This is a genomic window from Mesorhizobium sp. WSM4310, from assembly GCF_007003935.1.
In the GTDB taxonomy this organism is placed as follows: domain Bacteria; phylum Pseudomonadota; class Alphaproteobacteria; order Rhizobiales; family Rhizobiaceae; genus Mesorhizobium.
The window spans coordinates 1-112,648 of the sequence record NZ_VFTA01000018.1; the positions used below are offsets into that span (position 1 = coordinate 1).

110 protein-coding genes, 1 tRNA gene and 2 pseudogenes (1 of these 113 cut by a window edge) are annotated in these 112,648 nt (G+C 63.2%); 54 read left to right on the plus strand and 59 right to left on the minus strand.

Going from position 1 to position 112,648, the window contains the following annotated elements; genetic code table 11:
* Window positions 1–202: 202 nt before the first annotated feature.
* Window positions 203–631, minus strand: coding sequence for an Lrp/AsnC family transcriptional regulator (locus FJV80_RS19420; RefSeq protein ID WP_142877160.1), 429 nt, complete (start codon window positions 629–631; stop codon window positions 203–205).
* Window positions 632–758: 127 nt separating this feature from the next.
* On the opposite strand from FJV80_RS19420, the gene FJV80_RS19425 reads away from it, so the two are divergent.
* Window positions 759–1,862: a saccharopine dehydrogenase family protein gene (locus FJV80_RS19425; protein ID WP_142877161.1), complete on the plus strand. Its 1,104-nt coding sequence runs from the start codon at window positions 759–761 to the stop codon at window positions 1,860–1,862.
* A gap of 255 nt (window positions 1,863–2,117) precedes the next feature.
* Here FJV80_RS19425 and lpdA read toward each other — a convergent pair whose 3' ends face one another.
* The 7 genes from lpdA to FJV80_RS19465 all read right to left on the minus strand — a co-directional run bounded on the left by lpdA (window position 2,118) and on the right by FJV80_RS19465 (window position 10,663).
* Window positions 2,118–3,512: a dihydrolipoyl dehydrogenase gene (gene lpdA, locus FJV80_RS19435; protein WP_142877162.1), complete on the minus strand. Its 1,395-nt coding sequence runs from the start codon at window positions 3,510–3,512 to the stop codon at window positions 2,118–2,120.
* Between the two features lie 89 nt (window positions 3,513–3,601).
* Complete coding sequence (locus tag FJV80_RS19440; protein WP_142877163.1) at window positions 3,602–4,933, minus strand: dihydrolipoamide acetyltransferase family protein; 1,332 nt, start codon at window positions 4,931–4,933, stop codon at window positions 3,602–3,604.
* A 1-nt stretch (window position 4,934) separates the two neighbouring features.
* Entirely contained in the window at window positions 4,935–5,948 is a 1,014-nt protein-coding gene (locus FJV80_RS19445; protein WP_095775591.1) for an alpha-ketoacid dehydrogenase subunit beta, read from the minus strand.
* A gap of 3 nt (window positions 5,949–5,951) precedes the next feature.
* Window positions 5,952–7,184 carry a 3-methyl-2-oxobutanoate dehydrogenase (2-methylpropanoyl-transferring) subunit alpha gene (locus FJV80_RS19450; protein WP_142877164.1) on the minus strand — a complete coding sequence of 411 codons (1,233 nt, stop codon included), beginning with the start codon at window positions 7,182–7,184 and terminating at the stop codon, window positions 5,952–5,954.
* Between the two features lie 449 nt (window positions 7,185–7,633).
* Window positions 7,634–8,284, minus strand: a complete 651-nt coding sequence (locus tag FJV80_RS19455; protein ID WP_142877165.1) for a dihydrofolate reductase family protein — start codon at window positions 8,282–8,284, stop codon at window positions 7,634–7,636.
* Window positions 8,285–8,401: 117 nt separating this feature from the next.
* Window positions 8,402–9,244 carry a protein-L-isoaspartate O-methyltransferase gene (locus FJV80_RS19460; protein WP_185975231.1) on the minus strand — a complete coding sequence of 281 codons (843 nt, stop codon included), beginning with the start codon at window positions 9,242–9,244 and terminating at the stop codon, window positions 8,402–8,404.
* Window positions 9,245–9,298: 54 nt separating this feature from the next.
* Entirely contained in the window at window positions 9,299–10,663 is a 1,365-nt protein-coding gene (locus FJV80_RS19465; protein WP_142877167.1) for an Nramp family divalent metal transporter, read from the minus strand.
* A 231-nt stretch (window positions 10,664–10,894) separates the two neighbouring features.
* Here FJV80_RS19465 and mntR point away from each other — a divergent pair, with 231 nt between their 5' ends.
* Both mntR and FJV80_RS19475 read left to right on the plus strand, forming a co-directional pair.
* Entirely contained in the window at window positions 10,895–11,347 is a 453-nt protein-coding gene (gene mntR / locus FJV80_RS19470; RefSeq protein WP_095773632.1) for a manganese-binding transcriptional regulator MntR, read from the plus strand.
* 91 nt (window positions 11,348–11,438) lie between these two features.
* Window positions 11,439–11,627 (plus strand): hypothetical protein, encoded by a 189-nt coding sequence (locus FJV80_RS19475; protein WP_142877168.1) that lies wholly within the window; start codon window positions 11,439–11,441, stop codon window positions 11,625–11,627.
* Between the two features lie 126 nt (window positions 11,628–11,753).
* Here the strand turns inward: FJV80_RS19475 and FJV80_RS19480 are convergent, their stop codons facing one another.
* Complete coding sequence (locus tag FJV80_RS19480) at window positions 11,754–13,751, minus strand: hypothetical protein (RefSeq protein WP_246688999.1); 1,998 nt, start codon at window positions 13,749–13,751, stop codon at window positions 11,754–11,756.
* 263 nt (window positions 13,752–14,014) lie between these two features.
* Between FJV80_RS19480 and FJV80_RS19485 the strand changes: the two genes are divergently transcribed.
* Window positions 14,015–14,938, plus strand: coding sequence for a neutral zinc metallopeptidase (locus tag FJV80_RS19485; RefSeq protein WP_095792865.1), 924 nt, complete (start codon window positions 14,015–14,017; stop codon window positions 14,936–14,938).
* 219 nt (window positions 14,939–15,157) lie between these two features.
* Window positions 15,158–16,423, plus strand: coding sequence for a TCR/Tet family MFS transporter (locus FJV80_RS19490; RefSeq protein WP_142877169.1), 1,266 nt, complete (start codon window positions 15,158–15,160; stop codon window positions 16,421–16,423).
* A 70-nt stretch (window positions 16,424–16,493) separates the two neighbouring features.
* On the opposite strand, the gene carA is transcribed toward FJV80_RS19490, so the two are convergent.
* Window positions 16,494–17,711: a glutamine-hydrolyzing carbamoyl-phosphate synthase small subunit gene (carA, locus tag FJV80_RS19495; protein ID WP_095789213.1), complete on the minus strand. Its 1,218-nt coding sequence runs from the start codon at window positions 17,709–17,711 to the stop codon at window positions 16,494–16,496.
* A 273-nt stretch (window positions 17,712–17,984) separates the two neighbouring features.
* On the opposite strand from carA, the gene FJV80_RS19500 reads away from it, so the two are divergent.
* Window positions 17,985–18,437, plus strand: a complete 453-nt coding sequence (locus tag FJV80_RS19500; RefSeq protein ID WP_179295995.1) for a GatB/YqeY domain-containing protein — start codon at window positions 17,985–17,987, stop codon at window positions 18,435–18,437.
* 35 nt (window positions 18,438–18,472) lie between these two features.
* Here FJV80_RS19500 and FJV80_RS19505 read toward each other — a convergent pair whose 3' ends face one another.
* Window positions 18,473–19,399, minus strand: a complete 927-nt coding sequence (locus tag FJV80_RS19505; RefSeq protein ID WP_142877170.1) for a LysR family transcriptional regulator — start codon at window positions 19,397–19,399, stop codon at window positions 18,473–18,475.
* Between the two features lie 101 nt (window positions 19,400–19,500).
* Between FJV80_RS19505 and FJV80_RS19510 the strand changes: the two genes are divergently transcribed.
* Entirely contained in the window at window positions 19,501–20,292 is a 792-nt protein-coding gene (locus FJV80_RS19510) for an alpha/beta fold hydrolase (RefSeq protein ID WP_142877171.1), read from the plus strand.
* 39 nt (window positions 20,293–20,331) lie between these two features.
* Here the strand turns inward: FJV80_RS19510 and FJV80_RS19515 are convergent, their stop codons facing one another.
* The gene (locus FJV80_RS19515; protein WP_142877172.1) at window positions 20,332–21,330 is read right to left on the minus strand and encodes a hypothetical protein; all 999 of its coding nucleotides are present in this window, start codon (window positions 21,328–21,330) and stop codon (window positions 20,332–20,334) included.
* Between the two features lie 377 nt (window positions 21,331–21,707).
* On the opposite strand from FJV80_RS19515, the gene FJV80_RS19520 reads away from it, so the two are divergent.
* Window positions 21,708–22,418 (plus strand): DNA helicase, encoded by a 711-nt coding sequence (locus tag FJV80_RS19520; protein WP_095792870.1) that lies wholly within the window; start codon window positions 21,708–21,710, stop codon window positions 22,416–22,418.
* A gap of 46 nt (window positions 22,419–22,464) precedes the next feature.
* A complete protein-coding gene (locus tag FJV80_RS19525) occupies window positions 22,465–23,022 on the plus strand; it encodes a GNAT family N-acetyltransferase (RefSeq protein WP_142877173.1) in 558 nt (185 codons plus the stop codon).
* 108 nt (window positions 23,023–23,130) lie between these two features.
* Here the strand turns inward: FJV80_RS19525 and FJV80_RS19530 are convergent, their stop codons facing one another.
* The 5 genes and pseudogenes from FJV80_RS19530 to FJV80_RS19550 form a co-directional block, all read right to left on the minus strand.
* Window positions 23,131–24,162: a P1 family peptidase gene (locus FJV80_RS19530; protein WP_142877174.1), complete on the minus strand. Its 1,032-nt coding sequence runs from the start codon at window positions 24,160–24,162 to the stop codon at window positions 23,131–23,133.
* A gap of 66 nt (window positions 24,163–24,228) precedes the next feature.
* Window positions 24,229–24,324 (minus strand): annotated as a pseudogene (locus tag FJV80_RS35140) (MerR family transcriptional regulator); the annotation flags it as partial.
* Window positions 24,325–24,333: 9 nt separating this feature from the next.
* On the minus strand, window positions 24,334–25,518 hold the full coding sequence (locus FJV80_RS19540; RefSeq protein WP_142877175.1) for an MFS transporter: 1,185 nt from the start codon (window positions 25,516–25,518) through the stop codon (window positions 24,334–24,336).
* A 148-nt stretch (window positions 25,519–25,666) separates the two neighbouring features.
* A complete protein-coding gene (locus FJV80_RS19545) occupies window positions 25,667–25,876 on the minus strand; it encodes a DUF2061 domain-containing protein (protein ID WP_095773643.1) in 210 nt (69 codons plus the stop codon).
* A gap of 131 nt (window positions 25,877–26,007) precedes the next feature.
* Complete coding sequence (locus FJV80_RS19550; RefSeq protein ID WP_095773644.1) at window positions 26,008–27,672, minus strand: Na/Pi cotransporter family protein; 1,665 nt, start codon at window positions 27,670–27,672, stop codon at window positions 26,008–26,010.
* Window positions 27,673–28,057: 385 nt separating this feature from the next.
* Between FJV80_RS19550 and FJV80_RS19555 the strand changes: the two genes are divergently transcribed.
* From FJV80_RS19555 to FJV80_RS19600, 9 genes are all read left to right on the plus strand, one after another.
* Window positions 28,058–28,426, plus strand: a complete 369-nt coding sequence (locus FJV80_RS19555; RefSeq protein WP_095792873.1) for an RcnB family protein — start codon at window positions 28,058–28,060, stop codon at window positions 28,424–28,426.
* A gap of 140 nt (window positions 28,427–28,566) precedes the next feature.
* Window positions 28,567–30,501, plus strand: a complete 1,935-nt coding sequence (gene dnaG / locus FJV80_RS19560; protein ID WP_095789148.1) for a DNA primase — start codon at window positions 28,567–28,569, stop codon at window positions 30,499–30,501.
* 366 nt (window positions 30,502–30,867) lie between these two features.
* Window positions 30,868–32,892, plus strand: coding sequence for an RNA polymerase sigma factor RpoD (rpoD, locus tag FJV80_RS19565; protein WP_095773647.1), 2,025 nt, complete (start codon window positions 30,868–30,870; stop codon window positions 32,890–32,892).
* A 183-nt stretch (window positions 32,893–33,075) separates the two neighbouring features.
* Window positions 33,076–33,369: a GYD domain-containing protein gene (locus FJV80_RS19570; protein ID WP_027047268.1), complete on the plus strand. Its 294-nt coding sequence runs from the start codon at window positions 33,076–33,078 to the stop codon at window positions 33,367–33,369.
* Window positions 33,370–33,579: 210 nt separating this feature from the next.
* A complete protein-coding gene (locus tag FJV80_RS19575; protein ID WP_095789214.1) occupies window positions 33,580–34,638 on the plus strand; it encodes a DMT family transporter in 1,059 nt (352 codons plus the stop codon).
* A gap of 13 nt (window positions 34,639–34,651) precedes the next feature.
* The gene (locus FJV80_RS19580) at window positions 34,652–35,044 is read left to right on the plus strand and encodes a DCC1-like thiol-disulfide oxidoreductase family protein (RefSeq protein WP_142877176.1); all 393 of its coding nucleotides are present in this window, start codon (window positions 34,652–34,654) and stop codon (window positions 35,042–35,044) included.
* A gap of 154 nt (window positions 35,045–35,198) precedes the next feature.
* Window positions 35,199–35,879, plus strand: coding sequence for a PadR family transcriptional regulator (locus FJV80_RS19585; RefSeq protein ID WP_142877177.1), 681 nt, complete (start codon window positions 35,199–35,201; stop codon window positions 35,877–35,879).
* A gap of 282 nt (window positions 35,880–36,161) precedes the next feature.
* Window positions 36,162–36,803, plus strand: a complete 642-nt coding sequence (locus tag FJV80_RS19595; protein WP_142877179.1) for a TetR/AcrR family transcriptional regulator — start codon at window positions 36,162–36,164, stop codon at window positions 36,801–36,803.
* Between the two features lie 245 nt (window positions 36,804–37,048).
* A complete protein-coding gene (locus tag FJV80_RS19600; protein ID WP_142877180.1) occupies window positions 37,049–37,825 on the plus strand; it encodes a TylF/MycF/NovP-related O-methyltransferase in 777 nt (258 codons plus the stop codon).
* 85 nt (window positions 37,826–37,910) lie between these two features.
* Here the strand turns inward: FJV80_RS19600 and FJV80_RS19605 are convergent, their stop codons facing one another.
* Window positions 37,911–38,699 carry a CmcI family methyltransferase gene (locus tag FJV80_RS19605; protein ID WP_246689000.1) on the minus strand — a complete coding sequence of 263 codons (789 nt, stop codon included), beginning with the start codon at window positions 38,697–38,699 and terminating at the stop codon, window positions 37,911–37,913.
* 246 nt (window positions 38,700–38,945) lie between these two features.
* Here FJV80_RS19605 and FJV80_RS19610 point away from each other — a divergent pair, with 246 nt between their 5' ends.
* Both FJV80_RS19610 and FJV80_RS19615 read left to right on the plus strand, forming a co-directional pair.
* Entirely contained in the window at window positions 38,946–39,239 is a 294-nt protein-coding gene (locus FJV80_RS19610; protein WP_095773652.1) for an HlyU family transcriptional regulator, read from the plus strand.
* Window positions 39,240–39,368: 129 nt separating this feature from the next.
* The gene (locus tag FJV80_RS19615; RefSeq protein ID WP_142877181.1) at window positions 39,369–41,807 is read left to right on the plus strand and encodes an FAD-dependent oxidoreductase; all 2,439 of its coding nucleotides are present in this window, start codon (window positions 39,369–39,371) and stop codon (window positions 41,805–41,807) included.
* A gap of 93 nt (window positions 41,808–41,900) precedes the next feature.
* On the opposite strand, the gene FJV80_RS19620 is transcribed toward FJV80_RS19615, so the two are convergent.
* A complete protein-coding gene (locus FJV80_RS19620; RefSeq protein WP_142877182.1) occupies window positions 41,901–42,791 on the minus strand; it encodes a LysR family transcriptional regulator in 891 nt (296 codons plus the stop codon).
* Window positions 42,792–42,894: 103 nt separating this feature from the next.
* Here FJV80_RS19620 and FJV80_RS19625 point away from each other — a divergent pair, with 103 nt between their 5' ends.
* The gene (locus tag FJV80_RS19625) at window positions 42,895–43,782 is read left to right on the plus strand and encodes an NmrA/HSCARG family protein (protein ID WP_142877183.1); all 888 of its coding nucleotides are present in this window, start codon (window positions 42,895–42,897) and stop codon (window positions 43,780–43,782) included.
* A 93-nt stretch (window positions 43,783–43,875) separates the two neighbouring features.
* Here FJV80_RS19625 and FJV80_RS19630 read toward each other — a convergent pair whose 3' ends face one another.
* The 6 genes from FJV80_RS19630 to FJV80_RS19655 all read right to left on the minus strand — a co-directional run bounded on the left by FJV80_RS19630 (window position 43,876) and on the right by FJV80_RS19655 (window position 49,251).
* A complete protein-coding gene (locus FJV80_RS19630) occupies window positions 43,876–44,106 on the minus strand; it encodes a hypothetical protein (RefSeq protein ID WP_095773656.1) in 231 nt (76 codons plus the stop codon).
* Window positions 44,107–44,218: 112 nt separating this feature from the next.
* Entirely contained in the window at window positions 44,219–45,013 is a 795-nt protein-coding gene (locus FJV80_RS19635; protein WP_095773657.1) for an ATP-binding cassette domain-containing protein, read from the minus strand.
* Complete coding sequence (locus tag FJV80_RS19640; RefSeq protein ID WP_095773658.1) at window positions 45,013–46,110, minus strand: ABC transporter permease; 1,098 nt, start codon at window positions 46,108–46,110, stop codon at window positions 45,013–45,015. The genes FJV80_RS19635 and FJV80_RS19640 overlap by 1 nt, the downstream gene beginning before the upstream one ends.
* Before the next feature lie 55 nt (window positions 46,111–46,165).
* Window positions 46,166–47,122 carry a sugar ABC transporter substrate-binding protein gene (locus FJV80_RS19645; protein ID WP_095773659.1) on the minus strand — a complete coding sequence of 319 codons (957 nt, stop codon included), beginning with the start codon at window positions 47,120–47,122 and terminating at the stop codon, window positions 46,166–46,168.
* Between the two features lie 114 nt (window positions 47,123–47,236).
* Window positions 47,237–48,136, minus strand: coding sequence for a myo-inosose-2 dehydratase (gene iolE, locus FJV80_RS19650; protein WP_095773660.1), 900 nt, complete (start codon window positions 48,134–48,136; stop codon window positions 47,237–47,239).
* On the minus strand, window positions 48,133–49,251 hold the full coding sequence (locus FJV80_RS19655; RefSeq protein WP_095792880.1) for a Gfo/Idh/MocA family oxidoreductase: 1,119 nt from the start codon (window positions 49,249–49,251) through the stop codon (window positions 48,133–48,135). The genes iolE and FJV80_RS19655 overlap by 4 nt, the downstream gene beginning before the upstream one ends.
* Before the next feature lie 97 nt (window positions 49,252–49,348).
* Between FJV80_RS19655 and FJV80_RS19660 the strand changes: the two genes are divergently transcribed.
* The gene (locus FJV80_RS19660) at window positions 49,349–50,818 is read left to right on the plus strand and encodes a PLP-dependent aminotransferase family protein (RefSeq protein WP_142877184.1); all 1,470 of its coding nucleotides are present in this window, start codon (window positions 49,349–49,351) and stop codon (window positions 50,816–50,818) included.
* 254 nt (window positions 50,819–51,072) lie between these two features.
* Here FJV80_RS19660 and FJV80_RS19665 read toward each other — a convergent pair whose 3' ends face one another.
* Window positions 51,073–52,275, minus strand: a complete 1,203-nt coding sequence (locus tag FJV80_RS19665) for an MFS transporter (protein WP_095789156.1) — start codon at window positions 52,273–52,275, stop codon at window positions 51,073–51,075.
* 144 nt (window positions 52,276–52,419) lie between these two features.
* Window positions 52,420–52,878: an Lrp/AsnC family transcriptional regulator gene (locus FJV80_RS19670; protein WP_095773733.1), complete on the minus strand. Its 459-nt coding sequence runs from the start codon at window positions 52,876–52,878 to the stop codon at window positions 52,420–52,422.
* Between the two features lie 171 nt (window positions 52,879–53,049).
* Between FJV80_RS19670 and FJV80_RS19675 the strand changes: the two genes are divergently transcribed.
* On the plus strand, window positions 53,050–53,784 hold the full coding sequence (locus tag FJV80_RS19675; RefSeq protein WP_095789157.1) for an AzlC family ABC transporter permease: 735 nt from the start codon (window positions 53,050–53,052) through the stop codon (window positions 53,782–53,784).
* On the plus strand, window positions 53,781–54,080 hold the full coding sequence (locus tag FJV80_RS19680) for an AzlD family protein (protein WP_142877185.1): 300 nt from the start codon (window positions 53,781–53,783) through the stop codon (window positions 54,078–54,080). Before FJV80_RS19675 ends, FJV80_RS19680 begins: the two co-directional genes overlap by 4 nt.
* Before the next feature lie 55 nt (window positions 54,081–54,135).
* On the opposite strand, the gene FJV80_RS19685 is transcribed toward FJV80_RS19680, so the two are convergent.
* Window positions 54,136–54,768 (minus strand): FMN-dependent NADH-azoreductase, encoded by a 633-nt coding sequence (locus FJV80_RS19685; protein WP_142877186.1) that lies wholly within the window; start codon window positions 54,766–54,768, stop codon window positions 54,136–54,138.
* Window positions 54,769–54,875: 107 nt separating this feature from the next.
* Between FJV80_RS19685 and FJV80_RS19690 the strand changes: the two genes are divergently transcribed.
* Window positions 54,876–55,835: a LysR family transcriptional regulator gene (locus FJV80_RS19690; protein WP_142877187.1), complete on the plus strand. Its 960-nt coding sequence runs from the start codon at window positions 54,876–54,878 to the stop codon at window positions 55,833–55,835.
* Here FJV80_RS19690 and FJV80_RS19695 read toward each other — a convergent pair.
* The gene (locus tag FJV80_RS19695) at window positions 55,765–56,394 is read right to left on the minus strand and encodes a TetR/AcrR family transcriptional regulator (protein ID WP_095773668.1); all 630 of its coding nucleotides are present in this window, start codon (window positions 56,392–56,394) and stop codon (window positions 55,765–55,767) included. The two genes, FJV80_RS19690 and FJV80_RS19695, sit on opposite strands and share 71 nt — an antisense overlap.
* Before the next feature lie 66 nt (window positions 56,395–56,460).
* Between FJV80_RS19695 and FJV80_RS19700 the strand changes: the two genes are divergently transcribed.
* Both FJV80_RS19700 and FJV80_RS19705 read left to right on the plus strand, forming a co-directional pair.
* Complete coding sequence (locus FJV80_RS19700) at window positions 56,461–56,886, plus strand: VOC family protein (RefSeq protein WP_142877188.1); 426 nt, start codon at window positions 56,461–56,463, stop codon at window positions 56,884–56,886.
* A 181-nt stretch (window positions 56,887–57,067) separates the two neighbouring features.
* A complete protein-coding gene (locus FJV80_RS19705) occupies window positions 57,068–60,142 on the plus strand; it encodes a P-loop NTPase fold protein (RefSeq protein WP_142877189.1) in 3,075 nt (1,024 codons plus the stop codon).
* 6 nt (window positions 60,143–60,148) lie between these two features.
* On the opposite strand, the gene FJV80_RS19710 is transcribed toward FJV80_RS19705, so the two are convergent.
* Complete coding sequence (locus FJV80_RS19710) at window positions 60,149–61,099, minus strand: trypsin-like peptidase domain-containing protein (RefSeq protein ID WP_095792889.1); 951 nt, start codon at window positions 61,097–61,099, stop codon at window positions 60,149–60,151.
* A gap of 168 nt (window positions 61,100–61,267) precedes the next feature.
* On the opposite strand from FJV80_RS19710, the gene FJV80_RS19715 reads away from it, so the two are divergent.
* Together FJV80_RS19715 and FJV80_RS19720 are read left to right on the plus strand one after the other, a co-directional pair.
* The gene (locus tag FJV80_RS19715; protein ID WP_095792890.1) at window positions 61,268–62,140 is read left to right on the plus strand and encodes a S1C family serine protease; all 873 of its coding nucleotides are present in this window, start codon (window positions 61,268–61,270) and stop codon (window positions 62,138–62,140) included.
* Between the two features lie 8 nt (window positions 62,141–62,148).
* Window positions 62,149–62,784 carry a helix-turn-helix transcriptional regulator gene (locus FJV80_RS19720; protein WP_142877190.1) on the plus strand — a complete coding sequence of 212 codons (636 nt, stop codon included), beginning with the start codon at window positions 62,149–62,151 and terminating at the stop codon, window positions 62,782–62,784.
* A 7-nt stretch (window positions 62,785–62,791) separates the two neighbouring features.
* Here FJV80_RS19720 and FJV80_RS19725 read toward each other — a convergent pair whose 3' ends face one another.
* Both FJV80_RS19725 and FJV80_RS19730 read right to left on the minus strand, forming a co-directional pair.
* Window positions 62,792–63,181, minus strand: coding sequence for a type II toxin-antitoxin system VapC family toxin (locus FJV80_RS19725; RefSeq protein ID WP_095792892.1), 390 nt, complete (start codon window positions 63,179–63,181; stop codon window positions 62,792–62,794).
* Complete coding sequence (locus FJV80_RS19730) at window positions 63,178–63,444, minus strand: type II toxin-antitoxin system VapB family antitoxin (protein ID WP_142877191.1); 267 nt, start codon at window positions 63,442–63,444, stop codon at window positions 63,178–63,180. Before FJV80_RS19730 ends, FJV80_RS19725 begins: the two co-directional genes overlap by 4 nt.
* 177 nt (window positions 63,445–63,621) lie before the next feature.
* Here FJV80_RS19730 and FJV80_RS19735 point away from each other — a divergent pair, with 177 nt between their 5' ends.
* A complete protein-coding gene (locus FJV80_RS19735) occupies window positions 63,622–64,488 on the plus strand; it encodes an NAD(P)-dependent oxidoreductase (protein ID WP_142877192.1) in 867 nt (288 codons plus the stop codon).
* Window positions 64,489–64,751: 263 nt separating this feature from the next.
* On the opposite strand, the gene FJV80_RS35625 is transcribed toward FJV80_RS19735, so the two are convergent.
* Window positions 64,752–64,886 carry a hypothetical protein gene (locus FJV80_RS35625; protein ID WP_281408756.1) on the minus strand — a complete coding sequence of 45 codons (135 nt, stop codon included), beginning with the start codon at window positions 64,884–64,886 and terminating at the stop codon, window positions 64,752–64,754.
* A gap of 249 nt (window positions 64,887–65,135) precedes the next feature.
* Complete coding sequence (locus tag FJV80_RS19740; protein WP_142877193.1) at window positions 65,136–67,478, minus strand: OmpA family protein; 2,343 nt, start codon at window positions 67,476–67,478, stop codon at window positions 65,136–65,138.
* Between the two features lie 198 nt (window positions 67,479–67,676).
* On the opposite strand from FJV80_RS19740, the gene FJV80_RS19745 reads away from it, so the two are divergent.
* Together FJV80_RS19745 and FJV80_RS19750 are read left to right on the plus strand one after the other, a co-directional pair.
* Window positions 67,677–68,123: a YcgN family cysteine cluster protein gene (locus tag FJV80_RS19745; RefSeq protein WP_142877194.1), complete on the plus strand. Its 447-nt coding sequence runs from the start codon at window positions 67,677–67,679 to the stop codon at window positions 68,121–68,123.
* A 205-nt stretch (window positions 68,124–68,328) separates the two neighbouring features.
* Window positions 68,329–68,715 (plus strand): hypothetical protein, encoded by a 387-nt coding sequence (locus tag FJV80_RS19750; protein ID WP_095789166.1) that lies wholly within the window; start codon window positions 68,329–68,331, stop codon window positions 68,713–68,715.
* Between the two features lie 270 nt (window positions 68,716–68,985).
* Here the strand turns inward: FJV80_RS19750 and FJV80_RS19755 are convergent, their stop codons facing one another.
* Window positions 68,986–69,696 carry an SIMPL domain-containing protein gene (locus tag FJV80_RS19755; protein WP_142877195.1) on the minus strand — a complete coding sequence of 237 codons (711 nt, stop codon included), beginning with the start codon at window positions 69,694–69,696 and terminating at the stop codon, window positions 68,986–68,988.
* 134 nt (window positions 69,697–69,830) lie between these two features.
* On the opposite strand from FJV80_RS19755, the gene FJV80_RS19760 reads away from it, so the two are divergent.
* Window positions 69,831–69,906 (plus strand) — tRNA-Ile (locus FJV80_RS19760).
* Between the two features lie 253 nt (window positions 69,907–70,159).
* On the opposite strand, the gene FJV80_RS19765 is transcribed toward FJV80_RS19760, so the two are convergent.
* The 3 genes from FJV80_RS19765 to FJV80_RS19775 form a co-directional block, all read right to left on the minus strand.
* Complete coding sequence (locus tag FJV80_RS19765) at window positions 70,160–70,630, minus strand: hypothetical protein (protein ID WP_142877196.1); 471 nt, start codon at window positions 70,628–70,630, stop codon at window positions 70,160–70,162.
* Between the two features lie 146 nt (window positions 70,631–70,776).
* A complete protein-coding gene (locus tag FJV80_RS19770; protein ID WP_142877197.1) occupies window positions 70,777–71,184 on the minus strand; it encodes an ROK family protein in 408 nt (135 codons plus the stop codon).
* A gap of 436 nt (window positions 71,185–71,620) precedes the next feature.
* On the minus strand, window positions 71,621–72,088 hold the full coding sequence (locus FJV80_RS19775) for a substrate-binding domain-containing protein (protein WP_348643980.1): 468 nt from the start codon (window positions 72,086–72,088) through the stop codon (window positions 71,621–71,623).
* Window positions 72,089–72,211: 123 nt separating this feature from the next.
* Between FJV80_RS19775 and FJV80_RS35145 the strand changes: the two are divergent.
* A pseudogene (locus FJV80_RS35145) lies at window positions 72,212–72,493 on the plus strand (SDR family NAD(P)-dependent oxidoreductase); the annotation flags it as partial.
* A gap of 98 nt (window positions 72,494–72,591) precedes the next feature.
* On the opposite strand, the gene FJV80_RS19780 reads toward FJV80_RS35145, so the two are convergent.
* The 5 genes from FJV80_RS19780 to FJV80_RS19800 are packed head-to-tail and all read right to left on the minus strand — an operon-like array spanning window position 72,592 to window position 77,090.
* Complete coding sequence (locus FJV80_RS19780; RefSeq protein ID WP_142877198.1) at window positions 72,592–73,617, minus strand: leucyl aminopeptidase; 1,026 nt, start codon at window positions 73,615–73,617, stop codon at window positions 72,592–72,594.
* A gap of 50 nt (window positions 73,618–73,667) precedes the next feature.
* Complete coding sequence (locus FJV80_RS19785; protein WP_142877199.1) at window positions 73,668–74,357, minus strand: N-carbamoylsarcosine amidohydrolase; 690 nt, start codon at window positions 74,355–74,357, stop codon at window positions 73,668–73,670.
* Between the two features lie 11 nt (window positions 74,358–74,368).
* The gene (locus tag FJV80_RS19790) at window positions 74,369–75,124 is read right to left on the minus strand and encodes an Asp/Glu racemase (protein WP_095775918.1); all 756 of its coding nucleotides are present in this window, start codon (window positions 75,122–75,124) and stop codon (window positions 74,369–74,371) included.
* Window positions 75,121–75,945, minus strand: a complete 825-nt coding sequence (locus tag FJV80_RS19795; RefSeq protein ID WP_142877200.1) for an alpha/beta hydrolase — start codon at window positions 75,943–75,945, stop codon at window positions 75,121–75,123. The genes FJV80_RS19790 and FJV80_RS19795 overlap by 4 nt, the downstream gene beginning before the upstream one ends.
* Window positions 75,945–77,090, minus strand: coding sequence for an FAD-dependent monooxygenase (locus FJV80_RS19800; protein WP_142877201.1), 1,146 nt, complete (start codon window positions 77,088–77,090; stop codon window positions 75,945–75,947). Before FJV80_RS19800 ends, FJV80_RS19795 begins: the two co-directional genes overlap by 1 nt.
* Before the next feature lie 390 nt (window positions 77,091–77,480).
* Between FJV80_RS19800 and FJV80_RS19805 the strand changes: the two genes are divergently transcribed.
* Genes FJV80_RS19805 through FJV80_RS19815 form a run of 3 tightly spaced genes read left to right on the plus strand, consistent with a single transcriptional unit; the run spans window position 77,481 to window position 82,064 of the window.
* Window positions 77,481–77,960, plus strand: a complete 480-nt coding sequence (locus FJV80_RS19805) for a MarR family winged helix-turn-helix transcriptional regulator (protein ID WP_095792937.1) — start codon at window positions 77,481–77,483, stop codon at window positions 77,958–77,960.
* 37 nt (window positions 77,961–77,997) lie between these two features.
* On the plus strand, window positions 77,998–78,501 hold the full coding sequence (locus FJV80_RS19810; protein ID WP_142877202.1) for a (2Fe-2S)-binding protein: 504 nt from the start codon (window positions 77,998–78,000) through the stop codon (window positions 78,499–78,501).
* Window positions 78,498–82,064 carry a molybdopterin cofactor-binding domain-containing protein gene (locus tag FJV80_RS19815; RefSeq protein WP_142877203.1) on the plus strand — a complete coding sequence of 1,189 codons (3,567 nt, stop codon included), beginning with the start codon at window positions 78,498–78,500 and terminating at the stop codon, window positions 82,062–82,064. Before FJV80_RS19810 ends, FJV80_RS19815 begins: the two co-directional genes overlap by 4 nt.
* Window positions 82,065–82,079: 15 nt before the next feature.
* Here FJV80_RS19815 and FJV80_RS19820 read toward each other — a convergent pair whose 3' ends face one another.
* Window positions 82,080–82,346: a hypothetical protein gene (locus tag FJV80_RS19820; RefSeq protein WP_142877204.1), complete on the minus strand. Its 267-nt coding sequence runs from the start codon at window positions 82,344–82,346 to the stop codon at window positions 82,080–82,082.
* Between the two features lie 572 nt (window positions 82,347–82,918).
* Window positions 82,919–83,611: an alpha/beta hydrolase gene (locus FJV80_RS19825; RefSeq protein ID WP_095775912.1), complete on the minus strand. Its 693-nt coding sequence runs from the start codon at window positions 83,609–83,611 to the stop codon at window positions 82,919–82,921.
* A 102-nt stretch (window positions 83,612–83,713) separates the two neighbouring features.
* On the opposite strand from FJV80_RS19825, the gene FJV80_RS19830 reads away from it, so the two are divergent.
* The gene (locus FJV80_RS19830; protein WP_142877205.1) at window positions 83,714–84,637 is read left to right on the plus strand and encodes a LysR family transcriptional regulator; all 924 of its coding nucleotides are present in this window, start codon (window positions 83,714–83,716) and stop codon (window positions 84,635–84,637) included.
* A gap of 477 nt (window positions 84,638–85,114) precedes the next feature.
* On the opposite strand, the gene FJV80_RS19835 is transcribed toward FJV80_RS19830, so the two are convergent.
* Window positions 85,115–85,393 (minus strand): hypothetical protein, encoded by a 279-nt coding sequence (locus FJV80_RS19835; protein ID WP_142877206.1) that lies wholly within the window; start codon window positions 85,391–85,393, stop codon window positions 85,115–85,117.
* 155 nt (window positions 85,394–85,548) lie between these two features.
* On the opposite strand from FJV80_RS19835, the gene FJV80_RS35630 reads away from it, so the two are divergent.
* From FJV80_RS35630 to FJV80_RS19880, 10 genes are all read left to right on the plus strand, one after another.
* Window positions 85,549–85,683, plus strand: coding sequence for a hypothetical protein (locus FJV80_RS35630; RefSeq protein ID WP_280951258.1), 135 nt, complete (start codon window positions 85,549–85,551; stop codon window positions 85,681–85,683).
* A 50-nt stretch (window positions 85,684–85,733) separates the two neighbouring features.
* Window positions 85,734–86,255: a hypothetical protein gene (locus FJV80_RS19840; protein WP_246689001.1), complete on the plus strand. Its 522-nt coding sequence runs from the start codon at window positions 85,734–85,736 to the stop codon at window positions 86,253–86,255.
* Between the two features lie 87 nt (window positions 86,256–86,342).
* Window positions 86,343–86,645 carry a YdhR family protein gene (locus FJV80_RS19845; RefSeq protein ID WP_095775909.1) on the plus strand — a complete coding sequence of 101 codons (303 nt, stop codon included), beginning with the start codon at window positions 86,343–86,345 and terminating at the stop codon, window positions 86,643–86,645.
* Window positions 86,646–87,289: 644 nt separating this feature from the next.
* Window positions 87,290–88,423: a transporter substrate-binding domain-containing protein gene (locus FJV80_RS19850; protein WP_142877208.1), complete on the plus strand. Its 1,134-nt coding sequence runs from the start codon at window positions 87,290–87,292 to the stop codon at window positions 88,421–88,423.
* Window positions 88,423–89,067 (plus strand): ANTAR domain-containing protein, encoded by a 645-nt coding sequence (locus tag FJV80_RS19855; RefSeq protein WP_095792942.1) that lies wholly within the window; start codon window positions 88,423–88,425, stop codon window positions 89,065–89,067. Before FJV80_RS19850 ends, FJV80_RS19855 begins: the two co-directional genes overlap by 1 nt.
* A 248-nt stretch (window positions 89,068–89,315) precedes the next feature.
* Window positions 89,316–90,161, plus strand: a complete 846-nt coding sequence (locus FJV80_RS19860; RefSeq protein WP_142877209.1) for a nitrilase family protein — start codon at window positions 89,316–89,318, stop codon at window positions 90,159–90,161.
* Between the two features lie 53 nt (window positions 90,162–90,214).
* Entirely contained in the window at window positions 90,215–91,366 is a 1,152-nt protein-coding gene (locus FJV80_RS19865) for a substrate-binding protein (RefSeq protein WP_142877210.1), read from the plus strand.
* A gap of 64 nt (window positions 91,367–91,430) precedes the next feature.
* Window positions 91,431–92,264, plus strand: a complete 834-nt coding sequence (locus FJV80_RS19870) for a branched-chain amino acid ABC transporter permease (protein ID WP_142877211.1) — start codon at window positions 91,431–91,433, stop codon at window positions 92,262–92,264.
* Window positions 92,251–94,029 (plus strand): ATP-binding cassette domain-containing protein, encoded by a 1,779-nt coding sequence (locus FJV80_RS19875; RefSeq protein ID WP_142877212.1) that lies wholly within the window; start codon window positions 92,251–92,253, stop codon window positions 94,027–94,029. The genes FJV80_RS19870 and FJV80_RS19875 overlap by 14 nt, the downstream gene beginning before the upstream one ends.
* Window positions 94,022–94,750 (plus strand): ABC transporter ATP-binding protein, encoded by a 729-nt coding sequence (locus tag FJV80_RS19880; protein ID WP_095792947.1) that lies wholly within the window; start codon window positions 94,022–94,024, stop codon window positions 94,748–94,750. The genes FJV80_RS19875 and FJV80_RS19880 overlap by 8 nt, the downstream gene beginning before the upstream one ends.
* Before the next feature lie 364 nt (window positions 94,751–95,114).
* On the opposite strand, the gene FJV80_RS19885 is transcribed toward FJV80_RS19880, so the two are convergent.
* The 13 genes from FJV80_RS19885 to FJV80_RS19945 form a co-directional block, all read right to left on the minus strand.
* Window positions 95,115–96,026, minus strand: coding sequence for an ABC transporter permease (locus FJV80_RS19885; RefSeq protein ID WP_095792995.1), 912 nt, complete (start codon window positions 96,024–96,026; stop codon window positions 95,115–95,117).
* Window positions 96,023–97,123 carry an ABC transporter permease gene (locus FJV80_RS19890; RefSeq protein WP_095775903.1) on the minus strand — a complete coding sequence of 367 codons (1,101 nt, stop codon included), beginning with the start codon at window positions 97,121–97,123 and terminating at the stop codon, window positions 96,023–96,025. The genes FJV80_RS19885 and FJV80_RS19890 overlap by 4 nt, the downstream gene beginning before the upstream one ends.
* Complete coding sequence (locus FJV80_RS19895; protein ID WP_095775902.1) at window positions 97,120–98,643, minus strand: ABC transporter ATP-binding protein; 1,524 nt, start codon at window positions 98,641–98,643, stop codon at window positions 97,120–97,122. Before FJV80_RS19895 ends, FJV80_RS19890 begins: the two co-directional genes overlap by 4 nt.
* Before the next feature lie 4 nt (window positions 98,644–98,647).
* Window positions 98,648–99,745 (minus strand): BMP family ABC transporter substrate-binding protein, encoded by a 1,098-nt coding sequence (locus FJV80_RS19900; RefSeq protein WP_179296006.1) that lies wholly within the window; start codon window positions 99,743–99,745, stop codon window positions 98,648–98,650.
* A gap of 27 nt (window positions 99,746–99,772) precedes the next feature.
* Window positions 99,773–101,152 carry an amidohydrolase gene (locus FJV80_RS19905; RefSeq protein WP_095775900.1) on the minus strand — a complete coding sequence of 460 codons (1,380 nt, stop codon included), beginning with the start codon at window positions 101,150–101,152 and terminating at the stop codon, window positions 99,773–99,775.
* Between the two features lies 1 nt (window position 101,153).
* Complete coding sequence (locus tag FJV80_RS19910) at window positions 101,154–101,813, minus strand: glutathione S-transferase family protein (protein ID WP_095775899.1); 660 nt, start codon at window positions 101,811–101,813, stop codon at window positions 101,154–101,156.
* Window positions 101,810–102,655 carry an aromatic ring-hydroxylating dioxygenase subunit alpha gene (locus FJV80_RS19915; RefSeq protein WP_095775927.1) on the minus strand — a complete coding sequence of 282 codons (846 nt, stop codon included), beginning with the start codon at window positions 102,653–102,655 and terminating at the stop codon, window positions 101,810–101,812. Before FJV80_RS19915 ends, FJV80_RS19910 begins: the two co-directional genes overlap by 4 nt.
* The gene (locus FJV80_RS19920) at window positions 102,655–103,305 is read right to left on the minus strand and encodes a Rieske (2Fe-2S) protein (RefSeq protein WP_095775898.1); all 651 of its coding nucleotides are present in this window, start codon (window positions 103,303–103,305) and stop codon (window positions 102,655–102,657) included. The genes FJV80_RS19915 and FJV80_RS19920 overlap by 1 nt, the downstream gene beginning before the upstream one ends.
* A gap of 170 nt (window positions 103,306–103,475) precedes the next feature.
* Window positions 103,476–103,709 carry an acylphosphatase gene (locus FJV80_RS19925; RefSeq protein WP_246689002.1) on the minus strand — a complete coding sequence of 78 codons (234 nt, stop codon included), beginning with the start codon at window positions 103,707–103,709 and terminating at the stop codon, window positions 103,476–103,478.
* Window positions 103,710–103,978: 269 nt separating this feature from the next.
* Window positions 103,979–104,179 carry a hypothetical protein gene (locus FJV80_RS19930; protein WP_095775896.1) on the minus strand — a complete coding sequence of 67 codons (201 nt, stop codon included), beginning with the start codon at window positions 104,177–104,179 and terminating at the stop codon, window positions 103,979–103,981.
* A gap of 70 nt (window positions 104,180–104,249) precedes the next feature.
* The gene (locus FJV80_RS19935; protein WP_095775895.1) at window positions 104,250–104,684 is read right to left on the minus strand and encodes a peptidylprolyl isomerase; all 435 of its coding nucleotides are present in this window, start codon (window positions 104,682–104,684) and stop codon (window positions 104,250–104,252) included.
* Window positions 104,685–104,858: 174 nt separating this feature from the next.
* Window positions 104,859–105,191 (minus strand): hypothetical protein, encoded by a 333-nt coding sequence (locus FJV80_RS19940; RefSeq protein WP_095775894.1) that lies wholly within the window; start codon window positions 105,189–105,191, stop codon window positions 104,859–104,861.
* A gap of 655 nt (window positions 105,192–105,846) precedes the next feature.
* A complete protein-coding gene (locus FJV80_RS19945; protein ID WP_095775893.1) occupies window positions 105,847–106,752 on the minus strand; it encodes a LysR family transcriptional regulator in 906 nt (301 codons plus the stop codon).
* A 119-nt stretch (window positions 106,753–106,871) separates the two neighbouring features.
* Between FJV80_RS19945 and FJV80_RS19950 the strand changes: the two genes are divergently transcribed.
* The 6 genes from FJV80_RS19950 to FJV80_RS19975 form a co-directional block, all read left to right on the plus strand.
* Window positions 106,872–107,294: a DoxX family protein gene (locus tag FJV80_RS19950; RefSeq protein WP_095775892.1), complete on the plus strand. Its 423-nt coding sequence runs from the start codon at window positions 106,872–106,874 to the stop codon at window positions 107,292–107,294.
* Window positions 107,295–107,390: 96 nt separating this feature from the next.
* The gene (locus tag FJV80_RS19955; RefSeq protein ID WP_245318374.1) at window positions 107,391–108,209 is read left to right on the plus strand and encodes an NmrA family NAD(P)-binding protein; all 819 of its coding nucleotides are present in this window, start codon (window positions 107,391–107,393) and stop codon (window positions 108,207–108,209) included.
* A gap of 906 nt (window positions 108,210–109,115) precedes the next feature.
* A complete protein-coding gene (locus tag FJV80_RS19960; RefSeq protein WP_095775890.1) occupies window positions 109,116–110,105 on the plus strand; it encodes an ABC transporter substrate-binding protein in 990 nt (329 codons plus the stop codon).
* A 151-nt stretch (window positions 110,106–110,256) separates the two neighbouring features.
* Complete coding sequence (locus tag FJV80_RS19965; protein ID WP_245318373.1) at window positions 110,257–111,069, plus strand: ABC transporter permease; 813 nt, start codon at window positions 110,257–110,259, stop codon at window positions 111,067–111,069.
* 13 nt (window positions 111,070–111,082) lie between these two features.
* Window positions 111,083–111,886: an ABC transporter ATP-binding protein gene (locus tag FJV80_RS19970; protein ID WP_095775888.1), complete on the plus strand. Its 804-nt coding sequence runs from the start codon at window positions 111,083–111,085 to the stop codon at window positions 111,884–111,886.
* A gap of 10 nt (window positions 111,887–111,896) precedes the next feature.
* On the plus strand, window positions 111,897–112,648 hold the start of the coding sequence (locus FJV80_RS19975; RefSeq protein ID WP_095775887.1) for a GMC family oxidoreductase N-terminal domain-containing protein. 853 nt of this gene lie beyond the right edge of the window; the window shows 752 of its 1,605 coding nt (coding positions 1–752); its start codon is at window positions 111,897–111,899; its stop codon lies beyond the right edge, outside the window.

Sequence of the window (112,648 nt, forward strand, 5' to 3'; positions counted from 1 at the left end):
GGGTCCGAAGGACGGGCGAGACCCGTGGCTCGCCCCGGCAGTGGCTCGGCGAAGCCGAGACGGAGTGGGGGTCGACCAGCGCCGCATAAGACAATGCATGCGCCAAGCTGCCATGCACGTTATCGCCAAAGACCAGCCGCTTGGAAATGTGTGCCGTAGCGCCTCTGGCGGGGGCGAGGAACCCAAGCCTTGAGAGGCCCACTCACCGATCAATCCTCGTCGACAAAATAATCGACGACGAGGTCCGCTCGACACCGTCCATGGCGCCGATCTGGTCGAGCAGCGCGTCGAGGTCGCGGATCGACGGCGCGTCGACGATGACGATCATGTCGAAATTGCCGCTCACCGAATGCAGCGTCCTGACCGGCGGCAGCGCCTGCAGCGCGCGCACCACCTTGTCGGCGAGCTTGGGCGTGACGGTGAGCAGAACATGCGCCCGCACCAATCCCTGCTCATAATCCGGTGAAAGCTTGACGCCGTAGCCTGATATGATACCGCGCTGTTCCAGCCGCTCGATCCGGCTCTGCACCGTGGTGCGCGACACGCCGAGCCGCCGTGCCAGTTCGGCGGTCGAGGCGCGTGCGTTGGAACGCAGCAGGGAAAGCAGCGCCTGTTCGGCTTCACTGAGCATATCGACGATCTCCTTCGGCGGATCGGCTTAAGATAGGGTTCATTCTGCCAGATTTCACGCTTCCTTTCGACAGGCAAGCTGCGATGATTCCCGCCAGGTAAATCAAGACTGGCAGGGGTATTTGACCATGAACAACATCGTTATCGTCGGCGCCGGCAAGATCGGCTCGACCATCGCCGGAATGCTCGCCGCGACCGGCGACTACCACGTCACCCTCGTCGACCGCTCGGCGGCGCAGCTCGCCGCGGCCGAAGTCCCCGCCGGCGTCGAGACGCTCGAACTCGATATCGCCGCGGCCGGCGCCCTGGAAGCCGCACTCGCCGGCAAGTTCGCGGTGCTGAGCGCCGCCCCCTTCCATCTCACCACGCGCATCGCCGAGGCGGCGGCAAGTGCGGGCGTGCATTATCTCGACCTCACCGAGGATGTCGTCTCGACCCGCCGCGTCAAGGAACTGGCGCGTTCGGGCAAGAGCGCCTTCATCCCGCAATGCGGCCTGGCGCCGGGCTTCATCTCGATCGTCGCCAATGATCTGGCCAGCCGCTTCGACACGCTGGAAAGCGTGCGCATGCGCGTCGGCGCGTTGCCGCAATACCCGTCCAATGCGCTGAACTACAACCTGACCTGGAGCACCGACGGCGTCATCAACGAATATTGCGAGCCCTGCGAGGCGATCGTCGAGGGCGAGCTGATCGAAGTGCCGCCGCTCGAAGAGCGCGAGGAATTCTCGCTCGACGGCGTCACCTACGAGGCGTTCAACACGTCGGGCGGGCTCGGCACCTTGGCCGAGACGCTGAAGGGCAAGGTGCGCACGCTGAACTACCGCACCATCCGCTATCCCGGCCACGCCGCCATCATGAAGGCGCTGCTCAACGACCTCGGCCTGCGCCACCGCCGCGACGTGCTGAAGGACATTTTTGAAAGCGCGCTGCCGGCGACGCTGCAGGACGTCGTCATCGTCTTCGTCACCGTCTCCGGCCGCCGCAACGGCCGCCTGCTGCAGGAAACCTACGCCAACAAGATCTATTCGCAGCGCGTCGGCAACCAGCTGCGCAGCGCCATCCAGATCACCACCGCGTCCGGCATCTGCGCCGTGCTCGACATGCTGGCCGACGGCAGCCTGCCGGCGACCGGCTTCGTCAAGCAGGAAGACATCGCGCTGGATGCTTTTCTGGCCAACCGCTTCGGCCGGGCCTATGCCCAGCATGAGATGGTGAGCCGGCTGGCGGGGTGAGAGCCTGGATAGGTTCGCGCCTTTCCTCTCCCCCGTCGATCGGGGGAGAGGTGTCGAGCGAAGCTCGACGGAGTGGGGGTCGACCCGGCTTGGTCGTTGTGATTTCAAGTCCGGCCGATGATTAGTTCTGACTGAAGCCGCGCGGTGACTTACCAGCGGCAGCGCGTTTGAGGACCGGCTTCCCCCACTCCGTCGCTGCTTCGCAGCGCCACCTCTCCCCCCTCCGGAGGGAGAGGAACAAGGAAGAACCGCCCCTCAGATATGCAGCGCGTGCCCGAGCGCCTTGAGCGCCGCTTCCTGGAACCCCTCGCCTTGCGTCGGATGCGCATGGATGGTGCCGGCGATGTCCTCCAGCCGAGCCCCCATCTCCAGCGCCAGGCCGAACGCCGCCGACAGTTCCGACACGCCCTGCCCGACCGCCTGGATGCCGAGCACCAGATGGTTGTCGGCGCGGGCGACGACGCGGACGAAACCATCCTCGCCGAGCTTCGTCATCGCCCGTCCGTTGGCGGCGAACGGGAACAGCCCGACCTTGATCTCGCCCTGGGCCTTGGCTTCCTCGGGCGACAGCCCGACAGTGACCAGCTCCGGATCGGTGAAGCACACCGCGGGGATCGCGCGCTTGTCCCAGCTGCGCTTGTGGCCGGCGACGATCTCGGCGACCATTTCGCCCTGCGCCATCGCCCGGTGCGCCAGCATCGGCTCGCCGGTGACGTCGCCGATGGCGTAAATGCCGCGCATCGAGGTGCGACACTGATCGTCGATCCTGATGAATTTGCCTGACCTATCGAGGTCGATCTGGTCGAGGCCCCAGCCTTCGGTCACCGGCTTGCGGCCGACCGTCACCAGGATCTTGTCGGCGGAAACTTTTGCATTCTTGCCGTCCGCCGTTTCGACCAGCAGCGCATCGCCCTTGGTCGACAGCCCCTTGGCCTTGGCCCCGGCCATGACTTCGATGCCGAGCGCCGCGAGCCGCTTCACGACAGGCCGGGTCAGCTCGGCGTCATATTGCGCCAGCACGCGCGGCAAGGCCTCGACCACGGTCACGTCGGCACCCAGCTTTGCGAAGGCCATGCCAAGCTCCAGCCCGATATAGCCGCCGCCGACCACCGCAAGCTTCTTCGGCACCGCACTCAACGCCAGCGCGTCCGTCGACGATATCACGGGCCCGCCAAAGGAAAGGAACGGCAGCTCGACCGGCGCCGAGCCGGTGGCGACGACGATCGTCTCCGCCCGGATCACCTGGCTTCCCGTCTCGGTCTCGACCTCGACGGTCTTGCCGTCGCGGAACGTCGCCCAGCCATGCACGGTCTTCACCCCGGCCTTCTTCAGCAGGCCGGCGACGCCGCTGTTGAGCCGGCTGACGATGCCGTCCTTCCAGGCAACGGTTTTGCCAAGATCGAGCACGGGCGCCGACACCGAAATGCCGAGCGGGCTCTTGCCGCCGGCCATGTGCGAGACCTTGTCGAACTCCTCCGCCGCATGGATCAGCGCCTTGGACGGGATGCAGCCGACATTGAGGCAGGTGCCGCCGGGCTTCGCAACCTCGACGATGACCGTATCGACGCCGAGCTGGCCGGCACGGATCGCGCAGACATAACCGCCCGGACCGGCGCCGATGACGAGCAGCTTGCAGGAGATTTCTTTCATCATCGCATCCTAACTGGTTGTCGCGCTGGATCGGAAATAACAGTCTGTCGAGATCCTTCTGTCCCGCGGCATCTCAATTGTCCCGCCCCTCAATCCACAAAGATCAGCGCCGGCGTTTCCAGCAGCGTCTTGATGCGCTGCACGAACACCGCGGCATCCCAGCCGTCGATCACCCGGTGGTCGAAGCTGGACGACAGGTTCATCATCTTGCGCGGGATGAACTGCGTGCCGTCCCACATCGGCCGCACCATCATCTTGTTGACGCCGATGATGGCCACTTCCGGATGGTTGATGACCGGCGTCGTCGCGATGCCGCCCATGGCGCCGAGCGAAGTGATGGTGATGGTCGAGCCGGACAGCTCGTCGCGCGTCGCCGTGCCGGACTTAGCCGCCTCAGCCAGCCTGTTGACCTCGGCGCCGCAATCCCAGATGTCGCGCGCCTCGGCATGCTTGACGACAGGCACCACCAGCCCGGACGGCGTCTGCGCGGCGATGCCGATATGGACGCCGCCATGCTGGTGGATGATGCCGGCCTCGTCGTCGAACAGCGAATTCAGCTGGGGCTGGTCCGCGATCGCCTTGACCATTGCCCGCATCAGGAACGGCAGCAGCGTCAGCTTCGGCCTCTCTCCAGCACCCTTGGCCGCGCGCTTTTCCTTGTTGAGCGCGGCGCGCAAGTCCTCGAGTGCCGTGACGTCGATCTCCTCGACATAGGTGATGTGCGGGATGCGCGACTTGGACAGCGTCATCTTCTCGGCGATCTTGCGCCGCAGGCCCACCACCTTGATATCCTCGACCGCATCGTTGCGCGCCAGGGCCGATGCCTTGGCGACCTGCGGCCCCCGCGCCAGGAACGCCTCGATGTCGTCATGGCCGATGCGGCCGGCCGGGCCGCTCCCCGCGACCTGCCTCAGATCGATGCCCGCCTCCTTGGCGCGCAGCCGCACCGCCGGCGATGCCAAAGGCTTTTCACCCTCCGGGCGTGGCGCGCCGGAGACGGACCTCTGCCCGGTGTTTTTCGCAACGGCCGGAGCAGGTTTCGCCTCCGGGGCGTCGGCCTTTGGCGAGGCCTTCGCGATCGGCGCGGCGGTCTCCGGCTTCGGCGTTGGAAGCTTCGCCGGCGGCTCGGCGGCCACCGCCTCGGCCTTGGCATCGCCCTGCGGCTTTGCATTGCCCTCGCCCGCCACCTTCAGCCGCACAATAGGGGAGCCGATCGCCACGGTGTCGCCGATCTCGGCGCCCAGCCACAGGATCTCGCCATCGACGGGCGACGGGATCTCGACCGTCGCCTTGTCGGTCATGACGGCGGCCAGCACGGTGTCCTCGCGCACCATGTCGCCGACCTTGACGTGCCATTCGACGAGTTCGGCCTCGGCGACGCCTTCGCCGACATCGGGCAGCTTGATGATGTGCTCGCCCATGTCAGGCCTCCATGGTTTCGATGAGCGCGCGGCCGACCCTGGCGGGACCAGGGAAATAGTCCCATTCCTGCGCGTGCGGATAGGGCGTGTCCCAGCCGGCGACCCGCGCCACCGGCGCCTCCAGATGGTAGAAGCAGTTTTCCTGCACCAGCGCCGACAGCTCGGCGCCGAAGCCGGAGGTCAGCGTCGCCTCGTGCACGATGACGCAGCGCCCGGTCTTCTTCACCGAAGCGACGATGGCGTCGAGGTCGAGCGGCAAGAGCGTCCTCAGGTCGATGATCTCGGCATCGATGCCGGTCTCTTCGGCCGCGGCCTGGGCGACATAGACCATGGTGCCGTAGGTGAGCACTGTGACCGCCGAGCCGGCCCTGCGGATCGCCGCCTTGCCGAGCGGCACGGTGTAGTGCCCGTCGGCGACCTCGCCGAGCTCATGCTTCGACCAGGGCGTCACCGGCCGGTCGTGATGGCCGTCGAAGGGGCCGTTGTAGAGCCGCTTCGGCTCGAGGAAGATCACCGGATCGGGATCCTCGATCGCCGCGATCAGCAGCCCCTTGGCATCATGCGGGTTGGACGGCACCACCGTCTTCAAGCCGGAGACGTGCGTGAACAGCGCTTCCGGGGACTGGCTGTGCGTCTGGCCGCCAAAAATGCCGCCGCCGGTCGGCATGCGGACCACGATCGGGCAGGTGAAATCGCCGTTCGAGCGGTAGCGCAGCCGTGCCGCTTCCTGGGTCAGCTGGTCGTAAGCCGGATACATGTAGTCGGCAAACTGAATTTCCACGCAGGGCTTCAGCCCGTAGGCGGCCATGCCGATGGCCGAGCCGACAATGCCGGATTCGTTGATCGGCGCGTCGAAGCAGCGGCTCTTGCCGTATTTGGCCTGCAGGCCTTGCGTGCAGCGGAAGACACCGCCGAAGAAGCCGACATCCTCGCCGTACACGACGACGCGTTCGTCGCGCTCCATCGACACGTCCATGGCGTCGCGAATGGCCTCGATCATGGTCCGTCTTGGCATGGCTCAGACTCCCGCCTGCTGGCGCTGGCGCCTGAGATGCGGCGGCATCTCGGCGTAGAGCCCCTCGAACATGTCGCGCGTCGACGGCTTGCCGCCGGCATGCAGCGTGCCGTGGCTTTCCGCCTCCTTCTGCGCCGCGATCACCGTGTCGAGGATTTCCGCCTCGGCCTGCGCGTGCCGCTCGTCCGACCAGACGCCGAGCCCGATCAGATGGTTCTTCAGCCGCACGATCGGATCGCCGAGCGGCCAGGCGTCGGATTCGGTCTTCGGCCGGTAGGCCGAGGGATCGTCCGAGCTCGAATGGGCGCCGGCGCGGTAGGTGACATATTCGACCAGCGTCGGTCCGAGGTTCTTGCGCGCGCGCTCGGCCGCCCATTTGGCCACCGCATGGACGGCGAGATAGTCGTTGCCGTCGACCCGCAGCGACGGGATGCCGAAGCCGAGACCGCGCGCCGCGAAAGTGCCGGAGCCGCCGCGCGCTATGCCTTGAAAGGTCGAGATCGCCCACTGGTTGTTGACGACATTGAGCACGACCGGCGCCTTGTAGGTGGAGGCGAACACCAGGGCGGAATGGAAATCGGATTCCGCCGTCGAGCCGTCGCCGATCCAGCCCGCCGCGATCTTCGAATCGTTCGAAATCGCCGAGGCCATCGCCCAGCCGACCGCCTGGATATACTGCGTCGCCAGATTGCCGGAGATGGAGAAGAAGCCGTGCTCCTTCGACGAATACATGATCGGCAGCTGCCGGCCCTTCAGCGGGTCGGCCTCGTTGGAGTAGATCTGGTTCATCATCGTGACCATCGGATAGCCGTCGGCGATGAGCAGGCCGGCCTGCCGATAGGTCGGAAAATTCATGTCGCCCGGCGCGAGTGCCTTGCGGAAGGCGCAGCTCACCGCCTCCTCGCCCAGATGCTGCATGTAGAAGGAGGTCTTGCCCTGGCGCTGCGCCATCTGCATGCGCGCATCGAAGGTCCTGAGCGTCATCATGTGGCGCAGGCCTTCCAGCAGCTCCTCATTGGAGAGCAGCCCGGCCCACGGGCCGACGGCTTTGCCATCGCGGTTCAGCACGCGGATGATGGAGAAGGCCATGTCGCGGATGGTGCGCGGATCGACATCGATGTCGGGGCGCGGCACCGAGCCGGCGGCTGCGATGGTCACGTTGGAGAAATCAGGCGTGCCGCCCGGCCGCACTTCCGGCTCCGGAACGTGGAAACGCAACATCCCAGCATCGGCCATGACCTTCGTCCTCCAATGTTGCCTGGCGCCGATATTTGCATATCCGCGCGTCCAGTGCGAATTCGCCGAAGGTCGTCGGACCGGCCGCGCCGGCCGATCCAGCCTCCCTGCGCCAAGATGAAGATATGTCCGCGAAATTTCTTGTCGATGTTTCACGGCGGCGCGCAATTTGGCGCAAGCTTGGGCCGGGCTTGTCGTCAGATAAGGCGATTGGCGCCGCGCCTTTCCTCTCCCCCGTCGATCGGGGGGAGAGGTGTCGAGCGAAGCTCGACGGAGTAGGGGTCGATCTTTTTCGGCTTGATTACCGCAGGCCTCCAGTCTTCTTGCCCGCCTGGTTCTGCCTGTCTTACGGCGGTACGTTTGGCGGATGGCTTCCCCCACTCCGTCGCTGCTTCGCAGCGCCACCTCTCCCCCCTCCGGAGGGAGAGGAAAGGTGCCAAGGCCGTCCGCTACTTCCAGTTCCTGCGCCGCTCGAGTTCGGCGTCGGACGGTTCGCCCGTGACAAAGGAGCCGACCTCGATTTCGCCCGCGCGTTCGTAGGTCGCGATGATGACGCCGGTGCTGGACGTCTGCGACTTCACAAGCTTGAAGGCGGCCGGCATCGCGTCATCGCCGAACAGCCGCTTGCCCTTGCCCAGCAACAGCGGGAAGATCATCAGCCGGATCTCGTCGATCAGCCCGTTGGCGAGCAGGGTCTGGATCAGGTCGGCCGATCCCTGGATGAGCAGGTCGGGTCCATCCTCCTGCTTGAGACGGCGCAACGCGGCGACGACACCTTCCCCAAGCCATTGCGTGTTCTGCCAGGTGAGGGTGTCGGGCCGATGCGTCGCCACATATTTGGTCGCGGGGTTGAAGGCATCGGCGATCGGGTCTTTCTGATACGGCCAGTACGCTGCGAAGATGTCGTAGGTTCTGCGGCCGAGCAGCAGGGCGAAGGGCTTGGAGAACAATTCATCCATCGCCGCGCCGCCCACCTCGTCAAAATAATGGAAGGTCCAGCCGCCAAACTTGAAGCCGCCGACCGGATCCTCTTCCGGCCCGCCGGGTGCCTGCATGACGCCGTCGAGGCTGACGAAGGTGGCGGCGATGATCTTTCTCATGAGTCTCTCCCTTGTTCCATCCACGCCGTCGCGGCCGGACTATGGCCCAAGGACGGCTGGCCCGCACCTATCCCGACAGGGCCTGCGAAATTTTGGCCAAATCCGCGCATCGATGCGTCAGTTGCCGGGTTTGGCGCGGACGTCTTTCGACGAGAACCAGACGTCGCCGAAGATGGCCGTGGCGGTGCGGTCCGGCGCCTTGTCGCTCGTCAGCCAGATCGAGCGGCTGCGCGCGGCTTGCTCGCGTGTCGGGATTTTTGCCGCAAGATCGGCAACCGAGGCACCGAAGCACGGGATGAACCAGGAGCGCATGAAGGGATCGCAGGCAAAGCCCTTTTCGGTGCGGGTCACCATCACCGCCAGCGGGACGCGTTCGGACGGGCGCCAGGGGAAGATCATGCGGCCGCCGGGGCGCAACGCCTTCAGCCATCCGACCGGCGGGGCGACGACGCCGGCGTTGACATAGATGATGTCGGATGGCGGCAAGGGCGTGGTCACGGCGTCGCCCTGGACGACAGTCGCATTGCGGTAGGGCTCGAGATTTTTGCGCGCCAGCTCGGCCAGCCTGCCGTCGAGCTCTAAGGCGGTGACGGTGCCGCCAGGTGAAACCAGCCTGGCCAGCACGGCGGAGTAATAGCCGGTGCCGGCGCCGATATGGGTGACGGCCTCGCCGGGTTTCGGCGCCAGCCTTCCGATCCACATGGCGTGCAGGAAAGGCTCGCCATTGTTGATGCCCTTGTCGGCATCGAGCGCCACCAGCACGTTCTGGTAGACATGCGCCGGGTCGGCGCTCGGCGTCGTGACCTTGCCGCTGCCGGCGACGATCGTCCACGGTCCCGGGCCAAGAAAGGCCTCGCGCGGAACCTCGGCGAACACCTCCTCCAGGCGTGGATCCGACGAAGCGGCATTCGCCGCCATCAGCCGGGCGTAGAATTTCCTGATGTCTTCGATGTTGCTCATGGCATCGGGAAAGATAGCGCGATTTGGCGGTTTGTCGCGCTGTCTGGCGGAATTCTAGCCGACCCCGAACATCGTGTCGTAGAGCAGCTTGAAGTTGAGCACGAGGATGATCGCCGCAACCACCCAGGCCAGTGCGGCCACGCCACGCGGAATGGCCAGGTTGCCCATCTTCTTCTTGTCGGAGACGAACTGCACCAGCGGCACCACCGCGAAGGGCAGCTGCATCGACAGGATCACCTGGCTGAACACCAGCAGCTGGCCGGTGCCCTTCTCGCCATAGAGCGCGGTGACGACCACCACGGGAACGATGGCGAGGCCGCGCGTCAGAAGCCGGCGCGCCCAGTTGGGGATGCGCAGGCGCAGGAACCCTTCCATGACGATCTGGCCGGCAAGCGTCGCCGTCACCGTCGAATTCAGGCCGGAAGCGAGCAGCGCCACGGCGAACAGGATCGAGGCGATGCTGAGGCCGAGCAGCGGTGACAGAAGCTCGAAAGCCTGGTCGATCTCAGCCACATCCTGGTGGCCGGTGTTGTGGAAGGCGACGGCCGAGACGATCAGGATGGCGGCGTTGACGAACAGAGCCAGCATCAGCGCGATGGTGGAGTCCGTCGTCGCCCATTTGATGGCGTCGCGCTTGCCTTTTTCTGTGCGCTCATAGGCACGGGTCTGCACGATCGAGGAGTGCAGATAGAGATTGTGCGGCATGACGGTGGCGCCGATGATGCCGATGGCGATGTAGAGCATCGCCGGATTGGTGACGATCTCCGAGGACGGCACGAACATCGAGTGCAGGATCGTGCCGGCCGGCGGCGCGGCAACGAAGATCTGGATGGCAAAGCAGCTGAAGATGATGATCAAAAGGGCGATGACGAAGGCTTCGAGATAGCGGAACCCCTTGTTCATCAGCATGAGCACGAGGAAGGCGTCGAGCGCGGTGAGTATGGCACCGCCGATCAGCGGAATGCCGAACAGAAGCTTCAAGGCGATCGCCGTGCCGATCACTTCGGCGAGGTCACAGGCGATGATGGCGAGTTCGCAGGCGATCCACAGCACGAAATTGACAGGGCGGGGATAATAGGCGCGGCAGGCCTGGGCGAGGTCGCGGCCGGTGGCGATGCCAAGCCGCGCGGCCAGCGCCTGCAACAGGATCGCCATCAGGTTGGACAGCATGATGATGAACAGCAGCGTGTAGCCGAACTGGGCGCCGCCGGCGAGGTCGGTCGCCCAGTTGCCGGGGTCCATATAGCCGACCGAGACCATGTAGCCCGGCCCCATGAAGGCGAACAGCCGGCGGAACCACACGCCCGAACTCGGCACGGCAATGGTGGAATTGACTTCGCGCAGGCTGGGCTGATCGTCCTCGTCCCGTCCGGCGAACCGCCATGAGGATCGAGGGGCTGTGGCTTCTGCGTCTGACATGAAAGGGCTTTCCGAGACTTCCGGCGAATACCCATAAGCTATGCCATGGCTCAACATTATGCAATAGGCTATATTTCATTGTTTGTGCTTTTTGCCGCGCGCTCGCTCGGGTTTGCGAAACCGCAATCGGAACGCCGGTTGCTCCTGTGGGGGAATGCAAATAAACGGCCTGAAGAATCAGAGCCCGTGCTATAAAGCAGGAACGGCTAAACTCCCGAGGAGGAGCGCGCATTGGCGCTGAAGAACAAACCCGTCCCGCGTGAGCCATTGCCCGACGCCGATGTCCATTCGGAAGGGTTCCGGCAGCAGCGCCAAGCGCGCCGCAGCGCGCTGGTCGAGGACTATGTCGAGCTGATCGCCGATCTGATAGAGGACGGCAACGAGGCGCGCCAGGTCGACATCGCCGCGCGGCTCGGCGTCGCGCAGCCGACGGTGGCCAAGATGCTGACGCGCCTGTGCGCCGACGGGCTGGTGTCGAGAAAACCCTATCGCGGCGTGTTCCTGACCGAGGCCGGCCGCAAGGTGGCGGAGGAGAGCCGCATCCGCCATCAGACGGTGGAAGCCTTCCTGCGCTCGCTCGGCGTCAGCGCCGAGACCGCGCGCATCGATGCCGAGGGCATCGAGCACCATGTCAGCGCCGAGACGCTGGAAGCCTTCCGCAAGGCGATGACGGCGCCGCGCTGAGGCGCTCGATCGTTCCTGGGGAGGTGGAACCGCACCCCTTTGCGCACGTTGCCCCCTCACATAGCGCGACATCGCGCCAAGGGAGGAAGCAATGGGCGTCGAACAGGCACCGACCGCGAAGGGTAAGCAGGCCGCCAAGGGATTGAAGCAGGCCGCAGCGAAGGACGAGCGCAAGACCGAGGCCGAGACAGGCCATTCCCTGAAGAAGGGTGCGGCGCGTTTCGAGGAGCGCTCGAAAAGCTCCGACGGCAAGAGCGCCGGCGCCAAGCAGAAAAGCTGAGGCCGCGCCGACGTCGGCGGCAGGCGGAAGCTGTCTGTTCAGCGGCCGTTTGCGCTATGGTTACGGGCGTTCGAGCCCTTTGAAAGGTCCAGTGAACCTTTCAATTTGCCCCGCGGCAAACCGTTCTCACTCGCTGACATCCTGCACCCAGCTTCTGGGGTGGCCGTCGACGCGGAACTGGAAGATGAAATAGGGCGGGATGCAGGTGCCTTCGCCAGACTTGGCCTGGGGTAAATCGTCATAGCCGGCGGTGCAGATATAGTCCTCGCGGCAGGGATGCGCCTTGTCGCAGGCGCGCAGGCCGGCGGTCTTGGTGAATTCCCCGGTGCAGAATTTGTGGTCCCTGCCGGACGCGATGCAGTCGTTGAAGCCGGTCTTGGCCAGCCGGCCGCAGGTCGCCTCGTCGGGAAGCTTGTCGCAGCTCGCCTTGCGCAACATGCCGCCGGGAAAGCCGCCGGTCTTCTGATCAGGATTGTCGTAGCGCTGGCGCGCCGCACCATAGCCGGCGAGTTTGACCAGTGGTTTCTTGTCCCGCGCGGGGTCGATGGCGCAGGCCTTGGCGGTGGCCGGCGACAGGCGGCAATACTGGTCGTTGCCCCAGGTCGACATTTTGATCTCGCCGAACTCGACGGGATCGCCGACCGCGGTGCCCTTCTCGCTGACACAGGTGCCGAAGCCCGGATGGATGGCGCTTTCGTGGACGCCGGCGCAGCGCAGGCCGGCGCCGCAGGTCCAGTCCTTGAAGCTCGCGTCGTCGCCGCGATAGCAGATCGAGCCCCAGCCATTGTAGAGATCGGTGCCCTTCAGCGCTTCGGCATATTTCCGGTCCGGGCGGGCGGCGAAGCCGCGCGTGAAATCCGGATGGCCGCCGGCGGCGAATTGCTCGACGATGGCGCGGCGACGCGGCAGGTCGGCGAAGAAGACAGCCGAGCCCGGCACGAAGACGGCGTTGCGGCGCGGTTCGCTGGCTGGGTCGGCGCCGGTGTAATGGAAGCCGGCAATGCCATGCGTCTGATGACAGCCCGTGCAGCTCATTTCGTTCAGCCGCAAATTAAAGCCGGCGACCGATTTGATGGTGGCGAGCGTGTTGCCCCTGGCGACGTAATCCCTCAGCGCCTTGTCGATATCGGCGTCGTCGACCAGCCCATAGGCGATGTTGTTCTGCGAGCGGCTCAAGCCTCCAGGCGCGACGGAAACGGCGCTCTTGGCCAGGAATTTTTCGTCGATGACGAGCCGGCCATGGTCGAGATCGTAGATGTTGCGGTCCGTGAGCAGCCATTTGGCGAAGGACTTGACGTCGGCCAGCACCGTGGCGCGGTCGATCTGGTTCTCCATCCTCGCTTCGTAGAAGCCCGAGGTCGCCGGATCCCATTTGAAGATCTTCAGGAGATATTCGGCATGGCCGCCGAAATCGCGCCGCGTCGAGGCCGACAGCCGCAGTACCTGCATGTTTAGCTCGAGCCGCATGATCTGCGAGGAATTGAGCATGGCGCCGGACAGCGGGCCCTCGTCGGAACGCAGCCATGCGGCCAGTTGCCCGGGCGGCAGGTCTTTCTGGCCGGCGGCGAGCCAGCGCTGGGCGACTTCGGCGCAGGATACGTCGGTGGCACTTGGCAAATCCTTCGAGGCACGCGCCTGCGCACGCCTCGGCTTGGCGTTGAAGACCATGCTCATGGTCAGCGGCAGGCGCGAGGAGATGCGCTGCGCCACCTTGCCCCTGGCCGGCTTTTCGGCGACCGAATAGTGGAAGCGGTAGATCAGCCTGATCTCGCCGCATTCGGTGTGGCCGAGATAGCCGCGATCCATGCGGTTGACGACGCCGGTGAGGTCCAGCGTCGAGCCGTCGTCGTCGATGTATCTGGGATTGAATTTCTGGCTGGTGTCGCTCGATTTGGCCATGGCGGCGACATAGGGGTCGGGACTGGTCCTCGGCTCGTCCGATATCTCCTGCTTGACGGTGTCGCGCACCTTGGCCAGCGCCGGCACGGAAAACAGACCGTGATTGTCGACGTCGCGGGTGAGGCCGAGCGCGGGACCGAGCAGCCGGCTGATCGACAAGCCGCCGCGCTCCAGCGCCTGCAAGGTGGCCGGATCGGTGACCGCGACGCCGGAGTCGAGCGTCACCCCCCCCCCCCCCCGCAAGCCCAGGCAGCTCAGTGCCACAACCAACACTATTTGACCGATCGTTCGCAACCGCCCCTCGCATCCTCCGTCACGGCCGATGCTACAAGCCTTCAAAGGTTCCGGCCAGAGTGGTGAAGCGGTCATGCCGGCATCGCCTTGGCCATCGAAAAACACTGTGACTTGGCGCAACCATTGGGATAATTGTTTGTTGGGTTAAGCCGGCCTTGCCGGAGCAACGAGGAAGTTTATCACGGGGAGTTGCCATGCTCTGGAGAGGCCGTCGTCAGAGTGACAATATCGAGGACGACCGCAGCGATAGCGGCGGCGGCGGGATCGGCGGCGGTGGCGGCCAATTCCAGCTCCCCATCGGCGGCCGGACCGGTGGCGGCGGCAGCATCCTCCTCGTTATCCTCGTCGTGCTGGCCGGATGGTATTTCGGCTTCGATCCCTCGGCGATCCTGGGCGGTGGCGACGGCGGCCTGCTGCCGGGGGGCGGTGGCCAGATATCAGACAACAGCGGCGGCCAGGGCAGCGGCACGGCACCCGCCAATGACGAGATGAAGCAGTTTGTCGCGACCGTGCTTGCCGAAACCGAGGACACCTGGACCGGCATCTTCAAGTCGCAGGGCCTGACCTATGAGGATCCCAAGCTGGTGCTGTTTTCCGGCCAGGTTCGCTCGGCCTGCGGCTTTGCCTCGGCGGCGGCTGGACCGTTCTATTGTCCGGGCGACCACAAGGTCTATCTCGACATGACCTTCTTCCAGCAGCTCGATCAGCAATTCGGCGCCTCGGGCGAGTTCGCGCGGGCCTATGTCGTAGCGCATGAGGTCGGCCACCACGTGCAAAACCTCACCGGCATCATGTCCAAGTTCAACCAGATGCGACAAGGCATGAGCGAGGCCGATGCCAACCAGCTGTCGGTGCGCATCGAACTGCAGGCCGACTGCTTTGCCGGCGTGTGGGCGCATTACACCGCGCAGAAGGGCATATTGGAGCAGGGCGACATCGAAAGCGCGCTCAACGCCGCCAAGCAGATCGGCGACGACACGCTGCAGAAGAAGATGCAGGGCTATGTCGTGCCGGAAAGCTTCAACCACGGCACCTCGCAGCAGCGGCAGACCTGGCTGGCGCGCGGCTACAAGAGCGGCAAGCTTTCGGACTGCAACACGCTGAGCGGCCCGATCTGACGAAGCCTTTTGGAAATTCTACGCCTGCGGCCGTCGAGCCGGAGCGAATTTCAAAACAGTCTCGGCTAGCGTTTCCTGACACTGGCCTGACGACGAAGTCGCCGTCAGGGAGAGTCAGGATCAGCGATTCCTGGCTGTTCCCGCATTGTTCCTTTTTGCGGGCTCGCCTATAAGGTTCGTCCGCCTGCGCCCCGGGCGACCAGAGGAGGCTGGCCCATCATGATCGACCCCAAAACCGCCAGGCGGGGCCTCGCGCTGGTTTTCACCACGCTGCTGCTGGATATTATCGGCTTCGGCATCATCATGCCGGTGCTGCCGGCCTATTTGCAGGAATTGTCCGGTGTCAGCATCAGCGGCGCGGCGATCGAGGGCGGCTGGCTGTTCTTCGTCTATGCGGCCATGCAGTTCTTCTTCGCGCCGATCATGGGCGGGTTGAGCGACCGGTTCGGGCGGCGGCCGATCCTGCTTGCCTCGGTGCTGACCTTCTCGATTGACAATCTGATCTGCGCGGTCGCCTGGTCCTATCCGATGCTGTTCATTGGTCGTGTGCTGGCCGGCATTTCGGGCGCCAGCTATTCGACGACCTCGGCCTTCATCGCCGACATCTCGAACGACGAGAACCGAGCGAAGAATTTCGGCCTTCTCGGCATCGCCTTCGGCGTCGGCTTCGTCATCGGCCCAGTGTTGGGCGGGCTGCTCGGCACGTTCGGGCCGCGCGTGCCGTTCTTTTTCGCCGCCGGGCTCGCCTTCGTGAACTTCCTGATCGCGATGGTCTTCCTGCCCGAAACGCTCGACGAGAAGCATCGCCGCCGGTTCGAGTGGAAACGCGCCAACCCGGTCGGCACGCTGCTGCAGATGCGCAGGTATGAGGGCATCGGCTGGATCGGGCTCGTCTTCTTCCTGATGACGCTCGGACACATGATGTATCCGGCGGTCTGGTCGTTCGTCTCCAGCTACCGCTATGGCTGGAGCGAGCAGCAGATCGGCTTCTCGCTCGGCGCTTTCGGCCTGTGCGGTGCGATCGTCATGGGCACGGTGCTGCCGCGCGTCATCCCCAGGCTCGGCGAGTGGAAGACGGCGGTCATCGGCCTGACATTCACGGCGCTCAGCGCCTTCGGCTACGCCTTCGCGACGCAGGGCTGGATGATCTATGCGGTGATCGTCGCCGGTTGCCTGGAGGCACTTGCCGATCCGCCGCTGAGGAGCCTCGCCGCCGCCAAGGTGCCGCCTTCGGCGCAAGGCGAACTCCAGGGCGCGATGACCTCGCTCTTCTCGATCACCTCGATCATCACGCCGCTGCTCTACACGGCGATCTTTTCCTGGTTCACCGGGCCAAGCGCACCGGTGACCTTCGGTGGCGCACCCTATCTGGTTGGCGCATGCTTCCTGATGCTGGCGCTCATCGTCTTCGTCACGAAGGTCGCGAGACCCTCGCGGCTGAGGAACGTCGCGACCAGCGTCGCGGAAGATGCGGCGCAGGTATGAGCCACGACAGCCGGATCGCGCTGACCAGGGGACGGCCTGTCGCTGTCGCGGCGGGTCGCGTCGCTTCCGGCTAAGCCCGCTCGGCCAGCAATTCCTCGCCGCGCTTTTCGCGGATCAGGTTGACGAAGCGGCGGAACAGATAGTGCGAATCCTGCGGGCCGGGCGAGGCTTCCGGATGATGCTGGACCGAGAACACCGGACGGCCGGTGAGCGTGATGCCGCAGTTCGAGCCGTCGAACAGCGAGACATGGGTTTCCTCGACGCCCGCGGGCAGCGAGTCCGCGTCGACGGCAAAGCCGTGGTTCATCGAGACGATCTCGACCTTGCCGGTGGTGTGGTCCTTGACCGGATGGTTGGCGCCGTGATGACCCTGGTGCATCTTGGCGGTCCTGCCGCCGAGCGCCAGTGCCAGCATCTGGTGGCCGAGGCAGATGCCGAACACCGGAATGTCGGTCTTCAGCAGGTCCTGGATGACCGGCACGGCATAGTCGCCGGTGGCTTCCGGGTCGCCGGGGCCGTTGGAAAGGAAGATGCCGTCCGGCTGCATGGCGAGGATTTCTTCCGAGCCGGTGCTGGCCGGAACGACCGTCACCTTGGCGCCGAGGCCGGCAAGCAGGCGCAATATGTTGCGCTTGACGCCGTAGTCGATGGCCACGACGTGCAGCGACGGCGCCGCCTGTTCGCCAAAACCCTCATTCCACACCCAGGGCGTCTCGCGCCAGACCGAGGACTGGCCCGAGGTGACTTCCTTGGCGAGGTCGAGGCCGATCAGACCAGACCATGCGGCGGCGCGCCGCTTCAGATCGTCGAGGTCGAACACGCCGTCGGGCGCATGCGCGATGACGGCGTTGGGCATGCCTTTTTCGCGGATCAGCGCGGTGAGCGCGCGGGTGTCGATGCCCGAGAGCGCGACGATGCCGCGCTTCTTCAGCCACTGGTCGAGGTGGCCGGCGGCGCGGTAGTTGGACGGGTTGGTGACATCGGCCTTGAACACGGCCCCGACTGCGCCGGCGCGGGCCGCCGGGTTGAGGTCCTCGATGTCCTCGCCATTGGTGCCGATATTGCCGATATGCGGGAAGGTGAAAGTGACGATCTGGCCGGCATAGGACGGATCGGTGAGGATTTCCTGGTAGCCGGTGAGCGCGGTGTTGAAGCAGACTTCGGCGACAGCCGAGCCGGTGGCGCCGAGGCCGCGACCCTCGATGACGGTGCCGTCGGCCAGCACCAGAAGGGCGGTCGGCTTTTCGGTGGCCCAAGGGGCGGTCGACGCGGGCGTCATCTCGGCCATGGCGGCACTCCTATCAGGCTGCGCGTTGCAAAGGCCCGGCGGGCCATCCGCGCAGCAGACGGCGCGGAGCGGCGAATTCGCAGCCTCCACGCACTCAAGCTTCAGTTCATGCAAGGCCCAGTACATAGGGGAAGGGGGCAGGGCGGTCAATGATCATGCGAAATGCGGCTCCGATTTATTTCATCAAGCAATATCATAGGCTTGCCTCGCAATATCAGGGTTTGCGTTGGCTTGGCCCCGGCGCTATTGTCCGCGCCGATCGAAGGAGAAAGCATGATGCGCGCAAAAATCGCCGAATCCCTGAAGAGCGCGATGAAGGCGCAGGACAAGCACCGGCTGCCGACATTGCGGCTGATCCAGGCCGCCATTCATGATCGCGACATCGCCAATCGCGGGTCGGGCAAGGATCCCGCCAGCGACGAGGAGATCCTGCAGATACTGGCCAAGATGGTGAAGCAGCGCGAGGAATCGGCGAAAGCCTTCGAGGAAGGCAGGCGACCGGAACTGGCGGCGCAGGAGCGCGGTGAGATGGAGATCATTCGCGGCTTCCTGCCGACACAGCTCGACGACGCGGCGGTCACGGCGGCAGCCCGCGACGCGATCGCCGCGACGGGTGCCGCCAGCCAGAAGGACATGGGCAAGGTGATCGCCGCGCTGAAGCAGAAATATGCCGGCCAGATGGATTTCGGCAAGGCCAGCGGCATCGTCAAGGGCCTGCTGCAGTAGGGCGTTTAAGGGCAACCGCCAGGTCTGGACTTGCCTTAAGACGCTGTTTTTGGCGGCTCCAGCGCGCGTCGCAATGCCGGCGCCTCCTGCTGGATGTGATCCCACAACCGGTTGGCGATCGGCCCGTGCGGCCGGTCGCGGCGGCGCGCCACCACCAGCTCGTCGGTGCGGCCCGGCATATGGCGACCGGCAATGGAGCGCAGGCGTCCGTCGTGCAATTCTTCCTCGATCAGGAAGCAGGGCAGGTGGCCCCAGCCAAGGCCCTGCAGGATGATTTCCTTCTTCATGGCCTGGTCGGGCACCAGGCATTGCGGCGCGCCTTCGACCATGAAGTAGTCCTGCCGTGGCGAATGGCGGGCGGTGTCGCGCATGACGCATTGGGTGAGCGCCCGCATCTGGTCCAGCGTGATCGGCTGCCTGAGGCGCTCGGGCAAAAAGCCCGGCGCCGCCACGGGAATGAACGGCACCTTGCACAAATCGATCCATTCCACCCGCGCGTCGCCCTTGTCGATCCAGTGCAGGATCAGGTCGGCCTCGTCATCGAAAAGCCGCTCCCAAGGGCCGCCGACGGCTTCGAAATGCAGATGCAGGCGCGTGCCCGGGCATTGGCCGAAGAACCGTCCGAGCATGCCCAGCACCTGCGGCCTCGGGCAGAGGTCGCCGATCACGACATGGATCTCGCTTTCCTCGCCCATCGAGAGCTGGGCGGCGTGGACGCGCAGGCTTTCCAGTTCGCGCAGCAGCGATTGCGCCCGGCGGTGGAACGACAGCCCTGCTTCGGTGGGGCGCACGCGATAGCCGCTGCGATCCAGGAGAACGAGGTCGAGCTGCCGTTCGAGCTTGGCAATGGCGGCGAACACCGCCGGGTGCGAGCGGTGCAGCAAGCTCGCCGCCGGCTGAAAGCCGCCGGTGCGGATCACCGCATCGAAGCATTGCAGGTCGTGCAAGGTGAATTCGGCCATGTCAGCTTTTTCTACAGAGTTTGTCCTATCTTTGTAATATCAACAAAAGCTCGACGCGACTACGCTCCGCCTCATTCATCGTTCCAGAAGGACTTTTCATCATGAATGAGCCGAATTTCGTGACCGTCGGCGACGGCACGCGCATCGCCTATCGTTTCGATGGCGATGCCGCCAAGCCGGTGCTGGTGCTGTCGAACTCCATCGCCACCACGCTGCAGATGTGGGACGGGCAGGCCGGCGAGCTTTCAAAACATTTCCGTGTCCTGCGCTACGACTTTCGCGGCCATGGCGGATCAAGCGCCCCGGTCGGTGCGTATTCGCTCGACCGGCTCGGCCGCGACGTGATCGAACTGCTCGATGCACTCGGGCTTGGACGTGTGCATTTCCTCGGACTGTCGCTGGGCGGCTTCGTCGGGCAGTGGCTCGGCATCCATGCACCGGAGCGGATCGACAGGCTGATCCTGAGCAACACCTCGTCCCATCTGGCGCCGGCAAGCTATTTCGACGAGCGGATTGCCGTTGTCCGGCAGGCGCCGGACATGTCGGAAACCGCCGAAGTCTTCCTCAACAACTGGTTCCCCGCGCGGATGGTGACGGCCAATGAACCCGTCATCGAGGAATTCCGCACCATGCTGCTCGCTATCGATCGGCAAGGCCTGGCTGGCCTGTTCGCCGCCGTTCGCGATGCCGATCTTCGCCGCACGGTGTCGCTGATCAACCGGCCGACGCTGGTGATCGCCGGCGAGCACGACACGGTGACGGCCGCCAGCCACAGCGAACTGATCGCGGCGGCCGTGCCCGGCGCGAAGCTGGTCGTGCTGCCGGCGGTTCACCTGTCGAATGTGGAGTATCCGGCGGAGTTCATGGAGGCCGTGCTCGGTTTTCTGCGCTGAGCGAAAGGCTAATCTCGTGAGGTCTGCTGTCTCGCGACCTCACGGCTCCTTGCACATCGGCACCGGCTGCGGTGGCGGTGCCGGGTGGTCCTGCTTGTATTGGGCGATGATCGGCTCGAGGGTTTTTCGCGGCCAGAATTTCGGCGCGCCGATTTCCTTCAGGCAGGAGGCGTTCCAATAGGGTGCTTCGCCCGATGGCGAATGGCTTTTTGCCGCCTGCGCGACGGCGGCGATATCACGCGATTCCGGATAGATGTAGAGCGTCGTCGGATTGTCCTTCACCATCGCGATGATCTGCTGCGCATCCGTTGGCGACCAGCTGGTGCAGCCATTGCTGCGGCCGCCGGCATAGTCCACCAGCTTGCCGAACGGCACCAGGCCGTCATGGTCGGCGTAGGAGCTGTTGGGGCCTTTGCGCATGCACATGCCGCGCAGCACCTGCGCCGCATGGCCGCCGATCACCCGCTGCCTGGCATTGGCGGCTTCGCCTTCGCCGTCGAACTGGATGAAGGTGCGCTGGAAAGCCACGTCCCGTTTCGCGCCGGTCCGATAAAAACCCTTGAAGGAGGTCTTTGCCTCGCTGGTCATGTAGGCGCCGCCGGCGGTCAGTTCGGAATCCATGGCATTGCCGAAGTTCTTGGAGCACCGCCTGCCGTTTGAAAAATCGACCGTGCCTTTCAGATTCCGGCCACCGCCGTGACCCGACGAGATGGCGTGAAACGACTGGCTGGCCTCGCAAATGACGTAGTACCGGCGCCCTAGCACGCCGTTGCCCATGTCGCCGGGACGTGTCGCATCCATGGCGAAGTAACAGGGGTTCCTGACCACGCCTTGCGCCACCTTTTTCAGGTAGAGCCCCCGCGCCCGCTCCAGCACCACGGTTGAGATCTGGCCGTCGCTGTCGCCGACATGGGCCTGCAGCCAGGCCGGGACGGCCGAGGGCGCGGCAATGGACCGGACCGTCGCGGTCAGCGCAATGACGATGACAAGAAGGCTGAGGGTGACGACTACACCCAGGGGAAAAAATCTCAACCGCACCGGTTCAATTCTCCTGCCGAAGCCATGCGAATCCCTGCGGGATTATATCCGCAATCAATCATAAAATGTCTCGTGGCAATCGGCGAAACACATCTTGTTTAGCGAGCCTGCAAGTCCGCATGAAGAACCGGGGCCGGCGCGCGCACCGCCCATAGACCGGGACGCTGGTCCAAGGCTTGCGGCCGATGCCTCCACCGACATGCCCGATTTTCGATCCGCAAGGGTTGAGCTATGATGTGATTCTGGCGTGGCCCACGCCTCTTCCCTCCAATGGGAAAGCATCAGTTCATGCGGGGCACTCTCATCACCGAACCGACTGTTCGAGCGCACGGCATAAGGAGGGGTTGCGAAAACGGCTCGCATCAGAAGGTTTTGCCATGAAACTATCCGCGCCCATCTACCATCTGAAACGTCAGGCCAGGCTGTTGTCGCGCCAGGCAGGAATTCCGCTCCACCAGGCGCTTGATCGTGTTGCCGCGCAGCAAGGTTTTACCAGCTGGGGTTTGCTTGCGGCCAAGCTGTCCGAGGCAGCGCCTGCCGGCAGATTGTTTGCGCAGCTGACACCGGGCGATCTGGTCCTGGTCGGCGCGCGACCCGGCCACGGCAAGACGCTGATGAGCCTTGAACTCGCGGTCGAATCCATGAAATGCGGCCATCGCAGCGTGTTCTTCACGCTGGAATATACGCAACGCGATGTGCTGGAGCGGTTTCATGCCATCGGCGTGGAGCCGGCCCGGTTCGACCGGCTGTTCGAATTCGACACTTCCGATGCCATCAGCGCCGACTACATCGTCAGGATCTTGCGATCGGCGCCGCGTGGTACGCTGGCGGTCATCGACTATCTGCAGTTGCTCGACCAGAGACGTGAGAACCCCAGCCTGATGGAGCAGGTCCGCACCTTGAAAGCTTTCGCGCGCGTCAGCGGCGTCATACTGGTTTTCATCTCGCAGATCGACCGGTCCTACGATCCCGAGACCAAGCCGGTCCCCGATATCGGCGACATCAGGTTGCCCAACCCGCTCGATCTGTCGCTGTTCGACAAGACCTGCTTCCTGAACAAGGGCGAGATCCGCTTTCAGGTGGCTTGAGCGCTCGGACGGCCACGGCTATGCCTGCTGCCAGGGAGCATGGATCATGATCGAGATCGTCAAACCGGCGCTTGAGCATTTGCCATCCTACAAGGCCGCGCTCGAGCGCGGCTGGTCGCCGGACAATGTGCGGCTCCAGGAGGCGACGCGCGAGCAGTTGGCGGAGATAGAGCAGGACCCGGAGGCTTTCCTGGCCAGCCTCGATGATCCCGAGGCCAGGGACGGCCCGATCACCTTGCCCGACGGCACGCAAGTGCCGCGCCTGCCGGGCTTCCGCCGCTGGATCTGGGATGGCGAGGCATCGGGCTCGATCGGCTTTCGCTGGCAAAAGGGCACGGCGGAACTGCCCTCGCATGTGCTTGGCCATATCGGCTATGCGGTGGTGCCGTGGAAGCGGCGGCGCGGCTACGCCACGCAGGCCTTGCGGCTGATGCTGGACGAGGCGAGGGCGGTCGGCCTGCCCTATGTCGAGATCACCGCCAAGCCGGGCAATCCGGCCTCGCACAAGGTGATCCTGGCCAATGGCGGCAGGCTGGTCGAGCGCTTCTTCGAGGACGCCGCCTACGGCGGGGTGGAGAGTTTGCGGTTTAGGATCGAGCTGTAGGTCGCCCTAAAGCGCGTCACATCGAAACGGATTCATGGCGCGCTTTAGGGTCTCTGTTTTTATGCACGTCGCCTTCCCAAAACCGAGGTCACTTTTGGGCGACATGCATCAACGTTGCTGATCGCGCAGCCAGTCGGCCAGCGATGCGCGATGCTTGCCGGCCCTGCCGGTGAAGGCCACGGCCGACAGCATGGAGTTCAACACCGCCTCGTGCGTGGCTTCCGCCGCCGCGCGAAAAAGGATGTCGATGCGTGCCTCATTGAGCGCGAGCAGCGGCACCAGATCGCGGCTTTCATCGTGGTCGACCAGATTGCCGGTGCTGAAGGCGATGGCGATGTCACCACTGCCATGGCCCCAGAAGGAGCCGAGCCTGGCGATGCCGGCCCCAGCGCGGCGCGCCACTCTTTCAAGCTGGCGGTGTTCGAGCGGCACATCGGTTGCCAGCACGATCATGACCGAGCCGCGCTCGTCCCCGGCCGGTTGTCCGGGGTCCGGCCGGCGCCCATCGGGCAGAACGAGGTCTCCAGGTCTGCCGAAATTCGACAGAACGAGAACGCCGAGATGATGGCCGCCGCCGAGCGCGATTTTTCTGGACGCCGAACCGATGCCGCCCTTGAAGCCGAAGCAAGTCATTCCCGTTCCGGCGCCGACATTGCCTTGTTCGACCTCGCCCGCATGCGCGTCGGCCAGCGCGGTGAGGGCGTGTTCCTCTGATATCGCCAGGGCCTGGATATCGTTCAGCGGACCGTCATTGCATTCGCCGACCACCGGATTGACGGTTCCGGTGGTGCGGCCGATATCCGGGTTCTGACGCATGGCGTCGCGGATCAGCGCCGTTGCGCAGGTTCCGACCGAGAGCGTGTTGGTCAGGAGAACAGGCGTTTCGATGGTGCCAAGCTCCTGCACCTGCGCCAGGCCGGTGGTCTTGCCGAAGCCGTTGATGATATGGCTTGCCGCCGTCACCTTCTTGCGAAACAGATTTCCGCCATGCGGCAGGATCGCGGTCACGCCGGTGTTGGTGTCGCTGTTGCGCAGCGTGCAGTGGCCGACGCGTACACCGGGCACATCGGTGATCGCATTGCGCGCGCCCGCCGGCAAGCTGCCGCAGCTCAAGCCGAAATCGCTGACAGTGCTCGTCATGTCTGCTCCTGGTCTCACGAACGGCACGCGCCCAGGCCGAGGCCCGCGTCGGACCGGATCTCAGTATCAGACATGCTCGTCCGCACACAGCGCGTGGTCTGACAGCGCGCGGATGACATAGCAGTCGCCGACCGTCTTGCCGTCACAGCAGGAGGCGATGCGGATCGTGGTCTACTCCGCCGGTGCCGTCAGCGGCGGCGTGGCATTGCTGCGCGCTTCCCAGACCTGGGAGGTGACAGCCACCACCACGGCGACCAGCATGGCGAAAGCGCCGACCACCGGCAAGCTGCGATAGCCATAGCCGGCATTGAGCATGGCGGCGCCCAATGACGCTGCCAGCGCGATGCCGACATTGAAGCCGGACGGGATCAGCGATGAGGCGAGATTGGACGCATCGGCCGTCCACGCCAGGATGCGGGTCTGGATCGGCGTGCCGATGGCGAAGTTGAGGCCACCCCAGATGACGATCGCCACGATCATCGGCAGGGGATAGGGGCTGACGGCATAGATGACTGCCAGCGTCACCGCCTGCAGGGCCAGCATGGTGATCAGCGACGGCATCAGCTTCCAGTCCGACAGCTTGCCGCCGAGGAAGACGCCAAGCGTGGCGCCGACGCCGTTGAGCAGCAGCACCCAGGGCACCAGATCTTCGTCGAGCCCGGTGACCTCCAGCAAGGTCGGCGTGATGTAGGTGAACAGGCAGAACTGGCCGAGCATCAGCATGAGCATCAGGATCAGCGAGGTCCAGACCTGCTGGCGCGCCAGCACGCGGACCTCACGCGCCAGCCCGGCCGGTTTGGCCTGATATCCGGCGGTGCGCGGCAGAAGGGCAGTCATCGCCAGCGTTGCCGCCACGCCGAGCGCACACATCACCCAGAAGGTCGCGCGCCAGCCCCAGATGTTGCCGATGGCGGTGCCTGCCGGCACGCCGATGACGTTGGACACGGTGAGGCCGGACAGGATGACCGCCACTGCCATGCCGCGTTTGTCCTCGGGAACGAGGCTGACGGCGACCACCATGGCGACGCCGAAATAGGCGCCGTGCGCGACGGCAACGGCGATGCGCAGCAGCAGCATCGAGGTAAAGTCGGGCGCCAGTGCACAGGCCGCCTGGCCGATGGTGAAGACGATGGCGAGGCCGAGCAGCAAGGTCTTGCGCGGCAGGGATTTGGTGGCGAGCGCCAGCAGCGGACCGCCAATGGCGATGCCGCAGGCATAGCCGGAGACGAGGTAGCCGGCGGAGGGAACCGAAACGCCGAGCCCTTCCGCCACCTGCGGCAGCACGCCGGCAATGACGAATTCGGTAGTGCCGAAGGCAAAAGCGGCAATGAACAGGGCAATGAGCGGAAGCGACATGGGAAAGCCTTGGCTGGAACGGCGTCAAACCACGGATAGGAGGCGCGGGCAATCCAGAAATTTTTGTCGCGACTTTAGCTTTTCTTGACTGCTCCCCTTGGCGCCGGCGCGATCGGTCACGCAGCGCATGCCGGCAGTGGGCAAGCTCCTAGACTGGGGTCCTGCGGCCGTAAGGGATCTTCAGCCATGCGCGCTCATGAAAATAATAGAGCAGCGACTTGGTGAAGACCTCCGTCACGCCGATGGCGGCCGCCAGCTTGACGCTGCCAGTCACCACAAGCGAGATGATGATCGTGTCGATGGTGCCGGTCATGCGCCATGAAAGCGCCTTGGCGAAACTGCGCGAATGGGTATCCATCGATTTCCTCCCGGGGGCATCGGATGCTTAGCCGACGGAAGGCAGGGTGAGCAAAGACTAATTTTGCCGTTCGAGCCGGAACGACGCAAGCTTGTTCCCAAGTTGACGCCGCCGTGGCAAATCCCTTCTCGCTAGCTGGCCTTCAGTCGGGATCCTGTGAGAAGGCCGCGCTCTTCGAGCACCGGATAGGCCATCGAGGCCAGCAGTGAATTGATCTGCTTGAGGTCGCGGATGGTGTCGAGATGGATCGAGCTTGTCTCGACGCTTTTGGCGGTGCCTTCGCGCAGCCGCAGGAAATGGCTGGCGCTGGTTTCCTTCTCGCGGTCGCGCAACTGGTCCTTCTCCAGCACCAGCTGGCGCGCTGTTTCGGGGTCGCGCGAGACCAGCACGTTGAAGGCAAGCCTTGCATTGGCCAGCACCGAGCCGTGGAAGGCGCACAATTCGCTCCATCCCTCGTCGGTGAATTCCAGCCCGCGATCGACCTTCTTCTTCACATGCACCAGCATGTTGCGCACGATGATGTCGCCGACCTGCTCGAGCTTGACGCAGGCGCCGATCAGTTCCTGGCAGCGCAGCGCCTCGTCCTCGGTCAGCGGGTTCTTGGTGACCTTGGCGAGGTAGAGTTTGATCGCCGCATGTTTACGGTCGACACGGTCGTCGAGGGCGGCCAGCGCCTTTATCTTGTCCGCGTCGGCACTCTCATAGAGCTCAATGATGCGCTTCAGCATGATCTCGACCGTCTCGCAGACCCGCACCACCTCGCGCGTGGCATTGGCCAGCGCCTGGCTCGGCACATCGAGCGCGCTTTCGTTGAGCGCGGACAGTTCGATGACGTCGAGCGAGGCAGCCGGCGCTGCCTTGGTGCCGAGCGCGACGATCTTCTCCGAGGCGCGGTAGACGAAGCCGGCCAGCGGCAGGCCTGCCAGCAGGATGATGACGTTGAACAGGATGTGGGCGTTGACGATCTGGTCAGCCGCCGTGGTGCCGAGGAAGCCGACATGCGGCCGGACGATCATGAAAAGGACCAAAATGACCAGCGAGCCGAGCCCGCGCATCAGCAGATTGCCGATCGGCACGACGCGCACGGCGGGTCCGGCCGAGCGGGTCAGCATCGGCGCGATGATGGAGGAGCCGAGATTGACGCCGAGGATGAGGACGACGCCGAGTTCCGGGCTGATCAGGCCGCGGCCGGCCAGCGTCGCCATCAAAAGCACCGCGGCGATGCTCGACTGGAACAGCCAGGTGATCAGCGCCGCCAGGAGATAGGCGGTGATGGAATCGCTGGAGAAGTAGTTGATGATGACCGGCATCAGCTGGCTGTTGCGCAGCGGCTCCGACGCCTGGCCGATCATTTCCAGCGACAGGATCAAGAGGCCGATGCCGACCAGGATGCGGCCGGTCTGGCGCCAGTCGCGCCGCTCGGTCGCCATGAACATCACCGTGCCGGTGATCAGGCAGAGCGGCACCAGCAGCGTGAGGTCGAAGGTCAGCAGCTTGACCACGAGCGCCGAGCCGATCTCGGCGCCGCGCACGGCCAATTGGCCGGCGGCGCCCGAGACGATACCGGAACCGGCGAAGGAGCCGACCAAAAGCGTCACGGCGGTCGAACTCTGCAGGGCGATGGCGAGGCCGGTGCCGGCCAGCACCGCCATGATCGGATTGCGCATGGTGGCGCGCAGCCTGTGGCGCAGCACATCGCCATAGGCGCGCTCGACGCCGGTCTTCACCATGCGGGTGGCAAACAGCATCAGCGCCACGGCGCCGGCCAGATGCAAAAGGACGACGGAACCGCTCATTTCGGCGCCTGCATGCGGACAGGGCACGCAGTGCGGACGGCGCGGCCAACAGGCGGAAAAGCAAGGGTTCGAATCATGGTCATGACACTGTGAATAATAGCCGGAATATTTTAGCCGGGTAATAAAACTTTGTCGATTTCAAGAGGCCGTCGCGGCGCGACAGGCCGTGTCGGGAAATGGATGGGGTGCGCGAATGGTTGCACAGCCGGGCTTTGGCCGGTCTGGAACGGTTGTTTTGCCGAGTGGCCGACACTCATCTTTGCGATGATGTTCAAGTATCGGCAATAAGCAGAAGATTTCATTACACAATTGTAATGCCGGCGTTCAGTTTCAGTTCATCCGCCGGCCGCTATTCCTCGGGCATCGACAACCAAGGAGATTTCTCATGAAGCGCATTGTTCTTTCTGTCGTCGCCGTCTCGATGCTGGCCGCCACCTCACTTGCCGGCCAGGCCGCGCCGATGAACGCGCCGGTCGTGCCGCAGTCGAATTACACCAAGGTCGACTGGCAGAAGCCGGGCCACCACGATGATGTGAGGAAGCGCGTCTTCAAGAAGAAAGTCGTCGTGAAGCGGAACCACTGGCGCAATGGCCAGAAATATTCCGGCTGGAGGCAGCACCGGCCGATCCGCGACTATGGCCGCTACGGCCTGCATCGTCCCGGCCGCGGCCAGGAATGGATCCGCGTCGGCAACGACTATGTGCTGGTCGGCATCCTCTCGGGCGTCATCTTCGGCGCGCTCGCCGCGCAGTAAGCGCCGCAACCGGGCTGAAAAGGAAGGGCGGCCTGTAACGGCCGCCCTTCCTTTTACCCTGTGGAAACCGGGTATGGCCGGTATTGGGGGTCGTCGGATTTCGCTGGCATGATTATATGGTGGGGAAACGAGTTCCCTCAATGCGCTTTCCGCCCGCCTTTCTCGACGAGATCCGCGACCGCGTGCCGATTTCATCGGTTATCGGCCAGCGCGTCGCGTGGGATCGCAGGAAGACCAACGCGTCGCGTGGCGACTTTTGGGCCTGCTGCCCGTTCCATGGCGAGAAGAGCCCGTCCTTCCACTGCGAGGACAAGAAGGGCCGCTATCATTGTTTCGGCTGCTCGGTCTCGGGCGATCATTTCAAATTCCTGACCGAACTCGACGGAATGAGTTTCCCCGAAGCGGTCGAAAAGATCGCCGACATGGCCGGCGTGCCGATGCCGGTGCGCGACGCCCAGGAAGAGCGGCGCGAGCAGGAACGCGCCAGCCTGACCGACGTCATGGAGATGGCGACCGCCTTCTTCCAGGAGCGGCTGCAGGGACCTGAGGGGGCAAAGGCCCGAGCCTATCTCAGGGACCGCGGGCTGACGCCGGCGACGCAGCAGTCGTTCCGGCTGGGCTACGCGCCGGACAGCCGCAATGCGCTGAAGGAGCATCTCGCGGCAAAAGGCGTGCCGAAGGCCGATATCGAAGCCTGCGGGCTGGTGCGCCATGGCGACGACATTCCGGTCTCCTATGACTGGTTCCGCGACCGCATCATGTTCCCGATTCCGGATTCGCGCGGCAAGATCATCGCCTTTGGCGGCCGGGCGCTGGCGCCCGATGCGCTGGCCAAATACATGAACTCGCCCGACACCGAGCTCTTCCACAAGGGCAATGTGCTCTACAATTTCGCCCGTGCGCGAAAGGCGCTGGCCAAGGGTGGCACGGTGATCGCCGTCGAAGGCTATATGGATGTCATCGCGCTGGCGCAGGCCGGCTTCGAGAATGCCGTGGCGCCGCTTGGCACCGCGCTTACCGAAAACCAACTTGAATTGCTGTGGCGCATGGCGCCCGAACCGATGCTGTGCTTCGACGGCGACAAGGCCGGGTTGAAGGCGGCATGGCGTGCGGCGGATCTGGCGTTACCGTCGGTGCAGGCCGGGCGCTCGGCGCGTTTTGCGCTGCTGCCGGAAGGCAAGGATCCCGACGACCTCGTCAAGGCCGAAGGGCCGGACGCGTTCCGCGCAGTGCTTGCCGATGCGCGGCCGCTGGTCGACCTGTTGTGGATGCGCGAGACAGCTGGCGGTGTCTTCGACACGCCGGAACGGCGGGCGGAACTGGGAAAGACGCTGCGGGAGTTGACCAGCCGCATCCGCGACGAAAGCACGCGCTTTCACTACCAGCAGGAAATGCGCGAGCGGGAAAAGAGCTTCTTCGGCTCGCAGCGCGATGCGCGGCAAGGACGCCAGGACTGGAAACCGGGGCAGGGCAAGGCAGTCGCACCCGGCGGCCAGTTCGCCAAGCCTGGCGGCGGTCGCATGGCGATCACCGAAAGCCTCGGCCAGTCGGCGCTGGTCAAGCGCGGCAGCGAAGGGATGTCTGTGCGCGAGGCGACGATCATCGTGGCGCTGGTCAACCATCCGGCGCTGATCGACGAGAATTTCGCCCATGTCGAATTTCTCGACCTTGCCAATTCCGATCTGCAGCGGCTGCACGCCGCTATCCTCGATGCAATGGCGCATGACATGGCCAATGACCGCCACGCCGTGGTGGCGACGATCGAGCGTGCCGGCTGCGCCGAGATCTGGGAGCGCGCGGTTGGCCTGATCCGGCGGGCGCGGCAATGGCCGGCGCTGGAGACGGCAGCACTTGACGACGCCCGTGACGCTCTGAACCAGGCACTGCACTTGCAGCGCAGCGCGCGCACCTTACATAAGGAGCTGAAACAGGCGGAAGCGGCGCTCGAAGCGGATCCCTCGGACGAAAACTTCCGCCATCTGATCGAAATTCAGGCGCAATTTCAGGATGTGCAGGCGACGGAAGCGCTGATCGAAGGATTCGGCGTTTCGTCGGGCAGGGCTGGGCGAGCCTAAGTGCAGGTGAGTGCAAGAATGAGAGCGTGGCCGGGCTTCCCAGGGGAGCAAGGCGCGCTAAGTCGGGTAATTGATTCGCTTTTTTCATGCGAATCATGCCAGAGGCGCTTGACCTTCAGACAGAATGGCGGAATCAGGACGATTCGAAACGTTAACCCGCACCCGCGCCGACGGGAAATGAGCGATGTGAGGTACTGGTCACTGGACAGGCAGGCAGCCTGCCACAGATATCAGGGTTAATCTGGACTTAACGATCAATGAAGTTAGTGGCCCGGTGAAGCGCGTTTCAAAACGAGCCTATCCGATTTGACTGGTCCGACAGCTTACGCGGCCCCGATGCCCGGCCGCTAGGAGAAGATAAAAATTATGGCGACTAAGGAAAAGGAAGAGGTCGAGACCGAACGCGAAGGCGCCACAGATGGCCCTCTGCTCGACCTTTCCGATGATGCTGTCAAGAAGATGATCAAGGCCGCCAAGAAGCGCGGCTATGTCACGATGGACGAGCTGAATTCGGTGCTGCCTTCCGAGGAAGTGACCTCCGAGCAGATCGAGGACACGATGGCGATGCTGTCCGACATGGGCATCAACGTGGTCGAGGATGACGAGCAGGGCGAAGAGGCCGAGGCCGGCGACACCGCGGCGGATGCCGAGGAAGACGCCAACGAACTGGCCGAACAGACCGGCACGGCGGTCGCCGCCACCACAACCAAGAAAGAGCCGACCGACCGTACCGACGATCCGGTGCGCATGTATCTGCGCGAGATGGGCTCTGTCGAGCTGCTGTCGCGCGAGGGCGAAATCGCCATTGCCAAGCGCATCGAGGCCGGCCGCGAGACGATGATCGCGGGCCTGTGCGAAAGCCCGCTGACCTTCCAGGCCATCATCATCTGGCGCGACGAGCTCAACGAATCCAAGATCCTGCTGCGCGAGATCATCGATCTCGAAGCCACCTATGCCGGCCCGGAGGCCAAGCAGGCGCCGGTGGTCGAGCGCATCGAGGAAGCGCCCAAGGCCGAGGAAAAGCCGCGGCGCGGACGCGACGAGGAAGACGACATCACCAATGTCGGCACCGATACGCGCGGCATCGGGGACGATGACGAGGAAGACGAGGACGAAGCGAGCCTGTCGCTGGCGGCGATGGAAGCCGAACTGCGTCCGCAGGTGATGGAGACGCTCGACGTCATCGCCGACACCTACAAGAAGCTGCGCAAGCTGCAGGACCAGCAGGTCGAGAACCGTCTGGCCGCCGCCGGCACGCTGTCGCCCAGCCAGGACCGCCGGCTGAAGGAGCTGAAGGACCAGTTGATCAAGGCGGTGAAGTCGCTGTCGCTCAACACGGCGCGCATCGAGGCGCTGGTCGAGCAGCTCTACGACATCAACAAACGCCTGGTGCAGAACGAGGGCAAGCTGCTGCGCCTCGCCGAAAGCTATGGCGTGCGCCGCGAGGAGTTCCTGAAGGAATATCAGGGTTCCGAACTCGACCCCAACTGGACGCGCGCGATCGGCAACCTGACCTCGCGCGGCTGGAAGGAATTCACCAAGAACGAGAAGGATGCGATCAAGGACCTGCGTGCCGAGATCCAGCATCTGGCCACTGAAACGGCGATCTCGATCCTGGAATTCCGCAAGATCGTCAACCAGGTGCAGAAGGGCGAGCGCGAAGCCGCGATCGCCAAGAAGGAAATGGTCGAGGCCAATCTGCGCCTCGTCATCTCGATCGCCAAGAAATACACCAATCGCGGCCTGCAGTTCCTCGACCTGATCCAGGAAGGCAATATCGGCCTGATGAAGGCGGTCGATAAGTTCGAATACCGCCGCGGCTACAAGTTCTCGACCTACGCGACATGGTGGATCCGGCAGGCGATCACGCGTTCGATCGCCGACCAGGCGCGCACCATCCGCATTCCGGTGCACATGATCGAGACGATCAACAAGATCGTGCGCACCTCGCGCCAGATGCTGCACGAGATCGGCCGCGAGCCGACGCCGGAGGAACTGGCCGAAAAGCTCGCCATGCCGCTCGAAAAAGTGCGCAAGGTGTTGAAGATCGCCAAGGAGCCGATCTCGCTCGAAACGCCGGTCGGCGACGAGGAGGATTCGCATCTGGGCGACTTCATCGAGGACAAGATGGCAATCCTGCCGATCGACGCCGCGATCCAGGCCAATCTGCGCGAGACCACCACGCGCGTTCTGGCCTCGCTGACGCCGCGCGAGGAGCGCGTTCTGCGCATGCGCTTCGGCATCGGCATGAACACAGACCACACGCTGGAGGAAGTCGGCCAGCAGTTCTCGGTCACCCGCGAGCGTATTCGCCAGATCGAAGCCAAGGCATTGCGCAAGCTCAAGCACCCGAGCAGGTCGCGCAAGCTGCGCAGCTTCCTCGACAGCTGAGACATACCGACAGCAAGAACAAAAGGGCGCCCCCTGGCGCCCTTTTTCGTTTGTGACACGCGCTCTTGCGGCTCGCATCCATCGGGAGGATAATTTCCAGGTCGGATGCATTTTCTGGGCGACAACCCGGATGCCCGCCCCGGCGAAGACGCCGTGCTCCGTGGCCCCGGAGGGAGGTGTGCCGTGACAAGCTACATCGTGCTGATGAACTGGACGGAGCAGGGCGCGAAGAATGTGCGGGATTCGCCGAAACGGCTTGATGCCGCCAGGAAACAATTGGGCGACATGGGCGGCTCGTTCAAGGCGTTCTACCTGACGATGGGTGAATACGACATGGTGGCGGTGGTGGAAGCACCCGACGATGCGGTCCTGGCGCGTTTCTCGCTGATGCTGGCGGCCGCCGGCAACATCCGGACGCGGACGCTGAAAGCCTTCCCCGAATTCGCCTACCGCGAGATCATCTCGTCGCTTGGATAGCAGGCGGCAGGGTTCGAAGGCGACGACAAGATACCCGGCCTGACGGCGCTTTGCCGCAGGACAGGACGCTTTGCCGTGATAAACTGCGGCCAGAGGATCGCGATGAAGAAAGTCTCGATACTGGCTGGCAGCCTTGCCTTGATAAGAGTGGGCGCTGTTTCGCGACAACGGATGCACCGAGGCCATGCGCGGCTGTCATAGGGTGAGATGATGTCCGAAACACATTCGCATCTTTGGCCCGGCGTGCCGCTCGCCCTTGGCTCGGCCGCTCTGTTCGGCGCGACGCCGCCGCTTTCCAAGCTGCTGCTCGACGCCGTGAACCCCTTCATGCTGGCCGGCCTGCTCTATCTTGGCGCCGGTCTCGGCCTCGCTCTCTATCGCTTGCTTCGCGGCAGGCAGGCGGCGGCTGGCGAAGCGCAACTGGCCGCCCGGGATATCCCCTGGCTGGCGCTGGCAATCGGCATGGGTGGCATCCTCGCGCCGGTGCTGTTGATGTTCGGCCTCAGCCTCAACACGGCATCCAGTTCAGCGCTGCTGCTCAACCTGGAAGGGTTGGCGACCATGGCGATCGCCTGGCTCGTCTATCGCGAGAATGTCGACCGGCGCCTGCTTTTTGGCGCCTTCGCCATTCTGGCGGGCGCGGTGCTGTTGTCATGGGACGGCGGCGGCGTTGCTTTCAACCCGGGCGCCCTGCTGGTGGCGGGGGCTTGCGTGGCCTGGGGGCTGGACAACAATTTCACGCGCAGGATTTCAGCCACCGACCCCGTGGTGATCGCCATGCTGAAAGGCCTGGTGGCGGGTGCGGCCAATGTCGGATTGGCGCTTGCCGCCGGGGCGTCGTTTCCCACGATATCCATTGTCGCGGCCACGGCCGCGGTCGGCTTCCTCGGTATCGGCGTCAGCCTGGCGATGTTCATCCTGGCGCTGCGCCATCTCGGGACGGCGCGCACAGGCGCCTATTATTCGCTCGCTCCGTTCATCGGTGCGCTTGTGGCCATCGTCATGCTGGGCGATGCCGTCACTCTCAAACTGGTGATCGCGGGGCTTCTGATGGGTGTCGGCCTGTGGCTGCATCTGTCGGAACGCCATGAGCACGAGCACGACCATGAGGCGCTGGAACATGAGCACAGCCATGTGCATGACGAGCACCACCAGCACGATCATGACGGGCCGGTGAGCGAGCCGCATTCGCACTGGCACCGGCACGCGCCGATGCGCCACCGGCATCCGCATTATCCGGACCTGCATCATCGGCATAGCCACGGCTGAGCATGCCAACATCATGCTCAAGCAAACACCCAAGCCTGAACTGACCGTCTGGTACAACACGCGATGCCCTGTCTGCGATGCGGGCATCAGTCGGCAAAAGCGGCGGCTGATCGAAGCGGTCCAGGCGGGGCGGATCGAGTTTCGCGACATCAATCTGGAGCCGGCGGCGCTTGGCCGTTTTGGCGCTTCGCTGGAAGACATCCGCCGCCGGCTGCACGCCACCGACGCGGCCGGCCGGCTGCTGGTCGGCGTCGATGTCGCGATTGCCATATGGCAAGCGACACCGGGCGAGGGCTGGCTGGCCGCGCTTTTCGGTAATCCGGTTGCCTTGCCGTTGACACGACTTGCCTATGACCGGTTCGCCGACCTGCTCTACGCCTGGAACCGGCGCAAGGGCCGCTGGTAGCCGAACGCATCCAACTCCGTCGTCTGCAACGACAAGACCCGGGAAGGCCGATCCGGCTGGCGGCGCATTCCGATACATCGTAAGATATATCTTGACACCAGCAGGGCAGGTGCCTAATTAAGATATATCGTAAGATAGAACTCAAGGAGCAATCATGCACAGACATAGTCATTTCGGCGAACGCATGTTCATGCACATGGCCGGCAAATTCGGTGGCAGAGGCGGCGGCTTTGGTCCGTTCGGCCACGGCGGTCGCGGCGGTCGCGGCGGCGGACGCGGTGGCCCTGGCGACATGTTCCGCGCCGGCCGCATGCTGGCCGACGGCGACCTCAAGTTGATCACGCTTTCGCTGCTGGCCGAGGCGCCGCGCCATGGCTACGACATCATCAAGGCGCTGGAAGAGCGCACAAGCGGCATCTACAGCCCGAGCCCGGGCGTGGTCTACCCGACGCTGACCTTCCTGGAAGAGGCCGGCTATGCCGTCTCGTCGAGCGAAGGCAACAAGAAGGTGTTTTCCATCACCGAGGCCGGGCAGGCGCATCTTGCCGACAATCGCGAGATGATCGACGGCGTGCTCGACCACCTCGAGCGCTTTGGCCGCAAGATGGCCAAGGCACGCGACTGGTTCGGCTGGAACGATGATGGCGAGGACCGCCGCGGTGGCCGGGGCGGGCGTGGCGAGCGTTCGGAAACGCGCGACGAATTCCGCGCCATCCGCCACCGCCTGCGCGCTGCCCTGGGCGACATCGTCGATGCCCCGGCCGAAAAGCAGGCCGAGGCGATCGCCATTCTCGAAGCCGCGGCGGAAGCGCTGGAAGCTCTGACGCACCGCTGATCCAGATGCAATAAATGCATGAAAAGAGCCCGGGTCGACCCGGGCTTTTTTGCGTCAGCGCGAATGCGGATCATTCCTTGCCGACATATTCGCTGATCAGCCTTTCGTTGCGGGCCTTCTCGATCTTGGCGGTCATCTCGGCCGACAGGCGCTCGTGCCAGGAATGAACATCGTTCAGACCTGTTTTTGAACACTGTTCACGAAATCCCGGATGTGGTAGACGGAGGGACGATCGTGGTTCGAAACAGCCGGGCCGAGGGCACGGCATCCATGAGGACAAGCATGGCGCTGGACAGGGAAGAAACAGGCGAGCGGGTGCTGGCGATTGCCGAGGTGCTGCTCAACGAGGGCGGCATGGACAATCTGAAGGCCAGGACCATCGCCGAGCAGGCGGGCATTTCGGTCGGCTCGGTCTACAATCTGTTTTCCGACCTCGGCGGGGTGCATCGTGCCGTCAACATGCGGCTGCTCGACCGGCTGGGCGCGGCAGGGGCGGCGGCGATGGCCGATCTTTCCCAGCGCGGCATCACCGACGTGCGCCAGCGCCTGCTGGCACTGGCCGGCGCCTATGTGCGTTTTGTCGAAGCGCATCCCGGCAGCTGGCCGGCGCTGCTCGCCTTCAACAGGCGGCGTCCGACGCTGACCGAGCCGGATGCCTATGAGGCGCGGCTCGACCAGCTGTTCGAGATCATTGCCGGCGTGCTCGCCGGCGGCGATTTCGACCTCGACGACGACACCCGCCGGATCGCCGCGCGCACATTGTGGTCAAGCGTGCATGGCATCGTCACCAGCGGCTACGCCGGCAGGTCCGTTCGCCGGCAGGCCGACGAGATCGACCGGCAGATCGAACTGCTGGTCGCCGTCTTCATCAGGGGGCTGGAACGCGGCGGCACATTCGCGCATGCTGGGACAACAGCGTCGTGAATCGAGACGTTGAAGGCTTGCAGGCCTTCGGCAAGCCAAGCTGAAGGCCGGCGCCTTGACCAGACCTATGAGCCACCGGCCTTGCAATAGACGGTCTTCGTCTGCTCACCATTGTCAACTCGTTCAGGATCGGCTGCATTCCAAACGCTCGCGCAGGACATCGTCCTGAGCAATTGGCTTGACGTTGAGGGTTGACGCGTCGCGCGGATTCGCGAACGTGGCAGATCGGAGCAATGAAGGGCCGGATGATGACGACAGTCAACGATTCAACTCCAGCAGCGCGGGAATTGTATCTTGATCTCCTGATCAGGATATTGCTCAACACGATTTACCAGGATCCCGCGATCAACCCGGAGGTTCAGCCGATGGTGGTCGAGCCGTTCAACCCGAAAACCCGCGCGATCGGCAAGGATTGGCCAACGCAGGCTCACACGATGGTCGGCCAGGCGCGTCTCGAGAGCTTGCGCAATCTATCACAGCAGGTGCTGGACGACGGCATCGTTGGCGACTTCATCGAAACGGGCGTCTGGCGCGGTGGCTGCTGCATCCTGATGCGCGGCGTTCTTGCCGCGAACCAGATCCACGACCGCAAGGTCTATGTCGTGGACTCGTTCGCCGGCCTGCCGGCGCCAAACGAAGAGCTCTATCCCTGGGATACCGGGTGGAACCTTAACGTGTTCAAGGAACTGGCCGTCTCGCTGGAGACGGTCAAGGACAATTTCTCACGCTATGGGCTGCTCGACGAGCAGGTCGTGTTCGTGGAAGGGATGTTCAGCGACACCCTGCCGTCGCTGTCGGCCGGGCCGTTCGCGCTGCTGCGGCTCGACGGCGATCTTTACGAGTCGACCATTGTGGCGCTGAATTCCCTTTACCCCAAATTGTCCCAGGGCGGTGTTGTCGTCATCGACGATCGCGCTCTCGATCCATGCCAGCGCGCGGTGATCGATTTTCGCGATCAACACGGCATCACGGCACCGATGCAGGAGGTCGACTGGACCGGATCCTGGTGGCGCAAGGAGTGAGAGTATTTTCCTTTTACGCAATTCCCAAGGGCAAGCGCTAAGCGCTTTTCCCGGGAAAACCGCTTCACACTTTTCTGCAATTGCTCTAGCGAACGCGACGGAGATAGCCGTTGACGTTCCAGGTCACATTGGTGCCGAAGTGGTCGCAAAGGCTGGTATCGATTTCATAGTCCTGCCCACGATCGCGCAAGAACAGCTCGACCGCACGGCGTGGGCCGCCCATCAGCTTGGCGACAAATTCTGGACCATAAAGATCGTCGACAATACCGTCCTCGACGGCAATATACTCTCCCGCAACCAGCCAACGATCGAAGAAGCGCAGCACGGCGAGCGTCGTCTCGCAATGATGGTCCGCATCCTCGATGACGAACATCGGTCTGGGGAGGCTCTCGATCAGCTCCGCCGGTAAGGTTGCCGCCAGGTCGCGACCGTCGCCACGATGAAACGTCACGCCCGGCACGCTGATCGAGGGCGGCGTGATGTCGATCGAGTGAATGACGCAGTCGACGCCGAAGCTGCGTATGATATCGGCAAACCAGAGCGCGCTGCCGCCCCATTTGGAGCCGATCTCGATCAATGTCCTGGGCTTCTGCTGCCAAAGCAGCATTTGGTACAGCGCCAGATCGAATGGATTTTTGTAGGTGGGCACGCCCTTGTAGGTGTAGCGCAAGGTGCCGTCTTGAATCGTCGCAAGCGGTACACCAAGCAATGCGCTTCCGGTGGCAAGACGTTCAATCATACGGTTGTCCTTCAAGCCGACGTCAAACCCGATTATGCGGTATGCCGCTGCGACACAGCGTGAGCGGGTCGGTTGGCGGTTCAGAAGATACTTGCCGAAGCCGGTGTAGTAACGGGGTCGCAACTCGCTGGTCATGAACGGCTTACTGGTACGAAATATCGCCACCCATATTCAAGGACATTCATGGCACGCAGCGGTATATTGCCGATCGTGATTGAATTCCCATGCGCCTCCCGCAACGCAGAACCGGTCGTCAGGACAGCGGCGGAACAGTGAGAGGGGGCTGGAACGCGGCGGCACATTCGCGCATGCTGGGACAACAGCGTCGTGAATCGCGGACAGGCAGGCCGCGATCGCAGGGCGAACAAGGAGATTTGAGCCATGTCTTTTCTGAAACGTCTTTTCGGCGGTGGCGGCGGTGAAGCGGCCGAGGCCAAGAGTGCCGCACCCGCCAAGCAGGTCGAGCACAAGGGTTTCCTGATCAGCGCTACACCCTACAAGAACGATGGCCAGTACCAGACCTGCGGTATCGTCTCCAAGGAGATCGACGGCGTGGTGAAGGAGCACAAATTCATCCGCGCCGACCGCTTCGCCGGCCTCGACGACGCCGTCGACATCTCGATCAAGAAGGGCATCCAGCTGGTCGATGAACAGGGCGAGCGGATTTTCGGCTAGGGCTCGGCCACGTGGAGCCTGCATAAATCCAGCTTATCATCACCCCTAGTTTTTGAAGACGTTACAGGGTCTTTCGCCGTCTGTAGCTTCGACCCTACACATTGGAAATGACTGGGATTTGGTGGGTCGATGCAGACACATGCGCGGGTGGTGATTGTTGGCGGCGGGTGCGTCGGCGCGGGCATCCTCTACGGCCTGGCCAAGCGCGGCTGGACCGACGTCGCGCTGCTCGAACGCACGCAGCTGACGGCCGGCTCGACCTGGCATGCGGCGGGCCTCGTCCCGTCCTATGCCCGCAACATCAATATCGGCCGGATGATCAACAAGACCATCGAGATCTATGAAGGGCTAGAGGCCGAGACCGGACAGCCGGTCGGCTGGCACAAATGCGGCCAGTTGCGGATCGCCAATTCCAGGGACCGGCTCGACGAATACAAGAGCTATATGAGCGTGGCCGACGTTCAGGGCATGCGGGCGCATTTGCTGTCGCCGGCGGAGGCGAGGGCGCTCTGCCCGCTTCTCGACAACAAGCATATGCTCGGCGCGCTCTATCATCCCGACGACGGCCATATCGCGCCGGCCGACGTGACCCATGCCATGGCCAAGGGCGCGCGGGATCTGGGTGCCAGGATCCACCTGAACACGGAGGTCACCGGCTTTCAGCGGACCGCCGGCGGCGAATGGCGGGTCACCACCAACAAGGGCGACATCATTTGCGAACATGTGGTCTGCGCCACCGGCAATTACGCGCGCCAGACCGGCGCGCTGCTCGGCCTCGACATCCCCGCCATCCCGATCCTGCACCAGTACTGGATCACCGAGCCCGTGCCGGAGATCGTCGAGCGCAAAAAGCAGGGACGTGCCGAAATGCCGATCCTGCGCGACGAGGGTTTTGAAGGCTATCTGCGCGAGGAAGGCGACGGCTTCATGTTCGGGCCCTACGAGCGCACCGAACACCTCAAGCTGTTCGCCGAGGACGGCGTTCCCGCCTGGTTCGGCGCCGACCTCGTCGAAGAGGATTTCGAGGCGGTGTCGTGGAACTGGGAGCAGGCAACGCAGCTCGTGCCGGCGCTGGGACGTGCCGGAATCAAGGCCAATGTCCGCGGTCCCTTCCAGATGACGGCGGACGAGCTTCCGCTGATGGGACCGGCCTGGGGCCTGCCCAATGTGTGGCTGGCCGAGGGCGTGCCGGGCGGCATATTGTGGGGCGGCACGATCGGCTATTACCTGTCGGAGCGGATCGTCGAGGGCGGCAACAGCCTCGACACTTCCGATCTCGATCCGCGCCGCTTCGGCGACTATGCCAACAAGGCCTGGACGCGCGAGAAGGTCCGCGAGGCCTGGGGCACGCATGCCGAGCAGAAATATCCGGGACAGGACATGCCCGCCGCCCGCCCGCAGAAGACCGCGCCGTCCTATGCGCGGCTGACCGAACTGGGTGCGGTCTGGGGCGTGCTCAACGGCTGGGAAATGCCGAACTGGTTCGCGCCCAAGGGCGTCGAGGCCAAGGACCAGTGCAGCTGGCGCTGGACTAAAAAGGGCGTCTTCGTCGGCGAGGAGGTGCAGGCGGTGCGCAACGCCGTCGGCCTGGTCGAGATGACGCCGATGACCAAGTTCGAAGTATGGGGGCCAGGCGTGGCCGCCTGGCTCGACACGATCCTCGCCAACCGCCTGCCGGCGACCGGCCGGGCGGTGCTGGCGCATCACCTTACCGCTGCCGGCGGCGTGCAGGCCGAATATATGGTGGCGCGCCTTGGCGACGACAGTTTCTACCTGATTTCGACGCCGCGCGCGGAACGCTGGAATTTCGACGATCTCTCAAGGCTGCTTCCCGCCGACGGCAGCGTCAGTCTGAAGAACGTCACCAACGATCGCGGTTGCTTCACGGTCGTCGGGCCGAAGGCGCGAGACGTGCTGCAACCACTCACCGAGATCGACCTGTCGAATGCGGGCTTTCCCTGGTTCGGTGTGAAGACCGGCAGCGTGGCGCTTGCCAGCGACGTGCGGCTGCTGCGCGTCAACTACGAGGGTGAACTCGGCTGGGAACTCTACCATCCGATGGCCTACCAGCGGCAATTGCTCGACGCGATCCTGAGAGAGGGCGAGAAGGACGGCATGCGGCTCGTCGGGCTGCATGCGCTGGAATCGCTGCGGCTGGAGAAATCCTACCGCGCCATGTATCGCGACATGAATCCCGAACTCAACGCGCTGGAGAGCGGGCTCGAGCGCTTCATCCGCCTCGACAAGGGCGATTTCGTCGGCCGCGACGCGGTCGTGAAATACAAGGCGAGGAGCGACCAGCGCCGGTCGGTGACGCTCAGAATAGAAACCGACGGCGCCAGCACGCTTGCCAGTGAAGGGCTGTACATCGGCGGCGAACTTGTCGGCCGCATCACGTCGGGCGGCTATGGCTACACGCTCGGGCACGATGTGGCGCTGGCGCTGTTGCCCGAGCGTCTCGGCACGCCCGGCACGAAGCTCGACGTCGCCATTCTGGGGGAATGGAAGACCGCTGAGGTCATCGCGGATTCGCCCTATGATCCCTCTTCGGCCAGGGCGCGGATGTAACGCGTAGCAGTGGTGCGCGAAGGTATTGGGGGACGCTTCCAGCTTCCGTTTTTTTTGCATAGGACTGTCGGCGCCCGAAAGCGGCTTCGGCCATCACTTGCCGATGTAGGCGGCCAGTTCGTCCGGCGTCCCATTTGGGAAAGCCTGTTTTAGAAAGTCCAAGAACGCCGACACTCGCGCGCTGAGCAGCCGGCGCGATGGGTAGAGCGTCCAAATCGAGATTTCGGGACCGTCAATATCCCCCCAATTCACCAGTGTCCCGTCAGCCAAGTCGTGGCTCACCAACGAAATGGGAAGACGTCCTGCACCGACGCCGGCTCGCACGGCATCCCGGACCGCGATGAGCGTTGACAGAACGAGGACCGGCTCGATTGTAATCGTTGACCGGCCACCGGGTGTCTTCACGTGCCATGTTTGCAGTTCGCCTGCTCCGCGCGCAACGCCAGGAGCGGCACGCTCACCGGTCGTGCGAGGAAGGTCGGGGTTCGCCACAACAACCAGACGATCGCGGAGAAACGCCCGTCCGACCAGGCTTTCGTCGGGATCTGGATTGACCCGGATTACCAGGTCGTAGCCTTCTTCGATCATGTCGACAGGCCGGTCCTCGGTCGTCACCTCGAGTTTCACCTCCGGATACTTGAGGGCAAATCCCGCGGCGATCCTCCCCATTGCCGTCTGCGAAAAATGTAAAGGTGCGCTGATCCGCAATCTCCCCTTGGGTCTCTGAGCGCCCGAGGCAATCGCCGAAGCCGTCTCGTCCAGTTCGGCAAGCAACGCCCCCGTCCGCTCGAAGAGCGCCCGTCCTTCTTCGGTGAGCTTCAGGTTGCGCGCACCCCGTTCAAACAGGCGCAGATCAAGACTGCTTTCCAACTCTCCAACGCGCCGGGACAGCGTTGCCTTGGGCCGGCCGGTGGCCCTTGCCGCTTTGCCGAAGCCACCATGGCGGGCGACGAGATTGAAATCGGCGAGCGCAAGAAGATCCATTGGTGTTCCACCAGTGAGACGGTGCGTCTAGAGTTTCCGTCTATTGGGCTCTCAGTGAGCCACACATATTGGAGGTGTCAAGCAACCCAACAGGAGAAATTTCATGACCATTCTCGTTACCGGCGCCACAGGCAACATTGGCCGCCAAGTCGTCGAACACCTCGTCAAGCGCGGCGCCGATGTCCGTGCTCTCGTCCGCGATCCGTCGAAAGCCAGCTTCCCGGCAGGCGTATCCGTCGTGCAAGGCGACTTTCTCGATGTCGATTCGCTGCGCAAAGCCATGTCTGGCGTTTCCACTCTTTTCCTCTTGAACGCCGTGGTGCCGGACGAATTCACCCAAGCTTTGATCGCACTGAACGTCGCCCGATCGGCCGGCATCGAGCGCATCGTCTATCTGTCGGTGATCCACGCTGACGTCTATGTGAACGTGCCGCATTTCGCGGGCAAGTTCGGCGTCGAGCGAATGATCGAGCAGATGAACTTCAAGGCTACGATCTTGCGCCCGGCCTACTTCATCCAGAACGATCTGATGATCGAAGACGTTATCACCGGCTACGGCACCTACCCAATGCCGATCGGCGCCAAGGGTCTTGCCATGATCGACGTGCGTGATATCGCTGAGATCGCCGCCCTTGAGCTGCTGCGCCGCGAACAATCCGCAGAGCCGCTTGCGCTCGACCGGATCAACCTCGTCGGTCCGCAGACACTGACTGGGACGGATATCGCCGCAATCTGGTCAGACGTGCTTGCCCGCCCGATCCACTACGGCGGCGACAATACAGAGGGCTTTGAGCAAAATCTCAAGCAGTTCTTGCCCGCCTGGATGGCCTACGACATGCGCTTGATGGGCGAGCGCTTCTTCACCGACGGGATGCTGCCCGAGGCCGGCGACGTCGAGCGCCTGACTGCGCTTCTGGGCCGCCCACTGCGCCCATATCGCGACTTCGCCTCAGCGATCGCTGGTTCGCGGGCGATAGAGACGGCAAGCTGAGGAGTAAAATCGGCGCACGCGTCATCGCTGGACTGCACAATAGCAAGCTTACACGGGGGTAGGCGAGAGAGGCGAATGCTCCGTTCGGGGCTCTTAATCCGAAAAACTCACACTGACGCCGCGCTGGCGAAAATAGGCCTGCATCAGCTTGCGGCCCGAGCGGTTGTTTTGCGCCAACTTGGTCGGATCGAACACCGCCTGTTTCATCCCCTCGCGTGCCAGCGCGGCCTTGAGCGTCGCGATATGTGCGTCGATGTCGGCATTGTCCGCCCGAAGCGATGCATAGATATTCTCGGTCGCCTCGGCCACGGTCGGTTCGCTCACAGCTGTCGTCCTCTTGTTGATTGGGCGGCGGCTTAGCACAGATTCGCGGCTGCGCGATACCAACGCGTACCGGCCAGACTGGTCAGCCACAGGCATCCGATCAGCGCGGCGCCTAAGCCTGGCCGCTCCTGGCCGACTTCGTCAGTTCCTGTTCCAGATCCACCAGTTCCTTGCCGCCGGCCATCAGGTTGAGCAGCTGGTCGCGGGTGATTTCGCCCTTGGCGTAGGTGCCGGTGCTTCTGCCGCGCTTCAACAGCGTGAAGCGGTCGCCGACGACATAGGCGTGGTGGACGTTGTGGGAAATGAAGATGACGCCGATGCCGCGCGCCTTGGACTGCACGATGAGCTTCAGCACCACGGATGCCTGGTGGACACCCAGCGCCGAGGTGGGCTCGTCGAGGATCAGCACCTTGGCGCCGAAATAGACGGCGCGCGCTATGGCCAGGCATTGCCGTTCGCCGCCCGACAGCGTGCCGACCGGCTGTTCGGGATCGCGCAGCTGGATGCCCATCGCCGACATTTCGTCATAGGCGGTGCGGTTGGCGAATTCGGCGTCGAACTGGCTGATCGGGCCGAACTTGCGCATCGGCTCGCGCCCGAGGAAGAAGTTGCGCGCCACGCTCATCAGCGGCACCAGCGCCAGGTCCTGGTAGACGGTCGCGATGCCGCTGTCGCGCGTATCGGCGGGCGAGGCAAACCTTGTCGGCTTGCCCTGGACGCGGATTTCGCCCTCGTCCGGCGAGTAGACGCCGGACAGGGTCTTGATCAGCGTCGACTTGCCGGCGCCATTGTCGCCGAGCAGGCAATGCACCTCGCCGGGGCAGACATCGAAGGACACGTCCTTCAGCGCCACGACCGAGCCGAAATACTTGCTGACCGACTTCAGTTCGACATAGGGCTCGGCCATCACCGGCTCCTCATGGCGCGGTTGCGCACATAGCTGTTGAACAGCACCGCGATGACCATCATGGCGCCCATGAACAGCTTGAACCAGTCGGTGTCGATGCCGGTGTAGAAGATACCCATCTGCACCACGCCGAAGATCAGGGCGCCGAACATGGCGCCGATGGCCGATCCATAGCCGCCGGTCAGCAGCGTGCCGCCGATGACGACGGCGATGATGGCCTCGAATTCCTTCTGCGTGCCGCGCAGCGTGTCGGCGGAGCCGGTGACCAGCACCTGGACCGCCGCGAACAGGGCGGCCGCGAGCGCAGTCATGACGAACAGCGTGATCTTGGTGCGCGCCACCGGCACGCCGAGATTGCGCGCGGCATTGGCTTCGCCGCCGGCTGCAAAAATCCAGTTGCCGAAACGGCTGCGCGTCAAGAGCCAGGTGCAGGCCAGTGTCAGCGCGATCCACCACACGATCGACACCGGAATGCCTGATATCGACGGCATTCCGTCGGCCCGCTTGCCGATCAGGCCAAGGTCGGAAAGCCAGGCAATCAGGCCGGTGAACACCTGGCCAGAGAACAGGCTGTTGAGGGGATCGTTCCGCGCCAGCTCGTGCACGCCCGACACCTGGGTCCGCCCTGAGATGCCGCGCGTGAGGCCGAGCGTCAGGCCGCGCAGCATGAACAGGCTGCCGAGCGTCACGATGAAGGAAGGCAGGCCGGTCCTGACGACGGCGAGCCCGTTCAGCGCGCCAATGCCGCCGCAGACGGCGAAGGTGAACAGCAGCGAAAGCCAGATCGGCCATCCCCAGAACACGGCAGGGATGGCGATGAGGATGCCGGCAAAGCCGATCATCGAGCCGACCGACAGATCGAACTCGCCGGCAATCATCAGCAGGGCCACGGGTGCGGCGAGAATGCCAAGCTGGGCCGAGACTTCGAGGAAGTTGACGATGCCCTTGGCGCTGAAAAGCCCCGTGCTTCCCGCCGTGATGGCGAAGAACACGAAGACCAGCACGGTGCCGGCGGCCGCGCCAAGCTCCGGCCTGCTTAGCAGGCGGCTGAGGCGTGAGACGGACCGGACCCGCTCGTCGCGAATCTCTGAAACCATGGCTGCTTGCCCTCAAGAGTGTAGCGGGGGGGGGGGGGGCCCCGCCCCGCCTGTGTTAGCGCTTGCCTTGTTTCGACAGCTCGATGACCGAGGCGGCAGTATCCTTGGTGACGAAGCCTGGGCCGGTCGGATAGTCGGCGATCGGCATGATCTTGTACTTCTTCCAGAGATCGAACATCGCGACCGGGATGTAGCCCATGGCGTATTGCTGGGCGTCGATGCCCCATTCCATCTTGCCGCCGACGACAGCCTGCAGGATCGTGGGCGAGAGGTCGAACGTGCCGGTCTTCACCTTGCCCGAGAGGCCCAATTCATCAAGCGCGGCCAGCGTCGGTTCGGCACCGCTGGCACCGACGGCAAGGATGAACTGTGTATCGGCATGAGCGGTCATGTAGGCGATCACGCGGTTCTTCATTTCGGTCGGGTCGATGACGCCGTTCATCACCGGCACGTCGACGCCCAGACCCTTGGCGAAGCCGGCGCAGCGGTCGTCGAGGCTCGAATTGCCGACCTCGTGGTTGGCGCAGACCGCCTTGGTGAGGCCGAGCGCCTTGATGCGCTCGCCGGCCATGACGCCCGCCTGGAATTCATCCTGCCCCATGAACAGCAGGCCGCCAAGGTCATGGGTGAGTTTCGAGCCGCCGGAATCGATGACGATCACCGGGATGCCGGCGGCGACGGCGTTCTTGACCGGAGTTGTAAGGGCGGCCGCATCGGGGATCGAAACAACCATGCCGTCGGGCTTCGAGGCCGCGATGGCGTCGATCATCTGCCCCATCTTAGCCATGTCGAAGGTTTCGGGCGCCAGATATTCGGCCTTGACGCCGAGCGTCTTGGCGGCATCGTCCATGCCGTTCTTGACGACCGACCAGTAGGGGTCGCCGCTCTGGCCGTGGGTGACGAACACCACCCGCGTTTCGTCGGCGGCCGCAAGGGTCGTGGCCGCCGCCATCATCGTGAAGCCGGCCAGCAAGCCGAGCGCGGGCTTTATTAATTTCGCAAGCGAAAACATAACAACCTCCTGTTTGTTTTCCGCCGCCGCAATTACGGTCGGCAGTCCAGTTGCCCCTTCATTCCAGTTTCATTCCTCAGCACTGGTTTCCTGGAGGCCGAATAGTGGCCTCGATCACTCCATGACGGTAAATCCAACCTCTTTCGCCATGCGCGACAGGTTCTTGAATCCCATCGTCGCATAGGTCAGCGGATTGGCCTTGTTGGGGTCCTGCTCGGCCTCGACGACCAGCCAGCCGCTGTAACCATTGTCGGCCAGCACGCGCAGAATGGCGGGATAGTCGATGAAGCCGTCGCCGGGCACGGTGAAGATCCCGTCCATGACCGCGCCCATGAAACTCATGTCCTCGGCGCGGGCACGCTCGAGCACAGTCTTGCGGGCGTCCTTGCAGTGCACATGCACGACGCGTTTGACCTGCGCCTTGATCAAGGCGAGCGGGTCGCCGCCCGAAAATATCGAATGGCCGGTGTCGTAAAGCAGGCCGACCGCTTCGCCGGTATGCCGCATCAGCAGGCCAACCTCGGCATCGGTCTCGACGATGGTCCCCATATGGTGATGAAAGGCCATGCGCACGCCGAACTCCGCCATTCTTTCGGCGAGTGCCGTGAGCTTGCGGCCATAGGCCGGCCATTCTTCCGGGCTCAGGGCCGGGCGTTGAGAGATCGGTCCCCAGATGGCGTTGTGGCGCCCGCGCGAGGTGTCGGCATAGACGACATGGGTCGAGCCCATATCCTTCAAGAGCTGGAGATGCGGCGTGATCGCATCCATCTCGGCGCCAATATCCTTCTCGTCGCAGCGGCCATCATACCACCCGGAAATCACCGCGAGGCCATAGCGGTCCATGATCGGCCTGAGCTCGGCCGACCGGCGCGGAAACTTGCCGCCGAGTTCGGTGCCGGCGTAGCCGGCCTGCCTGGTTTCGCTGAGGCAGACTTCAAGCGGCGTATCGCCGCCGAGTTCCGGCACGTCGTCATTGGTCCAGGTGATCGGATTGATGCCGATGCGAACCGTCACGGGCGAGCTCCTGATTGCTTCGATTGGGCAAGGTGGTGGCGGGTCAGCCCAGCCAGCAGCGTCATGTCGCGGCGCGCCTGCTCGGCAGTGTTGCGCACGGTTGAGCCTTCGACGATCGCCGACCAGAAGCCCGTCAGCTCCTCGACGAAAGCCTCTTCATAGCCGCTGCGGATGTCGCGGCTGGAAAGCGTGTGGCCGTCGGCGCCGCGGATGGTCAGCCGCGTCGGCTGGTGGTTGAGATAGGGCGAGGGAAATTCCAGCTCGAGCGAGGCATCATCGAAATGGAGCGTGATGCGCTCGCGGTAGTCGGGCAGCCCCGGCGTGGCGACATGGACCATGGTCCACAGGGCCTGGCCGTCGAGCAGCCGCACGGCGCCCTGGCCGCCTTCGCCTTTGGCGAAGAACGAGGCGCCGACGATTTCACCGTCGGCGACGCCGAGCGCATCGAGCAAGCCATGGACGGCGTTCACATCATGGACGATCGACGAAGAATAGGCGCCGACAAAGCCCCGAAAGGCCTCGGGATCGTCGATCCCGGGCACCGCGCGGTCGACCTGCTCGCGCTGCCTGGCTTCGGTCGAGGCAATCAGTTCCGCCGCGACGTCGTCACCTCGGCAAGTGGAGGCGTGCCGGATGAAGGGCCAGGCGTCGGGATCGTTGACCTCGACCGAAATGTAGCGAAGCGTCCGCGCCGTACCGGGCAGCAAGTTCAGCGCCGCCTCGTAGCTCGGGTCGAAACGCTTCATGTAGCCGACCTGGAGCACCTTTCCGGCGCGATCCCTGGCGGCAATCAGTTCGTCGATGTCCTGCGCGCCATAGCAAAGCGGCTTTTCGCAGAAGACATGCAGGCCCCTGGCAAAGGCGGCGAGGCTCTGTTCGCGGTGCAGCGCATCCGGCGAAGCGATGACCACGGCGTCAAGCGGCATGGCGAGCAGCGCGTCGAGATCGGAAAATGTTTCGAGGCCGAATTCCTCTGCGACGAAAGCGCGGACTTTTCGCGACGGATCGTAGACGCCAAGGATCTTGAACTGCCGGTGCAGCTTGAGCAGGTTCGGAATGTGCTCGACCTGGGCGACGCCGCCCGCCCCGATCACTCCCACCCTTATGCACTGCATCGGCCAGCCCCATCTGAACCCGAACGCTTTTTTCTTGAGGGTAGGCCTCCTTTGGTTCCATTGTTAGAACCAGATTCCATTGATTTTTAGGAACCAGATGAAGACCAGCTTTCCCGTCGACGGCATCGCCCTGGATCGCGACAGCCCCGCCAATCTGCACCGGCAGCTCTATGTCCAGTTGCGCGGCCTGATCGAACGGCGCGTGCTGCCGAGCGGGCACGCAATGCCCTCGACACGGGTCATGGCGCGGGATCTGAATGTCGGACGCAACACGGTGATTGCCGCTTGCGACCAGCTGGCGCTGGAGGGTTATCTGGCGATACGTCCGCGCCGACCCTCGGTGGTGATGGATCTGCCGACGCGTTCGGCAGTTGCCGAACAAATGTCGGTCGAGGACGCCAATCCGCTATCGCGGCGCGGCCAGACCATGCTTGCCCAACCCTATCATCATGGCCGGCCGGGTATGCTTGCCTTCCATCCCGGCATGCCGGACCCGGACAATTTTCCGTTCAACACCTGGTCGAAACTGCTCAGCCGCCGCGCGAAGTTCGCCCATATCGATCTTTTCGGCACCTATCACGTCAAGGGCTATCCGCCGCTCTGCGAGGCCATAGCGCGCTATCTCACCGCCTCGCGCGGGGTGAAGTGCACCGCCGAGCAGATCGTCGTGACCAATGGCGCACAGTCGGCGTTCGATCTCCTGGCCCGGCTGCTGATCGATGACGGCGACACGGTGTGGATGGAGGAGCCTGGCTATTACGGCGCCGGCTCGGCATTCGTCTCGGCCGGCGCGAACCTGGCGCCGCTGCGCGTCAGCAACGCGGGCTGGAATCTCGATCCGCCCGATGTCGTGCCCCGCATGATCTTCGTGACGCCCTCCTGCCATCACCCGCTCGGCATAACCATGCCGATGGAACAGCGGCTCAATCTGCTGCACATGGCCGAGACCTGGCGTTCGTGGATCATCGAGGACGACTATGACGGCGAATACCGGTTCCAGGGCCAGCCCATTCCGGCACTGCAGGGCATCGGCGCGTCGAACCGCGTGGTCTATGTCGGCACTTTCGCCAAGATCCTTTTCCCGGCCATGCGGCTGGGCTTCATGGTGGCGCCCAAGGCGATCGACCATACGATCGTCTCGGCGCTGAGCGTGAGCGGCCAGTTCGCCCCCTTGCTGACCCAGGCCGCGCTGGCGGACTTCATGAATGAGGGGCATTTCACCCGCCATCTCAGGCGCATGCGGCGGCTCTACGCGGAGAGACGGCAGTTCTTCCTGGAAAGCGCTCAACGGCACCTCGGGGAATGGCTGGATTTCCATGCGACCGAATCCGGCATCCAGGTTGTCGGCATTTTCCGCGACAGATGCAGCGACAGGGCGGTTGCCGAGGCGGCGCTCCAGCAAGGCATCAACGTGTCGGCCCTGTCGATCCAGTACCGCCACGGCACACAGCAGAACGGCCTTGTCATGGGCTTCGCGGCCGCCGATGCGCAGACGACCGAAAGGACGATGCAGAAGTTTCGCACCGTGCTGCAAAGCCATTTTTCGCGAATGAATGATCCCGGGTAAGCAACTGGGATTATTCGCTTAAGCGTTGCTCGTGCTGGTGGGCGGTGCTAGCCCAGATCGGCCATCTGTGCCCGACAGCGCACCTCGTCGATCGGCCTGCCAAGCGCGGCGAAGTGTGTGGCTGCTTTCTTGAACGCCGCCACGGCCCGGGTTTTGTTACCCCTCGGCTCCAGCCGCAAAGCTCGCTGGTTTGGGCATTGACCTTCGACGAAGGCGGGCGCCGATGGGTTGTCACCAGCGCCCGTCCCTCCGCTTCAGGCCATCTGCAACTGCCTGCGCGGCAGCGGCGGGAAGGCGATCGCTATGCCGGCGGCGCCCAGGCCGATAAGGGCCGAGCCGATGAACAGCCAGTGGTAGCTGGCATAGGCATCGAACACCATGCCGCCGGCGAGCGGACCGAGCGCCATGCCGAGGCTGGACAGCATGGTGGCGGCGCCGAACACGGTACCGAGGATGCGCTGGCCGAAATATTCGCGCGCCAGCACGGCATAGAGCGGCATGACGCCGCCATAGGTGGCGCCGAAGATGACGGCCAGCACATAGAACTGGTCGAGCTGGCTGACCGAAAGATAGCCGGCAATGACGATCGCCTGGATCACCAGACCCGCGATCAGCACCGGCTTGACGCCGAGCCGGTCGGCCAGCACGCCGTAGAGAAGCCGGCCGCCCAAGCCGGCGAGGCCCTCGACGCTGTAGATCGTCACCGCCGCCATGGGGGCGACGCCGCACAGCATGGCGTAGCTGACCATATGGAAGATCGGCCCGGAATGGGCGGCACAACAGGCGAAAAAGGTCAGCCCGAGCACGATGAATTGCGGCGAGCGCAGCGCTTGGCCCACGCTCATGCCAGCCCCTTCGGCGACAGGCGCGGAACCGACATCCGCCACAGCGGGCTTTGGCGGCTGGCGCACCAGAAGCACCGCCGGCAGCAGCAGCACCCAGGCCATGATGCCGATGTCGAACATGGCGGTGCGCCATTCATAGGCCGAGATCAGCCAGCGGGCGAAAGGCGAGATCGTCATCGGGGCGACGCCCATGCCGGCCGAGACCAGTGAAACCGCAAGGCCGCGGTTGGTGTCGAACCAGGCCGTGGTCAGCGCGATCATCGGCGCGAAGAAGGCGCTGGCGGCAAGCCCGACGAGGACACCATAGCTGATTTGGAAGGTCAGCAGCGAGCCGGCGCGGCTCGCCACCACAAGTGCCAGGCCGAGCAGCACGGCACCGATCGCCACGACGATGCGGGCGCCGAAGCGGTCGGACAGCGCGCCCCAGGCGAAGCCGCCAAGGCCCATGACCAGGAAGTTGAGCGTCATGGCGCTCGAAATGCCGGCGCGCGACCACTGCGTGTCGATCGCCATCGGTTCGAGGAAAATCGCCAGCGAAAACATCGTCCCGATGGCGACACAGGACATCAGCGCACCAGCGGCGACGATGACCCAACGATAGGAAAGGTTCATGCAAATCTCCCATGCCAGAGGGCAGCGCCCAGCGCTGCTTGCGTCCGAAGGACGATGGCACCGAAACCGATCCTACAATCCGGTTGCATTTTTTATCCAGTCCGAAACGCTGCACCAGGCATCCGGGCCGCTCTGTGGCACCGGTCAGATCGGCAGTTCCGACGTGTACTTGATCGTCCAGCTCGGCACGTCGGTCTTGACGTTCTGGACGCCCTTGATGCGGCTCAGATGCTCCGACTGGAAGCGGCGATAGTCGTTGACGTCGGCCGCCACCACGCGCACCAGGGCATCGCAGTCGCCGAGCATCAGGTAGCACTCCATGACCTGGGGCAGCTTGGCCACTTCGCTGGCGAAATGCTGGACCGTGTCCTCGTCCTGCGTCTTCAGCCAGATGCGGGTGAAGAAGGTGAGGCCCTTGCCGATGCTGGCCGGGTTGAGCACGGCGACATAGCGGTCGATGACGCCGGCCTCCTCCAGGAGCTTGACGCGCCGCAGGCAAGGCGAGGGTGACAGGCCGACCTCGTTGGCCAAATCGTTGTTGGCCATGCGGCCGTTACGTTGCAGTGCCCGCAGGATGCGCTTGTCGATGTCGTCGAGCGTCATGGCTCTGGATTCCATTTTATCGGATATTTGTGACAATCAGTGCCAAAAATGGAGAGAATGCAACAATCTTCGCAACCAAATTGCCGAGAAGTGTGGGTATGTTTGCCGCCGGTATCATGAGAGTTCAAAACCGAGGGAAGCGCTGGCCGCGAGGCCGGCCGGCGGCGGAGCATGAGCATTTCACAGGCAGTCGAAGCGGCGGGCGACGGCTCGCGATCCGAGTTCCGCCGGGGCGTGGCGTCCTGCGCGCCGGTGCTGTTGGGCACCATCCCCTATGCGCTGGTGCTTGGCGCCCAGGCGGCCCAGAAAGGTTTGAACGCGCTCGAACTGTCCATGATGACGGGGCTGAACTTCGCCGGCGGCTCGGAATTCGCGGCGATCCAGTTGTGGACGTCGCCGCCGCATATCCTGCTCATCGTCGCCATCACCTTCCTGGTCAACAGCCGCCATCTGCTGATGGGAGCTGCCCTTGCGCCATTCCTGCGCGATCTGCCGCGGCGCAAGGCGTTTCCAGCACTTTTCCTCCTGTGCGACGAAAGCTGGGCGCTGGGCTTGGCCGACGCCAAACAGCGTGCCGCGGCTGATATCACGCCGGCCTTCAGCCCGCGCTACTATATGGGCGCGGCATTGGCGATGTACCTGACCTGGGCTTCCTTCACCACGCTCGGCGCCTTGCTCGGCCCGATGCTCGGTCATGTCGAGACCTATGGTTTCGACATGGCGTTTCCGGCTGTCTTCCTGGTGCTGATGCGCGGCATGTGGAAAAGCGTGGCGGCGGCACGGCCCTGGCTGGTCAGCCTGGTCGTCGCGGCCCTTGTCTATCTCTTCATTCCCGGCGCCTGGTATGTCGCGGCGGGAGCTGTGTCGGGGCTGCTTGCTGCCTGGCTGATGGCAGGTGACGCATGATCGACATCACAACCCTTGTCACCATCGTGCTGATGGCCGGCGTCACCTATCTCACGCGGATCGGCGGCTATGTGATGCTGCGCAACCGCGTGCTCAGCGCGCGTGCGACCGCGGTGATGGAGGCGGCGCCCGGTTGCGTGCTGATCTCGGTCATCGCGCCGGCCTTCGTGTCGCGCAATCCCGCCGACCTTCTGGCGCTGGCCATCACCTTCATCGCGGCGACGCGGCTTTCCATGCTCCCGACCGTGCTGATCGGCGTCGCTGCGGCGGGGCTGCTGAGGCATTTCATGGGCTAAAATGAAAAAGGCAGGCGCGAACGCCTGCCTTTCGAGTTCCGATGATCGAGGCGCCTTACGCGGCGGCAGCGGCCTGCTGGCTGGCGACCACGGCGTCGACCTTGGCGGTCGCTTTGGCGAGCGCCGCGGTGACCGCGTCGGGGCCCATGCCGACGCCTTCGATGCGGATGACGTCGACGTCGGTCATGCCGAGGAAGCCGAGCACGCCGCGCAGATAGGGAATGGCGTGATCGAACTGCACGGCCGCACCTTCCGAATAGATGCCGCCCGAAGCCAGTACGATATAGACCTTCTTACCGGTGACGAGCCCCTTGGGGCCGTTCTCGCCATAGGCAAAGCTGCGGCCGGAGCGGGCGATGTGGTCGACCCAGGACTTCAGCGTCGAGGAGATGTTGAAGTTGATGAAGCCGGTGGCGAGGATCACCGTGTCGGCGGCAAACAACTCGTCGAGCACGACATCGGAGACGCCGACGACTTCAGCCTGGCGCGGGGTGCGCACTTCGGCCGGCGTGTAGATGCCGGTCGAATAGTCGGCATCGATATGCGGCAGCGGGTTGGCGACGAGGTCGCGCACGACAAGCGTGTTCGACGGATCGGCGGCGAGGAGCTTTTCGGCGAATTCGGTGGCGATGCGGGTCGAGTGCGAGGCAGCGCCGCGCGGGCTTGAGGTAACGAGAAGAATGGACATGGCGGGTCTCTCCAGTGGAATGAATTGTCCCGCTAGATATGGGATATCTATCCATCAGATAAACTGGTATATTTTATATACGATCCATCCACAAAATAGATACAACGATGCAGCCCAATCCAACACTCGACCAGCTTCAGATATTCGTTGCCGTCGCCGATAGCGGGAGTTTCTCGGCCGCCGGCCGCAAGCTCAACCGGGCGCAATCCGTCATCAGTTATGGCATCGCCAATCTCGAGGCACAGCTGGGGCTGAAGCTGTTCGAACGCGAGGGCACACGCGAGCCGCAACTGACCGAGATCGGCCGGGCGATGCTGGAGGATGCAAGGCGCATGATCGGCGTGCTGCAGCGTATGCGTTCGCGCGTCGATGGCCATCATCATGGGCTGGAGGCCGAAGTGGCGCTGTCGGTCGATGCGACGTTGCCGTCGCCCGTGCTGGTGCGGGTGCTGAAGGCGTTCGAGGCACAGTTTCCGACCGTGATGCTGCGCCTGCATATAGGCTCGCTTGGATTGATCCCCGACCATGTCGTCAATGGACAGGCGGATCTCGGCATTGGCGGCCTGCTGGGCAAGGTCGACGTCCATCTCGTGCGCATCGGCTTCATGTCGATGGTGCCGGCGGCGGCACCCAACCATCCCCTGACGCTGCTGCCGAAGCCGGTGAAGATCGAGGATGTGCGCGAGCACACGCAACTTGTCGTCACCGATCAGTCCGAACGCACCAAGGGGCGCGACTACGGCGTCTTTGCCTACCGCACCTGGCGGCTTTCGGACATGCGCACCAAGCATACGCTGATGCGCGAGGGGCTGGGCTGGGGTGGGCTGCCGCGCTGGCTGATCGCCGACGACCTGGCCACCGGCCGCCTGGTGGAACTTGATCTCGAACCCTACGAGGAAATCAGTTCGCCATTGTTTGCCATGCACCGCAACGATCGCAGCCCGAAGCCGGCCGCCGCCTGGCTGATCGAACGGTTCAAAAGCGAACTCGGCTGCTTCAACGAGTTCGAGCCGGGCGAGGTGCCTGACGAGGAAGCGCCGGAGACAATCCATCAATCAGCGCCATGAGCACGGCGCGGTAATCCTGCGCCGAAGCGCCGGCCTCGATGGCCAGCGCGGCGCGGTCGAAGGCGGAGGCGAGCAGCGCGGTTAGTGCATCCACCGGCAATCTCGTCATCGTGTTGGCCCGCATCGCCGCGACCAGGCCCTCGCGCAGCGAGCGGTTGCCGTGGCGGTTGTCGATCGCATCCATGGCGGCGCGGCCAAGCACGGCGGGGCCATCAAGCAGCAGCAGCCGCGTGCGGCCGGGCGCGCGCATGGCGTCGAGATAGGCGTCGGATCCAGCGATGAGCGCATCGCGGGCTTCGAGCGAGGATGGCGACGCGCGCTCGATCTCCTGCGCCACCGCCTGTGCCTCCTGATCGACCACGGCGGCGAACAGCGCCTGTTTATCGGCGAAGTGATGGTAGAGCGCGCCGCGCGTCACGCCGGCCGCGGTGACGATCTCCGGCGTGCCGGTCTCGGCATAGGATTTTTCCGTGAACAGTTTTCGCGCCGCCGCGATCAAATCGGCGCGCGTCGCCTCGGTGCGGTCGCGATTGGAACGGCGCGTGGATTCCTGTTGCATACATGCAGCCTGTATGTTAATTCGATTTACATGCAGACTGTATGTTATGTCCACGGAGAAGGAAAGATGAAGACCACGAGCTGTTATCCGGTGCTGATGACCGGCGACGTCGCCGGGACGGCGGCCTTCTATGTCGAGCATTTCGGCTTCCGGCCGCTGTTCGAAAGCGACTGGTATGTGCACCTGCAATCGGTGGACAGCAAACGCGTCAATCTCGGCATCGTCCAGGGCGACCACGAGACGATCCCGCAAGAGGGGCGGGGGCGCACCTGCGGCCTGCTGATCAATTTCGAGGTACGCGACCCCGATGCGGTCTATGAGCGGATCCTCGCCGCCGGCCTGCCGATCCTGCGAACGCTGCGCGACGAGCCCTTCGGCCAGCGCCATTTCATCACCAGGGACCCCAACGGCGTGCTGATCGATGTCATCAAGCCGATCCCGCCCAGCGAGGCGTTCCTGGCGCAGTACGCGCAGGGCGCGGCGGGGGAGTGAGGGTGGCCTGAAGTATCGAATGGTTGGAAAGTGTCGTCCGACTGACGCCAGATGACGGCGGCGCCAATAGAAACCGTGACAATATCTTCAACGTACTGCTGCCCAGCAGAGGCCTGCATATTCTCTACTTGCACCGCTTCGAGACAGCGGCCATCCTGGACCGGGCTGGAGGGAGCTGAGGGTGGAGGACCGGATCAACGTTGGCAGTCGAGAAGGGCTTGAGAACTGGCTGGCGGACAAGCCGCCGGAATGGGCGGAGGCAATCGCGGCGCGGCTTGCACTGAGAGTGCTGCCGTTGGCGAATGCCGATGCGCCGATTTCTCGTGAACGCTTGCTTCTGGCTGTCTTTCGAGCTGCGTTTATATCCTGGTTTGCGCGTAGATATCCGACGCAAGATGCGGGGTCAGCCAGTTCGGATGCCGCTCAGTCTGGCATTGCCGTTGCCGATTCCATGGTGGTCGGCGGCAATCCCCACAGCGCTGCGCCAGCCGCGGTCAGCCAAGCTGCGGTGACGGCTGTCGGCGGTAGTGGAACGAGAAGTTCCGCAGCGATCACTGCTGGGCTCGCGGCAGATGCCGGTAGCGCCGTTGCGAGCAGCGTCGGGGCGGCTCAGATAAGGGAGAGTGTTGCTTCCGATGTGTCCTTCTTGTCTGAGCTGGAAAGCTTCGGCGCGGCGGAAGCTGCTCGCGCGCTGATCAACGAGCCGCTGTGGTTGATTGATGTGCGCGGCGATTCGAGATTTCAGGCCAATTTTCCGCCTTGGGTGCGCGCGCCCTTCGACAACATGGCTAAAGATCCTGATCTGGCCAGAGCAGGTTTCAAACTTTGGATAGAATGGTATCGCGCGATTTTGCCGAACAGTCATCGGGCTAGGCCAACAACTTATTTTGGCGAGACTGTCGACCTCCGCGTAGCTCTGCAATCCGACACGTGGTGGAGTCGAGACCCGACCAAGGTGAATGCAGATATAGCAAGCTGGCGTGCGGGTCGGGGTTCCGGAGACTCCACCAATGAACGTGGTGCTTTGGACGGCCTGGAAGCAATTCCGCAGTCCAGCACGATTGGATCTTCGCAAACCGCTACCGCACGCAAACGTCGAAGCAGAAGACAGAACGCACCTGCTGACGTGTCTATCGGCAGCGCCGCCGAGGCCCCGGAGGGCAAGAAGGATCCCGTTGCCAATCCTAATTCAACGCTGGAATCGGAAGTCAAACCGACCACGTCAACTACGCCGCTGGAATCACCGCCGCCCGAGACATCCGCCATTGAAACCAGTTTCCTCGATGATTCCACCGATCCCGATGTGGATTTTCTCAGCCGCTCGGACCTGGCCTTCGTGCTGGCGGGGCGGCTCAATCAAGTCTGGGATCAGCTCAACCAGGAAAATCCTAGGGACAGTTATCGCGGCAACAGTGCGCGCTGGACCGGTATCTGGCCCAAACGGAGGGCCAGGGAACCGCCGCCCGGCTTCGTCGTGCACATCGATGCACCTTGGGGCGGCGGCAAGACCAGTTTTGCCAATTTCCTGATCCATCTGCTCAACCCGTACAAGGTGGCCGGTCCACCGCCGGCCTGGATGCTGGGCCTGCCGCTCGGCGATCCAAATTTCTGGCCGGAATCCTATCGGCGCCCCTGGCACATCGTCACCTTCAACGCCTGGCAGCATCAGCACGTGCTGCCGCCATGGTGGGTTTTTTATCAAGCGATCCGCAAACAGACGACCGACGCCATCTATGCCGAGGACTTGCTGGTCGAACCAGCGCCCGCGACCGACGCATCGGGCAATCCGCTGCTCAACGGGCCAGCGGTGCCGCAACCGCCGGCGGTCGGGCAAGGCTATCTTCCACCATGGTTGCGGACGGCGGATTGGTCCTGGTGCTGGTTGCGCGAAATGGTCTGGCGCGTGTGGACGCCCGATATCCGCAACAAGGTGGCGGTTACCGCACTGGGTATTGCCGCTGTCATCCTTTTCTTTCGTCTTGGCCTACTCAACCTCGATGACAAGGGGGCTTTCAACGCGAACACCACCAGTCTGGGTCCATTCGTTTCCGTTGCCATCGCCGCGCTGGTGGGAGGGGCGCCGCTGATCTGGACCGTGCTGTCGGCGCTAAGTTCGACCTTGCTGTCCGGCACACCGGACGCGGCCAAGAATTACGCTTTGGGTTCAGGCGATCCGCTCGACCGGTTCCGGGCGCATTTTGCGAAAATGATGGCATTGCTCAAGCGACCGGTTCTGGTGGTCGTCGATGATCTCGACCGTTGCGAGCCGACATTCGTCGTCGAGTTGATCCGCGGCATGCAGACCATTCTCAAAAGTCCGCGTCTGGTGTTCATCCTGCTGGGTGACCGCGACTGGATCGAGGAGTGTTTCACCAAGGTCAACGAGGCGATGAAGGGAATTCACGTCGGACCGGAACATGAATTCGGCGCCCGCTTCGCCGAAAAGGCGATCCAGTTCTCCTTCGTGCTGCCGGACATTTCGGATGCTGCCCGCCGCACCTATGTGAGGGATCTACTGGGGGTGAAGAAGGCGGTATCCGGTCGAGGCGGACTGCCGCTCGATGTCGTCTTCAAGGCGGATGCCTCGATGCGCGGCGAGTTCGAGTTCAAGGTGGACAGCGTGTTGCAACAGAACGAGGCCCTTAGTCGCGAAAGTGCCGCGCAGACTGTCCGCGAAGAGATCATCGCAAGCCCGGTAAGCGCCGCGGTCACCGACGTCTTGCTGACCGATTTCGACCGTAGGCTGTCCTTGCGTGCCGCCACCGACAAAACGGCCGAAGCGGCGACCCGGCATCGGCTGGAGGCGCTCTCCAGCGTGCTGCCAGCCAACCCCCGCCAGATCAAGCGCATCATCAACGCCATCACGCTGTTGCAAGAGGTCGGCCGCATCGAGCAGAGCGTGCAACCCGGCTCGACCGAATGGAAGATCCTGGCCTTGTGGATCATCCTGATGATCGAATGGCCGAAAAGCTGGTTCACGCTGAGCAGCTATCCGGGCCTCGCCAATCGTTTGCTCAACCAGCCAGACGAGACAGTCCCTCATCTGCCTGTCGAAAACACCGATGCGTTTTTGGTCGCGCTGAAGGCGAAGGCCGAAGTGATGGCGATCCTCAGGTTTCAGGGCGATCAGGAATGGCAGGACTGTACCATCACAACGGTGCACATCCTGAAACTTCGGCAGATACTGCCACCAGCGAGCGGTCAGTTGATCGATGTTGCGCCATCGAAGAAACCGGCTCCGAGCGAGCAGTCCTGATCTCCGTTAGCCAGCCCTTGCCACCGGCGTTACCGCCACCTGGCTGACGCCGGTGCGGCGTACCACCGTGCACAGCGTCTCGCGGCCGATGCGCTCGGCGTCGAGCATGCGCACGAGGTCGTCGACGCCGGTGACCGGGCGGCCGTCGATTGCCGCGATGATGTCACCCTCCTTCAGCCCCGCCTTGGCCGCCGGGCCGTTCTTTTCGACGCTGCGCAGCCGCACGGCCGTGCTGGTCGACACTTGCGACAACAGCGCCGCGCGGCGCGGCAGATTGGTGGTGTCGGCGGAGACGCCGATGAAGGCGCGCCGCACGCGGCCGAAGCGGATGATCTCCGAAATGACGAAATTGGCGGTGTTGGAGGCGACCGCGAAGGCAATGCCTTGCGCGCCGTGGATCATGGCGGTGTTGACGCCGATGACCTCGCCGGCCGACGACACCAGCGGGCCGCCGGAATTGCCGGGATTGAGCGCGGCATCGGTCTGGATGACGTCGTCGATCAGCCGGCCGGTCGAAGCGCGCATCGAGCGGCCGAGCGCCGAGACGACACCCGAGGTGACCGTCCATTCGAAGCCGAGCGGATTGCCGATGGCGATGGCGATCTGGCCGCGACGCAGCCGCTTGGAATCGCCGAGCGGCGCGACGTCAGTGAAGCTGCCATCGGCGCGCACCAGCGCGATATCGGTGTCGGGATCGCGGCCGAGCACGCGACCCTCGCGTGAGGCGCCGTCGGGCATCGACACGCGCACCGTCCTGGCGTCGCCGACGACATGGAAATTGGTGACGACCAGCCCGTCCGGCGCGATGACGAAGCCGGAACCATGGCCGCCCTGGCCGCCAATGCGCTCGATGCGGCAGACGGCCGGGCCGATGCGGTCGACCGCGTCCGCGACCGTCATGGAATAGGCGTCGAGCAGCGTGTCATCGGTTTGGAAATTGGCGATGGCGAGGGCCATGGATGGGCTCCGTGTTTTCAGGCTTGATCGTGACTATATGTGCGGAGCGGCTGGAACGGCCGCGACCTGACCAGATGGCCAGTCAAACCGCCAACTAGCCGTCAGGCGAGTACCTCCAGGGGCGCCGTCGGGCGATATCTGGGACATGACGAACCCCAGGAGACATCCATGAGTGATTTCAATTTGAATGCATTTTCGCAAGCCGTTGCCGACCTCGCCGCCAAGGCGGCGCCAGCAATGGCGAGCTTCGCCACCCACCACCATCGCACGGCAAGCGCCTTCCACTGGAGCGACGGCTATTTCGTCACCGCCGAGGAGGCTGTCGAGGCCGGCGAGGAGATCGAGCTGACGCTGGCCTCTGGCGGGACGGTGAAGGCCGAACTGGTCGGCCGCGACCCGTCGACGGGCGTTGCCCTGTTGAAGCCCGCGGATGCGGCCGGCGTGCCTATCCTTGCCAGGGCCGATGCCGTTCGGCCGGGCAACATTGCCATCGCCATCGGCAACAGCCAGGGCTCGGCGCTGGCGGTGTCGGGCTCGGTCGGTGAAGTCGGGCCGGCCTGGCGCTCGATGCGCGGCGGCACGATCGACAGGCGCATCCATCTGGCTGTCGGCGCCGGCGGCCGCTTCGAGGGCGGCCCGGTGCTGGACGCCAAGGGCGCGCTGATCGGCATGCTGTTGTTCGGGCCGCGCGGGCGTGCGCTGGTCATGCCCTATGAGACGATCGAGCGGGCAGTGGCGACATTGCGTGAAAAGGGCCATGTCGCGCGCGGCTATCTCGGCGCTGGCCTCCATCCGGTGCGCGACCGCGACGCCCATGGCGCGATGGTGATGAGCCTCGACGACGCCGGTCCGGCCAAGGCCGCCGGCCTGTCGCTGGGCGACATCGTCGTGGCGTGGAACGGCGAGGCCGTGCACGGCCCGCGCGACCTGATCCGTCGGCTCGGCCCTGACAGCGCCGGTGCTTCCGTGACGCTTGGCGTGGTGCGTGGCGGTGAACAGCGCGACGTGACATTGACCATCGGCGAAAAGCCGCTGAGCTGAGAGGATTGATGGAAACGCTCGCCGGCGACCGGATCGTGAGCAACAGGGCCGCTTCGCGGCAACTGGTGGTGCTGATTGCGCTTGGCGATGCCGCGCGCGCGGAGCGCCTGGCCGCCATGCTTGCCGCCAGCGACGACCTGCTGCCGGTGGCGGCCGGCGGCGGCAGGGCCGATGTCGCCATCATCGATGACAGGAGCGGAGATGCCGTGCCGGCCTCCACACCGCGCGTGCTGCTGTCAGGACGCACCGGCGGCGGGCGGCCCGCCGGTGAGGTGTTTGCGGTCATTCCGGCGGGCGCCGACGATCTGCTGATCGCCGCGGCGGCGCGGCTGGCGGCGGCCGGCTATCGCGTCACGGGCGAGGGCAGAAGCGGACACCATGAGGATTTCCATACGGGCGAAAGCGAGCCGTTCGAGGATGACGTCCTGGACGAGCATGCCACCCGGCCAGCGCTGTCGCCGCGCGAGGCCGAAGTGCTGGCGCTGCTCGCCGAAGGCGCGCCCAACAAGGTGATCGCGCGGCGGCTCAACATTTCCGTGCACACGGCGAAATTCCACGTCGCGGCGATCCTGATCAAGCTGGGGGCGGCCAACCGCACCGATGCCATTGCGATTGCGATGCGGCAGGGGCTGGTGCTGGTTTAGCTGCAGATCAAACCGCCGCCTCGATATCTGTCAGGCGGAAATCATTGCTTTTGAACAGTAGCGGCATGGCCTCGAGCCGGGCTACGGCATAAGCGATGCAATCGCCGAAATTGAGCGCGGCCGGATGCCGACCCTTCCCGTAGCGCAGGAAGGCCTGACGGGCCACGGCTGCATGGTCGGCCGTGAACGAGATTGTCTCGATCGAGGCAACGCGAAGGAAAGCATCGAGAAGATCGGCAATCTCGTCCTGCCAACCTCCAACAAGCACCATCGTTGTCTCCAACAGGGTTGGAGAGGCAATAAGCCTTCTCTGGGCACTGGTGATAGCCTGGACAAATTGGTCGTGACCTGGTTCGGCGCGCAGAACAGCGACAAGCGCGGATGAATCGATAATCATCGCGTCGGGATTCCAACCTCATCGTAACCGAGAATCTCGTCCTCAGTCATAGCGTTTTCGCGTTTTGGGATCTGGCCGGCGCTGTCAGAGATCGCCATCAAGCGCCGGAAAAGATCATCGCCCTTGTCGCGTGGCACCAGCCGCTCGCGCGCCACCTCACGCTCGAGGCTCTGGCGGATCGCTTCCGTCACCGAGATCCGGCGGCGGCGGGCAAGCTCGCGCGCCAGTTGCTCGACTTCCATGTTCTTGATCGATAGAGCCATTATATATTCCACCTCTCTGTATAGAAGATATAGGGACCGATCGCGAAAGTCCAACAGGCCGGCAGCGAAAGAAGCCTCCCCAACGTCACCATCCGACGGCACCCCAGGCCCTTGTATCCGGCAGCGGCACGGGCAAGGATCGCGCGGACGAAGAGATATCAGGGAAGCGGAGGATAAATGTCGCTCAAGGGAAAGACGCTGTTCATCTCCGGCGGGTCGCGCGGCATCGGGCTGGCGATTGCGCTGCGGGCGGCGCGCGACGGCGCCAATGTGACGATCGCCGCCAAGACCGCCGAACCGCATCCCAAGCTGCCGGGCACGATCTACAGCGCGGCGCAGGAGATCGAGCAGGCCGGCGGCAAGGCGCTGCCTGTGCTGTGCGACATCCGCGAGGAGGCGCAGGTGGCCGAGGCTGTTGCAAAGACGGTGGAGAAATTCGGCGGCATCGATATCTGCGTCAACAATGCCAGCGCCATCCAGCTCACCGGCACGCTGGAGACCGACATGAAGCGCTACGACCTGATGCATCAGATCAACACGCGCGGCACCTTCCTGGTCTCCAAAATGTGCATTCCACACCTGAAGTTAGCCGATAATCCTCACATCCTGAATCTGGCGCCGCCGCTCGATATGAAGGCCAAGTGGTTCAAGAACCATGTCGCCTACACCATGGCCAAGTTCGGCATGTCGATGTGCACGCTGGGGATGAGCGCGGAGTTCGCCAAGGACGGCATCGCGGTCAATTCGCTGTGGCCGATCTCGACCATCGACACGGCGGCGGTGCGCAACCTGCTCGGCGGTGCGACGGTCGCGGCGATGAGCCGTTCGCCCGACATCATGGCCGACGCCGCGTGCGCCATCTTCCTGCGGCCGTCGCGCGAGGCATCCGGCAATTTCTACATCGACGAAGAAGTGCTGCGCGCCGAGGGCGTCAGCGACTTTTCGATCTATGCGCCTAGCGCGACCGGACCGCTGGCGGGCGACTTTTTCGTGCCGGACGAGGTGTTTGCCCGCACGGACAGCAAGATCAAGAGCATCTACTAGCTCTTCAAAGCAGGACACATCACTTCGAGATAGGCTCCAACAGTTTCGTCATTCTGGGGCGAAGCAAGGAGCGAAGCGACGCGGCGCAGACCCCAGAATCCATGCCGGGACTCTGGCGTGTCGCCACGGTGCAGAATTCTGCGCCGCCGCACTCTACGGCCGAGAGCACGGAATGGATCCTAGGGTCTTCGCGACGCCGCTACGCGGCTGCTCCGCCCTAGGATGACGAAGTCGGGGCCGCCTTGGCCAGTCTGTGACGAGGGTCAGCCTGCCTTGCCCTTCTTGCCTTTGCTCAGACCCATAAGCCGATCGATATAGGCCAGCATCAGCGCCGAGACGACGAAGGCGAGGTGGATGATGGTCAGACCAGGCCGTCGCTCTTTGCAAGCTGGATCCAAAGCAAAAAACCCCGCCGGAGAGGGCCGGCGGGGCTCAATACGTCCCGCTGGAGTCGGGACGGGGCAGGGAACGCCCAGCCCTGAATCTGGGGTCAGCAAGCCTGTGATTCAATGAGCCGCTTCCGATGCCGGTACAAATCTTCTTGAGCCCGGGGGCTGGACCCGAGCCTTTCCCATCCCCGATCGAGCCGGGGATGGGTGCTTTTCGCATTGAGTCCGCAAACCAGGTCATGGTTTTGAAATCATGACCTAATTGTTGCTGGCGACCGGTGCCACCAGCGAGGTGATGCGGCGGATGGCGACACGCCGGTTCTCGCGGTTGGGCGCCGAGGTGTTGACCTTCAGATACTGCTCGCCATAGCCTTGCGTCGTCAGGTTCTCCGGCGGGATGCCAAAGGCATTGGTCAGCGCTTCGGCAACCGCTTCGGCGCGGCGGTCCGACAGAGCAAGGTTCGCTTCCGGCGTGCCGACGGCGTCGGTGTGACCCTCGATTAAAAAGGTCTCGGCCGGGTTCTTCTTCAGCAGTTTCTCCATGGCGCTAGCGACGCCCTCGAGCTTTTGCACCTCGGTGTCGGAGATCGAGGAGGAGCCGAATTCGAAGTTCAGCGTGTCGAGGTCGACGCGGCGTGCAATGTCGCGCACGCGGGCCGAACGCTTGACCTCGTCGATCGAATAGAGACGCTGGACCCTCTCCACCGGCGGCTGGTCGAGGAAGGTGTAGTAGTCGTCGGGACTCTCGACATCCTCCGAATCCAGGATGTAATCGCGGCGCGGGATGGTCAGCCGCATCGGCGGCAGGTCGTCGCCGGGATCGCGCCAGTCGCCCTCATCCTGATAGTCCCGCTCGTCGACATAGCTCAGCACATATTCGCGCCCATCCGGCGTGATGCGCGAACGCTGGATGACATCGCCGTAACGGTTGCGGATGGTGACGATCTGGACGCCATTGTCGCGCTGGACCGTCTCGCGTGTACGGCCCTGCGACAGATCCTCGTAATAGACGTCCTTGGCGCCGCGGTTCATCCGCGAGCCCTCATTGCTCTGCACGATCGTCTGGCCGCCGAGCTGGATGATGACGCGGTCGCCGATCTCCTTGAGCACGTCGACGCCCTTGGGACGACGGCGGTCGCGGATGTTCTCGTCGGGGGCCCGGTCGAGGCGCTTGCCCTTCTCTTCCGTTACCGGGACGAGCGTTTCAGGCTTGATCGCTTGCTGGGCTGACTTGTCGTCGGTTGGAGGCGGGCCTTGGTCGACAGGAGCGACCGCCGGCTTCTGGCCCTGGTCGCCGCCTTGCTGGGCGTTCTGGCCACCATTCTGCTGTTCGCCATTCTGCTGGCCGTTCTGGTCGCCATGCTTGCGGCCGCCGCCCTTGCGCTGGGCATCCTTCTGGCTGTCGAGGATGGGCGCAGCGTTCTTGTCGGCGGGCGCTTCGCCCTGCACGGGGTTTTCGCCCTGGGCAGGCGCGGCCGTGTTGCCATTGGCGGGCTGTTCACCGGTTGCCGGCTTCACGCCATTGGCCGGTTGCTCGCCCGTCGCGGGCTGCTTGCCGGTCTGCGGCTGTTCGCCTGTCGCCGGCTGCTCGCCATTCGCGGGCTGTTCGCCCGCCGGCTTCCTGCCGTGCTTCTTTGTCTTGTCCTGGGGCTGCTCGCCCTGGACCGGCTGTTCGCCGGCAGGCGCGGGTTCAACCTTCGGCGTCACTGCTTCGCCGGCCGGAGCTTCTTTCGGCGCAGGGGCGGCTTCCGGCGTCACTGCAGGGGCAGCAGGCGCCTCCTTCTGCTGATCCTGCTTGTGTTTCCTGCCGGGCTTGACTGGCTGGTTGTCGTTGGCGGGCTGTGCCTCACCAGCCGGAGCCTGTTCGGCCGGCGCCTGCTCGGTCTGCTGTTGGTCGCGCTTCTTCTTGCGCGGCTGCTGATCTTCGGCGGGTGCCGCCTGTTCGGCCGGTGCCTGTTCGGTCTGCTGCTGCTGGTCGCGCTTCTTCCTGCGCGGCTGCTGCTCTTCGGCGGGTGCCGCCTGTTCAGCCGGCGCCTGTTCGGTCTGCTGCTGCTGGTCGCGCTTCTTCCTGCGCGGCTGCTGCTGTTCGACGGGTGCCGCCTGCTCGGCCGGCGCCTGCTCGGCCTGTTGCTGCTGTTCGTGCTTCTTCCTGCGCGGCTGCTGCTCTTCGACGGGTGCCGCCTGTTCGGCCGGCGCCTGCTCGGCCTGTTGCTGCTGATCGCGCTTCTTCCTGCGCGGCTGTTGCTCTTCGGCGGGTGCCGCCTGCTCGGCCGGCGCCTGCTCGGCCTGTTGCTGCTGTTCGTGCTTCTTCTTGCGGGGCTGCTGCTCCTCGGCGGGTGGAGCAGGCTGTTCGGCGGCCGGGGCTGCCTGCTCGGCCGGCGCCTGTCGGGCCTGCTGATCGCGCTTCTTCTTGCGCGGCTGCTCCTGGTCGGCCGGCTGGGCCTCGTCGGTCGGTGCGTCCTGTGCCAGGATCAGCGGCGTTCCACCACCTTGCATGGGGCCGAACGAGGCACTTCCCTGAAGCGGGAACGCGCCCAACGGCGCGGATGCCATCAACAGGCCAAGTGCGGTGCCTGCCAGAATCCATGGTTGGCGTTTCATCGAAAACTCTCCTTGTGGGGTCCCATCCTTGCCGAAACCGATCTTAGCCCGATTGGTTCCGGTTTGGCGGGGATAGACACCGTACAGGGCGATTGGCCGGCCTTTTGAAGGCAACTTCATGTCATTCGGGCGGGTTGCGGCCGCATTTCAACCGTCGTCGCGCTTGACCTCGGCGGCGGCTGGGGCCACATCCCCAAAATGAAAACGCCGTTCTGGAAAACAAAGACGCTGGAGCAGATGAGCCCGGCCGAGTGGGAATCGCTGTGCGATGGCTGCGGCAAATGCTGCCTGTCGAAGCTCGAGGACGAGGACACCGGCGAGATCTACTGGACCAGTGTCGGCTGCCGGCTGTTCGACGCGCAGACCTGCCGCTGTTCAGACTACGCCGACCGGCTGGCGCGCGTCCCCGATTGCGTCGGGCTGACGCCGCAGAATGTGCGTACCATCAGCTGGCTGCCAAGCACCTGCGCCTACCGGCTGGTGGCCGAGGGTCGCGACCTCTATTGGTGGCACCGGCTGGTGTCGGGCAGTGCGGAGACCGTGCATGAGGCCGGCATCTCGATGCGCGGCCGGGTCAAGGCGAGCGAAACCGATCTAGCCGAGCCCGAAGATTATTTTGACTATATGCTCGACGACGAGCCTTGAGGTCCGCCTCAATACGGCTCCCGACAAGGAACACGAGCAGGAATTTTTGGGCGCGCATTGTCCGAAACCTGGCGACGATTTCCTTTTCCCGCCACATGAACCGCAGATGAACGCCGGGTTCGTAAACAGTTCAGCCAGGCTGGCGCATTCTCCCATCATCGCTTTCAAGAGGACGGGCACAAGCCCGCAACAAGGAGAGAAGACCATGTTCAACACGGTGAAAACGGCAGCCCTCTCGGCCCTGGTCGGCCTCGGCGCGCTGACGGCCATTCCTGCCCATGCCGACAGCCTCTATCTCGGCTTCGGCAACAACCAGGATCCGCGCTTCGGCGTCTACACCGGCGACGACGGCTATCGGCATCGCCGCGATGAGCGCCGCGACGACTGGCGGGGTGACGATTGGCGCCGCGACGGCTGGCGCCGCGGCTGCTCGCCGGATCGCGCCCTCGACAAGGCGGAGCGCATGGGCCTCTACCGGGCCCGCATCGTCGACGTCAACCGCCGCGTGGTCAAGGTCATGGGCCGCCAGGACGGCGACCGCGTCGTCATCGTGTTCGCCAACCAACGCGGTTGCCCGGTTATCTATCGCTGAGGCTGCAAATCGGAGCGGCATCCTCTTCTTCGAAGATGAGCCTGGAGACATGACCCCTAGGGGGTCAGTCTGGAGACACAACCTTCTGCGAAGGTCGGTCTGGAGGCATCATCTTCTTCGAAGATGAGCCTGGACTAGCGGAGCCCCTGTCCCATCGGGCGGGCGCGGCTCGAAAAAGCCCCGCGGGAACGATCCCGCGGGGTTTTTTATGCGCGCCGGCGGACAATCCATGGCTGGGCGAAGAGCCCCGCCATGGATTGTCGAAGCTGGTTAGTTCAGTTCGAAGGTGACGGTCACCTGGACGTTATAGGCGTTCTCGCCGGCCTGCACCGGCGTGGCGCCTGCCGCGGCGTCGAAAGCCTTGGCGTTGATCGGCATCGGTGCCGGCCTGATGTTCTGATCCGTGATCTCGAGCACCTTGCCGAGGCTGACGCCGGCCGCCGCGGCAAGCGTCTTGGCCTTGGCCATGGCGTCGGCCACCGCTTTCTTGCGCGCTTCGGTGACGGTGGCCGCCGGATCGTCATTGGTGAAGGCGATGCCGCCGCCCTGGTTGACGCCGAGCGAAACAGCCTTGTCGAGGATCTCGCCTGTCTTGTCGATGTCGCGCACGCGCACCGAAAGCGTGTTGGTCACCTGGTAGGCGACGAACTCGGCTTCCTGGCTCCCATCGGGTTTGTTGGTGTAGTTGTAGCGCGGGTTGATCTGGATGCCCGCCGTCTGCAGGTCGCGATCCTTGATGCCCGCCGCTTTCATCGCAGCGATCACGGCGGCCATGGCGTCGTTGTTGGCATCGAGGGCGGCACGCGCCGTCTTGGCTTCGCGCATCACGCTGAGCGACAGCAAAGCCAGGTCGGGAGGAATGGTCGCTTCGCCTTCACCCGAAACAATGATGCGGGCGGGCGTCGGCGAATCGGCGGCTCCAGCCATCGCCGGAAAAGCGATTGTAGCGGCGAGCGCGAGGGGCAAAAGATGTCTGGTCATGAAAATCTCCTTGGTCTGCGATCCAGTCGCACAGGTCGCGTAGAGCGCGATTATGGGGTGATTTGGGCGATCCGCGAAAGCCCGTCGGGAAAGCCTTGTGCCGGAAAGCGAAAAACACTAATCCATCCCGCGTGGGGCCTGTAGCTCAATGGTTAGAGCCGGCGGCTCATAACCGCTTGGTTGGGGGTTCGAGTCCCTCCGGGCCCACCATGATCTTTGATTTTGTTGACGAAAATTCGACTCAACCCAAAACGTTCTGGGCCCATTGTGGGCCACCCGTGCCTCAGTCTGCCTGCGGTCCTCGCCGACTTCACCAAGGTTTTGTCAATTCGCTGGATCAATAGGCTTGGCTCGCGATCATTGCCGGGTTGATATCTGCCAGTTGCATGTTGGTTGCCGCGCTCACAGTCGCACCGTAGTAGCGGCCGTCGGCAAGCGACCTACCGAGCCGAAACAGGTGCAATTAAATGTCAGCGCGGTCGAAGCCCGGGGACCCATAGATGCGTATTTCGCTGCCCTCAAAGGCAGGCTGAATGTCAGCAATGCCCAGCGTAAGGTTGCTTTGGTTGATCTCCCGTTCAACATCAGCTTGCAACTGGCTTTGGAGAACCTCAACCTCTCCTGTCCCTGCATAGCTTTCGATAATGCGAGGGCTTCCAAGTCCGAGTCGTCTTTGTGGGCTTGTAGCATCTTCGCTGATCACGGGTCGTTCGACGATGGCGCAGAACGTCGCTTCGCCCACTGTTATATGTGCGGAATAAACTAGCCGCTCAGCGCCGACCGGCACCTTCTCAAGCTCTGTAAATTCCAGATCGCACGTTACACCTTTGACGGCGACTACCTCTTGGAAGCGCGCCAGTTCGACCCCTGCTTTTGCCACGTCCGCGATTGAAATTTCTATATCATCCGTCGCGAGCGACTGCAGAAACAGCAAGGCCGGGTATATATATTGTTATTGCCTTGCCCAAAGGGACTCGAACCCCTTAATAAGCAAGCGCTCTACACTGCTCTCAGTCGCGTTGGTCAGAAGCCCGCCGAACGGGACGTGTGCCGCCGCCAAGATCGATATGGACCTCGAGGTCAGGTATGTCCGGTTGGGCGGGTTCCGCTCTCGCGCTCAAACCCCGCAGTGCTTTCGAAGTCGAAGAACTGCTGAATCGCGAGTGCCGAAGCGCCGCGGGACCAGACGTTGTTGTCCCAGTCGATTTCAATCGGCGGCGGGGTCGCGAACGAGGATTCGCGGACAGTGGCAAGGAGGGGCTCGATAAGCGCCGGACCAAAACGGGCCGCTTCTCCGCCGACGATGACGACTTCCGGGTCGATGAGATCGATCAGGCCGCTGAGCCGATGACCGATCTCGCGGCCGACTTCGCCAAGATAATCCAGGGCGAGCCGTTCGCCTGGTTCGATTGCCTGCTGCAGGAAGGAAGGGACGCTTCGGATGACACCTGACCGACTGCACCTGCATCGTTTCGATGAACAGGGCATTCGGATTCCGACTTTGAACTGACGGCCGTCCAACGGGTATATTGCATGGGACTCAAGCCAACTGCGGAGCACGAGGTGGTGGCTTGCGTTCTACAGGATGATAGGCTCTTCGCCGGCACCATCGCCCAGAACATTGCAGGGTTTGATCGGCCCCCTGGAACGCCGTGGAGCACTACGCATCGATTCCAAAACGTTGTTTCCTGCTGCCAAGGCGCTTCAAGGAAGCGGGCTTCCAGCAGGCTGGGGCTTAGGCGGTGTCTTAAGAAGCAAAGATGCGGCCGACCTGACAGCATCGGCCGCATCCGGGTTCAGTCCCGCGCGGCCGATCCGACCGCGAGTTTATCTAGACCGTTCAGCCTGCAGGCGATCTGGGAAACCGCCCGCGGCAATGAAGACGCCGGTAGACCTCGAAGCCGTCGGTCTGCTTTCGGCCGGACTATTCGGCCGGGTCGAATCTGCCTTGCACCAAGATTGCCGCGACCGGCCCAAGTGGATTTGCGATCCGGCTCGCCAGGCCCTCGATGAGTTTGTGCCCGACATTTGCCATGTCTACCGAATGAACGCCGATCTTCGCCGGCAGGAAGCGCGCCAGCCGGGTGTTGTCGCGCGTGACGATGTGGACGTCGCGGCCCGGTGTAAGACCCAGCCTGCCGAGAGCGTGCAACGCTCCCAGCAGGCCCAATTCGTTGGCGCATGCCAGGCCCGTCGGCGGATCCGACGATGCCAGCAGGCGATCGAACCAGGCCGCGCTCGATTCCATCGTGAACGTGCCGTCACCGATCAGCGATTGGTCGATCGGGATACCGGCCTCGGCCATAGCCCTCTTATAGCCGGCGAGACGGGCGGCGCTCGCCTGATCCTTCTGCACGAGAAGTTGTAGAGCAATGCGTCGAGACCGCGGCACGACTTCCGGTCAATCCGGAATGCTCTTGCCATGGTTTGAAGTCGCCTCAACCGGAAGAGCGCGCCAGCCGGTTCTAAGGCACGGTCGGCGTCACTTTGGGTATTTAGATCCGCCGATTGAAGCATGGAGCGCTCCCGCGTCGACCTTTCAGCTAAACGAATCTCGTAACCTGGGTATCTGGGGGTCTGGGTATCGAGACGGCGCAAGCGTGGTGGCGTACGGCGCCAAGGTGGTGGGGGCGGCGCGCAATCTCGACAAGGCGCGCACCGCGACCGAAATCGTGCGTGATGCCGCGAATGGGGCCTACGATTGGTCGAGCTCGACCTCGTCTCACTGACGAGCGTCCGGGCTTGCGCTGATGCGCTCCTGCCCGATGGTCGGTCGTTCGACCTCATCATATCCAATTGTCAGAAAACTGCATCGTGTCTGTTGCATGTCCCACCAATGTTGAAAGAGTTGGTTTGAACGACGCTGGTGCACTCCGTGAGTGCCGGCAGTTTCCTCTATTGGCTTTGCTGCATTTCCTTAACGACGATGTCTCCGTCCACCACGATCGGTTCGTCATCCAGGAAAAGACTGCAACCGCGCATCGGAATGTCCAGGTGGCAGGCGGTGTCATTGGGGCCGCCGAGTTCGTTGTTGGGGCCCGTCGAAAACATCACGTTGCCGTAGAAGGAGCGCAACTCCATGCCCATGCCGCCGGGAAACTGTGTCAGGCCGTGCCACTGCGCCCGGTGGTCGAGGCCCCAGCCGACATGGCTCATGCCCATGCCGCGCGGGTCCTTGAACTCGCCCATGTAGGATTTGATCAGCTCGGCTTCGAGCCCGCCGCGGATGTCTTGAACGAAGCCTTTTTCGATCGTGTAGACGACCGGTTCGCGCACATAGGTGTTGAATGGCAAAAGCACGTCGCCAGGCGCCAGCACGATCTTGCCGTCGACACCGTCGTCAGCGCCGCCGGTGAAGACGAAGGCCGCTGGCCAGTGGTCCCAGCGTCCGGGCTGGTCGGTGTAGCCGTATTCTCCAACCGTCGGATAAACGCCAAGCCTGTAGATCACGTCGGTGCCGTGGCGGGAGGTGATGCGCATGGTCTTGGCCTTCGACAAAAGCGCCTCGCCGATTTCGACGCGCTCGCGCAGTTCCTTGGTCGGCAGCAGCCGGGCAAGCAGCGGCGCGGGTTCGACGGCTGTCAAGACGCGCGCACCGGCCGCCTGGATCGCCATCTGCTCCGGGCTGAACAAAAGAAAGATGAGGTCGACGACCATGTCGGCCTGCTTCAGCGCTTCGACCGCCTCGGGATTGGCGGCCAGGCCGCTCTCGCCGACCGCCCAGGCGCCATTGCCGGGCAGCGGCGGGGGCAGGCGCATGTGGTACATGCGTGCGCCGAGGCGCTGGCCGGCGGCGAGGAACGCATCGGCATAGTCGAGGCGCTCGCTGCCTTGCGACAGGACGATAACCTTCTCGCCTTCGTGCACGCCGCTGAGCGTGAGCTGGTGCAGGCAGATTTCAGTCAGAACGTTGCGGTCCATCCAGCGATCTCCTTTGCAATGTGGGCGGCATCGCGGCCCATGGGATTCAGTTATGCGTTCTGCTTGGGCGCTCTTCGCTGGCCGGCGCGCCCGATTTCGTCCAGCGCCTCTTTCAGGCCGACGACGTCGCCATACTTGGCATCGATGTCGAACAGGTTGGCTTCATGCGGCCCGGCGTGCCGGTCGCCAACGCAATCCCTGACCACGATGGTTCGGTATCCGTGCTGGACTGCGTCCACTGCGGTTGCCCGGATGCAGCCGCTGGTCGAGCATCCGGCGAGTATGACGGTGTCTACGCCGTCGGCATGCAGCATCGGCGCCAGGCTCGTGCCGAAGAAGGCGCTGGCATACTGCTTGGTGACGACCAGTTCATCCGGCAACGGCTCGACGCCGTCGCAGAATTCGGCCAGCGGACTGCCGGGGACCAAGGCTGCCATCACCGGCGCCTTCTTCACCCAGATCCCGCCGTCGGCGCAGCTCGGCGCGCGATAGAGGATGTTGGTGTGGACCACCGGTACGCCGGCTTGGCGCGCTGCCGCCAGCAGTTCGGGCGTGCGCGCTACGGCCTCCACCACGCCCTGTGCGAAGAGCGGCGCGCCAGGGGTCGTGTAGGCCTTCATGAAATCGATCACCAACAGCGCCGGCTTGCGACCGAAGCCGATGCGACTGCCCCAGACGCCGCCGTAGTTGTCGGCTGCCGACTGCGTTTCAGCCTCTATGGAAATTGTCGGCTGAGTCATGGCCGTCTCCCTCAGTACGCGCCGGAAAGCAGCGCGCCGGCGCCGGGAACGACTGGCTCCAGGCCGAGCGCCTTCAGCAGGCCGTAGGTGGTGGCGACCGCCGCCGTCAATACCGGTTTTCCGGTAAGGGCTTCGACCTTGGCGATGACGGGCAGCGACGGCATCTGCACGCAAGCCGACAGCACGACCACGTCAACACCTTCGAGGTTCATGCCGGCAACGATGCCGGGCAGGTTTTCCGGATCGTGTCGCGCCACGTCGAGGTTGTCGGGGATCTCCAGCGCGCGCCAGTCGACGACGTCGAAACCTTCCTCGCGGATGTAGTTGACCACCAGTTCGGTCAGGGGCCGCACATAGGGCGCCACGACGGCGATGCGCTTGGCCTTCATCACCTTGAGGCCGTCGACCAAGGCGCCAGCGCTGGTGACGACCGGGATGTCGGCGCCGTTCTCCTGCGTGCGACCGCGCAACCGCGCCTCTGACTGCCTATGGTAGCCGAGCCCCATCGCCATGATGGCGACCAGGCAGGCATAGCCGAGCACGTCGACCTTCGCATCTGAAAGCTCGGCCGCGCAGCGGTCGGATTCGCCGTCCATGGCGGCAAGCTCGTCCTTGCTCACCGTCTTCATGCGCATGCGGCTCGAATGGAATGTGAAGCGCTCGGGGCGGATGGCCTGGCGCGCCATCAGCATCGCCGGGATCTCGGTTTCCATGGTCGTATTGGAGCTCGGCACGATCTGGCCGATCCGGAACGGTTTCGTGGTCATGCCGTTTTCCTCGCTGCCAGAGCGGTTCCGAGCAAGTGGTCAGCCGCGGCCAGAAACCCTTCGAGATTGTCCCAGGGGATCATGTGTCCGGCATCGGGCACGCGCTCGATGCAGATGCCGGGGTTGAGCGACTGAATTTCCGCTTCGTCGGCAGGTTCGATGACCCCGCCGCGCGTCGCCACCATGATGCCAGCGGGGACGGGAAGGCCGGGCAGATCCTGATGGATGTCGTCGGTGTGGAAGCCCTCGAAGGCGGTAACGATAGCGGGTTCGTAGCAAGTGTGCAGCCACTCGGCGCGCAGCGCGCGCTGCTCGTGGCTCCATGTCGGACAGAACGCACGCATCGCCTCGGCATCCATGCCCATTTCTGCCTGCCGTATCGAATCCACATACCAGGACAGCTTCGACGGGTAGGCGCGGCGGTCCGGCCCCGAGACGGGCGGGTCGACGAGCAGGAGCCGCGCCATACCGGCCGGGTTTCGCGTCGCGGCGCGGATTGCGATGCGCGCGCCCATGGAATGGCCGAGCACCGTCACGCCGGAAAGACCGAGCGCGGCGATGAAGCCGGTCAGGTCATTGGCAAGGCAGTCGAGTTGGTAATCGAGGCCTGGGCCGGATTGCGACAGACCGCGGCCACGCACATCGAGGACGTAGACATCGAATTCGCGAGCAAGCCTTTCAGCGACGAAGCCCCAGGTCACGGCCGGGCTGGTGATGCCCGGCACCAGCACCAGCGGCGCTCCCGCGCCGAGATGGTGCCGGTAGTGCTGGCGGATGCCGTTCGCGAAAACGTTCGCCCCTGACGTTGCCATGGCGCTCATCAGGCAACCTCACTCTTCAAGGTGGCGCCATAGACGTCGTAGCCGAACACCCAGGCCGGATCTTCCTGGCTGCGCAGCCAGGTGTTGGCATTGGACACCGCCTGCACGCGCGAGGCGCGATCCCTGCGATTCGCTTCGTAAAGGGCGAAGGCGGCTGCGTGATCTCTGGTCCCGGTTTCGCCCAGGCACCGCGCAAGCATGGCGGCATCCTCGATGGCCATGGCCGCGCCCTGTGCCATATGCGGCTTCATTGGATGGCAAGCGTCGCCGAGCAGCACCAGCCGCCCCTCGCTCCATACCGGCAGCGGCTTGCGGTTGAGCAGCGGCCATTTGGTGACCTCGTCGCTCGCGTCGATCAGTGAGTCCACCACCGGATGGCAGCCGGCAAACGTGTCGCGCATCTCTTCGCGGCTGGAGGGTACGAAAGCCCCATCGAAGTCCCAGGCCGGGTGAGGGACGCCGGTGACGTAGTAGTATTCGCTGCGGTCCGCCGTGGTGTGGTAGACCATCATGTGGCGGTCCTCGAACCACCATTTCACGCAATCTTCGAAGTCGAGGCCGTAGCGGCTTAGCTTGTCGGACGAAATCACCGCCCTGTGGGCGACCCAGCCGCTGTAGTTAGGCTTTTCCTTGCCGAGCAGTGCTTCGCGCACCTTCGAATTGATGCCGTCGGCGCCGATAACGATCTCGGCTGTGACTCGAGTGCCGTCGGCGAAGCTGAGTTCGACGCCGGCGCCATTGTCCGTCACCGCGTCCAGCCGCTTGCCGAAGTGCAGGTTTTCCGGGCGCAACAGCGATACCTGGAGCGCGTGCAGATCGCCGCGATGGACGGTCACATAAGGAGCGCCATACTCTTTTTCGGCGAACGCGCCGAGCCGAATTCGGGAAAGATACTCGCCGGAGCGCCCATCACGGCTGAACCAGAAATCGGGCTTCGACCCCATGTCAACGACAGCGTCTTCCATTCCGAGTTGACGAAACACCCGCATGACATTGGGACCCATGTGAATGCCGGCGCCGATGCGTGCGAAAGCTGGAGCCTGTTCGAAGACGTCGACATGAAAGCCGGCTTGCTGAAGTAGGCTGGCAGCGGCAGCGCCCCCTAGACCGGCGCCGATGACGGCAATTTGCGTTTGGATTGGCATGGGCTCGTTGACCCTCCGTGTGAATTTAGAACCGCGATCGTCTGTGTATTTATAGAGTACACACTCTAAATGTCAATCGAAAAATAGAACGACGGTAAAAAAACCTGCGGAAATATGGGGATTTGACATCGTCTGCAAAACAGATATTATAGTGTATGCACTTTTTAATCGCGCCTGTACGACCGGACTCCCCTGCGGCTTACGGCCCTACAAAAGGCACGCAGCGTGGGCAACCGCGTCTTGGCTCCCGCAGATCCGGCTGCCGAAAGACTCTCGCGCAATGCGGCCCGCAAATCGGACATAAAAGCAGCAACGGAAGCTGTCTTGCCTTGCGCAACGCGGGCGTTTTATGCATGCGTCGGGTGCTACGACTTTGGAGCGGAACGCGCGGTGCCGGATCACAGGCCAAACGAAGCGGATCGGATCGAGAATGCGGATCCCTATGTTTTCACGGACCAGGTCGGCTACCTGCTTCGGCGGGCCTACCAGCGACATCTCGCAATCTTCCAAGCGAATGTTGGCGATCCGCAACTGACGGCAGTTCAATTTTCGACACTGTGTGCGCTAAAGGACAGCGGCCCTCAGTCGCAAAGCGAACTCGTGAAGGCAACAAGCGTCGACCAGGGCACAATTCGTGGGATCATCGACAGGTTGAAGAATCGCGACTTGATTGCGTTTTCGAAGGACGGCGCGGATGCGCGCAAGGTAATAGTCTCCATCACGACCGCCGGTCTGCAATTGCTGGAAGCAGTCGTGCCGCATGCGAGAGATGTCACCGAACTGACCTTAATGCCCCTGAATCCTGCCGAACGAATGGCACTTCTCCACACGCTTCGCCTCCTCGGAGAGGATACGGATCCGAACGACTGAAGTACGCCATAGTGCTTGCAGCCTTCAGCAAGTCTGGATGGCGGCATTGATTGCGCTGAGCGTCAACGGCATGGATGTGCAAGTCTCCGTCGCACCGTCGACGCCGCTTCTCCACGTGTTAAGAAACGACCTTGGCCTGAATGGCCCGAAATACGGTTGCGGCCTGGCCGAGTGTGGCGCCTGTGCCGTGCTCGTCGGCGATACCGGGGTTCGCTCGTGTACGGTGCCTGTCGGGGCGGTCACAGGCCGGTCGATCACGACATTGGAAGGGCTAGGAAAGCCTGAGCACCTTCATCCCGTTCAAGCCGCGTTTGTTGCAAACAACGCCGCCCAGTGCGGCTACTGCATCAACGGGATGATTATCGCCACCGTGGCGTTGCTGAGAAGCAATCCCAAGCCGGACGAGACCGCTATTCGAACTGCCCTGCGCCACCATCTATGCCGCTGCGGCACGCATCTTGAAATCCTTGCTGCTGTTCGCGAAGCGGCTCTGGCCCCATCCGATGTCGCAGTCGCTGAGGCAGAGGAGACGGCTTCATGACCGGCCCGCGCGACCGGCCTGCCGCGGCCTATCTGGCAGATCCCGATACGCTTCTGGTTCTGCGCCCAAATCCTTTGGAGGGCAGGGACGATGAACTGTTCCTTGCGCTCGACGCCAAAGGCAACGTTACGGCGTTCAATGGCCATGTCGATCTCGGCACCGGAATTCGCACTGCACTGGCCCAGATCGTGGCCGAGGAGTTGGATGTTCCATTCGACCGCGTCCGCATGGTGCTTGGGTCGACCTCGGCCACGCCGGATCAAGGAGCGACCATCGCCAGCGAAACCATCCAGATCAGCGCAAAGCCGCTGCGCGCGGCGGCTGCGACGGCGCGCGTTCATTTGCTGCAATTGGCAGCGACCCGCTTCGCCTTGAAGGCGGAAGATCTGGTCATCGAGGAAGGGGTGGTCCGCGCGGGAGATACGGAAACAAACCGCCTGGTCAGCTTTGGTCATCTCATCGCCGGCGCCCACACGCGCCTGTTCATCAATCCGCACGCGCCTCAAAAACATGCTTCGCAATACCGCATCGTCGGCCGGCCGCAGCCACGCACCGACATACCGGCTAAAGCCACCGGCACATTCACCTACGTCCATGACGTGCGTCTGCCTGAGATGCTGCACGGGCGCGTTGTCCGACCGCCCTATGCCGGCTTCGATTCCGGTTCGCACGTCGGTGCCAGCCTGATTTCCGTCGATGAGAACTCGGTGGCCAATGTGCCGGGCCTCGTCGCCGTGGTGGCCGTAGGCGATTTCGTCGGCGTGATTGCCTCACGCGAAGAGCAGGCCGTCGAGGCCATGCAACGTCTCGAGGTGCGATGGCGCGCCGCACCGGACATGCCCGACCTCAATGCACCGCAGGCGGCGCTGCGCGGGAATCCGTCGACGGCCCGCAAGCTGGCCGATCGGGGAGATGTCGAACGCGCGCTCGGCGCGACAGCCGAGCCGATGCAACGCACTTATGTCTGGCCTTACCAGATGCATGGGTCGATCGGACCGTCCTGTGCGGTCGCCGACTGGCGCCACGACGGCCTGACGGTCTGGTCTGGCACGCAGAACCCGTTTCCGATGCGCGCCGACCTGGCACAACTTCTCGACATGCCGGAAGACCGGATCGTTGTCGAACGACTGGAAGCGGCCGGATGCTACGGACGCAACTGCGCCGACGACGTGACGGCTGACGCCGCCCTGTTGTCCCGGGCTGTCGGCCGGCCGGTGCGGGTCCAGCTTACTCGCGAGCAGGAACACGCATGGGAGCCAAAGGGTGCCGCGCAGGTCATCGATGTGCGGGGCGGCCTGGACGAGGAGGGTGGTCCGGCGGCCTATGACTTTGAAACGCGTTACCCGTCCAATCTGGCGCCGACCCTGCCGCTGATCCTGACCGGCAAGGTTTCACCAGTCGCGGAGGTCGCCTTGATGGGCGACCGCACGGCGGTGCCTCCCTATGCATTCGGCAATCTGCGCGTCACCGTCCACGATATGCCCACACTTGCCCGCGCCTCGTGGTTTCGTGGTGTCTCGGCGCTGCCAAACAGCTTTGCGCATGAATCCTTCATCGACGAGCTAGCGACGGCGGCCAAAGTCGATCCAGTCGAATACCGCTTGCGTTATCTAACCGATCCGCGCGCAATCGAACTGGTGCGGGCCGTGGCCGAACGCGCCAAGTGGAAACCGCATACCAAGCCGGGCACGCATGGCCGCGAGGGCGATATTTTGTACGGGCGCGGCTTTGCCTATGCCGTCTATGTCCACGGTCCTTTTCCGGGCAAGGCAGCCGCCTGGGCGGCCTGGGTCGCCGACGTGGCCGTGAACAAGGTGACGGGCGAGATCGCGGTGACCAAAGTCATCTGCGGTCAGGATACCGGCGCGGTGATCAACCCGGACGGCGTTCGCCACCAGATTCATGGCAATGTCATTCAGTCGACCAGCCGCGTTCTGAAGGAGGAGGTCAATTTTTCTTCCACCGCGGTCGCCAGCCTCGAATGGGGCGCCTATCCGATCATCGGCTTTCCAGAGGTGCCGGACATCGACGTGCTGATGATCCCGCGCCCCGACGAGCCGCCGCTGGGTGCCGGCGAGTCCGCCTCCGTACCAAGTGCGGCCGCGATCGCCAACGCGGTGTTCGACGCCACCGGCGTGCGTTTTCGCGAACTGCCGCTGACGCCGGAGCGCGTGCGCGCCGCCCTGAATCCGCTGCCGGCTTCGTCGCCATCGAACGGGAACAGGCGAACGGCCCGAGCCAAAGGTTCGCGCCTGCGGTTTGCCTGGCCACTTGCCGGCGCTTTTTCCGGCGCCATCGCCCTTGGCGCAGGAATTTTCCCGTTCAATGCGGCCATTGCCCCTGTGGCGCGTCCGCTATCCGATGTCTTTTCGCCTGCCACGATCGAACGTGGCCGGCTGGCCGCAGCGGCTGGCGCCTGCAACGTCTGCCATGTCGGCGTCACCGGCACGCCCTTTGCCGGAGGCAGGGCTCTCGAAACCCCCTTCGGCATCGTCTATGCCACCAACATCACCCCCGATGAAGCGGCCGGCATCGGCACCTGGTCCTACCCGGCTTTCGCCAGGGCGATGCGCCAGGGTGTTGCGCGCGACGGACACCATCTCTATCCGGCGCACCCCTACACATCTTTCGCCAAAGCAAGCGAGGCCGATCTCCAGGCGCTCTACGCCTACCTGATGGCACAGCCCGCCGTGACGGCCAAAGTACCGCAAACACAGCTCCGTTTTCCCTTCGGTGTACGGCCATTGATGGCAGGGTGGAACGCGCTTTTCCTGTCGTCATCGCCGGCACCGTCCGATTCGGCCCGAAGCGCGGCCTGGAACCGCGGCGCGGAACTGGTCGAAGGCCTTGGCCATTGCAGTGCCTGTCATTCGCCGCGCAATGTCATCGGCGGAGAGATCAAGGGCGCGATGCATCTTGCCGGCGGCGTCGCCGACGGCTGGCACGCACATTCGCTGACGGCAAAATCCTTCGCGCCGGTCGCCTGGAGCGAAAAGGCTTTCTATGATTATCTGCGAACCGGCCACTCGGCCCAGCATGGCGCGGCGGCGGGACCGATGGCTCACGTGGTGGATTCGCTGGCACCGCTTCCCGATGCTGACATCAGGGCGCTGGCGGTCTATCTCGCCAGTTTCAACGTTGGCGGCGAAACGTTCGCGGCCAGCGGATCGATCCAAAGCGTCATCGATGCTGCAAATCTTGCTGCCCCCAAAGCTGCGGCCGCCTTTCCTCGCGGTGCGCGAATGTTCGCAGGTGCCTGCGAGACCTGTCATTCCGAAGCGTCGTCCATCACGTCGCTGGCTCTCAACACCAATCTTCATGCCGATGCGCCGGACAATCTCCTCCATGCCATCCTGGAAGGCGTGTCTGCGCCGGCTGCCTCGCCGCTCAGGACAGACGCGACCGATTTCGGTGTCATGGCGATGCCTGCCTTCGGCGGCGCCCTCGACGATGCCGATCTGGTCGACCTCGTGAACTATCTGAGGGCGCGTTTCGCGCCCGACAGACCGGACTGGCAAGCCGTCCCGGATTCGCTCGCCGCCGTCCGATCCACTCACCATTGATGCAGACTGGAAATATCAGAGTGCCAATGTGCCCTCCGGAAAACATGGTTGGAACGCCCAGGCGAGATTTGGATCGAGCGTGAAAACGGATTTTTCTGGGCTGCGGAAACACACGAACGACATGGGAAGATTTCTGACTTTGGCCCGCGAAAAAGTCAATGAAATCACCGACTCTGGGATGTCCTCCCGGGTCATGACTATTGATTTTGCACCGAAAAAATCTGTTGGTTGGAGAAGTGACGGTACTTTTTGAAGCAGGTAAGGCGCGTCGTCGAGCGCCACAAAGTGAAAAAAATCGCCCGATTGTTCTCGATAGTTGGTGAAACCTCAAAATATTTTTTGCGGCGATTTTCCTTTTAGAATCAACGCCGTAATTTTTTGACGGTTCTGGTGTCGGACTTTGCACAATTCCGAAAAATATTTGACAGTAATTTCAACGAGTTATAAGCTGGTTAAACAATCGAGTGGGAATGACCGGATACAACCTGCGGCAAAGCAAAGCTTCGGTGGCGATTTTCGCTTGCCGCGCCGTTCCGTTTCTTACTTCCGCTACGCTGTACATTTCTTTCTCTCTGAACTTGCAGGTTCGATCTGCGCCCATGTCGCGGTTGATGTAAAGCGTTTGAAAGGGTGAGAGGGCTCTGGCGTAGAATGGCGTGCGCAAAGGCGGGTCCGTTTTGCGCCTGTGCGCAGTGGCGCTCGGCCTCGAGCTGACCCACCTAAAATTCTATCCAATCATAGGAACTTTGACCACGAGCCTAGCGTCATGCGCTCCTTCGCGTGGGCAAAAGAGAGAGGGAGAGGGCCGCCTCGCGCGGTCTCCTCCCTTCCCGATTAGGCCTTTGTCAGTTGTTCTAAACTGCGGCCACTGCCTTCCGGATCACGTCGATCACGACGGCAGGATGGGAAAGCATCGGCACGTGGCTACTCACCACCTCGGTGACATCAGCGCCCATGCGTTTCGAGACCCAGCGCTGCAGGTCGGGATGCACGGTATGGTCTTTCGTGGCTAGAACATACCAGCTCGGCTTTGACTTCCATGCGATTCGATCGGCGCTGAGATTCTGCTGATGGAACAGATCGAACACGGGCGCATAGTGGGTAGCCCATATGAGCTTCTGGTCTGCCTCGGATAGGTCGCCCGCGAAGAATTCAGGGCCATTCGGCAACATCCAGGCGCGTCCATCCGCGACCTCGACCCGCGTGAAGATATCCGATGGGTACTTATCGAGCTGGTTCTGCACCGTTTCGCCGGCATCCGGGGCAACTGCCGCGATGAACACGAGCCCCACGACGCGATCGTCAACGCCGGCGGCGGTAATGGTAGCACCACCGTAGGAATGCCCGACAAGGAGGACGGGATTGCCGACGCGGTTAAGTGTCCGCTTTACAGTCGCCACGTCCTCCTCGAACGAATCCAGGCCATATTGAACAGAGATGACTTCGTGACCGTCTGCCTGGAGCGCTGGAATCACCTTGTTGAAGCATGAACCGTCGGCCCAGATGCCGTGGCAGAACACGATGGTCAGCTTGGATATTGTCGACATTTTGCGGTCTCCTGGTTGATCAAAAGAGACCTAGAGCTGTCTTCCACCGGCGACAAAGACTTTGTACGTTCGACCTATGCCTTAAAAGTATAACGGTGACCCATGGAACTCCGACATTTACGCTATTTCGTTGCCGTCGCAGAGGAGGGTAGTCTGCTAACTGCTGCCCAGCGGCGGCTAAACACATCGCAGCCTTCGCTGAGCCGACAGATTCGCGATTTGGAAGCCGAAATCGGCGTGATGTTGCTCGAGCGGCAGGCACGCGGCGTAGTGCTTACCCCTGCGGGACGCGTCTTCCTAGATCATGCCCGGCTCGCACTTCTGCAGGTCGAGGCCGCGGTCGATGGTGCTCAGCGGGCGGCGCAGCCGAATAGGCCCGTACTTTCCATCGGATTTCTTGTAGGGCTGGAGGTCACGTGGTTGCCTCATCTGTTGCGCATCATCCGCGAAGAAGTACCGGAAACGGAAGTCACGCTGTGCAGCCTGTCTTCCCCTGAACTTGCCCTCGCGGTGATGCGCGGGAAGCTGGACATGGCCTTCCTTCGCCCCGAAAAACAGAGCCTGGGCCTGACCTTTAAATTGCTGACGAAGGAGCCTCTGATCGCCATCCTGCCAGCGGGCCATCACCTGGCTTCGCGCAAAAAGGTCCGGCCGCAGGACCTTGCCAGCGAAATTTACGTCAGCTCAGCGAGGACGTCTCCGGTATTGCAAGCAGTGATCGAGGCCTACGCATCGAGCGCTGGAATCACGCTGAAACCTAAGTACGAAGGCGAGAATATATCGTCGGCGATGTCACTGGTCGCGTCCACTGGAGGCGTGACGCTCGTTCCGCTGTATGCACAGAATATGCTGACGCCGAACGTCGTTGCCAGGGCGCTCGAAGGTGTGCCTCCGACAGTCGATCTTACTTTGGGATATGCCGACGCTAACTCATCACCTTTGCTCCATCGACTTCTGTCCCGTGCGGACGAGTTGATCGAAAGCGTTCAAAATCAAAGCATCATTCGGTATGCTGAAACGCCATAGTAAAGTTACGGCCCAAAGCATCAACAGCAAAGGGACGTCCGTCTAGGCGATATCCGACGGTCCACTTTGAGGCACGCAGAATGCGCCGTTGGATGACCGGCTTAGTCGCTAGCGTGCATGGAGGCGATTTGACTTACTAAGGTCCGCTTTTGCGCATTGGCCGACCAAATGCTGCCGTTCCGCTGCCGGCTAGAAGCGGCCATATCGCAGTGAAATTCCAAAACGGATGTTCTGCGACTGCGAATGCCAGCTTAGCGCCTTGGACCGCGGTTCGGATTCATGCTGTGGAATGAAAGCATCTGGCCGAAAGCGGACGCATCAGTTCGGATCCCTTGCGGCGCGCCAGTTTTCTGGAAATTAGGGCTTAGAGATTGATGGCGGCCCGGCTTCGGCTGATCATTTTGCCGCCTTCAAGTGGTTCCTGTCTTTGGATCAACGGGGATTTAGAACGATCGCCTCGCACGCAGCTTTCCTTTCTCACCAATTGCCCGTGCGGTTCTGCGCTGCACTCTTGAGCGCGCGAGAGGCGGATCGATCCAAGCTGTCTGCGCAGGCCGCTTCGACGTCAGCTTTGGTCAAGCCAACGTCGCGCAGATGGAAGTCGGACAGGTGACCAAGCCCGCGCTCTATGTTGCGGCGGGTCCGCCACTCATGGACAAGGGCCGGCAGGCGTTCGAGCGGACGATCAAGAGCAGTGCCCGGCAAGCCCCGTGCGGTCTGGCCTAGTGTCGTTTGCATCACGTTACGCCTGGTCATGGTAAACCTCCGTTGGCCGGGTTGCTCGAATGACGATCACCGTGACGGCAGAAGGCGGGAAGGCGCCAGGGCAGCTTCGGAAGCGCTCCGCTTCAGATTGTGAACTGGCCTTAGTCCTCCGCAAGGCCTAACTTGCGGCAAAGGAGCGCTCAGCGATGACGCGACGGCCTTACGGACTGCTCTGCCCGATCTCGCGCGCCTGCGAGTTCCCGGAGCCGCGCTGGACGATCCAAATCCTGACCGAGCTCTGGAACGGCTCGACCCGCTTCAATGACATTCGCAGGGGGTAGGCAACATCTCGTCCGCCCTCTTGTCGAGGCGGCTCAAGGAGATGGAAGCGTTGGGCCTGGTCGAGCGCGTGGAGGACGAGGCGTCGGGCAACGTCGCCTATTTCCGCACCGAGAAGTCGATCAAGCTCGAGCCGGCGATGAACGCGCTGGCGGAATGGGCGCAATGCAACATCGAGGCCGAGATCGCGCTCGCCGACGTGGATGTTTCGACCCTCATGTGGTTCGTGCGGCGAAAGATCGACCTCGCTGAACTGCCGCGGCGGCGCGCCGTCATCCGCTTCCATTTCCGCGACGATCCCCCACCGAAGTGCCCCCACTACTGGTTTGTGGTCGAGCCGGGCGCGGACTTGCCCGAGCTATGCTCGCTCGACCCCCGCCGAGACGTCGACCTTTACGTCGAGACCGGCGTTGTTTCGCTGGGGGCCATCCTGGAGGGCCGCTCCAGCATCGAGCGTGAGAAAGAAAAGGGCGGCCTTTTCCTGAGCGGCGACCCCGGCCTTGCACGCAGCATGGACCGTTGGCTGCGAACCTTGGTCTATGCGGCGCTCGAGGGAATCGTCCCGCTTTCTTGAAAACCACACTGAGGTTGCAGGCTCACGCGCGGAGGGTCGTTCTTAGCCGCGCAACGCCTACTACAGAGGAAATAAGGGAGGGAAGACATGTCGGCCAAAATCCTGCAAATCAACTACAAGCTCACCGGCCCGAGGGCCGAGTACGAGCGAGAAAACCTGCCCTATGCTCAACCCATCGCGGACCTACCTGGCCTGCGCTGGAAGGTCTGGATCATAAACGAGGCCCAAAGCGAAGCCGGAGGGATCTATCTTTTCGACGATGGCGCCACAGTGCAAGCCTTCTTGGACGGGCCAATTATTGCGGAGATGAAAGGTGATCCGACGTTGAGCATCAAGGCGTTTGACGTGATCGCGGGACTCACGACCATCACACGTGGCCCGGTGAAGTAGTGTTCTCGGAGGTTAGGATGGCGCAAGCGTCACTTAAGATAACGGGACGAGCGCCTCCCGCTGTCGCGCGTAGGTAAAGCCAGTTCAAGCCAATTTGAGGTTGCCGAGAACGGTGACATCTATGGGACGGCGGCATGTTGCAGCATGTGGCGAGAGCATCGCCAAGCCTGGAGGCGTCGCGCTGCCCCGCTGTGGTGCGAGACCAGCTCGGTAGTCGGCTCCGAGAGTCCGGTTAGAGGCGCAAAGGGGTCACCCGCAATCCGGTCGCGAAGGCCGGCTTTGGGCCAGAAGCGGATCTCTCGCAGTGGAATTCCACAACCGATATTCTCCGACTTTGATGGCAGCTTTGCGCCTCATTTCGGTCATTCTAGTAGTGCGGTTCGCCTACCAAAAGCGGACATCGCTGGTGCTTTGGATATAGGCGAGTTTGCGCCAACTTTGCTCGTTCAAAGTGGCCGCTACAATGGCGGCTGCTTGGTGGCATTCTTGACATTCGCTCAAACGAGACGTGCGCGGCGCTTTGCATTAACTACTGACCAAACGGCACGTCATCTGTACGCAACTAGAGCAACTATCCAATGACGATTGCCATAACGCCTCATGTGCAATAGGCCTTTCCCGGAAAAACGCAGGGGAGGATTGCCGTGCCAGGAACAGCCCAGACATGGCGTGTCGGCATCCTTTTTTCGCGCAGCGGCATCACCTCGGTCACCGAAAGCGAGCATTTCTACGGCACGGCGCTCGCAATCGAAGAGATCAATGCCGGCGGTGGCGTACTGGGGCGGCAGATCGAGCCGATTGCCTACGACCCGGGCAGCGACCCCGAGGCGTTTCGGTCGCTCGCCCGCAAGCTTTTGACCGAGGACGATGTCAACGTCATCTTCGGATGTTCGATGTCGGGCAGCCGCAAGGCCGTGCTGCCGATCGTCGAGCGCTACAATGGCCTGCTCTGGTACCCCTCGATCTACGAGGGTTTCGAATATTCCGAAAACGTCCTCTACACCGGCGCCACGCTCAACCAAAACACCTTCGCGCTTGCCGACTTCATCCTGCAACGCTACGGACCGCGCGTGTTCATGGCCGGGTCCGACTACATCTACCCGCATGAATCCAACCGGGTGATGCGCGACCTGCTGGAATGCAGGGGCGGCACCATCGTCGAGGAACAATATGTGCCGCTCGATGCCGACGAACGCCGGATGCGACGGCTAATGGCCGACATCGAAAAGGCCGCGCCGGACGCCGTCTTCTCGACGGTGATCGGGCGTAGCGCGCAGATCCTTTACAGGCTCTATGCCGAAGCCGGCATCGACCGGACAAAGCGGCCGATCGCCAGCCTGACGCTCGCGGAAGGCGAGATCCGGGTGATCGGGGCCGAGCATTGCACCGGCCATGTGCTGGCCGCGCCTTATCTGGCGAGTGTCGACAGCGACGAGAACCAGCGCTTTGTCAGTGACCTCGCCCGCCGCTTTGGCGACAGGACAACCGCGACCATGTGGTCGCAAACGGCCTATACGCAGGTGCATCTGTTCGCTCGCGCGCTGGAGAAGGCGGGAACCCTCGACACATTCCGCCTCAGCCAGGCGGCGCTCGAAGTCGACTATGCGTCGCCGGAGGGAAGGATAATGTTCGACCAGGAAAACCGCCATGTCTGGTCGACACCGCGCATCGGCATCGCCAACGCTGCTGGCCAGTTCGACATCGTATGGCAGTCGCAGGCGCCGATCCGGCCAGACCCTTATCTCGCCGCCACCCATTTCGAGGAGCCGTGGCTGTAATGACGGCGACGCTCAAACGCATCCTCAACGATCTGCGGCAAGCGAAGATCTTGGTCATCCACCCCAAGGACGAGGATGGCGCTGCCCTGGTCGATCACCTCAGGCGGTTGGGTTGCGAGGTCCGGGCGGCGTGGCCGCCGCCGGCGTCGATCCCGGGCGATATCGACACGGTGTTCGTGCAGGTGGGCGAAGCGCCGACCGATGCGATGGTGTCACTCATAGAAGGCGTGAATGCAGCAGTCGTCGCCATCGTCACCTACGAAAGCCCGACTTCGATCAAGGCGATCATTGACCTCAACGCCCACGGTGTCATCACCAAACCGCTGCGACAACTGGGCGTGCTAACGCAATTTGCGCTGGCCCGCTATCGCTACGGCTACGAAGGGCGGCTGGCCAACAAGGTGCGCAAGCTGGAGGATACGCTGAAAGGTCGCCGCACGATCGAGAAGGCGGTCAAGGTGCTGGTCGAGATGAACGGCGTCGACGAGGAGACTGCCTACAAGCTCATCCGCGATCAGGCGACATCGAAGCGGGTGGCGCTGGTTTCTGTCGCCGACGGCATCCTCGCGGCCCAGGAAGCGATGCGGGCTTTCGGCTTCGGAATTGCCACGCAAGGCAATCAGAAACAGCCGACCGATCGATAGGCCGCTAGCGATATGCTGCGGCAAAAAGCTGGTATAACCAGCTGATTTTGCTTCCATAAATCGAACTTTACACCAGCGGTTTTGGCCAGAATCTTTGGCCCTTGACGCGATCTCCCGTCCGTGCAATTTCTTAAAGCACGAGCAGGTTTGCTCATCGGCAGGAATGCCGTTTCACATTGATGGCTATGTAGCCCTTGGCTCGCGGATGACTTCCGCGCCCAGGGGTTTTTTGCGTTTGGAGACAGGCCTTGACGACACATGCGAAAGCGACGGCGGACCTACGTCTGGCCTGCATCCAGTTCCAGCCGGCGATCGGCCGGCTGGACAAAAATCTCAAATCGATGGAGCGATTGATCCGCCAGGCCGCCGGTCTCGGCGCATCTGTGGTGGTGCTGCCGGAGCTGGCCGACAGCGGCTATGTCTTCGACAGCCACGAAGAGCTTGCCGAGCTCGCTGCGCCCATCCCGGATGGGCGCAGCGCCACGCTGCTCTGTTCGCTGGCCAACGAGCTTGACCTCCACATCGTCAGCGGTCTTGCCGAGCGCGACGGCGACCGCTTCTTCAACGCAGCCATGCTGTGCGGGCCATCGGGTCCCATCGGCACCTACCGCAAGCTGCATTTGTGGAACCGCGAAAAACTCTACTTCCAGCCGGGCAATCTCGGCCTGCCGGTGTTCGAGACCGCGATAGGCCGGATCGGCGTGGCGATCTGCTATGACGGCTGGTTCCCGGAGACCTATCGGCAGCTGGCGCTGAAGGGCGCCGAGCTGGTCTGCGTGCCGACCAACTGGGTGCCGATGCCCGCCCAGGGCGACCACCCGGAGCCGATGGCCAACATCCTGCACAAGGCCGCCGCCCACAGCAACGGCATCTACATCGCCTGCGCCGACCGTGTCGGCATCGAGCGCGGCCAGCCCTTTGTCGGCAGGAGCCTGATCGTCGGCCCGACCGGCTGGCCGATTGCTGGGCCGGCCAGCGAAGCCGACGAGGAAATCCTCATCGCCACGATCAAGCTCGGCGAGGTCGCCAAGGCGCGCGCGCTGAGTGAGCGCAACGACGCCATCGGCGACCGCCGCAGTGACGTCTACGGATAACCAAGAAGAAGCCGGCACCACCCGGTAAGATCAACCAAAGAAAGGGGAATACCATGAAGAACAGAGCAGTGATCCTTGCATTCGCCAGCGCCGCCCTGACCAGCGCCGCCTTCGCCGCGGACGGACCGATCAAGATCGGCATCCCGGTCGGTCTCTCTGGCGCCAACAGCGTCGTCGCGCCTTCGGTCGTCCAATCGGCGGAACTGGCCGTTGCCGAAATCAACGCTGCCGGCGGCGTGCTCGGGCGCCAGCTTGCGCTGGAGATCGCCGACGATGCCTCGGGTGCGGCGGGGGCGCAGAAGGCCTTCGATTCGCTGGTCTTCCAGAAGGAGGTCAACGCCGTCATCACCATGGAGACGAGTGCTGCCCGCAATGCCGGCCTGCCGATCATCTCGAAGGGCGACATACCCTACATCTACACCTCGTTCTACGAGGGCAAATCCTGCAACGCCAACCTGTTCGTCAATGCCTGGGTGCCGGAGCAGCAGGTGCCGCCGATCGTCGACAATTTCATCAAGACGCAAGGCGCCAAGAAATTCTTCCTGATCGGCTCGGATTACGCGTTCGGCCGCGGCATGCTGGAATTCGCCAAGGCTTATATCGAGAAGTCAGGCGCCAGTGTGGTCGGCGAGGAGTATCTGCCGATGGAAGGCAGCGACTGGACGGCGATCATCTCCAACCTGAAGAGTTCCGGCGCCGATGCGGTGATCACCTCGACCGCCGGCGGCGCGCCGAACGTCACCTTGACCAAGCAGTTGCGCGGCGCTGGTGTTACCATCCCCTATGGCAACCTCGCCGTCGACGAAGGGACCGCCAAGAGCATGGGTGCGGATGCTGCCGGCATCTTCATTTCCGCTTCCTATGTGACCAGCATCGGCAGCGACGCCAACAAGGCCTTCCTTGCCGCCATCGAGAAGAAGTTCGGCGCCGACCTGCGCACCCCCAACGACCTCTCAGTGCCTGAATATGAAGGCATCTACCTCTACAAGGCCGCGGTCGAGAAAGCCGGGTCGACCGACACAGCCGCTGTGCTCGCAGCGCTTGCCGAGGTATCCTTCGTCGGCCCCCGCGGCACGGTCTCGATGAGCAAGCAGCACCACGCTCCGCTGACCATGTATCTCGGCCAGGTAAAGGCGGATGGCTCGGTGACCGTCGTCGACAAATTCGAAGGCGTCGACCCCGGGCAACAGTGCCCGAACCTGTAGTCGCGCCTCTGTTCGCAACGGGGCGGCCCTGAGCCGCCCCGTTCCACATCATCGAGGACCTGCCATGACGCTTCTCCTGGACATGGTGACGACGGCGGCGATCCTGTTCATCGTTGCCGCCGGCCTGCTTGCGATCTTCGGCGTGCTGAAGATCATCAATTTCGCCCACGGCGCCTGGCTGACGATCGGTGCCTATTGCGCGGTGGCGACGGCCGGCCTCGGGCTCAATCCCTGGGCAGCGCTGCCGATCGCATTTGCCGTCGGCGCAATCCTTGGCGGCATCACCGAACTGGTGATCGTGCGGCCGCTCTATCGCCGGCCGCTAGACGCCATTCTGGCGACCTGGGGGCTGGGCATCGTCATCGGCCAGCTGATCACGCTGTGGTTCGGGCGCGACGTGCAATTCACTTCCAATCTCCTGTCGGGCACGGTCGATGTCTTCGGTGTCGGCTATTCGCTCTACCGGCTGTTCGCGGTGGCCGCCGCGCTGGTGATCGGGCTTGCCTTCACCTTTCTTCTCGAAGGCACGCGGCTCGGCCTGTCGGCGCAAGCGGTGATCATGAACGAGATGCTGGCCCGCGCGCTCGGCGTCGACACCGCCCGCGTGCGGCTGGCCACCTTCATGGTCGGCACCGGACTGGCGGCACTTGCCGGCGTGCTGCTGACGCCGCTGACCAGCGTCGATCCGAATATGGGCGTCGCCTGGCTGATCGGCTCGTTCATGCTGGTCATGGTCGCCGGATCGTCCTTCTCGACGCTGGCCATCGCCTGCATCGTCTTCGGTGGCGCCCAGGTTCTGGTCAGCACCTTCGTCAGCCCCATTCTCGGCGGCATCACGGTGGCGGTCCTGTGCGCCCTGGTGTTGCGCATCAGCCCGAAGGGATTTGCCCGTGCCTGAAAACCGTTCCATCCCACCGAGGGTCTGGCTGTTTGCAGCCATTGCGCTTGCGACCGCGGTCGTCGTCGTCATCGGACCTGCGCTGTTCGATCGCTTTACGCTCAACGTGCTGACCCGCTCGATGATCTACGCCATGCTGGCGGTGACCGTCGACATTCTGTGGGGCTACACCGGCATCCTGACCTTCGGCCAGGCGGCGTTCTTCGGCACCGGCGCCTATGCCAGTGCCATGGTGCTGAGCCATCTCGGCTCGACGCCCGCCCTTCTAGCGCTGGCGCTTGCCCTGGCAGTCATCGTGCCTGTGCTGCTCGGCGGTTTCGTCGGCTGGCTGTCGTTCGGCCATGGCTCGACACCGCTCTATGCGACGGTGATCTCGTTGGTGGTGCCGATCGTGGTGACGCAACTGGTGTTTTCGGGCGGAGTGTGGACCGGATCGAGCAGCGGGCTGGTCGGCTATTCCGGCCTGCCGCTCGGCCTGCCGGGTTATTTCCGGCTCACCGGCATCTGCCTGATCGTCACCACAGTCGTCGCCCTGGTCTTCACCCGCTCCGATGCGGGCAAGCTGCTCGTCGCCATTCGCGACAATGAAGCGCGCTGCGCCTATCTCGGCCTCAATCCGCAGCGCCTCAAGATCGTGCTGACGGCGCTGCTGGCCGGCGTCGCCGGCATTGCCGGCTTCCTCTATGCCAATGCCTCCGGCGTGGTGGCGCCGGAAAACACCGGCTTCGTCTTCGGCACCGAGATCGTCCTCTGGACCGCCCTTGGCGGCCGCGGCACCATTATCGGGCCGGTCATGGGTGCGATCGGCATCGACTATCTCAGCGCCCAGCTGTCCGGCGATCTGCCCTTCCTGTGGAACCTGGTCGTCGGAACCCTGTTCGTGGTCATGATCATCCTGTTGCCGAACGGGTTGGCGCAACTGGCCAGAATGGCCCTGCCGCGCCGCAATGGTGAGCAGGCCAACGCCGCCGGCAGCCCGGCCATCACCGTCGCGCCGGCCGGGAACGGCAGCACCGGCGACAACCGCGTGCTCTCCGTCAGCGGCCTCGGCAAATCCTTCGGCAGCCTGCAGGTTCTGCAAGGCATCGACCTCGATGTGCGCCCCGGCGAACTGGTCAGCCTCGTCGGCCCCAATGGCGCCGGCAAGACGACGCTGATGCGCTGCCTCAGCGACGGCACCGAGGCCACCACCGGAAGGGTCAGCATCGCCGGCCAGAACATCGATGGCATGACCCCGGACGAAATCGTGACGCTCGGCGTCGGCCGAAAATTCCAGGTGGCGAGCGTCTTCGACAGCCTGACCGTCGCCGACTGCCTGCGCATGGCACGCGCCTCGCGCCAGGCGCCGAGCCTGCTGCGCCGCTCCGCCACGCTTGGACTGCCGGCAGCCGCCGCCGATATTTTGCGCTCCACCGGGCTCGACCGTATGCTCGGCCAGCCGGTGTCGCTGTTGTCGCATGGGCAGAAACAGAGCCTTGAGCTCGCCATGGTGGTTGCGCTCGAGCCAAAACTCATCCTGCTCGACGAACCGACGGCCGGACTGACCAAGGTCGAGCGCACCACCATCGGTGCCACGCTGCAGAAGCTGACCGGGGAGCTTGGCTTTGCCGCCATCCTGGTCGAGCACGATCTCGATTTCGTCCGCGACATCTCGACCAGGATCGTCGTTCTCCACCAGGGCAAGCTTGTCCTCGACGGCAGCGTCGCCGAGGTCGTCAATTCCGAAACGGTCAGGACGATCTATTCGGGAGCCGCCCATGCTTGAGACCAGAGAGGCCAGAACCACCTTGCCGAAACTCTCGCTGTCGAACGTTTCGAGCGGCTATGGGCCGGTTGCCGTCATCGAGGCGCTGTCGCTTTCCATCGCGCCTGGGCAGATTTTTGCGCTGATGGGCAAGAACGGCATGGGCAAGACCACGGTGCTTAAAACCATTTTAGGCTTCGTGGCGCTGCGTTCGGGCGACATCAGCCTTGATGGCGCGTCGATGTCAGGCGTTTCCCAGGCCTCGCTGATCGCATCGGGCGTCGGCTATGCGCCACAGGAGCAGGCCCTGTTCCAGGATCTCAGCGTGCGCGACAATTTGCGGCTCGCCCTGCGTTCGGATCGCGGCTTTGCGCAAGCGGTAGAGCGGGTCTACGGGCATTTTCCGTTCCTGCGGGAGCGCCTGTCGCAACGCGCCGGAACGCTGTCCGGCGGCGAGCAGAAGATGCTCATCCTCGGCCGTGCGCTGATGCTGCAGCCGAAGCTGCTTTTGATCGACGAGATTTCCGAAGGCCTGCAGCCCTCCGTCGTCGAACGCATCGCCACAGCTCTCAAGGAAGAACGCCGGGCCAACGGCACGACGATCCTGATCGTCGAGCAGAACCTGCCCTTCGCGCTTGGCGTCGCCGACAACTGGGCGGTGCTAAAACTTGGCCGTATCGACGATGCTGGGGATGTAACCGAGGGAACGGCGAGCCGAGTTCTTCAGCATCTGAAGATCTAAGGCGTGTCCGGCCCAGATACTCCGAACCCATTCGTTCCCCTGAACTGCGACGCTGTGGCCGGCGATTTGCAGAAGGAAGCTCGCGGCGACGGGAATGTCCGAACCGGCAACCAAGACAATATCCGGGTCAGGGCGCATTCCGACCTTTCAGTCTGGAGATCCGAGTGTCCGCCCAGGCCAGCTTCTCGACGAAGCAAGCGGAGTGCAGCAATGTCCGCTTCTAGCTATTTGTAGCTTAAAGCTGCCCGCCCGCTGTCGGCCCCAATGCGGCCGCGCTCATAGCGCCGTGGTTAAAATGCATTGATTGACCCGCTTTGGGATAAAGCTGAGCCACAACTCGCATGGAAACTAAATTTAGCTGTTGTTAATGCTCGAAGGGGTCACCGAGCGAGGCGATGCCGTTGAGCTGCATCATGCGGCGGTCTGATGAAATGATGCCGAGTACGATGATCGTGACCAGGTAGGGCAAGCTTGAAAGCAGTTGCGACGGCACGTCCAGTCCCGTTGCCTGCGCGGCGAGAGCCAAAAGCGACACCGCGCCGAAGAGGCATGCACCCAGGAAAATCCGACCGGTGAGCCACGTTCCGAAAACGACGAGGGCAATGGCAATCCAGCCGCGCCCGGCGATCATTCCATCTGCCCAAAGCGGCGTATAAACCACTGCGGCGTAGGCGCCGGCAAAGCCTGCCATCGCGCCGCCGAACGTGACTCCGGCGAGGCGGACGGCGATGACCGGATAGCCGATTGCGTGCGCCGCCTTGGGGTTTTCACCGACGGCCCGGATGACGAGCCCGGCCTTCGTATAGGCAAACATCGCCCAGATGGCCAAGGTCGCCGCAAGGGAAAGCCAGACGACGACATCCTGCGTGAAAAGCCCGCCGACGACCGGGATATCGGAAAGCCAGGGCAAGGCGAGCTTTGGAAGCCCCCGGACAGTAAGGCTTTCATAGGTCTTGCCGAACAGCGCCGAGAGGCCCTGGCCGAGGATGCCGATGGCGAGGCCAGTCGCCACCTGGTTTGCACGAAACCCGAGCGTGACGATGGCAAAGACGAGGGACAACGCCGCGCTGCCGGCGCCCGCGGCGAGGAAACCCAGGAAATGCCCGCCGCCATGATAGACGATGATGAAGGCGAGGACCGCGCCGAATGCCATCAATCCTTCCACACCGAGATTGAGCACCCCGGTGCGTTCGGCCACCAGCTCGCCCAGCGACGCGAGAAGAAACGGCGTTGCGGCCGCGAGCATGCCGGCAAGGACGAACTCGACGGCGTTCATGATGGGCTCCGGTGGGCGGGACGGCGCCATTCGAGACGGTAGCGCACGAAGGCAGCGGCGATGAGATAGGCGAGGAGCAGGCTGCCTTGGAAGACGCGCACCGCGGCGACCGGCAGATTGGCCGACACCATGGCGTTGTCGCCGCCGATATAGAGCGCCGCCATGATGAGCGCCGAAAAAACGATGCCCAGGGGATGCAGACCGCCGAGATAGGCGACGATGATAGCCGCGTAGCCATAACCCGTCGAGATCGAGCGCTGCAGTTGACCGATAGGGCCGGCCACCTCGGCCGCGCCCGCCAGTCCCGCGGCGAAGCCGCCGATGAGCAGAGAGAGCCAGATCGCCCGTCCCTCGGCGAAACCGGCATAGGCGGCAGCACGCGGCGCGAGCCCGCCAACCTGCAGTTTGTAGCCGGTGAAGCTCTTCTGTATGAATGCCCATGCCGCGATGGACAAGGCAAATGCCAGAAGCAGCGAGACGTTGACGCGGGTGCCGGGGATCAGGATCGGCACCATCGCATCGTACTGGAACATCACGGATTGAGGAAAGTTGAAGCCATTGGGATCCTTCCACGGGCCAAGCAGCAGGTAGTTGAGCACCTGTACGGCAACGAGGCTCAGCATCAGGGAGACAAGAATCTCGTTGGCGTTGAGCCGGACGCGCCAGAAGGCGGTTATCGACGCCCAGAGGGCGCCGCCTATGGCCCCGAGGAGCAGCATCGATGGCCAGATCCAAAGGCCCGTTGCCAGCGGAAACCATACGGGAATGGCCGAGGCGAAGATGGCGCCGAGGATAAACTGGCCTTCGGCCCCGATGTTGAACACCTTTGCGCGAAAACCAATCGCCAGCCCCTGCGCGACGAGAAGCAGCGGTCCTGTTTTGAGCAGCACTTCCGAGAATGAGGCCCAGGACAGGAACGGCTCGAGGAGCATCGCATAGACGACTGCTGCCGGGTCCCGGCCGATCAGCACGTAGAGCCCAAGATTGAAAAGGATCGCCACGGCGAGCGCGGCGGGAGGGGCAAGCAGCGTAGCAGCGAGCGAGGCGTGCTCCCGGCGCACAAGGGCCGGGAGGATAGACACTGGAAAAGCGTTCATGCGGGAACCTGGCCGGCGGTTGCAGATGCTCCGATCATGTATCGCCCGATGTCCTCCGGCCTGGTGTCGTTCGTGACCAGCGGCGGGCTCAGCCGGCCGTGATGGAGCACCTGGATGGAATCGCAGAGTTCGAAGAGTTCCTCCAGTTCCTCGGAGATGACGAGGATCGCCATGCCTCCGTTGCGCAGTGTGACGAGGCGCCTGCGTATGGCGGATGCGGCACCGATGTCGACGCCCCATGTCGGCTGCGCCACGAGCAGCAGTTTCGGGGACAGCATGATCTCGCGGCCGACGATGAATTTCTGCAGATTGCCGCCCGAAAGCGCGCCGGCCTCCGCGTCCGGGCCGGGCGTGCGCACATCATATTGCCGGATGCAGTCATTGGTGAACGCCGTCGCCCGCGCCTTGTCGACCAGACCGCGTCTCAAAAGCCCGAGCGGATGAGCCGTCAGCAGGCTATTGCGGACGAGCGACATCTCGGGTACCGCGCCGCGACCGAGCCGGTCTTCAGGGACGAAGGCAAATCCGAGTTTTCTGCGCGAGGCCGCGTCGAGCGCGCTCACATCCTTGCCCATCATGTGGATATGGTCGCGCTGTCCCTTCGGCAGCAGCGTCTCGCCGGAGACGAGCGCGGCGAGCTCGCTCTGCCCATTCCCCGAAATGCCGGCTATGCCGAGGATTTCGCCGGAACGCAGCGTGAGGTCGACATCTGAGAGCGCAACGGCAAAGAGGTCGTGGGGCCGATAGTCCAGGCCGATAATCTCGAGCCGCTTTTCCCCCCGGGGCATGGGAAGTGCCGGCGCTGGCTCCGGCATGTCGCGGCCGATCATCATGCAGGCAAGGTCGTGCGTATCGTGATCGCGCGGGTCGACGTTTCCGGTCACGCGCCCGCCGCGCAGGATGGTCGCCCGGTCGCAGACTGCACGGATTTCGTCCAGTTTGTGCGAGATAAACAGGACGGAGACGCCGCCGTCGCGTAGCCGGCGCAACGTCTCGAAAAGCTTGCCCACCGATTGCGGGGGCAGGACAGAGGTTGGTTCGTCGAGGATCAGCAGCTTCGGATTGGTCATCAGGCAACGGATGATCTCTACCCGCTGCCGCTCGCCTACGGAGAGCGCATGCACTTGGGCGAGTGGATCGACCTCCAAGCCGAACTCGTCCCCGAGCGCGCGGGTGCGCTCCGCCAGGCGGGCTTTCCGGCCTGGCACGACCAGTCGAATGTTCTCCACCACGGTCAGGGTTTCGAAGAGCGAAAAATGCTGGAAAACCATGCTGATCCCCTTACGCCGCGCCTCCGCGGGGGAGGCAAGGCGCAAGGGTTCGCCGTCCCAGAAGGCGGTTCCGCCGTCTGGCTGTTCGACGCCGTAAATCAGCTTCATCAGCGTCGATTTGCCCGCCCCGTTTTCCCCGAGGATCGCGTGAATCGACCGTGGAGCCACGTCCAGATCGATGTCCTGATTGGCATGGATCTGGCCGTATTTCTTGGAGATGCCGCGAAGCGACAGGAGCGAAGCAGTCATAGGATCACTTCGGCAGAGGGGTGGTGACGCCCTTGACGTGCCAGTCCATCGCGACAATCTCGGCATCCGTGAGCGTAGCGCCGGCGGGGACGCCATCGCTGCCATCGGCTTTGGCGATCCGTCCGGTGAATGGCGAGAAACCGCCATTAGCGATCTTGGTCTCGACCTCCTTGATCCTGGCCATCATGTCGGCGGGCACGTCCGGGCTCCAGTCGACGACCTCGACGACCTTGTCGCCGACGCCGAGGAAGGCGTTGGCACCCTTGAACGTGCCAGCGAGATGGGCGTCGACCGAGGCCTTGAAGAAAGGCGACCAATCCGTCGCGACGCAACCGAGATAGGTTTTCGGAGCGTATTTCTTCATCGAGGAATTGAGGTTGAAGGTGTAGATGCCGGCCTCCTCGCAGACCGCGATGACCGACGGCGTGTCCTGTGCATTGGAGAAGATCACGTCGCATTTCTGCGCCAGCAAGGCCTTGGCGGCTTCCTGTTCCTTGGCCGGATCGAACCAAGAGTTTACCCAGACGACCGAGACCTCGATATCAGGCTTCACCGCCTGCGCGCCCAACGTGAAGGCGTTGATGGAGGTGATCAGTTCTGGAATGGCGAAGGCAGAGACCGAACCGAGCTTGCCGGTCTTGGACAGCGCGGCAGCGGCCATTCCCATCAGATAGGTACCCTGGAAATACTTGGCGGCGAAGGGCGAGAAGTTCGGCGCCACCTGAAAGCCGGAGGCGTGCAGCACGGTGACGCCGGGATTGCGGTGGGCGGCCTGGAGGGCGCCGTTCTGGTAGCCGAAGGAGCCGGCGATCAGGAATTTGTTCCCGTCGGCAACGGTCTTGTTCATGATGCGGTCGGCATCCGGGCCTTCCGCGATGTTTTCGATGATCGTGACTTTTACCTTGTCGCCATAAGCGGCCTTTACCGGCTCCAGGCCGTCGGCAAGCGCCCGGCCCCAGCCGACGTCGCCGACCGGCGAGGGGACCACGAGCGTGATGCCCAAGGGTTCGTCGGCGGCGAGCGCGGAGCGACCGCCCAGCACCGCGGCGAGGCCGGAGGCGGCGGCGGCCTTCATCAGTATTCTGCGGTTGAGATTTTTCAGCATTTAGGTTCCTCTGTTTTCAAGTTTCTAGATTTGAACCGAGGCAAGTGCCGCCTCGGCGTCGGCGAATAGCCGCCCCTCGTCGAGCCCGGTGAACTCGCCTTTCGACCAGACGACACGGCCGTTGATCATGGTCAGGTCCGTCGGCATGCCGATGCCGACCTTGGCGATCAGGCTCAGCGGATCGTGCCGGGTGCCGACATAGTCCATGCGCCGGGTGTCGATGGCGAAGAGATCGGCGGCCATGCCGGGCGCAAGCCGGCCGATGTCACCTCGGCCCAGGAGCGCCGCGCCGCCCGTCGTGGCATAGCCGAGGAAGTCGGCCGGCGGCGGGACAGGATGCGCACGCGTCGATGCCGCCAGGCACTGCAGCATGTAGGCGGAGTGGATGCAGTGCATCAAGTTGGAATTGTCGTTCGAGGCGGCACCGTCGCAACCGAGCCCCACACGGAGGCCGAAGGCCGACATGGCCGGAATGTCCGTGACTTCCGCGCCAACCAGATAGACCGGTTCTGGGCAATGGGAGACGCCGGTTCCGCTTGCAGCCATCTTGCGCAGTTCGTCGTGGGTCAGTTCCCAGCAATGGGCATAGAAGGCGTCCGGCCCCGCGAAGCCGAGTTCCGCGCAGTAGTCGACGGTCCGCATGCCGTACCGGGCCTCGATAACCCGGCTTTCGCCTTCGCCGACATGCGTGTGCATCTGGACGCCCCGATCTCGTGCCAGCGCCACCGATTCCACAAAGGTTTCGCGGTAGCAGTTGACCGGCTGGCAAGGGGCGACGACAAGCTGGCGCATGCTGAACGGGCCGGCGTCGTGATAGGTGTCGATAAGGCGGGCGCAATCGGCGATGAACTCGTCAGTCGTTTCCAGCATGGCGTCGGGAATGGTGGAGCCTTCCGACTTCGGCAGAGTGTTGCCACCGCGGCCCGCATGGAAGCGCATGCCCAGGAGGTCGGCGGCCTCGAATTGGCGGTCGATCAGCCGCTTGCCGGCATGGCGTGGAAAACAATACTGGTGATCGAACGCCGTGGTGCAGCCGTGCTTGATCATCTCGGCCATCGCGGTGACCGAGGCGTGGTAGAAGCAGTCTTCGGTCAGCCGCGAAAAGATCGGATAGATGCGGTCGAGCCATTCCATCACCGACAACTTCGTCCAGTCGAGATCCGCTCGGTTGCGCACGAAACACTGGAAGAAGTGGTGGTGGGTGTTCACGAGCCCAGGATAGACGAACCAGCCAGCGGCGTCGTGCGTGATGGTCCCGGCGGGCAGCGGTCCTTTGCCAAGACCTTCGCCGATCGCCCTGATCGCGGGGCCATCGGTCAGCACGTCCACGTTGCGCCGGACACCAAGGCCGTCGCCCGTGTCGACGATGACTGCCACGCAATTCTCAAAAAGGTAGCCTGCCACGTCAGAACCCACTGGTTTCAGGGAGGGGTTCCGGCTTCAAATCGTGCAACCGGTGGATGCCGGGCATCTCGATGAAGCCTTCTATGCTGCGTACGGCACGGGACCAGAGCCGGATCGTGGGGTAGGGATCGAGCGAGACGCCGCCGTCCGGCGCCAGCGCCACATAGGGAAAGCAGGCGATATCGGCAATCGTCGCCCGTTGCGAGGCGAGGAACCGCATGCCACGGATACTCTGTTCGACGAGACCCGCTTCCAATTCGCGCAAGGCTGCGGTTCCCTGTGCCTGTAGGCCGGCGATATCGCCAGGACGCAGAAGCATCTCGTGGAGGCGCGCGCCTCCGAGGCTGGCCGTCAGCCGATGCGAGAAGGAAAGCCATTGCTGGACACGCGCTGCTTCCTCGGCCGTACCGCCGCCAAGCCATCGCGGGTCGACCTTTGAGGCGAGGTAGACGAGCATGGCCGAAGATTCGGTTAGGATCAGGTCGCCATCCTGCAGAATTGGAATGGCACCGGCGGGATTGAGCGCCAGGAGTTCGGCACCGCGATGCTCGGCGCCGGGATGGAAATCGACCGCGCGGATGTCGATCCGCACATCCGTCAGCGCCGCCATCAGGCGAACCTTGTAGCAACTGGGCGAAAGAATGTAGTCGTAAAGCTTCATTGCGCCACCAGTTGCGCGCCATAGGTATAGCCGTGGCGCTTCAGCCAGCGCCGGTAGGCGACCGAGGTCAGATCGGCCCGGGTCGGGATCTCCATGCCGGGGTCAAGCGGCAGCAGCCGGGGGATCTGGTTTTCGAGGATCGACCTGTCTTGCACGAAGATGGTCTGCTGGAAGTGGATCAGGTCGGTCATCGACGTCTCATCGTCGAAGAGCGCCATCCATGGCCAGACGTCGCACAGGTCTTCCGCGAGCGGCTGGACGAAGAGGGTGATCACGTCCCATTCACCGGGACGCGGCGGGCAGGTCTTGTAGAGGATGGAGCAGGTTGGCGCCGGCACGCGGTACATGTATTCCGTGGTGACGCCCCCGCTTGCCGATTTGGCGGCCTGCGGCTGGTAGAATTTCACTTGCGTTGCCCAGACCTCGTCTTCGTCCTCGCGTATGTCGACCTTGTAGTTCTGAACTTCCGTATGCGGCTCGGCACCAAGGATGTCCGTGTGCACAAAGGGAAAGTGCGCGATGTCCAGAAAGTTTTCCACCGCGCGCAGCGGCGAGCAGCGCACCCGGACCACGCCGACATCGACAAGCCGGCGGCCGAGTTGGTCGGCCTCGGGAATCGCAAAGAGCGGCTTCCGCGGTTCGCCGAGCGACGTCCATATATGGCCGTAGCGCACGCAGACGGGCAGCATGCGGCCATCGGCGGATGTAACCCTGACGGTTCCCTCGGCGTCGCGTCCCACCTCGACCGGCTCGCCCATGAGGGCCGTCTTGCGCCCACTCACATCCAGTTGGCTGAAAAGGCCGACCGGATACCATTCGTCGACCATTGCGTTTGGGATCATCATGCGATCCCTTTCCGCTGAATATGCTCGGCCATGCGCCGTAGGGCCTCCGCTGCCCGTGACGCGGCGATCCGCTCCGGTGGGCTGGCGTCACCCTCCACAAGGACATGAATCAGCGCCTGTTCGTCTTCCAGCGAGGCAACCAGCATCCGGATCGTCTGTGAATTGTTGGCAAATCCGACAATGCCCCCGGGGGAGGCATCGGTGCCAGCGGCCGCCTCTATCGCCGCAATCCCGGCACATGCCGTCAGGGAGCGCAGCGGAGCGAGACCGTCAAGTCGCGGAGGACGAGTTGCCGATTGATCCGCGGCAATCCAGATGATCCCGTCGCCTTCTTCGACCTGCCGCGTCGCGACCCGGATCGCCTCCGGCGGTGTCAGGCCCGGATGGGCCGGGATGCGCACACAGTTTCCGGCTTGGGCATAGCTCCAGCCATGATAGATGCAGGAAAGGGCCTCGCCGCGCACGAATCCATGGGACAACCGCATGCCGCGATGCGGGCATCTATCCGCGAATGCCGACACGCCCCCGGACTGGCTTCGCCAAAGGGCAATCGGTCCGGTCGGCGTCCTTGCCGGAATTACGGTTCCCACCGGCAAGTCGGCGGAAAGGGCGACTGGCGTCCAAGAGCCGGTCGTACGTGACTTCATGCTTCAACTTTCCGAACAGGATCGACATCTTCTGAATGCAAATTCGTGGCCGACGACCTCCTACCGGCGTTGTCACGTTTGCACAATGTTTTCGCACTGGCAATAATGACTAAAAAAAAGGCAAGACTGGTCCAATGCGCCGAGGAGCCGGTCCCTGCATGAGGTTCAAGCTAGCCGGTTTCTCCCTTGATCGGCGCGCGGTGGATTGCCTCGACCCAGACATCGATGGGACCGAGGGAACATCCCATTTCCATCATATCGATCAATTCCACTGGGCCGGCAACGTCGAGTTCGATCCGGCCGGTACTGGTGCTGGATATGGTCTGCACAAGCCCGAGCTTGGCGGCATGGCGCCGGATCCACGGCACGAAGGAGACAGCATCGACGTCGCCAAGGATCGTCATACGCTCGCGCGAGGCGCTCTTAATTTGCTCCGCCATGAAGGACCTAACACATTAGCCTAGTCGGTCATGCAACACAATTTCTCACGAGCAAATGGGCGCCGGCAATTTTCCGTGGATCCGACCGGGCAATTGCGACATTTCATCACCGGGAGGCACCGACGCGAAAGGGATATCTTGCCGGCTCCTGTCTTGGAGGCGGAAGACCATCTCCCGCGCGACAGGCGCCCGATGTGTCGGGCCGGGGCCGCAATCACCGCGGAGGCAACGCCTCACGCGGCGATGAGCTTGATGATACGCACGGCTCGAAGGCGTGCGACCGCGCGGCCATAGACAGCCAGATTGGTGTGCCCGTTCAGTCGGGAGAGATAGAGAATGCCATCCGGTTCGTCCGGATGATCATCGAGAGCAACGGACCACGCACGCGCCAGGGTCTGGTTAGTCGCCTTGGCGACGTCCGCAGGAATCCCCATGACCACCGGCCCGTCATCTCGCAAATCAGCAAGCCCGCGAAGCCGACCAATTCTGGGCCGGATTCGTGCCTTACGCCGCCTGAACGATCTCGACCAGTTCAACGTCGAACACCAAATCCTTTCCGGCCAATGGATGATTGCCGTCGAGCTTGACGCTGGCGTCGTCAACTTCGACGACTGTTACCGGGATGGGGCGACCGTCGCGGGTTCTGACCTGCAATCGAGTGCCGATATCAACGTTGATGTTGTCTGGCACCTTGGCGCGGTCGATGGTCATGACCGCTTCGGGGCGGTGAGGGCCATAGGCGGCGTCGGCTGGAACGGTGACGGTGCTTTTCGCACCCACCTCCATGCCCTCGACATGGGTTTCAAGACCGGAGATCACTTGTCCTTCACCCAGTGTGAACTGCAGCGGTTCGCTGCCGGAAGAATCGAATTGAGTGCCGTCGACTAGGCGTCCATTGTAGTTGATACGCACGGTATCGCCATTCTTGGCCTGTGTCATAGCAGTCATCCTTTCGGAAGTTCTTGAGGGGCCGGCCTAAGCTCACGGTCCCGTTCTCGATCATCCGCGCACTCGGGGTGCACGGCGCGAAGCTCTAAAACTAGGGGCTTGGCTACCGATGTAAACCCAGAATGCCAATTTGAGCTATTCGATGGCCGTGGCTCGGTACGAAATTCAAGTCGGAGAGCGTTTTCCGTCTGGTGGGAGTGCCTCCTGGAGCAGCGTCAGGTTCTCCCTTAGGACTTCAATCGAGAATTCGATCTTGGTCACCAGACCAGGATAGGCTGGGCGATCCTTCTCCTGCAGCGCGATTGTCAACTCCCGGATTTGCTTCTCCGCCGTTTCAAGCCGTCCCGCCATCCGCTCGGAATACAGGCGCACCAGGAACCCCACCTGTGCGGCTTCAATGAGCCGCTGGCGACGGCGCCGCTGACGCTCGGCTGGGGACATCGGAGCGCTGCCCTTCAGTCGGCGGCCTCGCTTCCGTTTGGGCGTGTCGTCGGCCATGGTATTTTCGCGATTATCGTGCGTCACGAAAACTGAATCTGATGACGCCGACCGTCAAGAGGGGGTGTTGCAATTTTGCGAGCAAGGACTGGACGAACTCGTTGAGAACGTAGGTTTGCCTTTGCGGTAAGGATTCAAACTGACCTCGTTCACCTCTAGCAAGGATCTGCTCGCGTCAGGTGCTGACCTTCGGAACGTGCCCCTGTAAGCGACCGCTATTGGGCCGAAAAAGCGGACTGGCGAGTTCGAGGCTCGGAAGGCCAGAAGCGGACCTTCAGGCTCGTCGCGCGTATCGACTTGATCTGACCCGAAGCAAACTCTCGCAGGTGACGTCCGGCATGACCGCTTCGCGCCCCATCCTCGCCGTTCCCGGGCCTGAAAACGGCCATTCGTTTCGATTGCCCGTTTTGCTACGCTACGGAGATCGACGGCGGCCCCGGATAGGGTTGCGAGCAACCGGATACCTCCGAACTTGATACGGAATGGTTCTGTGCATGGGCACGGCGTTGGGGAGACAGAAGGCGGAAAGTTTGAGGACATCTCATGTCGGACGTCAAAGGTCGCCGGTTTCAGTGCCGCATTCTGTTGGGTCGCCGACCGGCAGACATAGCTTCAGAATGTTGATTTCGACGGCGGCACGGAGATGTTCGTCTCGCTACTCCATATACGGCGCCAGCACATCTTCGATCCATTTCATGAATGCGCGGACCCGGCGCGACAGATTGCTCCGATGTGCCACGACGAGGGACACGGCGAGCGCCCGGCGACGAAAATCGGGTAGGATCTCCACAAGCGTGCCACTCTCCAAGTATCGACCAATCCCCAAGAGCGGCGCTTGTATCAGGCCGAGGCCGGCGAGGGCAGCGGCTTCGTAGGTCTGCGCGCTGTTGACGTGCAGCGCACCTGGCAACTGAAGCGTCGCGTAGCTGTCGCCGTCCGGATATTCCCATCCATGGGGCCTTGCGCCCAGTGTCGTCGAAAAATGAATTGTCCGATGTTCCTGACGCTGGAGATCCTCTAGCGATCGAGGGACGCCAAAGCGCGCGAGATAGGCGGGACTGGCAGCGTTGACCATACGCAACAGGCCCAGTGGGCGGGCAATCAGCGTCTCGTCCCTTATGGGGCCAAGCCGCAATACGCAGTCGAACCCCTCTTGAACCAGATCCACCTGTCGATCCGTGCTCGACACCTCCAGCTCCAACTCGGGATGTGTCGCCATGAAATCCGGCAAGGCCGGCACGATCGTTGTGCGCGCCACCTCGGTCGGAAGATCGACCCGCAAACGCCCACGAAGTGCCACGCGATCGCCTGCGAACATCGAGTGCAGGTCATCGACTTCAGCAAGCAGATCGCGGGCACGGGCATGAAATGCGCGGCCGTCCTCAGTCAATTGCACGCTGCGCGTCGTCCGGTGCAGGAGCCTGACACCGATATCTTCCTCCAGCTTCCGGACCGCCGTTGAGGCCCTCCCTTTTTGGATACCCAGGCTATCCGCCGCGCGGGTGAAGCTCCCCATTTCCGCTACCGTTATGAAAATGAGGATGGGTTCGAGATTCTGCATTTTCGTGCCTCGGTATTGTGTCCCAAAAAGAGAACAGTTGGTTCGTTTTCTCGGTGTTTATCACGCCTAAGAGGCACAGTAAGCTTCGAATATGGGATCCTCCCATCGGAGAATGACAAGTGTCCGAAACTATGAACCTGCGTCAGATGCCTAAAACTGTGGCCCTGCATGGCGCCCTGTGGGCGGGCCGGATCATGAGCGCGTTTGTCGTTGTCGCTCTGGCGGCAGACGGTACCATTCAGCTTTTCGCGCCGGCACAGATCGCGAGCACGTTGCAGGAAACCGGGTTCTCGATGGACCTGACCCATGTCGTGGGTCCGATCATACTCGCCTGCGCCATCCTTTACGCCATCCCGGCTACCACCGTGCTCGGCGCGATCCTGGTGACGGGCTTTTTGGGAGGTGCCATCTGCGCCCATGTCCGCATCGGTGAGTTGGGGTCGGCGCCGGAAATAATCTCCCTGCTTCTGGGTGCGATGACATGGGGCGGCCTCTACGCGCGCCATCCCCGTATCCGGGCCATTCTGCCGCTCATCCGTTGAACCAACCGGGGCAGTGCAGTCCCTCAACATCAGGAGAAACACATGTTTTTAGTGACGGGAATTACGGGAAATGTTGGCGGTGCCGCCGCAAGGCATTTGCTGGCGCAAGGCAAGAAGGTACGCGCGCTGGTCCGCGACCGCGCCAAGGCGGCAAGCTGGGCGGACCAGGGCGTCGAACTGGTCGACGGCGACTGGAACGATGCGACCGCCATCGAGCGGGCGCTCGAGGGCGTCGACGGCGCGTTTATCATGTTGCCGGCCGTCTGGGCACCTTCGCCGGATTTCAGGGAAGCCAAGGGCGTCATCGCGAACTATGTCGAGGCGCTCACCAAGGTGGCGCCGCCGCGGATGGTCGCACTCTCGTCGATGGGCGCGAACAGGACCAGCGGGCTGGGGATGATCACGGCCCTGTCGCTTCTGGAGCAGGGCTTTCGCGACCTGACACTGCCGATCGCATATGTACGGGCCGGCGGGTTTTTCGAAAACTTCCTCTACGGCTTGCACGTAGTCCAGGGCGGCACGCTGCCCGTCTACTACAACCCGACAAATCGGAAATCGACCATGGTCGCGACCAACGACATCGGCGCTGAGGTTGCAAGGCTTCTGAGCGGGCCGGCGTGGTCGGGGCATCGGGTCATCGAACTCGGTTCGATGGTGAGCGCGGATGAGGTCGCCGCGCAATTGGGTGAAGTCATGAAGCTCGACGTCAAAGCCTTTGCCGTCCCGCGGGCCGAGTGGCCAGCAGCATTCGAGCAGTTCGGCATTCCGAAGGGCCAGACAGGACCAGCCGAAGCGATGTTTGAGGCCGTCAACGCGGGATGGATGGCCCTCGGGGTCCAGGGTACGGAGCACGTAGCGGGTACGACGTCCGCACGCGATGTATTCGAGGCTGCCCGGAACGCCGCCAAGACGTAAGACCTGGACGGATCAGGCATGAGACGGATACTCCCCCGCTTCGCGTCGGAAGCGGGGGAGCCGCTCACAGTTCAAAGCAACGCGAAGCTCCTCTACTCCCGCCTGACTTCCTGAATCTCCGCAGAATCCAGTAGTTTCCGATGCATGCATCCGCTGGTGCGAAATTCAAGGCATCTTCAAGCTGAGTTCGAACCGATGTTATAAATTGGATGCGGCTTTGAAAGATATGAGCAAAACTCTGAAGACATCGGTCAGGCTTAACCTTGTCTTCTGATCTCGACGGCTTCTTCCCACATTATTGGGTAAGTTTTTGACTCTTGTGTGACGTCAGGTATACGGTGCTGACTTCCGGCCTCGACCCCATTGGCGCGCTGACATTGCTAGCCGTCCGCGGCTGGTGCCGCGGTGATCTTCGTGAGCGAGCCAAAATGCCCATCGCCGCGGTCTGGCAAAATAGCTAATGCTGGATGCGATCTGCCTCGATCCCACAAGCGTGCCGGCCTTCATCAGCGAGCACACGGAAGAAGGCGTTGGTATTGATGTCGCCATTGAATGCGCGAGGGCAGGTCGCGGTCTAGAGGCCAGGTCAATAGCTAGCTTCGCCAATTCCAGGAGGCGACCGTCGTTGACCTCTCTGAAAGCGACGATGAGGTCATCGGGATCGTCAGCCCGTCTCACGCCAAAGTCTGTGGGTGGCGCAGACGCAGCAGTGCCGGCTTGGTTAGGCCCAGCCTAAGCAGAATTATCGAAAATCATTATTTGTGCATCGCACACAGCGTGCTTTGCTCCATCCGCCGGCTGAAAGAGAACAAAAAGAACGTCAGGTGGCAGCCTTCGGCGATGCGTCCGAAGCGGGTTGTTTTGGTGCGGACAGCGCCTGCCCTCAGAAAAAGACAGGGGAACATAATGACGACAATAATCTCGAAGTTTCGCCGTGCCGCGCTTGCGGCCGGCATTGCCCTCAGCGCGCTTTCGGTGAGCCTCCACGCCGAAGCCGGCAGCTTGAAGCTGGGCATGACGACCTGGGTCGGGTACGGCCCGCTCTTCCTTGCGCGCGACATGGGCTACTTCAAGGAAGGCGGCCTCGATGTCTCGCTCGAAGTCATCGAGGAAGCATCGATGTACATGGCGGCCGTCGCCGCCGGCGAGCTCGACGGCAGCGCCTCGACCATCGACGAAATCATGAAGTACCGTTCCAAGGACGTCTGCTTCAAATCGGTCTATGCCCTGGACGACAGCCATGGCGGCGACGGCGTCCTGGCGCCCAGCAACGTCAAGAGCGTCGCTGATCTCAAAGGCATGGAAGTCGGGCTGAACGAAGGCTCGGTCTCTCAGTTCTGGTTCAACATCCTGCTCAAGCAGGCCGGTCTCAGCCAGGCCGATGTGAAGATCACCAACATGACCGCGGATGATGCCGCCGCCGCCTTCATGGCCGACCGCATTCCCGTTGCCGTCACCTGGGAACCGCATCTGACGCTGGCCAAGAAGGAAAACAAGGGACAGGTGCTGATCGACTCCTCAAAGACACCCGGCCTGATCGTCGATGTGGTGGCCCTGAACTGCGATTACATCACGAAGAACCCCGGCGATGTCGAGGCGCTGGTGAAGGGGCTCTACAAGGCCAACGAGTTCATCAAGGAAAATCCCGAGAAGGCTTACGAGGTGATGGCCAAGGGCGTCGGCGGCTGGCTGAAGGAGCCGAAGGACTTCGCCTCCTCCGCCGCGGGCGTGAACTTCTATGGCAAGGAGCGCAATGCCCAATTCTTCGCCGGCGGCGAGGGTGGTGAAGCCGGCAAGCTGATCAAGCTCGGCGGTGATATCTGGGGCGGCTTCGGCAAGCTCAAGATGGACATCAAATACGACGACCTCGTCGATACGTCTTTCCTTGCGAAGTGATCTGGCCCTGCGAAGTAACCTATCCTGGTAAAGTGAGCTCGCTGGACCGCGGGCCGAGCCTCTCGCCTGCGGTCCATCCAGCCCAAAAGGTTTCCCTGTGACACTGGCACCGAATGCAACGTCTCCCATCAGCCATATCGTGACCACGAGCGTGGAAAAAAATCAGCCCGGTCGATCCGCCTGGAAAGCCATCACCACGCCTTTTCAGGCCGTGTCGCGCCCTCTCTCCATCACGCTCAGCGTCCTGGTCTGGGGCGCGGTCATCGGCGGCTGGTTTGCCTTGACCTATTCCGGAGCGGTCAAGGAAATGTTCCTGCCGCGCCCGGAATCCGTACTGTTCACCACCATCAGCATGGCGCTTGACGGGTCGTTGTGGGAGCACGTGCTCGCCAGCGTCCAGGTGGTGCTGATCGGCTTCGTCATTTCGAGCGTCGTGGCGGTGCCGCTCGGTTTGACGATGGGCACCTACCGCATCGTCCAGGCGGCGCTCGACCCGCTCGTCAACTTTATCCGCTATCTGCCGGTGACGTCCTTCGTGCCGCTTTTCATCTTGTGGATCGGCATCGGCATCGAGCAGCGCGTGGCCGTGATCATCTTCGGCATCTTCTTCCAGCAGCTGGTGATGATCGCCGACAGCGCCCGCGGCGTTCAGCGCGACCTCGTCAACGCTGCCTATACGCTCGGCACGAAACGCGGCGACACGGTCTTCCACATCGTCTTTCCGGCCACGCTTCCGAACGTGCTCGACGTGCTGCGCGTCACCATGGGCTGGGCCTGGACCTATCTCGTCGTTGCCGAACTCGTCGCCGCCCGCAGCGGGCTTGGATACATCTCGCTCAAGGCGATGCGCGGCTTCCAGGTCGACGTCATCTTCATGGCCATCGCCATGATCGGCATCCTTGGTCTTTGCACCGACCAGTTGTTCCGGGGCATTCGCCGCCTCGTCGCTCCCTGGGCCAATTGAGGAGTTTGCCGACATGGACGCCCTGACACTCGCGACGAAACCGAAGAGTTCCGACATCGCCATCGACAATGTGGTCCTGCGCTACGGCAAGGGCGACAACGCGGTGCTGGCGCTGGACGGCATCTCCTTCCATGTCGTGCCCAATGAGTTCTGCGTGATCGTCGGTCCGTCCGGCTGCGGCAAATCGAGCCTGCTCTATCTCATTGCTGGCCTCGAGGAGCGCACCGGCGGCATGATCTCGGTCGGCGGCAAGCCGGTTACCGAGCCAGGTCCGGATCGCGGCATGGTGTTTCAGGCCTACACGCTGTTCCCCTGGCTGACGGTGGCGCAGAACGTCGAATACGGTCCCAAGCGCAAGGGCATGTCGGCGGCCGAGCGCAGGGCCATCGTCGAACATTTTCTCCATGAGGTCGGCCTGGCAAAATTCGCCAACCATTATCCCTCGCAGCTGTCGGGCGGCATGAAGCAGCGCGTGGCGATTGCACGTGCGCTCGCCAACGATCCGCAGGTGCTGCTGATGGACGAACCCTTCGGAGCGCTCGACAGCCAGACACGCCACTCAATGCAGAAGCTTTTGCTGAGGATCTGGGACCATTCCAAGAAGACGGTTCTGTTCGTCACGCATGACATTGACGAGGCGATCCTGCTGGCGGACCGGGTGCTCGTCATGTCGGGCCGGCCCGGCCAGATCAAGAAGGAAATCCGCGTCGGCCTCCGGCGCCCACGCAGCATGGATCTGGTCATGGAGCCGAGCTTCATCGCCATGAAGCGGGAAATCCTCGAGCTCTTGAAAAACGACGAAGACGAAGAGCACTAGCAGGCATGGCATGAGCATCGCGACCGCGGAATTCGACTACATCGTCATCGGCGCGGGCTCGGCCGGTTGTGTCCTGGCCAACAGGCTGAGCGCTAGCCCCGCCAACCGCGTCTGCCTGATCGAAGCCGGCGGTAGCGACGACCGCACAAGGGTGCGGGTACCGGCCGGCATTCTCTCGCTCTACGGCAATCCGAACTTCGACTATGGCTACAAGGGCGTGCCGCAGCCGCTGCTCAACAACCGCCGCATACCGGTCAACCGGGGCAAGCTTCTTGGCGGGTCGAGTTCGATCAATTCGATGGTCTATATCAGAGGCGCCGCGCAGGACTATGATGAGTGGGCGGCACTCGGCTGCGCAGGGTGGTCCTATGCCGACGTGCTGCCGGTGTTCAAGCAGCTCGAGCGCAATCTCCTGTCGCAAAACCCGGCCTATCATGGCTTCGAGGGCGAACTGCTGGTCGACAATCCGCGTGACCCCAACGCCGTATCCAGGCTGTGGGTAGAGGCGGGTCGGGGCGTGGGCCTGCCCGAAAACCGCGACTTCAACGCCGATGGCCAACTCGGCCTCGGCATCTACAATGTGACCCAGAACAGGGGGGAGCGCTTCTCAGCCTACACTGCCTTCGTCCGGCCGGTTCTCGGCCGCCCGAACCTCCAGGTCCTGTCAGGCGTCGAGGTGCTTGACCTGGCGATCGAAAGCGGACGCGCCACCGGCGTCAATGTGATCAGGGACGGATCAGCCCAAAGGCTGACGTGCCGCGC

Coding starts and splice junctions, on each gene's coding strand:
- FJV80_RS19420 (WP_142877160.1), bottom strand. CDS start 631: ATGCTCAGTGAAGCCGAACAGGCGCTGCTTTCCCTGCTGCGTTCCAAC.
- FJV80_RS19425 (WP_142877161.1), top strand. CDS start 759: ATGAACAACATCGTTATCGTCGGCGCCGGCAAGATCGGCTCGACCATC.
- lpdA (WP_142877162.1), bottom strand. CDS start 3,512: ATGAAAGAAATCTCCTGCAAGCTGCTCGTCATCGGCGCCGGTCCGGGC.
- FJV80_RS19440 (WP_142877163.1), bottom strand. CDS start 4,933: ATGGGCGAGCACATCATCAAGCTGCCCGATGTCGGCGAAGGCGTCGCC.
- FJV80_RS19445 (WP_095775591.1), bottom strand. CDS start 5,948: ATGCCAAGACGGACCATGATCGAGGCCATTCGCGACGCCATGGACGTG.
- FJV80_RS19450 (WP_142877164.1), bottom strand. CDS start 7,184: ATGGCCGATGCTGGGATGTTGCGTTTCCACGTTCCGGAGCCGGAAGTG.
- FJV80_RS19455 (WP_142877165.1), bottom strand. CDS start 8,284: ATGAGAAAGATCATCGCCGCCACCTTCGTCAGCCTCGACGGCGTCATG.
- FJV80_RS19460 (WP_185975231.1), bottom strand. CDS start 9,244: ATGAGCAACATCGAAGACATCAGGAAATTCTACGCCCGGCTGATGGCG.
- FJV80_RS19465 (WP_142877167.1), bottom strand. CDS start 10,663: ATGTCAGACGCAGAAGCCACAGCCCCTCGATCCTCATGGCGGTTCGCC.
- FJV80_RS19475 (WP_142877168.1), top strand. CDS start 11,439: ATGGGCGTCGAACAGGCACCGACCGCGAAGGGTAAGCAGGCCGCCAAG.
- FJV80_RS19485 (WP_095792865.1), top strand. CDS start 14,015: ATGCTCTGGAGAGGCCGTCGTCAGAGTGACAATATCGAGGACGACCGC.
- FJV80_RS19490 (WP_142877169.1), top strand. CDS start 15,158: ATGATCGACCCCAAAACCGCCAGGCGGGGCCTCGCGCTGGTTTTCACC.
- carA (WP_095789213.1), bottom strand. CDS start 17,711: ATGGCCGAGATGACGCCCGCGTCGACCGCCCCTTGGGCCACCGAAAAG.
- FJV80_RS19500 (WP_179295995.1), top strand. CDS start 17,985: ATGATGCGCGCAAAAATCGCCGAATCCCTGAAGAGCGCGATGAAGGCG.
- FJV80_RS19505 (WP_142877170.1), bottom strand. CDS start 19,399: ATGGCCGAATTCACCTTGCACGACCTGCAATGCTTCGATGCGGTGATC.
- FJV80_RS19510 (WP_142877171.1), top strand. CDS start 19,501: ATGAATGAGCCGAATTTCGTGACCGTCGGCGACGGCACGCGCATCGCC.
- FJV80_RS19520 (WP_095792870.1), top strand. CDS start 21,708: ATGAAACTATCCGCGCCCATCTACCATCTGAAACGTCAGGCCAGGCTG.
- FJV80_RS19525 (WP_142877173.1), top strand. CDS start 22,465: ATGATCGAGATCGTCAAACCGGCGCTTGAGCATTTGCCATCCTACAAG.
- FJV80_RS19530 (WP_142877174.1), bottom strand. CDS start 24,162: ATGACGAGCACTGTCAGCGATTTCGGCTTGAGCTGCGGCAGCTTGCCG.
- FJV80_RS19540 (WP_142877175.1), bottom strand. CDS start 25,518: ATGTCGCTTCCGCTCATTGCCCTGTTCATTGCCGCTTTTGCCTTCGGC.
- FJV80_RS19545 (WP_095773643.1), bottom strand. CDS start 25,876: ATGGATACCCATTCGCGCAGTTTCGCCAAGGCGCTTTCATGGCGCATG.
- FJV80_RS19550 (WP_095773644.1), bottom strand. CDS start 27,672: ATGAGCGGTTCCGTCGTCCTTTTGCATCTGGCCGGCGCCGTGGCGCTG.
- FJV80_RS19555 (WP_095792873.1), top strand. CDS start 28,058: ATGAAGCGCATTGTTCTTTCTGTCGTCGCCGTCTCGATGCTGGCCGCC.
- dnaG (WP_095789148.1), top strand. CDS start 28,567: ATGCGCTTTCCGCCCGCCTTTCTCGACGAGATCCGCGACCGCGTGCCG.
- rpoD (WP_095773647.1), top strand. CDS start 30,868: ATGGCGACTAAGGAAAAGGAAGAGGTCGAGACCGAACGCGAAGGCGCC.
- FJV80_RS19575 (WP_095789214.1), top strand. CDS start 33,580: ATGTCCGAAACACATTCGCATCTTTGGCCCGGCGTGCCGCTCGCCCTT.
- FJV80_RS19580 (WP_142877176.1), top strand. CDS start 34,652: ATGCTCAAGCAAACACCCAAGCCTGAACTGACCGTCTGGTACAACACG.
- FJV80_RS19585 (WP_142877177.1), top strand. CDS start 35,199: ATGCACAGACATAGTCATTTCGGCGAACGCATGTTCATGCACATGGCC.
- FJV80_RS19595 (WP_142877179.1), top strand. CDS start 36,162: ATGGCGCTGGACAGGGAAGAAACAGGCGAGCGGGTGCTGGCGATTGCC.
- FJV80_RS19600 (WP_142877180.1), top strand. CDS start 37,049: ATGATGACGACAGTCAACGATTCAACTCCAGCAGCGCGGGAATTGTAT.
- FJV80_RS19605 (WP_246689000.1), bottom strand. CDS start 38,699: ATGACCAGCGAGTTGCGACCCCGTTACTACACCGGCTTCGGCAAGTAT.
- FJV80_RS19610 (WP_095773652.1), top strand. CDS start 38,946: ATGTCTTTTCTGAAACGTCTTTTCGGCGGTGGCGGCGGTGAAGCGGCC.
- FJV80_RS19615 (WP_142877181.1), top strand. CDS start 39,369: ATGCAGACACATGCGCGGGTGGTGATTGTTGGCGGCGGGTGCGTCGGC.
- FJV80_RS19620 (WP_142877182.1), bottom strand. CDS start 42,791: ATGGATCTTCTTGCGCTCGCCGATTTCAATCTCGTCGCCCGCCATGGT.
- FJV80_RS19625 (WP_142877183.1), top strand. CDS start 42,895: ATGACCATTCTCGTTACCGGCGCCACAGGCAACATTGGCCGCCAAGTC.
- FJV80_RS19635 (WP_095773657.1), bottom strand. CDS start 45,013: ATGGCCGAGCCCTATGTCGAACTGAAGTCGGTCAGCAAGTATTTCGGC.
- FJV80_RS19640 (WP_095773658.1), bottom strand. CDS start 46,110: ATGGTTTCAGAGATTCGCGACGAGCGGGTCCGGTCCGTCTCACGCCTC.
- FJV80_RS19645 (WP_095773659.1), bottom strand. CDS start 47,122: ATGTTTTCGCTTGCGAAATTAATAAAGCCCGCGCTCGGCTTGCTGGCC.
- FJV80_RS19655 (WP_095792880.1), bottom strand. CDS start 49,251: ATGCAGTGCATAAGGGTGGGAGTGATCGGGGCGGGCGGCGTCGCCCAG.
- FJV80_RS19660 (WP_142877184.1), top strand. CDS start 49,349: ATGAAGACCAGCTTTCCCGTCGACGGCATCGCCCTGGATCGCGACAGC.
- FJV80_RS19665 (WP_095789156.1), bottom strand. CDS start 52,275: ATGAACCTTTCCTATCGTTGGGTCATCGTCGCCGCTGGTGCGCTGATG.
- FJV80_RS19670 (WP_095773733.1), bottom strand. CDS start 52,878: ATGACGCTCGACGACATCGACAAGCGCATCCTGCGGGCACTGCAACGT.
- FJV80_RS19675 (WP_095789157.1), top strand. CDS start 53,050: ATGAGCATTTCACAGGCAGTCGAAGCGGCGGGCGACGGCTCGCGATCC.
- FJV80_RS19680 (WP_142877185.1), top strand. CDS start 53,781: ATGATCGACATCACAACCCTTGTCACCATCGTGCTGATGGCCGGCGTC.
- FJV80_RS19685 (WP_142877186.1), bottom strand. CDS start 54,768: ATGTCCATTCTTCTCGTTACCTCAAGCCCGCGCGGCGCTGCCTCGCAC.
- FJV80_RS19690 (WP_142877187.1), top strand. CDS start 54,876: ATGCAGCCCAATCCAACACTCGACCAGCTTCAGATATTCGTTGCCGTC.
- FJV80_RS19695 (WP_095773668.1), bottom strand. CDS start 56,394: ATGCAACAGGAATCCACGCGCCGTTCCAATCGCGACCGCACCGAGGCG.
- FJV80_RS19700 (WP_142877188.1), top strand. CDS start 56,461: ATGAAGACCACGAGCTGTTATCCGGTGCTGATGACCGGCGACGTCGCC.
- FJV80_RS19710 (WP_095792889.1), bottom strand. CDS start 61,099: ATGGCCCTCGCCATCGCCAATTTCCAAACCGATGACACGCTGCTCGAC.
- FJV80_RS19715 (WP_095792890.1), top strand. CDS start 61,268: ATGAGTGATTTCAATTTGAATGCATTTTCGCAAGCCGTTGCCGACCTC.
- FJV80_RS19720 (WP_142877190.1), top strand. CDS start 62,149: ATGGAAACGCTCGCCGGCGACCGGATCGTGAGCAACAGGGCCGCTTCG.
- FJV80_RS19725 (WP_095792892.1), bottom strand. CDS start 63,181: ATGATTATCGATTCATCCGCGCTTGTCGCTGTTCTGCGCGCCGAACCA.
- FJV80_RS19730 (WP_142877191.1), bottom strand. CDS start 63,444: ATGGCTCTATCGATCAAGAACATGGAAGTCGAGCAACTGGCGCGCGAG.
- FJV80_RS19735 (WP_142877192.1), top strand. CDS start 63,622: ATGTCGCTCAAGGGAAAGACGCTGTTCATCTCCGGCGGGTCGCGCGGC.
- FJV80_RS19740 (WP_142877193.1), bottom strand. CDS start 67,478: ATGAAACGCCAACCATGGATTCTGGCAGGCACCGCACTTGGCCTGTTG.
- FJV80_RS19745 (WP_142877194.1), top strand. CDS start 67,677: ATGAAAACGCCGTTCTGGAAAACAAAGACGCTGGAGCAGATGAGCCCG.
- FJV80_RS19750 (WP_095789166.1), top strand. CDS start 68,329: ATGTTCAACACGGTGAAAACGGCAGCCCTCTCGGCCCTGGTCGGCCTC.
- FJV80_RS19755 (WP_142877195.1), bottom strand. CDS start 69,696: ATGACCAGACATCTTTTGCCCCTCGCGCTCGCCGCTACAATCGCTTTT.
- FJV80_RS19770 (WP_142877197.1), bottom strand. CDS start 71,184: ATGCCCTGTTCATCGAAACGATGCAGGTGCAGTCGGTCAGGTGTCATC.
- FJV80_RS19780 (WP_142877198.1), bottom strand. CDS start 73,617: ATGGACCGCAACGTTCTGACTGAAATCTGCCTGCACCAGCTCACGCTC.
- FJV80_RS19785 (WP_142877199.1), bottom strand. CDS start 74,357: ATGACTCAGCCGACAATTTCCATAGAGGCTGAAACGCAGTCGGCAGCC.
- FJV80_RS19790 (WP_095775918.1), bottom strand. CDS start 75,124: ATGACCACGAAACCGTTCCGGATCGGCCAGATCGTGCCGAGCTCCAAT.
- FJV80_RS19795 (WP_142877200.1), bottom strand. CDS start 75,945: ATGAGCGCCATGGCAACGTCAGGGGCGAACGTTTTCGCGAACGGCATC.
- FJV80_RS19800 (WP_142877201.1), bottom strand. CDS start 77,090: ATGCCAATCCAAACGCAAATTGCCGTCATCGGCGCCGGTCTAGGGGGC.
- FJV80_RS19810 (WP_142877202.1), top strand. CDS start 77,998: ATGGCGGCATTGATTGCGCTGAGCGTCAACGGCATGGATGTGCAAGTC.
- FJV80_RS19815 (WP_142877203.1), top strand. CDS start 78,498: ATGACCGGCCCGCGCGACCGGCCTGCCGCGGCCTATCTGGCAGATCCC.
- FJV80_RS19825 (WP_095775912.1), bottom strand. CDS start 83,611: ATGTCGACAATATCCAAGCTGACCATCGTGTTCTGCCACGGCATCTGG.
- FJV80_RS19830 (WP_142877205.1), top strand. CDS start 83,714: ATGGAACTCCGACATTTACGCTATTTCGTTGCCGTCGCAGAGGAGGGT.
- FJV80_RS19835 (WP_142877206.1), bottom strand. CDS start 85,393: ATGACCAGGCGTAACGTGATGCAAACGACACTAGGCCAGACCGCACGG.
- FJV80_RS35630 (WP_280951258.1), top strand. CDS start 85,549: ATGACGCGACGGCCTTACGGACTGCTCTGCCCGATCTCGCGCGCCTGC.
- FJV80_RS19845 (WP_095775909.1), top strand. CDS start 86,343: ATGTCGGCCAAAATCCTGCAAATCAACTACAAGCTCACCGGCCCGAGG.
- FJV80_RS19855 (WP_095792942.1), top strand. CDS start 88,423: ATGACGGCGACGCTCAAACGCATCCTCAACGATCTGCGGCAAGCGAAG.
- FJV80_RS19865 (WP_142877210.1), top strand. CDS start 90,215: ATGAAGAACAGAGCAGTGATCCTTGCATTCGCCAGCGCCGCCCTGACC.
- FJV80_RS19870 (WP_142877211.1), top strand. CDS start 91,431: ATGACGCTTCTCCTGGACATGGTGACGACGGCGGCGATCCTGTTCATC.
- FJV80_RS19880 (WP_095792947.1), top strand. CDS start 94,022: ATGCTTGAGACCAGAGAGGCCAGAACCACCTTGCCGAAACTCTCGCTG.
- FJV80_RS19885 (WP_095792995.1), bottom strand. CDS start 96,026: ATGAACGCCGTCGAGTTCGTCCTTGCCGGCATGCTCGCGGCCGCAACG.
- FJV80_RS19890 (WP_095775903.1), bottom strand. CDS start 97,123: ATGAACGCTTTTCCAGTGTCTATCCTCCCGGCCCTTGTGCGCCGGGAG.
- FJV80_RS19895 (WP_095775902.1), bottom strand. CDS start 98,643: ATGACTGCTTCGCTCCTGTCGCTTCGCGGCATCTCCAAGAAATACGGC.
- FJV80_RS19910 (WP_095775899.1), bottom strand. CDS start 101,813: ATGAAGCTTTACGACTACATTCTTTCGCCCAGTTGCTACAAGGTTCGC.
- FJV80_RS19915 (WP_095775927.1), bottom strand. CDS start 102,655: ATGATCCCAAACGCAATGGTCGACGAATGGTATCCGGTCGGCCTTTTC.
- FJV80_RS19920 (WP_095775898.1), bottom strand. CDS start 103,305: ATGAAGTCACGTACGACCGGCTCTTGGACGCCAGTCGCCCTTTCCGCC.
- FJV80_RS19925 (WP_246689002.1), bottom strand. CDS start 103,709: ATGACGATCCTTGGCGACGTCGATGCTGTCTCCTTCGTGCCGTGGATC.
- FJV80_RS19930 (WP_095775896.1), bottom strand. CDS start 104,179: ATGGGGATTCCTGCGGACGTCGCCAAGGCGACTAACCAGACCCTGGCG.
- FJV80_RS19935 (WP_095775895.1), bottom strand. CDS start 104,684: ATGACACAGGCCAAGAATGGCGATACCGTGCGTATCAACTACAATGGA.
- FJV80_RS19940 (WP_095775894.1), bottom strand. CDS start 105,191: ATGGCCGACGACACGCCCAAACGGAAGCGAGGCCGCCGACTGAAGGGC.
- FJV80_RS19945 (WP_095775893.1), bottom strand. CDS start 106,752: ATGCAGAATCTCGAACCCATCCTCATTTTCATAACGGTAGCGGAAATG.
- FJV80_RS19960 (WP_095775890.1), top strand. CDS start 109,116: ATGACGACAATAATCTCGAAGTTTCGCCGTGCCGCGCTTGCGGCCGGC.
- FJV80_RS19970 (WP_095775888.1), top strand. CDS start 111,083: ATGGACGCCCTGACACTCGCGACGAAACCGAAGAGTTCCGACATCGCC.